Source organism: Gimesia fumaroli (assembly GCF_007754425.1).
Taxonomy (GTDB): domain Bacteria; phylum Planctomycetota; class Planctomycetia; order Planctomycetales; family Planctomycetaceae; genus Gimesia; species Gimesia fumaroli.
Genome location: NZ_CP037452.1, coordinates 3,262,565 through 3,377,907, shown reverse-complemented (window position 1 = coordinate 3,377,907; position 115,343 = coordinate 3,262,565). Strand labels below are relative to the sequence as shown.

Here is a 115,343-nt window from a genome sequence, read left to right as displayed (position 1 = left end):
TTTATCAGGGGCTTTATAGTTCTTTCCGCACATCCCGCAGCTTACTTTAATCGTCATCCTGCTCACTCATTTAAGGGTGCAACTTAGCTAATATGTTTAGGTGGACTCTTTCACAACGCTCAATAACGCCCGATGGTTCAAATCTGTTGGCAAATAATTCGTTTGCATAGAAGGTACTCAATGCCACGTCTGAGTGCGATGGTTTTCGCTCTTGAAAAACCGAGTTCGCATAAAGTCCTGCCAGCCCTCTTACCAAGCTTAATAGTATGATACGTCTCCTATTTCAGAGAGATCAAACACGCCTTCGCCAACAATTAATATTTCGACAATACAATTTTTAAACAAGCCTGATAAAAGGCACCTCAACTTGACTCAAAACAACTTCAACCTTCCGGTTTGATGCATGTGTTTGATGTCTTCCTCCAGCCTGTGCTGTGTCAGTTTCGTGAAATGAGAACTCGTTTCACCCGCCGAAATGTCCTCACTTTTAATAATCAATCCTCCAGGGAGAGAAACTCGTGCTGTTTAAACATCGAAGAAGAAACGGATTTACTCTGATCGAACTACTGGTCGTCATCGCCATCATTGCGATTCTGATCGCGCTCCTGCTGCCTGCAGTGCAACAGGCCAGAGAAGCCGCCCGCCGCAGTTCCTGTAAAAACAACATCAAACAGATCGGCATTGCCATGCACAACTACCACGATGTACATAACACGCTGCCTCCCGGTTACCTGGACGACGACCCGACCGCCAATGTCACAAACCACAATCTGCTCGGTTGGGGAACATTCATTCTGCCCTACATCGAGCAAAGTGCCCTCTATAATTCGATTGCCGAAGTCGGCGCGCTGGATAACAACTGGACCACCATCAGCGAGATGACCACCGCCAGTGCAACCGTGCCCACTCCCTATTCGAAAGTCGTTCTGAAAGCCTACATCTGCCCCTCCGATCCAATGGGCGGCATCAACTCGGACGTTGGCAATTATGGAAAATCCAATTACACCGGTGTCGCGGGAAATACATACAGAAGTTCCGGCTCCACCAGACCAACCGGTTCATTTTATGATAACTCCAATGTTCGATTCCGCGATTACCGCGACGGGCTCAGCAATACGATCATCATCGGCGAGCGGGGAACCGAAGGCACAAAAAACGGTACGATCTGGATTGGCAACTATTCCGATGGTGCTTATTACACACAAAACGCGATCACCTCTGCGTCAGCTTATTATGGAATCAACGGAACTGCCGGCTCCTGGAACTTCACCAGTTCACACACCGGAGGCTGCCACTTCCTGATGGGTGATGGTGCCGTCCGCTTCCTCAGTGAAAACATTGATCTCACAACCTATCGCGATCTGGGATACATCGCAGATGGTAATGTCGTAGAACTACCATAATCGACTCATCCATTCCGAACCTGTTCAACCAGTTGCGTCGACTTTGACAAACGACGCAGCTGATTCTTTCCTGATTCTCCTCCCCAAAGACTGAATTCACTCTCATGAAATTGATTGCACTCTGTTTACTGACACTCACACTCATCGGCTGTAGCAACAGTACTCCCGCCGCACCGGAAGTCAGTCCCGGCCTTACCGAAGCCCAGTTGGTTCCCACACTCCAGAAAATCGCCGAGACCGGCAAATATGATGACGTCCTGCAGGACTTGACCGTCGGTTTAGAAAACGCCGGCCACATGCAACAGGCGGTCGCCGTCCAGAGCTTTCAGGAAATTTCTGATCCAGAGGATGTGAAGAAGCAGGCGGCGCAAGTGTTGGAGACAATAAAAAAATAAGGCAAATCAAATAGAGCCAATACATCGTTCATTCAGCCTGATTTCCTTTATTGCCAAGCCTTATATCGTTATAAAGGAAAGAACCATGGTCGCTTGAATCTGTATCGTACTATTTACAGGAGCCTTCCTCATGCCTCCCGCCGATTTTCAAAAGAAGCTGCTACAAGGTTTAGGTGGTGAATGGCCTGAGCCGCCGGCGCTGAATGTCAAACACCGTGAGACGATTCAAAAAGACGGTTACCGGATTGAATCGCTGACTTACGAAGCTGAGCCCGGCGATGCGATTCCGGCCATGCTGCTGATTCCCGATATGGTTTCGCCCGCGCATCCTGCTCCGGCGGTCGCGGTCTGGCATCAGCATGCCGGTCAGTATCATCTGGGCAAAAGCGAACCGGCGGGGCTGGCAGGCAACCCGATGCATCACACGGGCGCTGCTCTCGCCAAAGAAGGATTTGTCGTGCTCTGTCCCGATGCACTCTGTTTTGAAGAGCGCCAGGATCCGACCGAAAAATTGAAAGCCGGAAAATTTGAGCGGTTTGAGTTTCTGCGGTATGTCGTCGCGGGCAAATGTATGGCCTGGAAAAATATCCTGGACATGAAACGGGCCATCGATTTTCTGCAAAGCCGCCCCGAAGTCTTCGACGAGAACATCGGCTGCTATGGTCATTCGATGGGTTCCACGCACACCTGGCTGGTCGGCCCGTGGGAACCACGCATCAAATGCCTGATCGGAAACTGCTGTCTGCCGACTTACAAAGGCATTCATCGCGAACACATGCTGCACTGTTTTCCCAATTTTATTCCGGGAATTTATGAATACGGGGACACTCCCGACATCGCCGCTTTGATTGCACCGCGACCGCTGCATATGAATTTCGGGGAACTGGATGGAGGCAGCCCGATCGACGAAGTGCGGAATGGTGTCAAAATAATTGCAAACAACTACGCCGCCAAGCATGCAGAAAAGAATTTCACTTATTATATTGAAGAGGGATCAGGGCATGTCCTCTCTCCCGTCATGTGGGACAAAACCTTATCCCACTTCCAGCGCCATTTAAAGCCTCAACAATCATAAATACGAATTCGGAATTCTCTCATGGATGCACTTAATTATACGAAGGAACTTGTGGCGTTTGAGTCTACCAGTAACCTTTCCAATCTGGCAGTCAGCGATTATGTCGAAGCGGCTCTGAAGAGCCTGGGATTCGAAATCGAACGACTGGAATACGACGATACCAAAGGTGTTCGCAAAGCGAACATCATCGGACGCCGCGGACAAGGTCAGGGGGGCATGGCCTATTTCGCACACACCGATGTCGTGCCCGCTGATCCCTGGTTCACAGACGAATTCGGTCCTTTCACCCCCACGCTGAAAGACGACAAGCTTTATGGCCGCGGCAGTTGTGATATGAAAGGTTCGATCGCCTGCATGCTGGCAGCAGCCAAACAGTATGTCGATCGCGACTTGAAGCACCCGCTCTATATTACCTGTACCGCTGATGAAGAAGTCGGCTATCACGGTGCCCGGAACGTCGCTGAAAAGTCGAGTATGTACCGAGAAATGGTAGACGGCGAAGCCCATGGCATCATCGGCGAGCCGACCATGCTGAACGTGGTCTACGCGCACAAAGGCACCTACGGCTTCCAGGCCATCTCACACGGTCGGGCCGCCCATTCCAGCTTGAGTACCGGTATCAATGCGAACCTCGCCATGATTCCGTTCCTCGTTGAAATGAAAAAACTGTACGAGGAATGCATGACCGATCCCCGCTGGCAGAATGCCGAATTTGATCCTCCCACCAATGGCTGGAACATCGGCATCAATGACCGGACCAATGCCGTCAACATTACGCCACCTCAAAGTATTTGCACCGTCTACTTCCGCCCCATGCCGGGACAAGATCCCGAAGAACTGGTCTCACGCGCCCGCGAAGCGGCTGAAAAGTGCGGTATTGAATTCCAGTTCAAGTGCGGTGGCCAGCCGGTCTATACCGAACCGGGTTCCCCCTTTGTCAAAGAAGTGCTGCAGATTGCCGGTAAAGAACAGGCCAGAACGGTTTCTTATGGGACGGACGGAAGTCAGTTCACAGAGATGAAAAATATCGTGGTATTCGGCCCCGGTGATATCGGACAGGCGCATACGCATGATGAATTCATCGAACTCGAACAACTGGAGCAGGGGACTGAAAAGTTTTCTCAGTTGATTGAAAACTGGTGCTGCTAAGACACTAAGGCGAGATCAAGGCTTTGCAGGTAGAGCGGCATTATTAAACAGCGCCGGGTCAAAGGGATCTGCTGGCTTCGGCTTCACCAGTTCATTGATCTGTTGGTCTGACAAATTTTTCGGTTCAAAACCGCTGATCAGAGAAATGTCGCCTTTCAGAGGAGCGGGATCGACTTCCATCGCAGCCTGCTGTACCGGGTTCTTTGTCTGAATCGCCGCTGCCTGCTCCAGCAGATTCTCTCTTGCCTGACCTTTTCGACGTTGTGCACGGCGCGTCAAACGTTCTGCACGAAGCTGATCCTGCTTCAAACGATCCGCTACGACTTCCCCAACCCACTTTTGAATGAGCTGCTTCTGCTTTCGTCCACCGTAACCGGAAAAAACTACCATTCCCTGTTGTGGATGTTCCTGCTCTGGTTTGACCAGTAATTGACTGCGGGCTGCCTCATCCAGATCAATCCATTTCAAGACCTCGGCCAGATTTTTCTCTGCATAAACCCGATGATTACCATAACGACGACTCACCTGTGTCAAACGAAACTCCGATTTTCCAGCACTCCCATGGCAGTTCGCATTCCCACATTTGTTTAATAGAATCGGTTGAATTTTCCTCACGAAGAGAGCCGATTGCTCGCGTGAGATTCCTGTTAAGGATGTCGCCTCTTCCGACTGCGAGAGTTGCTTCTTGATAATGGCTTCTTTGATTTTTTCTTCGACCGTTGGCTGATTGTTTGCGGAAGGTTGTGTTAATCGGCGTAACATCAATTGTGGTTCCGACCGCTTTGGTTCCAATCGGATTGCATCACGTAATTCCACTTTTGCTTCGTCATACAATCGGTTCGTAACACACCAGCGTGCCAGTTCAATATGCGAATTCGCGGTCGGAAATTTCATAGAATTCCGTTGTTTGACATAAATCTCATGCAGGTCCTTCGCTTCGAACAGTACACTGTCATAAGGAACCAGGATATTACCAGCCGGGTTTTTCACAAAATAGCCGCCTGCACTTTCGCCAATCTCTCCGGAAAGGATTCTGCCGGTTCTCATCAAGAGCACAGAGGTTTTGCTGGTTTGAGCCGTCTCCTGAGCTGAAATGAAAGTTGGCGTCCCCAAGCCCATTACTATCGCGCAAAGGGAGAGCAGCTTCACCAGAAGGGGGGATCTGATTGTAGAGAGATTATTCATCATTGGAAATCGCTGACTGATATGAATACAAGCACAGGATAGCCTCAGCCATAGGGCTTGAAACTCACCTAAGCAAATGACTCATCTGAACTTAGAGTTATTTCACAGAAATCGAATTATTGAGAGGCACCGAGAGGATGATTTGAGACTCGTCTCATATTCAATTTTTCCATTTGGGTCAACCCGGGTTTCCACTGGGCCTCTGGCAAGGTCAGATTACCTTCGGTTGCTTTCTATTGAAAACCAGTCAGAATAGGCTTGGTTTTTCTGGAGTGCACCTGCTCTGCGTTCGATTCCCCTTTTATTTTATTGCGGATACCTTCATGAGTGATGCCTGCCAATATTTTGATGAACTCATCGGAAAGACGATCGTGGTTGACCTGTCCAGCCGGTATGTCATCGCCGGTACGTTAATCGGACAAGACCAGCATTATCTGGTTCTGGAAGATGCCGACGTCCATGATCTGCGGGACACAACTACGACCCGTGAGTTATACGTCCACGAAATGGGTATGCACGGCGTCGCCGCCAATCGAAAACGAATTCTTGTTTCCCGAACGGAAGTCGTCTCGCTCTCCTCTTTGGATGATATTATTCGATAGCATAGACCAAACAAAAAAATAGCCTGTAAAAGAAAAAAACCCGCAGAGCATTAACTCTGCGGGGATGAGATACATCATTTTTAACCAGTGATATTGACTTAGAGAGTCCAGCCATCACGGTAATCACGGCTCAGAAACTTATTCGCTTCGGGAGCGTTTGTGAATTCCATTTTCTTGGCATCCCATTCCAGCTTCTTGCCGGCACGAATTGCCACATTACCGAGCAATGTGGTTTCCGTCAAGCGGCTGGCGTAATTGAAGTTGGACATCGCGGGATCGCCGCCTTTGCAGGCAACCACGAATTCTTCAAAGTGGCCAGGTGAGCGAGGTAAGCTTTGCTCAGGCTTTTTGAAGTCGCTGAATTTGTCCCGAGGCAGCAGAACGTATTCTGCACCGTAGTCATCGGGGGTGTAAAGATTCCCCTCATCACCAACCAGTACCACGCCGCTGGACTTCATCTTTTCGCCCATCAGCAGTTCTTCAGGTGGCTTATTACCACCATCGTACCAGGTCAATTTCAGCGGGCAAAGCTTCTTACCTTCACCTCGTTCGCCGAACTGATATGTAATCTTGGTCGATTTGGGATAAGTCTCGTTTTCGATCATCCCTTCCTGTTCTGCAACGATCGACTCGGGATCGTACAAATCAAGGGCCATCACATGCATATTCATCGTATGACAGGCCATGTCCCCCAGAGCACCGGTTCCAAAATCGAGCCAGCCACGCCATTCAAATGGATGATACAGCGTACTGAATTCACGATAGGGAGCAGGCCCCAGGAACAGATCCCAGTGGATGTGCTTTGGTACTGGCTCGCCTTCAGGTGGACGGTCGACGCCTTTTCCCCAGACAGGGCGGTTCGTCCAGACGTGGGCTTCGCGAACATTACCCAGAACTCCGGAACGGATCACTTCAACGGCTTCACGGAACCCGTTCTTAGCAGTTCCCTGATTTCCCATCTGGGTAGCGACACCATGTTCATTTGCTGTTTCACGCATGACACGTGCTTCACTCACAGACCAGGTCAAAGGCTTCTGTGTAAAACAGTGCTTTCCTTTTTTCATCGCCATTACACTGGCGGGCGCATGCGAGTGGTCGGGAGTACTCACAGTGACTGCATCAATCTTTCCGTCCATTTCCGTGAGCATTTCACGATAATCATTAAATTTTTTCGCTTTGGGATAGCGGGCGGCCGCTTTCATCAGGCGCTTGTCGTCGATATCACAAATGGCAATCAGATTACCATGCTTGGCGGCACTCGCTGAGTCGCTGGAACCTTTTCCTCCCACTCCAACAGAAGCGAAATTCAGTTTCTCCATGGGAGATTTCTCTGCTGCCAGCAGGCTTTGACCACCCACCCAGAAGGCTGCGCCTAATGCCGATGATTGCTTAATAAACTCGCGACGAGTTGAACGTTGACTCATGAAGTGCTCCTGTTTGAATGTTCTAAAGTAATCTTCTTACGTCATTTTACTTTAGTCGGTTAAAACGTTTCTTAACTTTTACGAAACTTACATCAGGAAAGTTCTATTTATTGTAGTTACTGCCTGAACGAAAGAAAACAGAATTAGGTGGGAAATGGGAATGATCACCAAATCGGGACAGATGCCCATTTCCCCTGATCAGGTCTTAATTATTTTAAAATATTTTCTAAAGAGGCTTTTCTCACAGCACCAAAAATGTCAAAGTAAACTGGAAATCCCGCGTTCTCCCCCCGTGTCACTCCTCATACTGAAATTGACGTGATCCATGAACACCAACGATTCTTCCTCCCCCAATCCTGATTTTGATGTCCTGATTCAAGGCGGTACTGTCATCGATGGCACCGGCTCTCCCCGATATCGTGCAGACGTCGGCATTAAAGGGGATCAAGTCACAGCTTTGGGAGACCTGCAGAATGCGACCGGATCGCACACGATCGATGCTCAGGGGAAAATTGTCTGTCCCGGCTTTGTCGATGTACACAACCACTCTGACAGCTGGCTGCTGAATACCCCCAACTTTATTTCGAAAACATCACAGGGCTTCACCACCGAAGTCATCATGGCAGACGGAATCTCCTACGCCCCCGTCGATCGCTGCACGGCGCAAGACTGGATCCACTACCTGTTGTCACTGGACGGACTTTATCCGGAAGAATATACGGGCTGGGAATCTCTGGAAGACTATATGAATCTCATCGACGGCAAGAATGTGCAGAATGTCATGACACACATTCCCTACGCCAATCTGCGGGCGATGAACTGCGGCTTCAGCCGCCAGCGCGTCGATGATTTTCAGATGAAACAGATCTGTAGTGAAGTCCATAAGGGAATGGAAGCAGGAGCAGTGGGGATTTCCACCGGCCTCGATTATGTCGCGCAATGTTTTTCCACAACCGATGAACTCGTCGAAGCCTGCCAGGCAATGGCCGAATATGACGGACTGTATGTTTCCCACATTCGCTATAAAAAAACCTTAATGCCCGCGATTAAGGAGCTGGTCGAAATCGGGAAACGGGCAGGGGTCAAAGTGCACATTTCACACATGAAAGGCCAGCACCCGGGTCAGGCGGAGGAAGCACTCGAATATATCGATCAGATTGCCCGCCACGAAGTCGATATCTCGTTCGATGTCTATCCCTACCAGCCTGGTTCAACCATGCTGCACTTTTTGTTACCTTACGAAGTGTTTGAAGATGGGCCTCTGAAAGCAGTCGAAAAATTAAAACAGCCGGAAATGCAGCAACGTTTCAAATATGGGCTGGAAAACTATCTGCTTGATATCTCGGCAATTCAGATCGCCTGGGTTCTGACGGAGAAAAACAAGCATCACCAAGGCAAGTCACTGAGCCAGTATGTCGAAGAGAGCGGCCTCCCCAAAGAAGAAGCCTTAATCGATCTGCTCATCGAAGAACAGATGGCCGTGCTGCTCGTATTCAATATGGGAGACGACCGTCTGGTTGACCCCGTGCTGCAACACGACTTGTATATGATGGGCACCGATGGCATATATATGGAGGGGGGCATGATTCACCCCCGACAGTTCGGTTCGGCGGCACGACTGCTTGGCCCCTGTGTCAGAGACCACAAACTCTTCTCACTGGAAGATGCTGTCTATAAGCTTTCCGGCGCAGCTGCCCAGCGATTCGGACTTGGTAAACGCAGCCAGTTGAAGGAAGGGTTTTTCGCCGACGTTGTCGTGTTTGATCCAGAGACCGTACAAGACAACGCTACCTACGACAATCCACAACAGTTCTCGAGCGGAATCGAATACGTTCTGTCCAACGGCGTCCCAATCGTGCACAATAATCAGCCACTCGATATCAATTCGGAAAAACTCCCCGGCCGCTACGTCCGTTATCAACCCAGATAAGACGCTAATCGCGTCACGGTCTCCGGATTCCGATATTCATTTTTTCCGATGCCGTATTCTGCTCCCACTTGAACCGCCTGTTCCTGATACTCAGGATAATTGGAAACGAGCATCAAGCGGCACGGTTTCACATCAGACGATTTCTTGATCTTTTGAATCAGTTCAATTCCATCACTGTAGTCAGCATCCAGTTTCCGATTGATCATCACCAGGTCATAAGACTGTTGTTTCAATTTTTCCATTGTATCTATTTCAATATCGGACTCTTCAACCGCCACATCAAAATGACTCGTCAGAAAACGAGCAATCGCATTTGCATCCGGCATACATTGCCCCACACTCAGTACACGCTTTGGCATCAGGTAGATCCTCTCAGAGATATTCTGTCTTAGTATTTCAAATTTGAATCGAGTTCTGTCTTAGTCACAAAGCCGGGCCAACTCACGAACGGCTTCCAAAGCATCATCAACGTCAGGTACTTCAACGCCGGGCTCCCGACCAGCATGATCACATTCTTCCAGCAGCAACAGGTCTTCATAGTTTTCATTTGCCATCAGTCGCCGCCGGGCACGTGCCCCGATCGTTCCATCTCTGATGGCATGGGCGTCCATATGATGCCGAATCAGCCAGGCTGTTCTCTCTGTAATCAAACCTTCCAATGCCTGCAAGCCTGCTTCGACATGATTCTTGGCATCAATGGCTTTTCCGACATCATGCAGTAGAGCCGCCAGTTGAAATTCTTCATCGTAAGGCAGCTCATCACAGGCCAGATCATACACCTGCAGGCTGTGATACAAGGCATCGCCTTCAGGATGATACTTTCGTGACTGCTTAACCCCCGCCAATGGTAACAGCAACAGGCGAAAAATCTGAAATCGATCCAGACTCTGCTCTAACTCTGCCAGTCGCTGATCCAGATCGATACCCGGATATTCTTTCTGCAGAATCTGTTCGAATTCCGGCAGTGTTGCCCGTTCAATTCGTTTACCAGTAATCGAACATTTAAATCCATAACTCGATTTCTCCGTAGAATAAACGGTCAATTCAACAGGGTACTCATCTTGTACATGGATATGGGTAAAAATACGTTCTTCACCATGTTTTTTCACGGTCTTATGTTCGACACGATAAGGAATCCCTTCTTCGTCCAGTCGCGCGGTCACCGCTTCACAACTATGTGAGAAGACGTGAATGTCAATATCGGAGCCTTTGCGAATATGACCGGTCAGGGTACTGCCTATCAATTTGGGATGAAAGGGAGCAAACATCCGTAAAAAGCGGAGTGCCTGCAAGCGCATGGAAAGCAGATTCTCAGTACGCGTGTCCCCTTCGAAAGTGCAGGCGAATCGCTGGATTTCGTCTCGAATTTCGCGATTACTAGGCAGGTCGGCCGGCTTCACCCACCCCTGGCAGACTTTGCGGGCTGCCTTCATTTTAGCTCGATAATATTCGGTCTCTTGCCGGGAATACATCAGTCGTGCCGCCTCAAAGATAATCTGGCGGCGCAATTTACTGGCGTTCATTCAAATAGCGGTGAACTTTCTCACCGTCGAAGCGAAGATAGAAATGAAAGAGCTTTCAGGGACGCCCCTGAAAGCCAGGCTCATAGGAATTCTAGCGGAATCGAACGAAAAATCAATTCCGAGTAGTTCGAAAGCGGGTTACTTGGCTTCAGCCACCTGTTTCTGCTTCCATTCGTTATACAGAATACTGCTGCGAAAACGGCTGAAGCCCAGGCCAGCTCCGACATTGAATGACTTGGCTCCCAGGTCATACTGTCGGGCTGCAACCTTCGAATCTTCAGACAATTCCCAGTCCTCAGGCTTGTATCGATGATTAAAGGAAGTATTGGGTCGACGCTGCACAAACGCGATGGTTTCTTCTAAAGAGTTGTCATCCGTATTGCCCCAGAAGCGACTCCAGCTCTTGACATCTTTCACACTGGGATCGGCTTTACCGCTCATTCCCAGCCATTCATCGACATCATAAACATTTCCATCGCCTTCGAAGGATCGATTTTCTTTAGACGACTTTAAAGACAACATCGACAATCCCAGGTTCTCAACTTTATAGGCAGTGTGATCACTCTTAATATGAATGTTTTTGACAAAGCGTTCGAAGTCAAAGACATCTTTCCCTTGAATCGTACAGTGCGAAATGTCTAGATTGATGTCGCCACCAGCTGTTGAGCCGGAACTCTTAAGAACAGAAAATATTGTTCGCGAAAACAATACGGAACCATCGACCAGCACAGTCTGTTTCCCGGTTCCTTCGATTTCAATCGCAGCCCGTCCACCTACGAAAAAGCTGTTCGTAATCGAAGAATCAGTCGGTTTCAAAAATTGAACAGCAGCCATTCCTTTGTCGTTTTGTTCTGAAATGGTGCAGTTCAGCATTTTCAGATCTCCGCCATTCACAACGATTGCCGCCCAGGGAACATCTTTCCCTACTTCAGGCGGGTCAAATTCAAATGCGATGCCTTCCAGTGCCAGCGTTCCTTTTGAAACCCGCAAGATGTGCCGCACATTTGGATCTCGTTCCGGGCGTGCCCGCAATCCCAGCTTATTCCGTCCTCTGGCGTATACAAAAACCGGGGAATAACCAAAGCCTGCTTCGATACTCAAGTCTTTATCAATTTCAATATGGGGAATCCGGAAAGGACCATCGCCGTTGACGCGAATCAAGTCACCGGCTTTCGCTGCCGCTACAGCGTCTTCCAGTTTCTCAAATGTCGGTTTCTTTGCCTGAGTATAAATTTGAAACTTCTTTTGTGGCTCTCCATTCAACATCCGTGAAATATCACTTCCGAGATTCGCTTTCCGCAGGAACAGAATCGCAAACGAAGTATCAGCCAGTTTTCCCCTGGAATTTTCCCAGCTCCCATCTTCTTTCTGAGTTTTGATCAGCGCGCTGGCACCTTTTGAAAACCAGTCAGTGTCACCCAGTTGTTCGAGTCCCAGCAAAACCCCCACGCGTTCCGTTGACCAGAGGAAATAGCGTGCTGAAGAAGTGCTGATTCCGGACGCGTATTTTCCCGCCATTTCAAGGCCTTTGGCAAAAATCGGATCGGACACTAATGTCTCACCCTCTTTCTGCTCTGTCGCTCTGGATTCTCCGTCCTTCTCCTGTTCTTCCTGTAGTGCCCGAATTTTGGCTGCACGAGCAACCGTCAGACAAAACAAACCCGCCAAGGTCATAGAATTCTTAGACGGTTCTTTCATCTCTTCTGTGGGTAACTTATAAGACCAGCCACCATCTTCATTCTGTGTTTCAACAAATCGTCGGGCCACACCAATCATCGAATTTTCGATATTGATATTCGAGCGGGAAGCAGTCCATAAGCCGAGCACGGCAAATTGTGTGCAACTGTTATCGCCTGGTGAAGTCCCTAATTTGGGACGTGCTCTCGGATTATTCAAGGAACTGGCAGAGGCCAGGGGACAACTGTAAGTCCAACCTCCGGTCGTCGTCTGCCCGGCAATCAACCGTGCGGCGAACCTGCGAATCTGAACTTTGTCTTCCCGGTCTCCCACACGCGAAAGTAATAAGATCGCCAGTGCCAGATCGTAAGTCGACTTCAATTTGTCCGACTCTTTCAGAACAAACTCGCGGCCCTTCTGAATCACGGGGTCATTCACTGGAATGCCGTTTTCGAGCAGTGCCATTGTGCAGAGTGCCGTAATCCCTACAGGGTGTCCCTCGTATTCCCAACTCCCATCCTCTTGCTGTTGGGATTTCAGAAATTCAACCCCCTTCAAACGAGAGTCTGTCACTTCCTCATCCGTCTGAGCCTGTGCCACAACGGTAAACATGACCGTTGAAAACATAGCAACAAGTACGAGTAAGGTATTTTTAAAATGGCGATAGCGCATCACTGTCTACTCCAGAAGAAAAGTGGTTCGATCTAAACAGATCTCAATGTCTTGATTTTGTATTAACCTATTCTAAATATTTGGGTTAGTAAAGAGAACTTAAAATACAAAATTCCACCAAATTAGAGAAAATGTATAACAAATTCGGATTATGCCGCGGTCTGGCCGGCCCCAGAGGTTCTCAACTCACTTCTTCACAGCCTGGCGGGCTTTCTCGGTGAGTTCGTGAATTTTTGAGGTAACGCGGTTTTCGACCGAATCCGCAAACGGTCCCGGGTACGAAGAGTAAATCATCGCACGAGCACCTTCGTAGCCACCTTCTTTTAACACGCGTAAGCTGGGCAGATATCCAAACACATGATTCGAATAACCGGCAACCCAGACGATGGGCTCTGTCTCGCCGATGACGCCAAACCCGGATTTCAACTCTGATTGCAGTCGCAACGAGTAATCAACGACCGTTTCACCACAAATGGCAACCAGCGTTAGATCATGGCCAAATTGAATTACCTGTAATGGAAAGGCATACGTCGTTTGAATTCCGCCCCGTTCTTCCAATTGGGCTAACAGTCGTGTCGCATGGCTTTTCTCATACTTATTGCCCGTCTCTTGCGATTTGAGTAATTCGTCACGAGAAGGGGGAGTGGCGAATTCCAACTCCACATCATCCTTGGCAATACCCAGCGGACCATGAATCAAGCGAGGCTGCTTGACCGACAACGCAGTCTCGACAGCATTGGCCAGCGCGCGACCATGTTGCTTTGCCAGATCTAACGACCGGCGCGGATACGGATTCTGATCGCCGCCGCAGCCCATCATGAATAATGCCACCATTCCCGGATGGTCGGCTTCCAGGTATTCCTGAGCAAACCCGGCATAGTCTCCACAAAACTGGTAAAAACTGAGCGTCGTGTTATGGCAGGCATATCCAAAGAGTGCCGCCATCAAAGAACCATCCGGACGCGAGACCATCAACACCGGTACCCGCTGATCTACGGGCCCTTCAGGATGCGGGCTATTAATCACACCTTTAGATGTCGGCAGCCGCCGATTCATCGCGAACCCGGCCCGCCCGGATGAATACTTTAATGTTACCGGTTCCAGCCGAGGCAGCGTTTCGCCTACCAGTTTCACGATTTTCTTAGCCAGAGCTTGCGTGTATTCGCGCGCCTCAGCACCACGATCTCCCCCCAATCCTCGACGAGATGCTTTCTTTTCCCTCAACTCAGGGCCACAGTGTGTATGCGAGGCATTCATCAATAATGCAGCAGAGGGAATCTGGTACTCTGATTCCAATCGCGCAGCAATGGGATCGCGGAGTGCCGGAGTAATTCCGATCAGGTCAGTCGTAATCAGAACAATTTTTTGTCCTTTCGCATCCTCAATGATCAGCGCCTTTGCAAACAGATCATGAACCTTCCCCTCGGAAGACTTGGTTCGAGCAGCGTAGCCCGACATCCACATGGACTTTTCAGGAGTGATGACAACCGAACCAGCCGCGGCCCGCCATTCAGGCTCTTTGGCAATCACAGCAGACTGCAAGTAGCCATCAATACCAAAAGAGATACCAATCAAATAGACAATGAAAAACAAAAACGGACGGTTCTGAATCCTCATAAGATATTCCTTTTCGACTAACTCAAATGCAGTATCTTCTATTTTCCACAGACGAGGCAATCTGTCCGGCGTTGAATCGTATTTCGGTGAAACGTCATATCACGCAAATCAAACATCATCAACTGATCGATCAATGGCTCTCCTAATCCAGAAAGAACCTTAATCGCTTCCATTGCCGCCATACAGCCGACGGTTCCTGAAACCGCGCCAAACACAGGGAACTCCCTCTTCCAGGCCGGCGGATCATCGGGGAATAAACAAGACAGACAGCCCGTTTGGCCAGGAATAAAAGTGGTAATCTGTGCTTCCAGATCATACATGGCGCATTCAACAAGCGGTTTCTTCTGTAAAACCGATTGACGGTTCATCGCATAACGTTCAGGGAAGAGCGGGGCACAATCGACGATTAGATCAACCTGATTCACAATCTGTTCCGCATTTTCTTCATTCAGATTTTCTGGAATGGCGACGATTTCCAACCGGGGATTAAGCTCTTTCAGACGACGTTCGGCCGACTCCACACGCGGTTTTCCCAACCAGTCATGCGTCATCAGTAACTGGCGATTGAGATCACTCGGCTTGACATTTCCTGCATGGGCAATCACCAGTTTGCCAATGCCGGCCGCTGCCAGTTCATATGCCACCACGCTGCCCAGCCCCCCGCAACGCGAGACCAGCACCGACGCATTTTTTAATTTTTCCTGGCCGGCCTCACCAAACTCCGGTACCCAGATCTGCCATTCATAAACTGCCCGTTCTTCATCAGTCAGGGGAGCGAAACCAGACATCATGACTCCTGTCTCTTACTAAAATTGATTACCGTTGTATAAAAATGTAAATTATCCCCCGGAAATCGGCGAGAGAATCGTCACGACATGATGCGGTTCTAAAGTAAAAGGTTCCCCCCACAATACCTGCTGATTGGAAACAAACAACAAAATCGAAGGATGTAACTCTTCCGAATTCGGGAATAGAATGGATTTCAGAGATGCCGCATGCTGCTCAGCCACCTGCTTGACGAGATCCTGCAAAGTGCTCCCCTCGTTGACTTCAAATTCTTCTTTGCCGACACCAGCGGCTTTTTTAACCTGTGCCGTATACTCCACTACAATCTTCATTGGATTCCGCTTTCATTTTCGCAGATTTTACGGGGTTGATTTCGTTTTCTGAATGACTTGATTCGGCTGTCCCGCTAATTTCTCCGTACTGGCTGCTCCGATCTGGTGAACCGCGCCCCCTTCAATACGCAACTTGATATCTCCCAGTCGATCAGACTCCGAAAGATTATGCGTGATATGTAATGTCGTAACGCGGGTCAAACGCTGGACATTGCTCAGCAATACACACATTTCCTCGCGTGTGACTTCATCCAATGCGCTTAAGGGCTCATCCAGACATAAAAAAGCAGGCTTCGCAGCCAGCGCCCGCCCCAGCGCAACGCGTTGCGTTTCTCCACCACTTAATCCATGCGGAGTCCGATTGAGTAACTCCGTGATCCCCAGCAGGTCGGCCAGTTCTTCCACACGATCTTTAATTTTCTGTTTGCTCCATTTTCGTAATTCTAAAGCAAACGAAAGATTGTCCCGGACCGTCATTGTATGAAACAGCACCCCATCCTGGGGGACATAACCGATTTCACGCTCAGAGGGCTTGGCATACGTCATCAGCTTTCCATTCAGATGAATGGTTCCGGAGAGGACCTTCTTCAAACCACAAATGGTTTCCAGGATCGTCGTCTTCCCGCTCCCCGTCTTGCCCATTAATACCGCGTAGTGCCCCTGAGGCACTTCGAAGCTGATATCCTTCAAGCTGAACTCACCAACTTGTACACAAAGATTATTTACTGAAATCATTTCTTATCAAATCAGCTCGCAGATTTCTCTGTCACGCAGAGGCACTAGGGGAACAACCATTTAAATTGCCGCGCCACGTGTCAGCCCGAACATCCGGGCGATGACTAAAACAATTAATGCAGACACGACCATAATCAAGGAAGCCGCAACTGCACCTTCTATGTTACCAACAGTCAGCTCTAAAAACACGGTTGTTGGCAGAACCTCTGTTTTCATGCGTGTGGCCCCCGAAAACACCAGAATCGGCCCAAACTCCCCCAGCGAACGTGCCCAGGCCAGTGTGCCCGCCGCTAATAATCCACGATAAGCCTGGGGAAATACCACACGCCAGAAAGCCTGCCCGCGATTACAACCCAGTGTTAAAGCGACTTGCTCGTAGCGAGGTCCGATCTGATCGAAAGTCACCCGCATCGTCCGAACTGCAAACGCACACGCCACCATAAATTGCGCCAGGATGACACTCGGAATTTCATAAGTCACACCGATTGGTCTACTGAAAATCAGGCCCGTCATTTTACGAATCATGTCATCCAGCGAGTCTCCCTGGGCAACATAAATTTCCTTACCAAACAAAGCTCCTGAAACCGACTTCAGAATATTATTCACCCATTCAATCTGTGGCATTTCCACCTGAAACAAAATCAACAGGCATAAACCAATCACCAGAGGTGGTAACACAATGGGTATATCCAGAATCGCATCCACCAGTGTTTTGCCCCAGAAATTGTGACGGGACATTAAATATCCAATCGGCACCGAGACCCACAACGACAACACCGTCGTAATTGCGCAGGAAACAAGGCTCAACCAGATCGCATAGCGAATTTCCGGCTTAGCAAAAGCGCCCCAGATATGATCGGGAGTGGTGTAAGTCGTCTCCGCCGACAACATCGCCACAATCAACAGCACATAAACGGCGCTGATGGCAATGAAGATCGTATAAAAAGGGAGATCTGAGCGAGATTTTATTGCGCTGGAATGTTCGTCAGTTTTCTTCTCAGTCATATTGACTCCGGAGTGATACGCCAGCGAAATCCTCGCGATTCAAAAATCACTCGAGACGAGTCAGATGTTAGCTGATCAACCAGACGCTGCATCAAGTTGGGATATTTTGTTGACTTCAAGATCGCAATCGGCTGCTCTGCCAGAGGACGCCCCTCTTTGATTTCCACGACATCCAGTTTATCTGCGACCTTTGCAATATTTGCCCGATAAACAATTGCTGCATCCAGAGAACCGGTTCGCAATTGATTCACCAGAAGATCGGCCGTTGGTGTATTGGTTTTCACGTTTGGTTGAATGGCGTCGTACAGACTTTTATCATTCTGTACCAGGGGACCCAGTAATTTTTTGGTCAGCGCCCCCAATGCACTTTGCTCATGGTGCGCGATCCCCACCTTGATATCATCGCCTGCCAGATCATAAACGGATTTAATCTTCTTGGGATTGCCTTTCTCGACGATGATAATCATGTCTGTTTCAGCAACGGTTAAAGGCAGGGTGAACTTGGGTTGTACCTGCACCATATAGGATGTATCACAGGCAAAATAAGCGTCTGGCTTTTGCCCGCTGTTAATTTGCCCCACCAGTATGCCACAGCCATTATACACCACATTAATTGAAACGCCTTCACGCTTCTCAAACTCTTTTAAAGTATCTTGAATTGCCAGCCGGTTCACGCCACCACTGAAAAGCAGAATTTGCGGATGTGGCTCCCAGGTATCGCCTTTGACCGTCTGGTATCCCTGTTTTGCAAACAATTCCTGACCTTTCTCAGGAGCCTGCAGGTAACGGGCAAACATTAACGCTTCCTGAGGATGTGCGGAAGAATTCAAAACTCCCACTGTCACATTTTTAATCGCCTGTGAGAATTCGGGGACCTCAATCATCTCTACTTTGTCTGCATGCTGATTGACCGTCGCATCCCAGACAATGCCTGCGTCGACTGCCCCCAGCAGAACATCATTGGCCACTTCCGAAACGGTGGGCTTGAAGACGCGTGCTGACTTTGACAGAGCGTCCCATTTCCCGGCTTTTTCCAGTTCTTTTTTTGTCAGTTTTCCAATGGAGGCGGCATCAGGATTCGCCAGGGAAACGGTCACTCCCTCTTTGATCAGGTCATCAATCGATTGTATCTGTTTCGGATTCCCTTTTTTGACCATGATCACAGGATGCATTTGCGCCACGGGAACCGCTTCTTTAAGCAGGTTCTTCTTTCGGGCAATTTCGATATAGCTGGTATCTGCTGCCAGATACAAATCTCCTTTTTTCGCGACTTGTAAATTGCTAAGCAGTGTCCCGGATCCGCCATACTGCAATTGAATCGGCACGCCGAATTCTTCTGCTGCAAACTGAGCAGCCGCTTCAGCGACCGGTGGTTTGATCCCGGCAGCACAGTACATTACCAGGGATTCGCTCTCTTGGTTCGCTGAACCGGAATCAGTTTCCCCCGCTTCACTCTTCGCACTCGATTGGTCACCAGAATTCTGAGCCGTATTTACCGACGTCTCTGGGTTCTCTTTTGGGGGAGCATAAATCAAGACCCCCAACATAATGACCAGGAAAGCCAGAGAGCCTCCGACAAAAGCGATTCCAGTACTGATTTTTCCTCTTCGGGACTTGAACTGAACTACCTGTTTCCAGTGACCTCTGCGGGGGTATCTCATCATTCCATCCAATTGGTTTGGTTAGTTTATGCTTAAGAATTAATTAACGTTTCAGTTTCGCTATGCGGTTGTAAACGACCATCCTTGATGCCCAACACTTTCTGTGCCGACTGAACAGCTTGATCATCGTGAGAGACCATCAGCACACAGCCCCCATTCTGGGTAAATTGCTTGAGGGTGTTCAACACGATCTCAGAATTTTCAGCATCCAGATTCCCAGTGGGCTCATCTGCCAACAGTACTTTGGGTTGATGAAACAGTGCTCGCGCTAAAGCCACCCGCTGTTTTTCTCCTGTACTCAATTCCACGGGCGTATGGTGCAAACGATGCTCTAAGCCAAACTGTGAAATCAATGCATTCGCCCGTTCTTTCGCCTCTGCCAAATTGGTTGCCAGCGCGGGTGTCAACACGTTATCCAACACGCTTAAATAAGGCACGAGATGAAACTGCTGAAACACAAACCCCAGATGAGTCGACCGGAACCGGGCTCTCTGATCATTCGAAAGTGCATAAGGATCGGTCCCCTCAATCAGAACCTTTCCCGTATCAGGGCTCAACAATCCCCCGACCATTAACAACAAGGTAGACTTCCCACAGCCACTTGGGCCCTTAATTGCCAGAAATTCCCCTGCGTCCACAGTCAGACTGATTCCATCCACGGCCTGAACCCGTTGGGAGCCAGACTTGAACGACTTCGATAACTCAACTAATTCCAATAACATATTTGTTCTGATTATCCTTCCTGCAGAATCGTGGCAGGATCCTGTCTTGCCGCCAACAACGCCGGGATCCAGCTGGATAAGCCGGCCAGCACTGGTGCAAATACCAGACTTAACAGTAACCATCGACCTGAAAATAAAGCTGCTTCAGGATTAACAGAGGCCGGCAGGTTCCCCCAGATGATTCCAATTCCGTAGCCCAGAAAATATCCGATCAAGGCACCAATCACGCCAATCACAAGCGCCTTGATGATAAAGATCCCAAAGACCTGTGAAGACCGTAAGCCAATCGCCCGCAAAATCCCAATTTCCGTCGCGCGACGCCGGACGTTCTCCAATGACAGAAAGCCGATCCAGGCACCACAGCCAAGCACTACCAGCGGAACCAGCACTGCCGCAAAATCAGCACGACGTTCAATCATTTGAATTCGACTGGCCTTCTCCTGCTCAAGTGAAGCAACGGCCGTTTCATGTGCCTTGTTACGCGCCTCTGCGCGGGCCAGAGCAGGGGGGCCGCGTTCGATAATCTGAGTTCCGGGCAGGATTTTGCCAATTTCATCGCGAATCTGAGCCACACGGTCTTCGGCTGCACAATTACACTCCAGAGCCAGAATCGCATTCACCAGGTTTTGCATTCCCAGCAATTCCTGTGCTTCTTCCAAGTTGATCCAAACCGTACTGTCATCAGCGGTTCCCCGTTCTGGATAAGTTTGAGTCACCTTGAAGTTTTTCCCCATCAGTTGAACTTCGTCCCCCTTACTTAATCCGAGTTTTTTCTGGATCTGAAAACCCAGCACCATGCTGCCTTTGGGGACCTGCTGCTGGAGCGGCTTCTTGAGAGCGCGATGTAAAATGGGAACTTCACCACGTGTACCCGTTAAAATCACATCACATTTTTGTTCCGGCCAGGTAATCTTTTTGGCGACCATCGGCAGTAGATGATTGACCGTAACAATCTTCGACTCTGCCAGTTCTTTGACGTATGCTTCCGGCATCGTTTCGGAAACTACCCCAGTTAAATGGAATTCACTCAAATCCTGATTTGCCGGGAGGACCAGGATATTAAACCCAAGACCTTTCATAATTTTTCGCATGGAGTCTTTCAGTTCAGTGCCTGCCTGTGTGACTTCCTTCTCTTTCTGCTCCAGGATAAAAGTCGTCTGAATTTCATCCGCCTGCAACAGAGTTAACGCAGCAATCAAGCAAGCAACTGCAACTACAACTGAGGACAGCCCCAGCAGAAAATTCATCTTACGATGCTGTATTTCCTGAATAATTAACCGAAATAATGACATGGCCCATACTCTTCTAAAATCAAAATTGGGATTCAACTCCGACGCTATCCACCGTCCCGTTTTACTTGCGAACCATTAGCATGTAGCTGGCCCCCAGAATCAGAACAATCACTAATGATGCCATTATGATCAAATTTCGAAACAGTGTGCTGCCCTGACTACTCTCCAAAGTCTCTGTCGCATTGGCACTCGGTTGCTCCGCCGACGACGACGCGGCTGCACCACTGGCTGCGGTCACTTCCTGAGTCGGAGTCGACTTGTTTGCGCCATCGGTTGGTTCAGTCTGTTTTGAATCTGTTTTATTCTCCGCCTGACCATTTTTCAGAGCTGCAGGCATCTTGATCGCTTCTGACGTTTCGTTAGTCTCTTTGGAAAAACCAATCAACCCGGTCAAAGGGGGTAATTCTTTTTCGTCCTGCGTGGCTGGTGTTACCAGATTTTCCCAGTTCACTGCCATCAATAAATCGGTCCCCGGATTCTGATCTTTCACCTGACAGGTACAAGGGCCAGTCAGATCTCGGCACGCCTGCTCGATTGTCCCGGGATTAATCCCTTTCCCAATTAAAGCATACAAAACCCGTCCCCGCCCAAATACAGGGAGTGCCATCGGTTCGTCGCCGAAATCTTTCAGATCGTTCTCTGTCGCCAGGAGCATCTGTGTGAAGTACTTCTCAACAGAATCGTCGCGCGAACATTTTTCGACGCTGAACTGCAACTTTAAACTATCTGGAGAAACACTGACCAGCCCCTGTTCTATATCTGCCTGCTCGATTTCAGGCAGCTTCAGCGTTTTTTCCATACGTTTGAGCTCTTTGGCCAAAAGCTCATATGCTGCTTTATCTTTTTCAGGATTGCCACTTTCCAGGAAAACCCAGACTGCAGTTTGTCCCTTAATCAACTGCCGGGCAATATTCTGACGCAAAGGAGAATCAATCAAGCGTACCAGATTCTCTTCACTCAATTCCCCCGACCAGAAACCATTGGGAACGGGAGCAGGCAGGGGAGTTCGCACAACCAGTAAAGGTAGTGTTTCTGACTTTTGTTTTTTCCAGAGCTCGAGATCTTCTGGAGCTGTTTTTTCTTCAAGATTGACCAGACGCAATTCCACATTCGCCGATTTCTGCCCTATCGCGCCTTCTTTGTCGAATTGCGTTACCAGCTTTTTCTGATCTGCATTGAGTGCTCCCCGGTAAAATACAACAGCGTTATATTTGTCAGCAGGCCACCGCTCCAATGCATAACGGAAGACGGGAACAGAACACGCCCAGATCACCGTTGATGTCAACAGGGCACCAAGGACTGCCAGAGAAGTGAGAAACCGTCTCATGAATTCACCTTTCGAGGAGGGTAGCTTTCGGGCGGGTAGATGTTTCAATGCGATAAGACAAGAGCTGCAATCCTGCAAATCCCGTGAATCGAATCAACAACATACTATGATGACAAATTGTTTGGTAATTGTGAAGAAAAGATGATTTCAATAGGAAAGTTTTATTGGATCTGCAATGACTGCAAAACAGACAGGTAAAATGAAACAAACCGGCTGAGCCTGTATACCGCATTTACAGTATTAAAGGGGGGGGGCACAGAAATAGCCAATATCCAGATCGCATTAGAAACACAACTGGAATTTCACTTCAAATCCGGGATATGAAAAATGACATACCCCGGATTTGATTCTGCGAACGAAACTCATTCTTAAGCTACCTGGTCGATGCTGACCGCCGGCTGTTATTTTTTGGTAGTGAGCTTCAACTCAATCGGTTGCCCGGGAGCAACAGTTGCTCTCAATTCAGACTGATCAGGGTCTGCATATTTGCGGGGTAATGTCTCTCTTGCCGGCGATTCAATCGGTGGAGTCGTATCTCCTTCAGGAACGGGAGTACCATCCGGCATCAAGCGGTAGCTGACGGCAACCCGGTAAGTTCCTGCAGGGAGTCCTTCACCACCACGACGATATATCACCTGGAATTCACCAGCTTCTTTAGTTCGCGCTTGACCGCCCACACCTGGTGTGCCTTCCAACGGAACAAAATAGAGATCGGCATTGACTAATGGTTCTTCGTTTAGCAAAACAGTACCTGTCGTTAGCGTCAATTCAGGTCCCGGTTCTGTTGCAGGGCCACACCCCACACAGAAGTAGCACAGAAGCATAGCGACAGCAGAAATAATCTGCCTACAGAAATCGAAACGCATTGGAAACCTCACTCTGATTAGATTCATTAATGGGAAAAGTCTTTAGACTTAAGGTAATTCCACTACCAATCCATCAGACATTGTTCCCAGGCGTCTTAATAAAGTGAGATCCGTATTTTCTGAAATAAATCGCACAGCTCCGTCACCAAGTCCGAAATGAGCTCCCCCGGTATGCAGGCTTCCAACTTGTCCCCAGCTATTTAAGTTTCCGACATCGGGACGAGTCCAGCCAGTGGGAACATCCCACACGTTGATCCCGGGATCAATGTCTCCCCCCGTAGTGACCCAACCGCGCATTCCCCAGGCAGGTGCCTCGCCGTTAGCGACTTCACGTGCCGTTTCGCAAACCATAAGTGTATTAGAGGTGCCGTCTTTGACATCCTTCATCTTGGTCCTGCTGTTTTCACCAAACATTTTTCGAGCATTCGGAGCTTGTCTCGACCAATTGTTACAATTAATCGATTGATCCGCACTGAATTCATAATTTGTCTGAGCAGGGCCAGATCCAGTGAGTGTCCCATAGGCCTGCTCATATGTGGTTGCGGGAGTTAATTGCGTGCTACCATCATCGGAAGGACACAGAAAAACATCTAGAAGAGTAGACATCGCATCTGCATTATCCGCAGGGTTCCCTGCAAGAGGAGCACCACGACCTGGATAACTACAGCAGTAGCCGGTATCCTGAGAACTATTGGCAGTATCCTGGTTAATCTTGTTATACAACGGTGCTTGATCCAGAAAAGGAAGCAACAAGGAAAACCCGTTTTTATTGTGAGTTGTATCACCAGGGGCTTGATTTGGGTCGGGAGTACACCAACCATAATTGATCCCACCAGGGGGAAACACGCTGTGTGTTTCATTGTAATTATGCAAAGCAAGTGCAATCTGCTTAATCTTATTCTTACAACTTGCTCGCCGGGCGGCTTCTCGGGCCTGTTGAACAGCAGGCAGCAGCAGGGCAATTAAGATCGCGATAATCGCAATCACGACCAACAACTCGATCAGAGTAAAACCCCGACGCCTAGTTTGGCATGAAAACATAATGATCTCCCAATAAAGAAACGATAAAAAACATTAATTATTAAGTTCTGAGCAATAAAACCTGACCATGAAAATCAAGCGATCTATGCCAGATGAGTGATCATGAAATAGAGATAAAAAAGAGATGAAAGTTAATCGCCGAGCAGCTTTATTTATTAAGTATACTTATGAAAATCAGTACCTCAAGAACGAAATTCGCTTTGTTTAATAGTTTTATAAAAAAACTATCGTTCGACTAAAATACCTGAAAAGGGGCCTCAATACGAATCAAGAGTGAATCGCAGAAGAAAAAGCGGGGGGTACATGGTCCGTGAAAGACACATTGAAGCATCTATAATTTAGGTAGATTACTTTATCGGCCTAGCGCATACACGAGTAGAAATGTAGCGGAAATGGTCACCAGAATCATCGAAGCACATCCGGACTTCATGGAAATATCATACTTCTGAATCAATTCGTCGATCACTTCTTTCGATTCTTTCAAGCCAGCGCCCGTGGATTCCCGGTAATCTTTGATGGCCTGAATTTTATTGCCCTGCTTGAGTGAATTTACGATCTGTTCCACAAGCTCAGATTGATCGTCGGCCGCGCCAGATTCTTCTGGTGGATGGGAATCAGAATCGTTCATAACCAGCGTTTCCTGGGGTAGAGAAAAATGGATTACCCATAAGTTCTACCACCAGGAGCTTGACTTGTTCAAGGACTGACTTGGCAGGTTCTTGGAATTATGCAGAATCGCCTCAGCTTTCGCACAATTCAAGAAGCAATCACACAATCAGAAACGCGACGGTTTCTCGCCTGCGCCTCTCCTCGCACACTCCGCCTGTAGGCACTTGCTAACAGGGTTTTCATCTCTGCCAGAGAGACTTCCTGCAGATCAATATTCAGCTCAACCAATCGATCAACGACCGCATTGGCCAGCTCTGCGCTACTTGCCGCTGGTGATAATCCATTCCACAATTCTTCCATGACCTGATCTGACATGACCCTCTTCTCCTACTTTGACTATTCACGACTTTGTATTGAAAATCTATTTTGGCAGCCTCGAATTTTGTGATTCGAACGACGCTGCTGCTTTCCACCTCTGGAAAAGCTGAATGACTGAATGAATCGCAAGGGCTGTACCAAACGGACTGAAAAAATGAATTCCCGTCATGGCACATCCTAAATGCTTATGGACTCCGCATCTGTAACGTAAAACACAAATTGAAAAAATCACAAACCTGCAGAGGACATGCAATTACTGTCATCAATTTGGGACATTCTTACATCAAGATGATAAATCTTACGAACTCGATGGATTCCCGTAGATTTCCCTCAAGTTTCTGCCTGTTTCTTACCAGAGTTGGCGTTTATCAATATGACAACACAAGCCTGCACCAAGTTCGGCTTCGAGTTCTCTTTCCCCAGAAACGAGGAAGCTTATTTGATTTTCTGAGGTACAGAGCGTGCTGCCTGCTTTTGATCCCACCACCGGATGGCTTGATCGCGTTCTCCACTGGTTTCATCAAACAAAGCAACCAGAAGCTTGCGCTGACCGGCAGAGAGTGACAGCCCTCTCCGCTGCATGGAAGTTTCGGCCAGTTGAAAGAGGTCGGATAGATTGATCTGACAATCGATTCGTCCCAGCCAAAACCGAGAAAACGAGGGAATATGCTTCGGGAGCAATTCTCCCGTTGGCAGTACCATCGACATCACACCGACAGAGGTTCCCGTATTAAACAGACTGTTTAATCCAGTCTTAGTATGATCCCCGATAAAACAGCCGACTTTAACCGACTGCGTTTCAACAGGTATTCCCGCAAGGGGAACTTTGACTTCGGAATAATCATTTTTGAGATCGCTGTTACTGGTTTGCGCTCCCAGATTCACCCAGGGACAAATATAAGAGTGCCCCAGGAAACCGTCATGATATTTATTGACATATCCATGAATAATGGACTCTTCAATTTCCCCCCCCAGCCTGCAATAGGGTCCGGCTGTTGTCCCTGCTTTGAGATTCGCACGAAACAACTGCGTCCCTTTCCCGATATAAGCGGGGCCTTCAATCCGAGTGAAAGCTTGAATCACAGCTTCTTCCTCAATCACCACAGGCCCCTGTCGCGTATCCAATACAACAAAGGGGTCGATCTCGGCGGAAGCCGCTACCCGTACCTGTTCAGGGGGTCCTACAATGGTTAAGTTCCTGGCATCACCCGTTGACGAGTTTACGGACTGACTGAAAGAAAAATCAGCGAGCAACTGTTGGCGATTCTGATTTACCAGGTCCCAGGGATAGTGCAACTCGACCCCTTCTGCGACAACAGACGTTCTAGTTGATGCAATTTTTTGAATCGCATCATCCCAGGCATCTGTTGTTAACAGCGCAGATTCTTCTGGTTCCAGAAGCAAGTAAGCAACAGATTCCCCTATCATGCCTACGGTGTCGGAAGAAACTTGTGCCAGCCGCACGAGCTCAGCATTGGTAGGAAGCCAGCGACCATTGATCAGCAGTGTGGGTCCTTCGCTCAACCAGATCGCGTCATTGATCCGGGCATCAGGATGGTGTTCTGCATAGACTTCTGTCAGGGCAGGGCGTATCAGAGCGCCCCACTCCTCAATCTGGACAGACTCGAATAGTCGTTCACGGAGAGAAAACTGCCCGCACAGCAATTCAAACACCGGTCTCAATAATGAAATCGGCGCGAATTGTAGCGCAGAACGATCCTCAAATATGGCAAGCCGCATTATTCTCTGCACTTCCCTGTGCGAAATCAGCAGAATCTATTCAGTTCGATGAATCTGGAAAGCCTACAACAGCCCCTACTTGCGTTCTCATATCACATATATACAAATAAGGGAAGAGATTTTTTTTACAAGATTCAACTCGTAACCGGCTCATATGTAAAGAGAGAACCGGTAAGAATTTATGATCACACTGAAACATCACAGATTCTTAGAACAGCACAGGATTAGCTTATTGCCTGATTTGCCACGTTGCGGCCTGCTAGCTGATAAATGGCAGACTGACATCCGGACAGTTTGCTGTAATTGTCAGAAATGCCCAACACTGTTTCAGCAGCGCCCAGCAACAATACTCCGGAAGAATGCATTTGCTCACTGACGCGATTCAGAATATCCTTCTTCATTTCCGGTTTAAAGTAAATCAGAACATTGCGACAGAAGACAATGTCAAACATTCCCAAATGTTTGAAATCTTCCAGGAGATTCAAGCGTTTCCATTGAATATTGACGCCTGAATCAGATTTGATTTTCCAGCCTTGTTCGCACTGCTCAAAATATTTCATCAAAAGTTGGACAGGTAAACCGCGCTGAACCTCAAACTGGGAATAAACTCCTTCTTCGGCGCGATTCAAGGCTTTCGTACACAAATCGGTTGCCACAATTTGAATGTTCCAGTCAGCCAGTTCTGGAAAGTGCTCTCGCAGAGTCATCACGATACTATATGGTTCTTGACCATGGGAGCAGGCAGAACACCAGATACGCAGTTTTTGAGTCATACTGCGTTCTGCAATAATATCCGGCAAGATCGAATTCTTGAGTTCATCAAATGGACGTCGATCCCGAAAGAACGAAGATTCATTGGTGGTCATTGCTTCCATGACATCCTGACGCAGAGTGGGATCAATACCAGATCTTAAACTCAACACCAGATCTTGAATACCGTTCATGCCGTGAGCTTGGGCGAGTGGAATCAGGCGGGCTTCCAGTAAATACTCTTTATTCTCGCCGAGCGAGAGTCCAGTTGTTTCCAATAAAAAATCTGTAATATATCTATAATCTTCTGGAGACACGAGATCACCACTTTCTATAAAGAACAAAGTCGGGCTAACTCAGGAGCAATATTCCTGAGCGGTAAAACCTGGCTGGCCAGTCCTGCATTGGCAATCGCACCAGGCATTCCCCAGACAACACTACTCTGTTCATCTTGTGCGATAATATAACCTTTACGCTCACTGATCGATTGCGCTCCCTCAATCCCATCCTCTCCCATCCCTGTTAACATCACTGCCAAAACCGAACTGCCATACCATTTTGCTGCTGATGCATATAATGGATTCACAGAAGGCCGGCAAAAATGTTCCGGATCATCTTGATTCAAACGAATCACCATTCGATCATCCTGTTTATCAATCACCATATGAAAATCACCCGGGGCAATATAAATATGGCCTCTCTCAATTAACTCTCCATCAACGGCTTCCGCTGTCGGACGATTCGTTTCCCTTTGAATATGCTCAGCCAGCGTCTTTGTAAACAAAGGGGGCATGTGCTGTGCTATCAATATTGGTAACGAAAATTTCTCAGGTATTGCAGACAACACCGTCTTCAATGCATTAGGACCACCTGTGCTGGACCCAATGACTAACACCATCGGAGTCTTCGCAGGAAGTACTGTTGTATTCTGACTGTGATTTGTGAACCTCGGTTGAGGAGTTGCCTGGGCTGATCGCACTAATGCTTTGATTAACGGAATCAAATCACGAGCGACCTGCTTAATCGCCTCAGAAGGATTCGTAGCCACGGGCTTGGGAATACAACCTGCAGCACCAAGATCAAGCGCCTGTAGAGTAATCTCTGCGCCGGCTCGAGTCAGGGCACTGGCCATGATGACAGGCAGATCAGGATAATCCTGCTTCAGTTGCTTCAAACAACTGATCCCATCCATGACAGGCATCTCAACATCAAGAACAACTACATCCGCCTGGTTCTGTTGAAGCCAGGTAAGGGCAGTCTGACCATGCATGGCAGATCCGACTACTTTCAAGTCAGAGTCCATATTGATGGCTTGAGTCATTAATCCCCGAATCACAGCTGAGTCATCGACCACGAGTACTTTGATGACCGAAGGGCTCACAAAACACCTGTTTCTTCTAACTTGTCGCGGACAATGTCTTCCGTAAACGGCTTCATAATATACTCATTTGCACCGGCCTGCATGGCCTGCACAATTTGCGGCATATCGTTTTCTGTCGTACACATCACCACAATCGGCTGCTTTGCCCGATCGTCAGCACGAAGTGCAGTTAAGAACTCCATTCCATCCATGATGGGCATATTCCAATCCAAAAGCACAGCATCAAGATCGGGATTGGCTCGCGCCACTTCCAAAGCTTGTTTGCCATCTTCCGCCTCAAGAACATCAAGTCCCAGAGTTCCCATCATACGACGTCCGACAAGTCGAACTGCCCTGGAATCGTCAACAAGTAATATCGTTTTCATTTCCACCGGTCTCCCAGTATGTAAAATTAGCTCTTTGTTAATAGCCGGTAGCTCAAGTGATGAATGCATTAAATGCATAATAGTCTCTTGAAATAACGGTTGATTAGATTTCTAAACGAAGTCTAGGACACGTTTCTGATGAGGAAGTGATCAAACTGCAAAATCGTTCATTTTTAGCTATTTTGAGCGTTTTCCCTCAAAAAAACCCACCCTTCGGGTAGAAAAAAACCGCCAGACTAAACCGATGCACATAAACATATGCTTACTCTGGCGGTATTATTTTTCAATTCAGTGATTGCTGGCCCAAACAGGCTACAATCTAAACAAACTAAAATGGATTAGATTGCTCGCATGCGTGTCAGGAAGGAAGCGGCAGCTTCGTCCAGTTTGACAGATTCCTGAGTCAGACCTTGAGCAGCCGCCAACATATCGTTTGCTGCTGTTCCACTGTCGGTCGCTGCCTGAGAAACACCTGAGATATTGTTCGTAACCTCAGCAGTCCCGCGAGCGGCTTCCGCAACATTCCGTGAAATCTCGTTGGTTGCTGCGGTCTGTTCTTCAACTGCACTGGCAATCGTTGTGGAGATTTCATTGATCTTGCGAATACTCTCGCCAATCGAACCAATGGCAGAAACAGCGATGTTCGTTGAACCTTGAATGGCACCAATCTTCTCACTGATTTCTTCCGTCGCCCGAGCAGTCTGGCGAGCCAGTTCTTTGACTTCGTTCGCGACAACAGCAAACCCTTTACCGGCTTCACCGGCACGAGCAGCTTCGATAGTTGCGTTCAAAGCCAACAGGTTTGTCTGCTGAGCGATGGATGTAATCACCTTAACAACCTGACCGATTTCGCTGCTGGCATCGCCAAGCTCTTTAATCGTGTCGTTGGTACGATCCGCTTCACCCACAGCCTGTGAAGTCATATGTGACTGCTCTTGTACGTGGCGAGCGATTTCGCTGATGGAGGCACTTAATTCTTCTGCAGCAGAAGAAACAGTTTCCACGTTGCGGGTGGCTTCTTCACTGGCAGCAGCCACTACCTGTGACTGACGAGCCGTTTCATCTGACATGTCAGACAAGCTCTTAGAGCTGGCTTGCATCTCAGTGGCAGAAGAAGTCACGACGCTCACAATACCCTGAATTTCCGATTCGAAATCATCGGCCAGTTTGACCTGGTCTGTAATTACCGACCAGCAAACCATCGGGCCGATATAATTCTTGTCTCTATCAAAAATAGCAGTTGCTTCCAGATCCAGCGTTTGGTCTCCGACCTTGATCTTGGCCCGGTGTGGCAGATTGGAAGGGTCGGATAGCATTTTTCGCTGCATTTCCGGATTTTTATGGAAGATATCGATACTCTGTCCGATTAACTTGTCCACCGGCATAGGCAATAAATGCTCGATTTCTTTGAGCTGTTTATATGAAGCAGGATTCATATAGACCATTTCAAAATCTCGATTTGCCAGCAGAACATTGATCGGAATATTTTCCATCATATTCTGAATACGGACCATTTCATTCTCAAGCCGCAGCTTCTCCGTGATCACTTCCCAGGTCACCATAGGTCCAATGTAATTTCCATCACCATCCTCCACAGGACTGACCAGCAGGTCCAGCTTTTCTGGACCAACGTTAATGACAGCACGTGAAGGAAGATTGGAAGGATCACTTAAAATCCCTCTCTGATAGGCAGGATTCTTATGGAAGATATCGATATTCTGGCCAAGCAGATTTTCAACTTTGATTGGCAGGAATTGCTGCAGAGCACCTAATTGCTTCTTAGATGCCGGATTCACATACGTAATCTCCAGATCCTTGTTGGCCATCATTACATTGACAGGAATATTTTCCATCATATTCTGTACACGGGCCATTTCCTGCTCGGCTATTTTCTTCGCGGTAATGTCAGTCGCATACTTCACGACTTTGAACAGCTTACCATCTCTGTTCTTTATAGGATTATAAGAGGCCGAAATCCAAACCTCTTTCCCACCTTTGCCGAAGCGTTTGTACTCAGCAACCTGATTCTGTCCTGCGTTCAGTTTTTCCCAGAACTCGGTGTACTCGTTGCTGTTGCCGTATTGAGGATCGACAAAAATCCGGTGGTGTTTCCCTTGAATTTCATCTAGTGAATACCCCAGTGTGACACAGAAATTCTGATTCGCTGTCCGGATTGTACCATCCATGTTGAATTCAATGACTGCCTGAGAGTCACTAATGGCCCCCAACTGACCGCCAAAATCACAGTTTTCTTCTTCCAGTTTTTCCTGTTCCGTATTTTCTTCCCAGACAAGAACGGTCCCTACCACATCACCATTCTCAGATTTGGCGGGACTCAATGCGATCTCAACGGATCGTTCGCCTAATTTGGCTGTAATCGTCTTCTCTCCTGCAAGCCCTGACAATTCAGACTGCAACTCTGGAATCTGCTGATACAGCTGGCTGATTGATCCACCCACAAGCTGTTGTGGTCGAACCCCTAATTCACCGCTAAGCAGTTGAATTAACTCCTGCCCTTTACGATTGAGATAAGTCACTGTTCCTTCTGTATCCAGAAACAGAGTCGCCTGTGGGCTGTATTCAACGATACCATAAAACTGTTCGAGATTCTGCGACTGTTCAGTAGCCGCGCTCTGTCCCGTATTCTGTACTGAATCAATCGACATATCACTATTCTCCTTGGGATTATTGATCTGCTCTTCAGATCTTAAAGATGGTTCGGTTTGTGTGTTGTCTTGTTCCTCTGAAACAGGTGAAATCCCTGCATCGGAATCCACTTCTTCAAAGCTGGCTCCCTGTGAGCCTGATACAGCCGCCGATTGAAGCTGTTTTGCGCGACTAGAGTCTTTGGCACCTTCAATCATGGTTGATGCAACCGTTTCGAGTGCCTGACGCCAGGACTCTTCTAATTCTTCACTCCATTGATCACCTGCAAACTCAGCCAGTACACTCAAGAGCGTACTGGTAACAGGTGGATAATCATCATCCTGAATACCCATTTCCCCATGCTGCTTCCCCAACTGGTGTAATACCTTGGTGAGAGCAGGGGGGTTCTCTAGTGACTTCAGCACGAGAACCAATGACTGAATCAATTTACCGCGTTGTTCTGAGAAATCGGTATGCGTAAAATAACGCAGTATGTCGGGATAATCTTCAAATAACTTCTCATAAAACTGTTCTGCCAACTGATCTGCACGCGGTGCAATCAGCTCGAACGAGTCTCGAAGTGCGGTCACATTTAAATCCACGGGAATGGCCCTTAAAAATCAGCCGAATAAAGTGGGAACATCAGTCAAAATTTAATATGGTTTCAACATCAAGAATGACAAACAGGCCTTCCTCTAATTGAAAGACACCAATGGTCACAGATCGCCAGTGTGGGTCTAAGGTACGAGGAACGGGTTCCATCGAACGCCCTGAGACATTGATCACATCCCCCACCTCATCGACCAGCAGGCTGTAAGATTCTCCCATGACCCGGGTCACAACGTTCATCGAACGATCATCTTCCAGAGCCGGTAAACCGAGACGTTTTCGCAGACTGACTGCGGTCACAATCTGGCCGCGAAGATTTAAGAGTCCTTTAATCTCGGCACGCGCCAGAGGCGTCGGTGAAATCACTTGCTCCGTGAGCACTTCCTGCACCATATTGACAGGCATGCCCAATAGCTGGCCATCAACCCAGAACGAAACGTACTGGCTTGAGTAATCTAATTGTGATTCCATTCCACTGCCGGAATCAGTCGCTGCCATACTCATGCATTCACTCCTGCGTTTAATTTCAATCTGGCAAAGTACTCATCCAGACAAGATACGAGCTCCTGAGAATTGAACTTGGTCAGGAACTGATCAAACCCAACTTCTGATGCCTTTGCCTGATTCGCAGAATTATTCGATGCGGTCAAAGCAATCGCACAAAGCTCCTTCAGAGAGTCATTCGTTTTGAGCCATTCACAAAACTCAAAACCATCCATCATCGGCAAGTCAACGTCAGTCACAACTGCCTGAAAATGAGAGTCTTTCTCTAATATTTCAACGGCAGTAACACAGCTGTCACTGGTCACCACAGAGAAGCCTTCTGTTTCCAGGGCCGTCGCCACCAATTGACGGAAGAACATGGAATCATCAACGACTAATACGCGAAAGGATTTCTTATCTTCCACTTTATCAAACCAGTTGGGTGTCGAACGCGTGACATAATACTGAGTATCAATCACATCAATGGCATTTTTGCCAATAATCGCTGTTCCTAAAACACCTGGACGATCTGACTGCATGCGAATCACAAGTTGTTCGTCAATAATGTCTTTGATTTCATTGACCATCAGACCCATCGATCGATTGTTTTCCGAAAAGACGATCACCGGTTGAGGATCAATCTGTTCGCCTCCACCATAACCCACACCTTCCACTGACAGTAAGGGCAATAGATTTTCCCGATACTGAACCACTTGACGACCACTGTTGAGTTCAATACTGTCCAAGGGAAACTCTTCCAACCGGGCAACCAGAGACAATGGCACCGCCATCGTTTCACCTTCACCGGCACCAAACAACAGCATGCTGATCGTGTCTCGATTTGCCCCTGAAGTCGCTTCATCCGCCACAGTCTGGGAATGAGCTGAACTACCGCCACACTGATTGAAGATTCCACCAACATCAAGAATCATCACAACCCGCCCATCTCCCAGGATCGTGGTTCCCTGATACAGACCAATGTTTTTCAACAAACGACCGACCGGCTTAACCACGATTTCTTCGGTATCAAAAATACGAGAGACAATCAAACCAAACTGATCTTCACCTACCTGAACGACGACAATGTTGGTATCGTGCAAGTCGTCATCCTCCGGTGCTTTCTCTTCCAGACCCAGCACCTCGTTCAGATGAACCAGAGGTAGCAACCGATCTCGCAACCGGAAGACCTTCTTATCATGAATCGTTTCGATTTTCTTGCGGTCTTCTGCTGAAAGCCGTACCAGTTCCACAACACCCAACTGAGGTATCGCAAACGGCTGCTCACCGCTTTCCAGTACCAGGGCAGAGACAATCGCCAAAGTTAATGGTATTTTGATTCGGACCATTGTCCCTTTTCCCATTTTGGAAGAGAGATCAACGGTACCACCAATTTTCTCGATCTGGGTTCGAACCACATCCATTCCGACGCCACGTCCGGAAATCGAACTGACTTGTTCTGCCGTTGAAAAACCGGCTTGAAAAATCATTGAAAACACATGACTGTCTGCCACGTTCGCAGCATCTGCTTCTTTGATGAGGCCCTGAGCAATCGCTTTTTTCAAAACGCGTTCACGGCTGATTCCTGCCCCGTCATCCTGAATTTCAATGATAACATGCCCCCCCTCATGGTAGGCATTGAGATGAATCGTTCCTGACTCAGGCTTGCCATTCGCTTTGCGAATATCTGGTGTTTCGATCCCATGGTCTGCAGAGTTTCGGACCATATGGGTCAGAGGGTCTTTGATCGCATCCAGAACAGTCCGATCCAGCTCGGTTTCTGCTCCTGTCATGATCAACTCAATATGTTTATTCGTGACTTGCGATAAATCGCGAACCAGGCGAGGCAGCTTGTTCCATGCATTACCAATTGGCTGCATGCGCGTTTTCATGACCCCTTCCTGCAGGTCGGTAGTCACCCGGTTCAAATGAGTGATTGGGGCGGCATATTTTGATTCTTCATCGCCTCGAGCAAGTTGCAGTAACTGGTTTCTTGTTAATACAAGCTCACCAACGAGATTCATCAGACTGTCAACCACATTCACATTCACACGAATGGACAGGTCAGCCACACTGACTTTGGAGGATTTCGCTGCAGGATCTTCTGCTACCGACGCGGGAACCGCAGGCTCCGCTGGTGCTTCCGGCTTTACCTCAGGAGTCGTTTCCGGACTGGCTGCAACCGGTTCTGCCTGAGCCTCGCTGCTTTCCGTTGGTGGATTGCTATCTGCAACTGCTTCCGCCGGGGTCGCATTTTCGGCAGGAGCTGATTCCCCAGCTGATGCGTCTCCTCCTCCATTGGTTGCAAACTCGGCCAGGTCATCCAACATCGACGTTAAAGTCGAATGATCGGTCTTCGGTTCTTCACCCGTCGCTTCCAGACCTTGTAAAAGCTCTTTGATCTTGTCAATCGCTTCCAGAACCAGAGAAATTGCTCCCGGGGAGACATCCAGCAGCCCCTCGCGCATTTTCCCCAGAACATTTTCTGCAGAATGAGCAACTGCTCCCAGATTCGTCAGCCCGAGAAATCCACATGTCCCTTTTATGGTATGTATGGTACGAAAAATACTGGCAATGAGCTCCGCATTCTGCGGATCTTTCTCCAACTCAACAATTTCTGAGTCAAGTTGGCCTAAATTCTCCCAGCTTTCTGCCAAAAACTCCTGCAGAATGTCGTCCATCAGCCCGTCCTGGTGATAAGGGAACGAAATATGAAATGTAAAGACTTGGGGGAAGAGACTATAAGTCACTTATAAGAAAGACGTTATCAACAACCACTTATATGTGATCTGTCAATACATTCCCCCTAATTGTAAGCATTCTCCCCTGAGTCACTATCGTCATTTCTGTCGGACCCGCTTGAGGGTGTGTTACCCTTAGATCTGGAAGGGAGGGGAATCCTCTTGATAAATTTTGTAACTTAAGTAACAGGTGACCACTTAGGTGTTCTCTCCAAATCACAAGTCAACCACAGGAAGTCCCAGGAACGATCAATCGAACTTCGACATAATTAAGAACATTCAATTATTAAGAAGTCAAAGGAGACTCTGCGTTCGGTTGTGTGGCTGTCCTGAGGCGATTACAATCCACCCCGATTGAAAGCTCAGCGGCAGCAGCAACCAGATCCCCAAGGAATTGTTTTCCATCGCAACTGCCGTTAACGATAAACATCTATTTTTATTTGAACTAAGGAGTTAGTCTCGTGCCCGTAAAGGTTGGTATCAATGGTTTTGGACGCATTGGTCGTATTACATTCAGAGCGCTTGCCGCGCGTCCGGATGAATTTGAGGTAGTTGCCATCAACGACTTGGGTGACCCCAAAAAACTGGCATTGCTCTTAAAATATGACAGTGTTCAGGGTCGCTTTCCCGGAACAGTTGACGTTGACGGGAGTGACCTGATTGTCGATGGGAAAAAAGTTCGCGTCTGTGCAGAGCGCGATCCTCGCGAGCTTCCCTGGAAAGAACTGGGAGTGGAAGTCGCTTTGGAATCAACTGGCTTCTTTACTAAAAGAGAAGCGGATGGTAACCCCGGTTACGATAGCCACTTGACTGCTGGTGCTCGTAAAGTCGTAATTTCTGCACCCGCCAAAGACACACCGGACATGACGGTTGTTTTCGGCGTCAACGATGACCAGCTGACTGCAGAGCACAAATGTGTTTCGAATGCCAGCTGTACGACAAATTGTCTGGCTCCGATGGCGAAGGTCATTCACGAAAACTTCGGTATTGAGCACGGCCTCATGACGACAGTGCACGCTTACACGAACGACCAGAGAGTCTCCGATCAGCTCCACGCAGATCCGCTTCGGGCACGTGCTGCTGCGATCAATATCATCCCAACTACGACAGGCGCTGCAAAAGCGGTTGGCCTGGTTTTACCAGATCTGAATGGTAAGTTGACTGGATTGAGCCTTCGTGTTCCCGTTCCAGTTGGTAGTATCACCGACTTGGTTGTAAACTTGAGCAAAGATGTCACTGCTGAAGATGTGAACGCCGCAATGAAGGCTGCAGCAGAAGGTCCTCTCAAGGGAATTCTCGAGTACAATACCGATCCGATTGTCTCCAGCGATATCGTTGGAAACACTCATAGCTCAATCTTTGATTCCAGCTGGACCACTGTCATTGGGGGAAATATGCTGAAAGTCTTGAGCTGGTACGATAACGAATATGGTTATTCAAATCGAACTGCTGACATGATTGCCCGTCTGGCGCAACTATAGTCCATAAAAGGGCTTTTAATTATCTAAAAGCTGAATTAGAAACTGAGACTTCAGCCGAGATGGAAACATCTCGGCTGTTTTTCAACCTCACAGACACTATTCATTAGGACATGCATTTTAATTTTCGACTAGACGTTGCTCAACAAGATCGTCAAAATAGCCCGCTTATAATGAAATCGACGTCTCCTCTCACATTTGAAACCCAATGATCTACTCGATCTCATGATTCAAAGAACTTGCTTTTGGCTTTGAATTGTATATTATTCCTGAATTCTATGATAAACCAAAAACTTCAGAGTAAATTGAATACCCCTTTTCCAGTCATTGCCCCGTCGATGCTGAAGTGCGACTTCGGTAATCTTCATCGGGAAGTTGAATTATTGGAGGCGGCTGAAGCCTCGGTCCTTCATTGGGACGTGATGGACGGGCACTTCGTCCCCAATCTCTCCTATGGGGCACTGCTGATCGAACGAGTCAGACCTCTAACGAAAATGTTCTTCGACGCCCATTTAATGGTCAGCAATCCGGAAGAGTATATCGATGAGTATATCAAAGCAGGCTGCGATTCAATCACCGTCCATATCGAAGCCGTACCTGATCCTCAAGACATCCTGGATCACATGAATAAATCGGGAGTCGTGCCAGGATTAGCGATCAGCCCCAAAACTCCCGTCGAGATGATTGAACCTTACCTTGAATCCTGTGGCCTGATTCTGGTGATGAGTGTCGAACCAGGATTTGGCGGCCAGTCATTTATGGAATCAAGCTTACCCAAAATCAAACAGCTGAAGACCATGATTGCCAATTCCACCATCCTTTCTGTTGATGGTGGAATTGGCATGGAAACAATCGCTGAAGCAGCCGCTGCTGGTGCAAACTATTTTGTTGTCGGCAGTGCTCTGTTCAGTCAAGCAGATTATTCGATTGCTGTAAACGAGCTGGTTGAAAAGGCCAGAAGCCAGACAGCTTCCTTAACATAAAAGAGATTTGAAACAATGCCCATTGTGGTACTTATCCGTCCTGGTTGCACAGACTTTGATAAAGATGAACGAATTCAGGGAACCCTGGACCTTCCCTTGAACGAAGAAGGGGAATCCCAGGTCAAAGATCTGCTGCCCAAGATCGAGAATTCCGGTATTGAAACAATTATCACTTCCTCTTCAGAACCCGCACGCTCCACAGCCGAACAACTCGGCGAAACCCTCGGCGTACCAGTCAAAGAAAAAGAGGGGCTCAAGAATCTCAACCAGGGGCTTTGGCAGGGGCTGGAATATGAAGAAGTCCGACGTAAATACCCCAAACTACTCAAGCAGTGGTCTGAATCCCCTGAAACGGTCTGCCCTCCGGAAGGGGAACTCGCTTCAGAAGCGGTAAAACGTGTTGAAAAAACACTTCAGAAGTATTTGAAGAAGAAACAAAACTTTGCAATCGTTGCCTCCGAGCCACTGGCCACTATCATTTCCTGCCTACTGCGAAATGAGCAAAAAGAAAAAATTTCGTTTGAGCACAGCGGTCGCTTTTGTCAGAATGAAATGTTTGAAATTCTTGAGTCACCTCCGAAAAAAAGTGATTCAAAACAGGTAAGTTCTGACGATCAATCTGAAAAGAAGGATTCGCAACAAGATCAGGGAAGCCATGACGAAAAATGGCGATTCGAGGAGGCTAAGTGAAATGAGTTCTGCTCCCAAGTCTAATGTTGATTCATGGTTAAGCCATTCTTCCCGCCCCAAACGTGGCGTGCCGGAAGGGCTGTGGCTACGTTGCGTCGAGTGCAATGCAACAGTTTTCCGGAAACAGGTCGAGCAGGGACTGGGACTCTGCCCTGAATGTGATCACCATTTTTATATTTCTGCCCAAACCCGGATTCAACAGTTGTTGGACCCGGATAGTTTTGAGGAATGGTTTCCCGACTTAACAGCGGGAGATCCCCTGGAATTTGCAGACAAAAACAAAACCTATAAAGATCGCCTTATTATTGAACAGAAGAAAACAGGCATGAAAGACGCCTGTGTGGTCGGCCGGGGATATATGCGAGGTCGCCCTCTGGTAGTTGGGATCACTGATTCTTCATTCATCATGGGTAGCATGGGCTCTGTTGTCGGCGAAAAACTGACACGCGCTATTGAGCAGGCCACCGAATTAAAACTCCCGTTGATTATCATCAGCGGCTCTGGAGGAGGTGCCCGGATGCATGAAGGCATTTTCTCCCTGATGCAAATGGGAAAAGTCTCGGCTGCACTGGGACGCTACCATGAAAAAGGAGGCCTGTTTATCTCAGTACTAACCAACCCCACTATGGGGGGGGTGGCTGCCAGTTTCGCTTCTCTAGGGGATATTGTCGTCGCTGAGCCCAAGGCACTCGTCGGCTTCGCGGGACCACGCGTCGTGCAGGCAACTGTCAAAATGACTCTCCCTGATGGGTTCCAAACCAGCGAATTCCTGCTGGAACATGGGTTTGTCGATCGAATTATTCCCAGGCCCAAATTGCGATCAGAATTAGCACGCCTGATTGACTACTGCGTGTGACCTCCCCGAGAGTTTATTGATTTGACAATAGATGGTTTCACTGCTCATCCATCCCGGTGAAGTTTCGCCTGCAGAATCAAAAGCTTTGGGTAGTAACGCTTTGCGTATCTCCGTTAAGACAATTATACTATCGAGAGTGGGCTGGTTACTTTTCTACTAAGCGGAGAATTCGGATTTGCTCTGAATTCGCCCTTTGCTTTCTGGTGAATGCATGAACTTTCTAAAGCGTCTCTTTTCAAAACAGTCCCGCATTCCTCGCGTGAATATCAAACAACGTTTTGAGCTGATCGGACGCGTTGGCCAGGGAAGCATGTCCAAGGTCTGGCGCGCCCGCGACTACAATACCGGCAAAATTGTGGCCCTCAAAGTGCTCCACAAAGAAAAAACAGAGGAACTGGAAGCACGTTTTGTTGGACTCAACAAGCCCAAAGAAGGCGAAATTGCAGTTCAGTTTCACCATCCACATATTGTCAAAACCTTTGAGCATGGCATCACAACTGACAATGAACAGTTTCTCGTGATGGAATTCATTGAAGGCTACAGCCTCAGCTATCTGGTCGAAGCGCAAAATGAGGACATGCGGACGAATTGCCTTAAGTACATGATCCAACTGGGAGAGGCAATCAACTATTTCCATCAGGAAAACTGGATTCATCGTGATATCTGCCCGCGCAATATTATGGTCGATAATGCGCACCAATTGAAGCTGATCGACTTCGGTCTGGTGGTCCCGAATACAGCTGCCTTTCTGCAACCGGGCAACCGAACGGGTACAGCCGCGTACATGGCCCCGGAACTGATCAAACGCCAGAAAACCAGCCAGAAGATCGACATCTTCTCTTTTTCTGTGACCTGCTACGAAATGCTCAGTAAACGATTACCATGGGAAGCAGCCGAAACTCTTGATGCTGTCCTGCAACACATTAATACGCCACCTGAAAATATTCAAAACCTGCTCCCTGATCTGAATCCCCAGGTAGCTGAAGCAATCATGAAAGGTCTGGAGCTTTACCCCCAGGATCGCTGGCAGACCATGAAAGCAATGCTCGAGCCTCTCAAGCAGGCCTATCAGTCGAGCCACGAGCATCTAAAAGAATCAAAAGCAAAACCCAGTGCGACACCGTCGGCAAAACCGCAGACAGCGACATCAAAATCAACCACTTCGCCTCCCAGAAAAAAAAAGGCTGGCGACCAGACCACTTCTCAGACAAAACGTTCCCCGCATGCGGAAAAACGAATTAAAAAAAACGATGCTCAAGACGCTCCCCTAAAAAACGATCGTCCTTCACCGAAAAAACCAAAACCAAAACGCAAGAAACCAGATGAGAATTCCTGAATTCAACTCATCTAAAATGATTCATCTTTCGATGATATAGATTTCGTCTTCGTTTCATCTTTCGACAAATGACCAGGTTTCATGTCCCTTTCTACTAGTCCGAATCAGTCGAGCCACCTGTCTTCACTCAACCCTGCTCAGCGTGAAGCAGCCACGACTCTCAAAGGCCCGCTTCTGGTCTTAGCAGGTGCTGGTACAGGCAAAACAAGAGTGATTACCTATCGCATGGTCGAACTCATTCGACAAGGTGTCCCCCCAAATAAAATCCTGTCTGTGACATTCACGAACAAAGCAGCCAAGGAGATGCAGGCGCGAATGAATCAATTACTGGGAAAACGGTTGCCTGCAAAGCCGTTTATCTCAACCTTTCACTCCCTCTGCGTACGAGTCCTGCGGGAAGAGATCTCAGCGCTGGGATATCCCGAGAAATTTGTCATTTATGACCGAGGCGACCAGGAATCGGCAGCGCGCTCTGCACTCCGCGACATACGAGTGAACGACAAAAGCCTGAGGCCCGGCGATCTATTAAATCGGATCAGTAACTGGAAAATGGCTAATGTGACTCCGGAACAGGCGACCAATCATACGGAAAACGATTTTGACTTCCTTGCTGCAATGGCGTATCGAAAATACCAGACTAAGTTACGCTCCAGCGGCGCGGTCGATTTCGATGACCTGTTAATGCTGACCAACGAGCTGTTTTCTCTTTCCCCCGAGGCACTGGAACGTACCCAAAGCAAATTCGACTATATCCAGATTGACGAATATCAAGACACAAACCTCTCGCAGTTCAACCTGATTCGCGCACTGGTGAAACCACACCAGAACCTTTGTGTGGTAGGTGATGACGATCAATCCATTTATGGTTGGCGCGGCGCTGAAGTAAAGCATATCCTCGGGTTTCAACAACAATTCCCTGGCGCCAAAGTCGTTCGGCTTGAAAGTAACTACCGTTGCACAGATAAAATTATTGACCTGGCTAACCGCCTCGTGGCTCACAATCGCGATCGACACAAAAAAAAATTGATCGCCCATAAGAAAATGGGGTCCCCTGTTCGATTCCTGGAACTGGAAGATGAATTAACCGAAGCAGAAAAAATCATCGGTGAAATCAGATACCTTCACGAAGCACAAGAGATTCCCTTGCGAGATTTTGCGATTCTGTTCCGGACCAATGAACAACCGCGCGTCTTTGAAACGGAATTACGTCGCACGAATGTACGCTACCAACTCATCGGCAGTCAGTCATTTTTTGATCGCCGTGAAATCCGTGATTTGCTGGCCTATCTTAAAACGCTGGCATTTCCTCACGATGAGCTGTCCATGCTGCGAATTATCAATACTCCGACTCGGGGAATTGGAAATAGCACCATCGAAAAGCTGGTGAATCAGTCAGTCAAAGCAGGGGACCGCTTCTGGGAAACGGTATCTTCGGCACAAAACACAAACGAATTGAGCGCTCGCGCCAGTACGGCTCTCAACTCGTTTCACGATTTAGTCAAACGCTATCGCACGCGGCTCGAACAGTCTCCTCATGATCTCGCTCGGATCATGCATGACCTGATCAAAGAGATCGACTACGAAGCAGAAATCAAAAAACAATATAAAACGTCAGAACAACAACAGTCCCGTATCGTGGTCCTTGAGCAATTCATTGAATCCATTAATGAATACTGTAAACGCTCCAACAATCCCACCCCCATCGGTTTTCTGGAAGAAACCGCGCTCGGAGATCGGGATGACTTAAACGAAAAAGAAGATCAACTGGCACAAGACGCCGTCAAGCTAATGACGTTGCACAGCGCCAAAGGACTGGAATTCGCACGAGTCTATTTAGTCGGCATGGAGGAAGGCCTGTTACCGCATAAACGTTCGGTAGAGGGCACGGACTCAGAAATTGCGGAAGAACGACGAATTGCCTATGTCGGTATTACCAGAGCACAGGATTACCTGACATTAAGCCGTGCAGCCACACGCACAAAATGGGGAAAGAAACAGCCCACACTCCCATCTCGTTTCCTGTTTGAAATGCGAAACACCGACGAAGAGTAAACTTTCTCCGCGTCTGCTATTCGTCATTCTCCTCACCAGCACGCTTACACTTCATTAACTGCTGATTATAGTACCCAATGGTTTCCTTGCGGTTCAGCATGCCCAGCAGAATCCCGGAATCATGCTCATCAACCACTGGTAAGACCTCAACATTGATCGAAGTAAAACGTTGCATCACCGTATTCAAATCGTCATCCGGACTCACTTTGACGAAATCAGAACGCATAATATCGCGTGCCACAGCCAGCTTCCAGATGGTCTCATCATACAGATATGCCCGCACGTCATCTTCTGAAAAAATACCGACAATTCTTTCATTGTCATCAACAACGGGAAAATAGTGCTGCTGAGTTCCCGCCAGCGAATGCACAATTTCATCCAATGATTTCGATTCATGGATCAGTTGAATTTTTCGTTCCGGATCAAAGACATCAGAAACCCGACTGCCTTCAAGGACATCCACCAGAAAGTCCCCACGATGCGCGGGTGATTCCAGACGACTGGGATATTGTTTCTGATATAAGTGCACTCTCTGACACAGTACAAAGCAGAGAGTTGAGGCCAACATCGTCGGCAGCAGCAATGAATAATTTCCCGTAATTTCAGAAACCATAATAATCGTCGAAATCGGCGCGTGGGCGGCTCCGGCAAAAAAACCAGCCATGCCCACCAATCCAAATGCCTCCGGTTGTGTCACCAGGTCAGGCCAAAGCTGCTGTAATAAGCGACCAGTCGCGGTACCTACACAGCCTCCTATCACCATTGACGGTCCAAAGACCCCACCAGAACCACCAGAGCCAATTGTAAATGAAGTCGTAAAGACTTTGACAAAAGCGATTGTGAGCAGTAGAGGAATACTGAGACCAGCCGCCGAAGTCAACGCTTCCTGCAGAACTCCATAACCGGTTGACAGGACTGATAATGCACGCACATCTTGTTCAAAATAATAATACATGCCGATACCAACCAGTCCCGTCAGAAAAGCACCAATGGCTGGCCTGAACATCGGCTTGACCGGCAATGACTTAAACACGCGGTTGGTACCATAAAATGTCTTCACATAAAAGATGGCAGCCAGACTGAGCACGATTGACAAAATCGTGTAAGGAATCAATTCTCCATGCGAATCGACCGTATGATGCAGGCTATCTCCAAACAAAGGCATAAATCGCAGGTGCTGAGGCAGTGAAAGACAATAAACGGAATAAGCGATAATCGAAGACATCGCCGCCGGTACAATCACATCCGATTCAAAGTCAGCATTGCTGTAGAGAATCTCCGCTGCGAATAAGGCACCTGCCAGCGGGGCACGAAAGATCCCCCCAATTCCAGCTCCCACACCGGCAGCAAGCATGATTCTTCGATCCCGGGCCGAAAGTTTTAACGTACTCGCTACCCAGGAACCAAATCCGGCACCAATCTGCGCAATCGGACCTTCACGACCACCGGAACCTCCTGTCCCTAAAGTCAGAGCAGAGGCAATGGTTTTAATAAGGGGAACGCGCGGCTGAATGATCCCACGCTTATTATGAAATGCGTCAATGGCCGCATCGGTCCCATGACCTTCGGCTTCAGGTGCGAAGTTATAGACAATCAGCCCTGAAGCCAGCCCCCCGGCAGTAATCACCACCAACATCACCCACGGGGAAAAGCTGGTCACCTTGGTTGAGTCTTCATAGATGGAATGCTCACCTACGGTTTGCGGGTGATCAAAACCAGCTATTGAAACCAGCGTATTGTGCTGAACCACTTGTGTTAACACATCAAATACAATAGCGCCTAAGCCAGCGACGACGCCTATCAACAGGGACAGTACGAACCATTTACCATTCGTTTTTAGATCGAATGATGTGAGAAACTGACCAAATGTTTTAAAATAAGCCATCGTTAAAGGTAACAATCTGGAAGGTGATTAGAAAATCTCCTGTATGTCAGAAGACCGAATTTCATTCTGCGCGTTTGACGATCCTCGGTGGCAACTCTCGCTGTTGCTTTATCAAACTCACTCGGACAAATTTGAGCGTGAAGACTTGGAAGGACTACCGGAGTTTGTCATACTTTCATTGGTTTTAACCGATTTGCGTCTCCTTTTCGATGTCTATTAATTGAGTCAGTGTGGAAAATTCCCAGTTTTATTTAGGTGTCGAGACGTCCGGACATTCTGGGTCCGTCGCAATTCATGGTCCCCAGCACCAGATTGTGCAAGTTGATTTACAACAACAGGGGAGGAAGCATGCACAAACCCTGGTTGCCGAAGTCAAAAAACTGCTGGATCAGCTCGATTTATCCCCCAGCCAAATCACCGGGATTGGCGTCAGCCGTGGTCCGGGCAGCTTCACCGGACTGAGAATCGGCACTACATTCGCCAAAACATTCGGCTACGTTACAGGCTGTCCGGTATTGGGAATAGACTCATTTGAGGCGATTGCCCTCAACTGTCCACCAGAGATTCAAGAAACTTATGTGATTTCCAATGCCCAACGGGGTGACCTGTTTGTCGGCAAATACACCAGAATTTCAGATAGTCAGTGGCAACAAATATCGGAAATCGGCTTGTGTGAAATAGATGATTTTTGTCGCTTACTGAACCCGGGCGAGACAATTTCCGGCCCTGGAGTTACGCTGCTAGATGCATCTTCCTTCAGTGACGTCCGTCTTCTGGAACCGGAATATCGCTTACCTGAAGCAGCGAAGATCTCCCTGATTACAGCAAGAATCCTTCAAAACTGTCTACCCAAGCAACATGAAATACTTTCGGAAACCTGGAATCTGACTCCCTTTTATTTACGGAAAAGTGCTGCCGAAGAAAAATGGGACGCACAGCAGAAGGACCAGACAGATTGATCCAGAAACATTTCCAGTCAGGCTGATGCTGTCTTGAGCCGCGAGAGGGCAGATCAATTCGGAATGCTGGATTTGTTTTTTTCTCGAAACAATTCCAAGAAGACACTCTCACCCGGAATCCCGCTTGGCTATAATACGGGTCTGGTAAATATTCGATTTCAGACTCCTGCGTTTATGAACTGCTGCGACAAATTCAAAAGAGTCCTGTTATTCGTCGTCGTTCGTCAGATTTTCACTTTTCCATTGTTCAGACTGGAGTTGAATTATGGCTCTTTATGAGATTGAAACAAACGCACATATCATGGTGGGCTGGGCTAATACTCAAGAGGAAGCAGAGCATGCTGCTCAAGAGAATTACCCTGAGGATGAAATCCTGAGAGTCACACGTCGTCCGCGCGACATGTGGGTCATTTCAAAACGTCTGCTGGGCATCGAAGGGCATACCGAACCCTGCGATATGGCACGCGAATGTCTGTTTAAGGCATCCGGCGACAAAGTACACGCGATCCGGCTTTATATGCGCGATACCGGTGCCGACTTACACGAGGCCCAGCTCGCAATCGAAACCAATATGTCAGTCGGCTGGTAATCAAAAGCAAGACCACATCAGACCAAGAACATAGCACAAACAGAACGACTTCTATCCGATGATCATACAGGGAACGCTCGTCAGTTCTTCAGGCACATTCAAAAGCCAGATTCGAGTCGACGGTAATTATATTGTCGAAGTAGGCCCCAACCTGGGCCAGGCAGATATCACATTTTCTGATGATTGCCTGATCTTCGCTGGCATGGGTGATATTCATATCCATGCCCGCGATGATGTCAGTGAGTCCCAAACCTACAAAGAAGATTTCTGTACCGCAGGTGCAGCTGCCATCAACGGAGGAGTCGTCCACGTCGCTGACATGCCGAACAATCCGGTCCCGCCCATCACAGATGAAAGCTACCACGAAAAAGCCCGGCATCTGGCAAAACGCAACCCACCAATTCATTTCACGCTGTATGCGGGCATCGGGCCGGGAACTCGACCACTTTCATTCGCAGTCCCTTATAAAGCATACATGGGCCCCAGTGTGGGAGACCTGTTTTTCAAAACACTGGAGCAACTTGACGAAACGCTCTCCCACTATCGTGGTTGCAATGTCAGTTTCCACTGTGAAGATCCAATTCTGTTGGATGAACACGCTAATGCAGCCACACATGAGGCAAAAAGGCCAGCAGAGTGCGAGATCTCAGCAACGCGTTTTGCTCTGCAGATGATCGAGAAGTACGATCTCAAAGGCAAGCTATGCCATTATTCGGTAGGGGAAGGTTTGCCACTCATTCGGGAAGCCAGAAGCCGCGGAGTGAGAGTTACTTGTGAAGTTACTCCGCACCATCTCTACTTTGACCAGAGCGATCTGACCGATGAAAACCGTGGAAAAATGCAAATGAATCCGCCTTTACGCACGATCTCAGATCGTCAAGCCATGCTGGCGGCACTGCGCGAGGGCACACTCGATTATCTTGCAACCGACCATGCCCCACACACGCTGGAAGAAAACGAGCAGGGAATTTCAGGCCAACCACACCTGGATACATTTGGCGCTTTTGTCACCTGGTTAATTCTGGATCAAAAATTCACTCCGGAGCAGGCAGCTCTGTTTTGCTCGGAAAACCCAGGCGATTTTGTAAATCCATACACATCCCCAAAGAAATTCGGCAAGATCGAACCTGGCTATACCGCCAGCTTGACGGTTCTCAACCTGAACCAGCCTGTGACAATCAAACGGGAAGACCTGAAAACGAAATGCGGCTGGTCCCCCTTTGAAGGGATTACATTCCCGGGTTCAGTAGAAGCGGTATTCATTGAAGGTCGCAAGGTCCGCTGAGCATCTCAGCAATGCTTTCCGGCAGTCACCACGAAGTACCATCACCAAAGCAGCAGGTAAATTTTGCCTTCACTATACCAAAGGAAAAAAGCGGGGGCCGATCATTTGATCCACCCCCGCTTCGATGATTCTATGTTGAATCGTTTTTAGACTTGCAGTCAAATCAGTCTCTTAACTGCTGACACTCGCCTGTTTCTCACTTTGCTGAGTGGCACGAGCCGTTGCACTTCCGGGACGATTCATCAACCAGATCAGAACCGGGCTGGCAATAAAGATCGAACTGTAAGTACCAACAAACACACCAAGCACCAGACAGTAAGCAAACCCATGAATTCCCTCACCCCCGATAGCATACAGGATCAAGACTACAATCAGAGTCGTGATCGATGTCAGCAAGGTTCGTGAAAGTGTCTGATTCAAACTCTCATTGACCATCGTAGAAGTCAGGGCAGGGTTTTTGCCACGCACTTCGCGAATTCGGTCGAAGACAACAATCGTGTCATTCAAAGAATAACCGACAATTGTCAGGAAGGCTGCGATCATCGGCAGGTTGATCTTAAAGTCATTCAGCCCCAGCACAGGTCCCAAAGCGGTATTGCTTAAGTAGGCGCCCAAAGCAACCAGACCTAACACCACAAGTACGTCGTGAACCAGGGCAGCAACGGCTGCCAGACCAAAGGTAATTCTCTGGAATCGGAACCAGACGTAAGCCACAATCGCGATTAAACTGATCAACATGGCCATCAAGGCAGATTCCTGCATTTCACTGGCGACCGAACTATCGAAGCTGTTGACTTCGTCCAGAATTGCCGTTGTTGCCATAACCTCTTGCATATCCGTGAGTGCCGTTTTCAGATCATCCGCCAGCAAATCCGGACCAGCCTGGGCATTCATCTTTTTAAACCGTTTCACTTCTGCAGCCGCATCTTCGCCCTTTTCATCAGAGATTCCCGTCAACCGAATTTCAGGAACACGTTCGTATTTTGGTGTTCCATCTGTATTTTCGATCGCGGCAACGGCTTCTTTGAGATAATTATCGATAGTGGAAGGCTTGACTTCACCACTGAAGGTCAACTCGACTTCCGTACCAGCCGGAGTATTTTCACTCCCTTCCAACTGCTTGACCTCACCGAAACTCATTGTTACTTTTCGCAGATTATGATCTGCATCATCAAAAGCATTATTCAGATTCTTACGAATCGTCTTTGTTGCTTCCGCTTTGCCTTCTCCTGCATCAGCGTCATTCATTGTAGTTCGCAGGCGGAAAAATCGCCCTTCAGAGGCAGGATCATTGGAAAGCTGAAGTTGTTCAAGAGTTAAACTATTCCCGAATTCAGCCTGCAGCAGTCCACGAATGTCATCGATGTTCTGCTTTTCTTCGAATTCGAATGTCACCATCGTTCCACCGGTGAAATCAATATCCAGATTATCTTCACCACGTGTAATGACAACACCCATTCCGATCACAATCAGTGCAATCGAGAATACAGCAGCAAGCGATTTTTTGCCGATGAAATCGATGCTGGTACTGCCGACGATACTCATCATTTTCAGGTCGCTGATCCAGCGTTTCCGTTCGAAAATATCAAAAATGATACGTCCGACATACAATGCGGTAAACATACTCATCACAATCCCGATAAAGAGCGTGACAGCAAACCCACGTACCTGATCGGTCCCGATAATATATAACACAACGGCGACAATCAGTGTTGTCAGGTTGGCGTCGACAATCGTCGTGAAGGCTCGTGAAAAGCCGTTGTTAATAGCCATCCTTAAACTGGAGCCACGCGCTTTCTCTTCCCGAATTCGTTCGAAAATCAGCACATTCGCATCTACGGCCATACCAATGGTTAATACCAAACCGGCCAAACCAGGCAGGGTAAATGTCGCATTAATAAACGACATCGTTCCCATCACCAGCAATAAGTTCAATGTCAAACAGATATTGGCAACCAGGCCGGAAAAACGATAGTAAATCAGCATGAACAGAATGACGGCGATCGCCGCAATGATGATCGCCCGCTTTCCTTTTTCCTGAACATCACTTCCCAGCAGAGGGCTGATAGAGAATTCAGAAACGGGCTCTGGTTTCAAGGGAACTTCTAATGCTCCGGCATTCAATACATTTAACAGGTTAGAAATCTCTTTCTGTGTAAACCGTCCTGTAATTTGTCCCTCGGTACTAATGGTCGTAATTAAACGTGGTGCGGAATGAACTTTGCCATCCAGTAAGACAGCCAAGTGCCGATGAAAGCCGTCTTTACTGGGTCGGTTTTTCGATGTGAGCTGACTGAACAGTGTTCCGCCACGAGCGTTAAAGGTAAAAGCTACAGCAGGAGAGCCGTTCTGGTCTGTTGACTGTCGGGCACGTACCAGGTATTTCCCGGTCACGCGTCGCTCTGGATTCGGTTCAATAATCACCAGAACCTCTTCACCCTGGGTTCCGTCTTCGCGTGTGAAAGGGCGTGATACCATTTGGTCATCGGTATAAGATTCATCGCCATTCACTTCACGCCAACTGGCAATGACACGACCTTCGCCGTCCCGAATATCTTTCCCCGGGCTCTCCAAAGCACGATTAACAATTGTAGCATGATCGCGGCGATTCGCTACAATATCAAATTCCAGACTTCCCAATCGGGTAATTAAAGACTTGATGCGTTGAACATCATCACTGTCTGCTCCGGGAACGATGACTTCGATCCGGTTTTGTCCGACTTTACGAACGGTGACTTCTTCCGTTCCGGAAGGATTGATTCGGCGGCCAATTGCTCCGACCATCTGATCCATCACTTCGTTGGAAAGCTCTTTTTCACTTCGGCCTTCATCCACTTCGAATACCATGTTCGAACCACCGGCCAGGTCAATCCCGAGACGAATGGCATTGCGCCAGTCGTGCCCATTGGCAATCTGCCAGGCAAAGGGGGTCGAGGCAATCATGGCAGTGAATAACACCAGACCAATTTTGCGTGAAAAGTCCTTGAGCTTGAGAGCCCGAGCAATCAGGCCTCCTAGAAGGAACGGCAATACAAATACGACAAAAAGAACGAGTAAGATACCCCACCCGGATACTTGTGATGTCGTCTTTTCAGTCACTTCTGCGGCGAGCAACGTTGCTGAGTGGAAATCAATCCCTGTCATTCAATTAGTCCCAATACTATTCTGTTTGTATGGGCCGATTCATTCGGCAATGAAGATTTAAACTGACACATTGGTGCCAGATACTGATTCTCAAAGAATTTTTAGAAACTAGCTGGTCGATTCTTTGGTTTCTACCTGATAGAGCCCCTGAATGGCACTCCGTCGCATTTTAATTCGCGTGTTATCATCGATTTTCAAAGTCACTTCCTGCTCTTTTTCCGAGATATTCGCAATCGTGCCAATGATTCCGCCGATGGTCACGACGCGATCATTTTTTTTGAGTTCGCCAAGCGCTTTCTCACGACGCGCCCGTTCTTTTTGCTGGGGGCGAAACATGATAAAATAAAAGAAAATGACGATCGCAATGATCGGCAGAAATTGAAAAATCGGTGAAGGGGCAGGCCCCTCTTTCACAGGTGCTTCTTCAGCAAAGAAATAGATTGTAGTCAATAGAATGTTCATGAAAATCTTTTCCAAGGGCTGTAAAGCCATCCCCTTAAAGTAATAATTTCTAACTACTTAGGAGAACTAGATTCTTGATTACGCGTGCCCGTATATAGAAGCAATTCTACATCGAAAGACTGAGTAAACGAATCTGAATTGGCCCAAACCTAAACAATTTCAGGAGTTATCAAACGATCTTGTAAGCTGTATCTTAGAAAGATGCGTTCCAACGGGCAAGGTGAACCGCCCTAAACTCCTCAACTTGATCGTTGAGGATCGCCTGGCGCAAGTCTCTCAACAATTTTTGATAAAAGGCAATGTTGTGCAGAGAAATCAAAATCGGTCCCAGCATCTCTCTCGACATGAATAAATGCCGTAAATAAGCCCGACTATAGTCCCGTGACCCCGGTGAATCACATTCAGGATCCAGCGGATTCGGATCTCTGGCATGCTTTTGATTACGTAAATTCACGCGGCCTTGACTGGTAAAAGCCATCCCATTTCGCCCATTTCGGGTCGGCATCACACAATCAAACAAGTCAACGCCTCGGATAATTGCTTCGATCAGATCGGAAGGGCGGCCCACGCCCATCAAATACCGGGGTTTCTCTACTGGCAACATGGGAGCTGTAAAGTCCAACGTAGAGTACATATCCTCAGGCTTTTCCCCCACACTCAAACCACCTATCGCGTATCCCGGAAATTCCAGAGGCAGCAAGCCCTTTGCAGAGCGTTCGCGCATCTTTTGATCAGTTCCTCCCTGAACGATCCCAAACAGCGCCTGATCATCCCGTTTCTGGGCGTCCCGGCAGCGAGCCGCCCAGTTGGTGGTCCGATCAACGGCATCCTTCATTTTTTCCAGTGGCACATCATGCGGCGGACACTCATCCAGACACATTATGCAATCCGCCCCTAGTTGCTCCTGAATCTTCACTGCCTTTTCGGGGGACAATTCAAATAAACTGCCATCGATATGAGAACGAAATACAACCTGTTCGTCATCCATCTTAGTCAACTGTGCCAGACTGAAGACCTGAAAACCACCGCTGTCGGTCAGAATCGGCCCGTCCCAGTTCATGAATCTGTGCAGCCCGCCCAGCTCTTCGACAATTTCCGCTCCGGGACGAAGCGCCAAATGATAGGTATTTGCTAAAACCTGCTGGGTTCCCACCTGCTTGAGCTGCTCCGGCAGCAACCCTTTCACCGAGGCCAAAGTTCCAACAGGCATAAAAGCAGGGGTCTCCACGATTCCATGCGGCGTATGCCAGCGTCCGACACGTGCTCCGGTTTTAGAATCGGTATGGATCAGTTCAAATTGAAAATGAGACACTTTAACTTTCTCTTCAGAAGAATATTTTGTTTATCGTTATTCAAAAGATGCGGAACCCAGCGATTCAGACATGCTTCAATGCATCGTTGATTATCCCCAGATACCAGAAAGCGATCCGGAAGACAACGAAGATGATAAATGCAGCGACCAGTGCCCAGATCAACCAGCCAAGTACCGCAGCTAATGTCGCCAGACTCCGTTGGGCATCTTCCTGAAAACGCGGGCTCAATCGTTCCAGAGTTTCTGGTACGGTCCCTGAAGTCTCTCCCACATCCACCATATGAATATATTCTTCTGGAAACAGATGCGTTTCCGCTAAGGCCTCGGTAAGGTGCTCCCCATCGTTGACTGCGCCATTGACCTGGGGAATCTCAGCGATAAATGCCCCGTTTCCCGTTGCTTTCAGACTGGCGTCCAGCGAATCAAGAATATTCATACCCGCTTGCTGAGTCAGTGCAAATGCCCAGGAAAACCGGGCAATCGCAAACGATCGCATACAGCCGCCAATAACAGGGATTCTCAGAAACAGACGGTGAAAATAGCGTTTCCCGCCGAACAAGCGATCCACTAACTGATAGGTAACAAACAACACAAAAATCGAACCAAACGTACACGTCAGCCAGATCATCGCACCACTCGGCCCGGAAAGCCCCAGCCCCAACACATCAATCGGCTGCCCGCCCTGTCCGCTGGCGATCAGGCCCAAAACAAGGATCATCAAAGCGATCACCAGAATCGCCACAATAAACTGAAAGACAGGCCAGGCTATGAGCCGCACAAAGTTTTTCCGCATTTGCATGAGATGCTCATAGTGATCTGCCAGCGCCTTCAGGACTTCGGGCAAACCACCACTTTGTTCTGCCACACTGATCATATTTACCAGCAGTTCAGGATAGAACGATCCCTGTTTGCGCATGGCTGAAGTGACATCATTCCCGGATTTTAATTCGACGGTGATCTCTCGCACGGATTGCTGCATGCGATGATCCCCCATCTTTTTCCCGGCTAACTGAAATGCTTTGGTAATCGAAACTCCCGATTCCAGCATCGTGCTCAATGATCGGCAAAACAGCGATAATGATTTCAGTGAAGCGCGTGCTCTAAACATGAAAACAACTTTCAGGGATTCGTTAAGAAACAGACAGAATGTCGAAGAAAATCTTGAGATACTGTTCATTATTGCGAATTACGGTATATCTGAGAGTGACAATCTCTTCCACATTGCGAAAAAAAAGAAAATTTGTCAGAGTGAACCCTCGGTAGACCGGATTTGTTTAGTTTTATCGATCTTTGGAAAGATGCTTGATGGATTTTTTGCAATTGGCTGGAAAACGGATTCTGATTTTTGGAGTCGCCAACCGAAAAAGTGTTGCCTACCAGAGCGGCAAGGTGCTGGAAGAAGCAGGGGCGGAAGTCATTTATGTCGTTCGTTCGGAAGCACGCCGCGATTCATTAGCCAAGCTGTTAAAACACGCCCCGATTTTTATCTGCGATGTAGAACATCAGCAGGAAATTGACCAGTTAGCTGTAGATATCAGTCAACAATACGACACGATTCATGGCTTGGTGCATTCGATCGCTTTTGCTGACTATTCCGCGGGCTGGCTTCCGTTCCATCAAACGCCGCGTGCTGCATTCCTGCAGGCAGTCGATATTTCCTGCTTCTCATTGACGGCACTATCAAATGCATTCAGCAAACTTCTTGATCCAGAGCAGGGGAGTGTGGTCACGATTTCCATCTCCACCACCCGCATGGCAGCCGAAAACTATGGCTATATGGCTCCCGTGAAAGCCGCGCTGGACTCCTCGGTCTGCTTTCTTGCCAAATCGTTTTCCAACTTCTCTAAAGTCCGGTTTAATGCCGTCTGTCCCGGCCTGCTGAAAACGTCTGCCTCTGCCGGCATCCCCGGATATGTTGACAGCTACCTGTTTGCAGAAAAGGCGACGCTTCGCAAGGAAGCGGTCCAGACCAGGGAAGTCGCTGATACTGTCGCATTTTTACTCAGCCCCCGCTCATCGGGCATCAACTCTCAGGGAATTGTCATTGATGCGGGAATGGGAACTAATTATTTCGACAAAGAAATCGTATCAGAGCAAACATAGTCCTGGAAAAGAAAAAGCCGACTGAAACACATCCCGTCGGCTTTTCTTGTTCACATCACTGGCAGACCTGTCGAGCCACAGTAATGTTTTCAATGATTCGTTTTTGAGTTAAGGCTTCTTTTTCCCTTTACCACCTTTAGTACCTTTTCCAGCTCCCTTCTTGACGCGATTCTTCATCATTTCTGCTCTGGCAGCTTTACGCTCTTCTTCATTCAGCTTGCCATCACCGTCTTTATCAAACTTCTTAATCATTTCTTCCCGGTTAAATCCAGGACGGCGCCCCTGGCCCAAAGTCTTGCGTGCTTCCTGGCGTTCCGCTTCGCTTAACTTTCCGTCGCCATCTTTGTCAAACTTTTTGATCATTTCTTCGCGGCTCATCCGAGGTCCCCGCTGACCCATTTTTGCTCTCGCAGCTTGAGCCGCTTTTCGTTCGGTTTCGTCTAACTTCCCGTCGCCATTCTTATCGAATTTTTTAAGGAATTCTTCCCGGTTAAAGCCTGGACGGCCTTTCCCACCAGCCCCCTTGGGACCATTTCCTTTGGGTCGTGCTGCTCTTGCTGCTGCACGCTCCGATTCACTCAACTTACCATCTCCGTCTTTATCAAACTTCTTGAGAATTTCTTCACGATTCGGCCGTTGTCCTTTTTTCCCCTCCTCAGCCTGGGTGACTGAATTTCCAGAAAAAACAGCCGCTCCCAATACAAATGCTGATACTCCTAACAGGCTTACTTTCATCAAGACTACTCCTCATGCATTAAAAAAGAACAGGAACTTATTCCTGCAACTGATTGACTTCACACTAAATCTAACTCATCCGGAAATATTTGGTTTCGCGTTTTCTCAAAAAATTAAACCTGGTGCGCTATTTTCCAACACGAAATTCCTGTGAAGGGAGCTCCCAATCACAATATTCGCTGTTCAAGCTGATCTTGCTTCAATTCCGCCTCTAAGATTATGATGCGTCACCAGTTGGCTCCGCCTGTTCAAATAAACCCTGATCCCTGGACAACAAACAATTCCGATGAGTTCGCAGCATACCTTATCTCAATTGAATCAGATTGAAGCCAAACGGATTTGTCTCATTAAACCCAGTGCACTGGGTGATGTCGTGCAGACGCTCCCCATCCTGCCAGTCCTTCGAGAACGCTTTCCAGACTCTGAAATCTCGTGGATCATTCGAGACAGCTTTGCCAATCTTCTGGAAGGGCACCCACACATCAACCACATCATTCCATTCAGTCGACGCTCTTCTGCGCGGTACTGGTGGAATTTTCTGAAAGATTTGAATCAGCGAAAATTCGATCTTGTTCTTGATCTGCAAGGATTACTCAGAACCGGCATCATGACAACGGCAACACGTGCCCCATGGCGAATCGGCATTGAAGCCGCACGTGAAGGGTCGCATCTGGCGTACAACTTGACCATTCCTGATACCGGGCGACTGGTCCCCGCCTATTTGAAATATTGGCGCGTCGCAGATGCCCTGGGACTGGGAGAAACTCAAAGACAAACTGATATCGCTCTAAGTAAAGAAGATATGAACTGGGCAAAAAGCAAACTCACTCCTCAGGAAAACAGGACGCCCACTCTAGCAATTCATGCGGGCGCCCAATGGATTACCAAGCGCTGGCCGCCCGAAAGTTTTGCCGCTGTCGGTGCAAAAGCAATCCGCCACTTCCGCTGCAATATCGTCTTGGTGGGAACCGCGGATGAGCGTCCTTTGACCAATCATATCCAACAATTGTTGCATAAGTTCGTGCCCACGGGCAATGTACTCAATCTGGCTGGTGAAACAACCCTCAAACAGCTGGCCGCAGTGCTCATCGAATCAGACTTTCTACTGACCAATGATTCCGGCCCCATGCATCTTGCTGCAGGGCTGGGAACCCCCGTTACAGGCATCTTCACCTGTACCAGTTCGCTTCGTTCGGGACCTCCAGGAGAGCAGCACGAACTCGTTTCTACCAATGTTGACTGCGCAGCCAGCTACCAGAAACGTTGTCCCAAGCGTGGACCACAAAATTTGTGCTGCATGGAAGAGCTGGAAATCGGCCGCGTCTGGCAAGCTTTATTTCGCCTGATTTCCAGACAAACAACACAGAGAACCGGGAAAGCAGCGTAAGACTGTTTTTAAGGCCGCCGCAATTCATAATAACGGCTCAAGACACGAACACGATATATCTGGAAGGCGGTAATCATCCCCAGAATCGCCAGAACCATCCCATAAATCACGGGATACTGCCACAGCCCGGTTAATTCCGGCCTCACCAACACGAGTACCGCAAATGCAAGCAGGGATAATACAGTCGTGAAATACACGAGCCTCACATAAAAAAACAGTCCTGCGGAAACAATCAGCATCGGGTAACCAATCAATAAAATGCCAATGGGAGAGTCTGCTAGAATTAATAACCCCGTTAACAATGAAACATCGGCAGCCACCCAACAATAGCGCACTTTTTCCTGGTTCCTGAAATGATCCATGCACCACTGAAAAAACAGCGCCAGAATTCCCCACAAGCTAAAGAGGGTCATGATCTTAAGATGATAATTGAAATCGACGCCTTGCGTTGAGTATACCGTCTGAATAACACCCGTTGAGAGCACAATCGCAGACAGACGAGAAACCAAAGCCGGCTGCCTGCGAAACCAGCGTTGAAACGCATGACGAAATCCGGCTGGTTGTGCAAGAACCGGTTCTCCGGCAATAAAACGCTCCAGATCCTCGGCCAGAGCCAAAGCGGACTGATAGCGCAGCTCCGGATCTTTTTCCAGGCATTTGAGACAGATCAGTTCCAATGGATGGGGGATCTCTGGATTGAGCGAATGAGGCAGGGGGGGTTCGCCTTCAATTACGGACACCAGTGACTCTAATGGGCTATTCTGTTTGAACGGTGAAACGCCTGTTAGAAGTTCATACAGAATAATCCCCAGACAAAAGACGTCGCTACGAACCGAAATATCGTCTAACTGTCCCGCTGCCTGTTCAGGCGACATATAGCCGGGCGTTCCCACGATCGTCCCACTTTGTGTGTGTGCATCCTGATGGACTGCATCAAACACTTTCGCCAGACCAAAATCGGTGACATAAGCCATCCCGTTTTCATCAATCAGAATATTTGACGGCTTTAAATCACGATGAATAATTTCTTTAGAATGCAGATACTCAACAGCCTTGGAAACCTGCTGTAATAGAGAGGCCACCTGAATAAAATCAACCTGAGGCGCCTCTGAAAACGTTTGCGGCCCCGAGTTTGCTAATGAGCCGCCAGAAATGTAATCCATCGTGAAATAATGCTGGCCCAGATACTGGCCCACTTCATGGATCGAAACAATATTTGAATGCTGCAATCGCCCCACGGCCTGGGCTTCCAGATAGAACCGACGCACTTCTTCTTCGGATGCAAACTGATTACTTAAGATCGTCTTTAAGGCAACAATCCGGTTAAGGTCTTTCTGACGTGCTTTATAAACCACCCCCATTCCACCCCGGCCGAGTTCTTCCAGCAACTCATAGTTCCCGAATTCAGGAGTCTGCTTAGCCTCAGACTGCTTGAATGGAGTGCCCGGAACCAGCTGTGTGACATCATCTGGTCCCAGAGAACGCGTTTCTTGAGTTGCGTTTTCGGTATCTGGCGCCAATCGTTCCAGTGAATCCAGACAGGCCATCAGATTTTTCAGTTCGGGATTCACTGAGCGTAACCCGTGACAACTTTCCTGGTCGCTATTCTGTAAGTAATCGAGATACTGATTCAAAACTTCGATCACTAACTCTGACTGATCCTCCTGCTTGCCTGTCACCGGTATTCCTGCTCTCTCTGTTTCTGCATGCTGAAAATATTCAGTAGTTCAATTCACTTGATGAATTCACACATGTTGCATCAATTCCTGCAACTGATTTAAGGCTCTCAACCACAGCATCTGAGCTGCGCCCGGGCTCCGATCCATGCGTTCAGCGACTTCTTTAAATGAGAGCCGTTGCAGATTTCGTAACATAATCACTTCCTGATAATCAGCGGGAAGCTGTGCGACTGCCTCTGCCATCAAAATTTCCTGCTCTCGGTTCAACAGAATGCGGCTGGGAGTCTCGGTCTGATCTCTCAAGTCCCAATTAAGAGGCGTTGATGCAGCAGAATTTCCTCCCGCCTGATTGATCGAGAATTCCCGTTTCACATCGCGTTTGGCAGCGCCCTGGTACTTTCTGGCAAAATCCATTGTGTTGTGATTTAAAATCCCCCGAAGCCAACCCAACCACTCAGCTTCTGTCTGGCCTTTGAAATTCTCAAATCCCTGATGCGCTTCCAGTAATGTCTGTTGGACCAGATCTGATGCATCAAACTTAGTACGCATCCAGCCTTCGATTTGAGCGCGGGCGATAATTGAGACATAATTGCGGCATTTTTGCAGCAATTCGTTCTCTGCAGCACGGTCCCCTGATCGGGCTCGTTCTATCAGTGCTTCAAACTGTGATTCAGACATAGTTGCGCCTCGGAGCCGGTCTTATCTGCGAGTTTACTGCGGCGGATCACAAACGAATTCAACTGAAAAAGACAACGACGAACTTCGACCGCTTATCGTTTTTTATATTTGTTGCTAGCCTCTTTGAGTAGCGCCCGCTCCTGTTCAGTCAGACTGGCTTCTCCTTCGCGGCTGATTTTTTCCAGTATCGCATCCACTTTCTCGTCCAACCCAGCCTTGGACATTTTTGCGTCAGGCTCGGAATAGACACGCAGTTTTTTACTCCTGGCTGAGCGGTTTAGTTTAAAACGATTCCACTTCTGTTGAAAGTTTCCCGTCAGATGCCAGCCAAAATACTTATACCCGATACCAAATGCGGCGCCTCCCAGGTGTGCAAAGTGAGCGACACCGTCAGTCTGAGGATTAATAAATCCGAACACATCAACGGCAGCGTAAAGCACAGCCAACCAGCGCAATTCAATCGGCAAGATGAACATCAGCAGTACGGTCATCCGGGGAAAGATCATTGCAGTAAGAAACACGACTGACATGACGCCGCCAGAAGCGCCGATTACTGGATTGGGGCTGATGGCAACATGACAGAGACCACTGATCACGATCCCCACAATATAAAATGCGAGAAACTCCCGTGAACCCAGAATTGGCTCGACCGAACGACCAAACATCCAGAGCACAAACATATTAAAGAAGATATGTCCCAGCGAAGCTGGAGAGTGACAAAAGCCGTAAGTCACGAATCGCCAGATCTGAAAGGAACTGTCCCGGTTTAATGCCAGAAAATTAAGAATCGAGGGAGACGATATCTCCAGTAGAAATACCGCGACATTGGCGATGATCAGATACTTGATGGCCCAACCACCAGAGGGCCTTCTGAAAGAACCGTAACTTCCCCCACCACTTTCATGCCGCAGGTAATCCCGGCTCTCAATCCCCATTGCCAACCTATCCTTGCTTGTCTTTTTGTAATCAGGGGCGTTCTGAGAGTCTACGCCCGCCTTCCATGCGAATCAAAAGCTGCTACTCAAAAACTCATGAACCTGCTGGGGTCTGCTTCGGCAGTTGTTTGGTCAACTTACTGACTTCCTGCACCAGTTCGAGTTGTTTTTGATAGACATTCAACAAATCACGTCGTAAACGATCTGTTTCCTGGAACTCCTGATTGCGCAATTGTTCTTCTTCTTCCAGACCGACAACCAGACCTTTTCGTAACTCGACTGGAAGAATCTCATCCTGTGGTGCATCCTCCGCACCAGTCAATTCCCCCACTCTGGCTTCTAATCGTTCCTGGGCTGACGCCAGCAATCGATTTAAATCCTGAATCCGGTCCTGCTTCCGCTTGAACTGCTGTTCGCGCTCTACCAGATTATCTCTCAATGTTCTAATCGTCGAAATATAGTTGGGTGGGACCAGTGCTCGCAAACGCCAGGTGCCATTCTTCCAATTCGCCACTTCACCTGCTCGAGGTGGATTCACTGCGATCAGTTGCGCGCCATTGGGCTGCAACGCATTCACACGAAAAGCCCCCACATAACTCACACCATTTGGTTTACTCTGATCGGGCTGAAAAGCAAATATAACCGGTTGTGCAGCCGGATCAGCTCCCTGCTGGGCAGCCCCCAATCCCTGGTTACCACCAATATTGACCTGAATTTCACCAGTCTGCTGATTGGCGACTGTGACATTCGCATCCCAATAACGGTCCCAGCCCAGCATCAGCCGGGTTAAATCGCCGCGAAGTGTTTTGTTTTCATCCTCTTTGTTTTCGAGTTCCGTCTCATTTTTTTGGATTTTCGACTTGTTATTTTCAACAGCTTTCAACCAACTGCCACGGACATCCAGCATCTTCGATGTCAGTAGAACAGCGCCTACAGCCACAAGAGCGACTACCCAAGCCAGGACAACTCCAGATTTATGCATCTTCTTTAAACCTTGATAGAATCGAACGAGCGCGTCTGCCTCGTTATCTACTATTTCGTATTAGGTAAACTTAATATCGTTATATTCTACGGGATTACTCAGGTTTGACTTTCAGGCTCTCCTGAGTCAGGAAGCATCGTCGGCAGCCTGTATTATTACATCGTCCCCAAAGGACTTTGAGAACGAAAATAAATCCAGCAGTATCAATTATTCGTGTAGATCCTGAATCAGACAAGCAAGTGTCACTACGAATGTGAATGAATATGAAGCAGGATAATAGTTTAATGATAAGTCCCCCTGTAAATCAGGGTCAAGCAGAAACCGCAATTATACACCTTAAGCTGACGGGATAATCGCTAAAACCGACAAATGTGAATCGAAAAACGGTTCAAATCAATGCCCGGAACAGACGCCCAGCAATAGGGGAACCAGTAAACCAGTCACGATTCTGATTGAAAACCCAAACTTTCTGTCCCTGGATTCCGTGCATTTTCCGGCCAGATAACTTATAAAACATGCAGATTCATTATGGATCTGGAAGAATCGAGTCAATAAATTCGCCTCGAATTTTCTGCTTGAGTCTGACCAAACGCGCATCTCAATTTTGATTGATTCCCCTAGCGCGAACCTTTCTGTAAATTTGTCATCATTAATTATAGTTCATCAAGGGACACGACAATGTCGACGGTCACTGTAAAACGATCTGATCTCAAAGCTGGCGAAGTTTTATGCAGTTATTGCACAGCACGTTGTTGTCGCTATTTTGCCTTGCCAATCGAAACCCCGGAAACCTGGGAGGATTTCGATCATATGCGATGGTATATCATGCACGGCCATTGTGCCATTTTTGTTGATGAAGATACCTGGTTCCTGATGGTGTATGGCGACTGCAAATACCTGCTGCCCGATTACCGTTGTGGTAACTATGAAGATCGCCCCAAGATCTGCCGTTCTTACACAACAGATGACTGTGAATATGACAATGATGGCACTTATGATCGTCTCTTCGAAACTCCGGAACAAATCTGGGAATATGCCCACGCTGTTCTACCACCGAAAAAGAAGAAACGAAAGAAGGCTGAGACAGAAACGGCCACACAAAAACTACCAGTTGTACATATTTAGCACTCTGCTTGAATAACTCCTCACATCTAAAATCTGAAAACAATATAGAGATCACTTTCGATCCAAGCCGGTACCCACTGTGAAAAAAACATTAATTGAGCCACGGACACTCAAAGGATTTCGGGACTATCTGCCTGCAGCCATGATTCCCCGGGAACAACTGATCGAGACTGCTAAGTCAGTCTATCGCAGCTATGGCTTTCGTCCCATCGATACACCCGCACTGGAATACACTGAGATTTTAACCGGAAAAGGGGGAGAAGAGTCGGACAAGCAGATGTTTCGCTTCGAACAAGGTGGTCGTGATGTCGCGATGCGATTTGACCTGACCGTCCCCTTTGCCCGTTTTGCTGCGCAGAACATCAATGAGCTGGGAACTCCGTTTAAACGCTATCACGTCGGAACCGTCTGGCGCGGCGAGCGACCACAAAAAGGACGCTACCGTGAATTCATGCAATGTGACTTCGATACCATCGGCACGACTTCCAACTCAGCTGATATAGAGACGCTGTTTATCATTCACGATCTGATGGTCAAGATTGGTTTTACCGAATTCAAAATCCGCATCAATAACCGCATGATTCTGAATGGACTGCTGGAAATTCTGGAACTGCAGCCTCAATCAGCGAACGTTTTAAGAGCGCTGGATAAACTTCCCAAAATCGGCCCGGAAGCGGTCATCAAAGAAATGCAGGAGCAGGGGGGGCTGACGCAACAACAAGCAGAAAAAATCATCTCGCTGACGACCGTTCAAGGTGCGACATCCGAAATTCTGGATTCTCTAGAACAGCAACTTACCGGAAATGCGTGTGGTGAGCAGGGTGTCCAGTATCTTCGGGAAATCTTCACAGCAACAGAAAGAGCAGGCATTCCCAGCGATCGGGTTGTACTGGACCCTTCGATTGCACGCGGACTCGATTATTATACCGGCACCATTTACGAAACATTTCTGGACCAGTTACCAAACATAGGAAGTGTCTGCTCAGGCGGCCGCTACGATAATCTGGCCGAGCTGTTCACGACGCAACAATTACCGGGCGTCGGCGCCAGCCTGGGACTGGACCGTTTACTGGCAGCAATGCAGGAACTCAACATGCTGCCGGATATCTCGACTCCGGCTCCTATTCTGGTGACTCAAATGGACGCGGCTTATACGCCGGAATACCTCAGACTGGCCCGGGAACTGCGCCTGAACGGATTCAATGTGGAAGTCTATCCTGACACCAAAGCGATCAAAAAACAGTTCAAATATGCTAATCGGCACGGATTCCAGATCGTGATTATCGCAGGAACGGATGAATTTGAAGACCAGGTTTGGCAAGTCAAAGAACTGCAGAAAGGTACTCAAACCGCTGTCAAAGAAGGAGAATTAACCGAATTCGTCCGTGGACTGCTCGAATAACATCTCTTCCTCGAATCCCCACATTCTAACGCTGGATGCCTGAAACCCCGCAGCCACTATAGACATTTACAGTAGAACCCCATACCATTTACATAAGATCAGTTCTCATCTTGTGAATTCATGGGGAGATATTCGGCTCATGGTCATCCGCCGCAACCATTACGACGCCGCGTTTGAAGACTATCTTCGTGCAGCAAAAGCCCCTTATGTGGCAGTTGACGAGAAACGCCGAGCTCTGGCGCAAAACGCCTCCATCAAATCGCTCGACTTTATTGTCTACTCGCAGCAAGGTCCCAACCTGCTGGTGGATGTCAAAGGCAGAACAGAAATCTCTCCCGACCAGCGACAGAGTCGCCGCTGGGAGAACTGGGCTACCATTGAAGATATCCAGGGGCTCCAGCAATGGCAGGAGTTATTCGGGGAAGGCTTCATCTCGGCTTTAGTCTTTGCCTATCAACTCCCGCCGAATTCCATGTCGAACAATCTGGAAACCCTGTTCCCCTACAAAGGGAGCCTGTATGCGTTTTATGTAGTGAAAATCGATGAATACCGTTTGAAAATGCGATCGCGGTCCCACAGCTGGCGAACCGTCTTTCTGCACCAGCAGGATTTTCACGAAATGCGACAACCTGTAGATGCGATCATTCAATGCTGAAATAGAATACAACCATGACACCTGAAATGATCTTCATTGAGGTAGAATCACTATTTTTTCATCCAGGTTTCCATCAGGAATCGGCTTTTCCTGATGCAGTTTGTGAGTCAGGCTGATACAATAAGCCAATTGAAAACTTTTTGTTCTTTCTCTGCTTTTAGATTTAAACGACTATGAAGCGATCTCCAAACATATTCAGAATCTTGACTGGTTTCGTATCAGTTTTCGGAGCATTACTCGTCTCTGTGACCACGTCACTGGCACAAGAGGGCGAACAAAAAAGTGGCTTGGTGCAACAGTCGCAAACTTCAATTTTCGAATACATTCTGGTAGCGGTGTTATTTGGCTTAGCTTTATTTGCCATCTGTCGAACCAGTCATCGTTCCTGAGCACTTTCCTTCTCTCCCTTCCTATGCAACTTTTAAGTTCTAATGCGACCAAAGCTTTCGGTAACTGAGCGTTTTCCCCGCAGGGTCGTGATTACGGGCATCGGTTTAATCACCCCTTATGCAACAAGCCGAGAAGCTTCCTGGCAGAAATTGCTTACCGGGCAATCGGCAACCTGCCTGCTGGATGACTTGTCTCGCCAGTTAAATCGTCCTGTAGCAGGAGGCGTCATCCCAAACAGGCAACTTTCATCGTCCTCTCTGTCGGATCAATTTCCACTTCAACAAGAGCCGTCAATCACATTAGCCTTGAATGCAACCGCAGAAGCAATTCGGGATGCGGGGCTCGATATGAATCAGCTTCCCCGGGAAACAGCAGGCTGCGTCATCGGCTCCAGCAAGGGAGGAATGGCTGGTTTTGCACAAATCTCTGAACTATCGCGGATGAACCAGGAACAGGCTGCTCACGTTCCCTCCATGCTCTGGCATCAATGTTATCCCAGTGCTGCCAGCCACTCTATTGCGGCACAATACAATTTACAAGGTGCTGCACTCTCTCCAGTCTCAGCCTGTGCAACTGGATTTTCCAGTATCATGCGCGCGGCTGATTTAATTCGCGAAGGAGTCTGTGAAACCGTTTTCGCTGGTAGTGCAGATGCGTCTCTGCTGCCGTCTGTCATTGGCTCTTTCCAACGTATGGGAGTTCTGGCGACTGACTTTGAAACTGCCGGCTCAGCCTGCCGTCCCTATGATCGAAAACGCAAAGGATTTGTCGTCGGCGAAGGAGCTGGAATTCTAGTCCTGGAATCGCTGGAACAGGCACTAAAGCGAAACGCGATCCCGTATGCAGAATGGCTAACCGGGAGCCTTGGCTCTGACTCGACTCACTTAATGCAATTTGACCCGACAGCACAAAGCCTGTCCCGCTTGATTACCAATACGCTCAACCGATCTCAGGTCACTCCCGCCGAACTAGATTACATCAATCTGCACGGCACTGGAACCCAGATCAATGATCTCTATGAAACTCGCGCGATCCAAAATTCACTGGGGCCTGATTCAAACAGAGTCCATTGCTCAAGTTTAAAAGGGGGAATGGGACACTTACTCGGAGCAGCTGGAAGTGTGGAACTCGGTTTTACCCTGTTGGCGATGCGCGATAATCTGGTTCCGCCAACAATCAATCTTCAAGCCCCCGATCCTGAATGCACTCTCAATTATACGCCACTGAAACCGGTTTCCCACGAGATCAAAACCGCGCTAAAGCTGTCGTTTGGTTTTGGAGGACACCTCGTCGCCGGACTGATCCGCAAATGGGATTCCACGATCTGAAACGATTGACTATTGCACAAACCGGGCTGATTTGGCAAATTCGCGAAACTCTTTTTCTGCTTTTAACAACTGCTCACGTGGGCCTGTAAGTTTGAGATAAAAATCGCGAGGACTGCGCGGGATTGCAACACCAATCATTCGCATACCGGATGCCACACTGGAATTGATGGCAGGTCCAGAATCAAAAGTGCCTCTCAGATCAAGCCAGATGGCATCGACATGATCCACACGAATCGTTTCCTGCAGGGGGGCTTCTCCAGGTGGCAACTGAAACTGCCCCTTCCATCTTTGAAGATTCGCATCAATTCCACCTCCCACAGAGGAAAGAGTCAACTTCACGTCATCTCCTGCCTGAGGAATCTGAAAGCTGGCGGAAATCATTCCCTGTTGTGCCGGCGTTAATGCCACTTGCTTCCATCCCACAGGTACATGAAACTGAATCCCGTCAAACTCTTTGACTCCGGATCCTTGCTGACCTTCCTGATCGGACAATGCATTTTCAATATGCAGCGGTTCTGCTTCCGGGATAGGTAAATCGGTATTCGATCCACCTTCTTTTGAACCACAGCCATGAAAACTGACTGCGCAAAGAAGTACAATTATAGAGTAAAAAGATGGCCGCTGTTGAATCATTGCCTGCCTCAGCGACACCCTGTATTGGGAATCGCACCGTTTGAGAAGAAAATAACCGTTTCAAGGCGTTATTTTATCAATTCCGGCTATTCTCAACCAGAGCTGCCGCATCATCGTTATACTTTTGAGAAAGCTGGATGATTTCATCTCGAATCTCAAAATAGGCATCGATGACATCCGAATCCCACTGGAAACCTTTGCCTTCACGGAAAATGATTTCCAATCGCTCCAGAGGCATACCGTTTCGGTAAGGACGATCACTGCCCATCGCATCGTAAGCATCGGCTACAGCAATAATCCGCGCCATCAAAGGGATATCCGTTCCTTTGAGTCGATCGGGATACCCCAACCCATCAATTTGCTCATGGTGATTTCGGATCCCTGGCAAAATATTCTTTAGCTTTTTGATTCCGGAAAGAATCTTATATCCGATCATCGGGTGCTTCTGAATTTGAGCAAATTCTTCGTCAGTTAATTTCCCTTCTTTCCTGAGGATTCCATCATCGACTCCGATCTTACCAATATCATGCAACAGCCCCGAAAGATAGATATTCTGTAAGAACTCCCCGGAATACCCTAACTGCTTGGCGAGTTTTTGTGCGATCAGAGCCACCCGTTCACTGTGACCCCGTGTGTAAGGATCCTTCGCATCCAGCGTCGAGATGAACGACTTGACAAAACTCAACATCAACTCTTCCTGCTGAGCATAAAGGTCAATATTACGCAGGTGAGTGCCTAAAAAAGAAGCCACAGAATTCAGCAGGCTGGCCTGAATTGTCCCGTATTCCTCGCTTTTCAGTAAATTACAGCTGAGAATCCAGCCGTAGGAATTGAAACCGTCTGAAATGGGAACAAGCACCAGATTATGCAGATCAGGAAATTCGAGTGACAGCAATGAACTTTCTACCTGATTAATCACAAGTGGCTGATTCCAGTTGAATCCGTCAAACTGTGCGACGAGTCGGGCCAGAGTCACTTCATCAAAGCCAGATGTACTATCTGACATAAACTGAGACGTATTTCCCTGACCTTCAAACCAGATAATATTGGTTTCCGCTTCAATCAGAGTCCCGATCCGATCAAGACACAATTTTCCCAGTTGTTCCGGACTTTCGGAAATCTTGAGGTGCTGGGCCACTTCATGCAGCAGACTGATTTCTTCAAATGTCTCATCCAGACACTCTGATAGATTATCCACTTCCTCATTCAAAACAGTAAGTTGCTGTTCTTCTTCAATGTGAAGCAGTGCCAGACTTAATAACGCATGCAGCGATTTCGTATCCAGGACTCTTTGATTTTCCAGCCAGGCATCCAGTTCCTCAGCTGCCCACTCTCGTTGAACTGCCGTCAGAACCATCTCGGTTAGTTTGCGTTTCTCTTTAGAAAACACAAAGCCGGCTGCTGTAATTTTATGGGCTTCATCTTCGACAAGCGGGAGTAAAAAGTGCGTCACTCCATTCGTGTTTTCGATTAACGTTAAGCCATCAACATGCTGTATTTCGTTGAGAATATCGACCGGAAAGAAGGGGAGTGACTGCGCATTTGTTTTGTCCAGAACGATTCCATTATTAGAATCGAAACAAAACAGTGTCAGACCAGTCAATTCCGCAATGTGTCTCATGCGTCGGATTGCAAGATCGATCTTTGCATCTTGATGCAAGTCCAGATCCCATTCGCCACCACATTTACTGAAGTTCGATAACTTCTTTAATGAGTCCGTTGTTCCTAATGCCATAAGTCTCTTCTCTACTTTCTAAAGGAATATTCCCAATGAAAAGTTAGTTCGTAGACTACAGCTCGCAAATCAGTTTTAACAACCGGACGTCAAATACCTTAACAGTCAAGAAAACAAGGACTTTTATGCTAAAACCGAGTTGAAACAGAGGAAAGAGACGGTTTTCTGTTCGAATAGTGAACAACAAATTGGTTAGGCAATTCTAGACCAGCTACGCGTGGCCTTTCTTGTGTAAGTTGTATGGTCAACGAATCATCCTATACACATAAGATATTGATAAACAGGCACTTAACACAGAACGTTCATCTCGCCTTTCAAACACAACTTTAAAAGCAATTGATAGAACGTGTTCACCTCTTTGCGGCTCAGCTCCATTTAATTTTCACTACGGAAGGTCGGGTTTTGACGGTTGCAGAAAAGAAACCGGATCTGCCCCCTCTCAGGTAAAATGATTACCCAATATGCAAAAACCATCATTATGAATGCGCAGATGATGGACAGAACGTTGAGAGGCTGGGAAGGCAGGGGGGTGAGTTGATTCTGAAAATACCGATTTTAGGGATCAGAATCGCTTTTACGATATCTGGCACTCACTTGATTCAACTGCTGTCGTTCTTTGGGTGTCAAAGACTCTAAACCAAACTCGTGAACCTTATGCAGCAATAAATCCAGTTGCTTTTCGGCGTCCCGATTCTTCTCTCGCTCCCGAATTTGTTTTTGAAGTTTCCGCTTTTCTCGCCATTGCTGGAAAAATCCAGCCTGTTTCTCAACCAGTTGGCTGCTGGATCGCTCTAGACTGGTATACCCCTGTGAGAAATCATAACCGAAGATGGAATCATCAAATGAATCTTCTCGATGAGCTGATGTAAACTCAATTAAATTGAGCATCAGTAACAACGCGCTAAAAAAGACCACCCACACACTGGAACTACACAAACCAATGACCATTCCCAGACCGCCAATCCAGAAACTGACATTGAACAGAATCATGTGTACGACGGTTTCATCAAAACGACGCGAGAGAATTATTTGCAGTACTTTGCCACCATCCAGCGGCAAGATGGGGATCAGGTTAATCAATAAAAGTAGCCAGTTCATGTTGAAAATCATCAATAAAACGGCCTGCCCCAGATTATTGCTAAGGTCAACAGCGGGTAACTTGATTGGATTCAAAGACTCTGACAGATGTCCTGACCAGATGACGGCAGGGATCGTAATGGCACAGAGCAGCAGGTTGACAGCAGGCCCCCCCAGAACGGTCATCACCCTGGCAGAGACAGAACGTCCCGGACTACAGGGAACGAGACCGCCTAAAGGCCATAGCACAATCTGATCTGCTTCTCCGCCTCCCATACGGCAAGCGACGACATGTCCCATTTCATGTAGAAAAACGCTTAAAAAGAGGATGCAAAATAAGAGAATCCCCAGCCCTAATGAGTAATGCGCCCAGAAAACCAGCAGTAATACTGGCAGAAAGATACTGACACGGACCTGGGTCAGGAACCAGGTTCCGATTGGGAATGACCAGTGCAATGGGTTCGAACGACTCATTTTACGAAGACCTGAAGAATTTAGTCACTGAAAAACCTGAGAGACTGCCTGATTCCAGCTTGGTCCAGAACACAAAGCGACTCCCAAGTTGCGGGTCCTGCTCACACCTGTATGTTATACACTGGAGAAACCATTGGCAATTCTACTCTTTTGCACTTAAGAAATCATACTCAATTCAACCCGCTAAAACATCCCCAAAAGTTTTTTCTCACCAATCCCTACGGCAATTTTTGTCAGAATTTCCCATTCCGGATCTCCTGACTGATGAACGCAATTCGTCGAAATGGCCAAGACTCCCACTACCTGGTCGCCTTCTAAGACAGGAACCGCGTAAGATTGCTGAGCACCAAACTTTTGGAGCCATTCCGAAGAGCCTTGAAGCCCGGATTCCTCTCCTCGCAACGTGCCAATCGCTGGAGTTCGCTCTACAATGGCCTTCACAATCCCTAAACCGGTATTTTGCAAAGATACTTCCCGGGTAAAGGATGCAAATTGTTTACTTACCTGTTCATCCATTTCGGGGACAGCTCGAAATCCAACCTGAATCAGTTTCCCTGTTTCACACCGCCATAGCCCGATGGCCCTACCGCCTAAATCTCCCATAATTCGGTCTAAAACAGGAGAAATAGTTTCTCTCTCTTGTAAAAACTTTTCGAGCTGGGCCAGGATTTCTTTCACTTGTTGCGTGTCTGCCACCGATCTACTCCAATCCATTGATCTTCAGTTTGATTCCAATTTTACCAGTTCACAAGTCTCTCAACCCACGTTAGCTACCTAAATTAAAGGCATCTGCAAGCAAGCAAATGAGATCCTTTGACCTGATATGCCAGATGCTATATATAGATAATCCTTGAAGGGAACGTTATCTACCGTATACAATGGGTTTACCTCACTATTTTCGAGACAGTGAAATCAAAACTCATTTCTGCGCGTGATCATACAAATACGGTACTCACAATCCAATCGATCATATTTGTGATTCGTACACATTCAATCTCTCTGAAAACTACAATATATCGGACGACTGATTATGGATCTTCCAACTTGCCCAGCTTGCGGAGCGTCAGTTCTTGATGAGGACGCAACAGAATGCCCCTTCTGCGGTGCGTCAATGTCTGCATCTTCTTCTCGAAAACCTGCTGCCGGGAAGAATCCTCCTTCTAAAGACGCTCCGGAACAGAAACCACAACTCACGAAACGCCCGAAAAGGGAAACCGTTTCTGATGATGACCCCTTTGAACTGGAACGTCAAAAACAGTCTGGCAAAGCGATCCCATTGTTACGTAAACCAGTGAAAGGGAAAATGTTTCGGGTCGTGTGTCCCATGTGTGACACTCCAGGCTTCTCTTCCTCCAAGGTGGTCGGAAAAGAAGTCAAATGCCGTAACCCGGAATGCCTGGCCCCGATCTTTTTAGTTCCCGACACGGAAGCCAAGGAACAAAAAAAGGCTGAGCAAGATAAACCACAGGAAAAGAGAAAATCAAAACTGCCTCTAATCATAGTGCTCGTCGTCGTCATCGCAGGTTTGGGCGGCGGCTACTATAAATTAACCCGGGTCCCGGATGGTTCAGATCTGGCAAAACCATTTGATCTACCAGCAATTTCCGACGCATCAAAAACAGGATTCCAGCGTGACCAGGATCAGCCAAAAGTCAATCCTCTGGATAAGAACTCCCAGGAGAGTCAGAAAACACCCAGCAAAAACAAAGTCTCTCCTCTCTCCACCGACACAGTTCAAAAAGAGGCACTCGAAGCAATTGTTGAGCTTTCACGTTCCAGAGAAAACCGCAGCAAACCGTTCAGCCGCCGCCTGGCTGCTGAGGCCTATGCAATGACAGGTGATATCGAATCCTCGCGGGAACAGATTGATCGAATTGATGCAGTCAGTCCACCACTCCCTTTCTATAAACTATTTCCCCTGATCAAAATTGGCTGGATTCAGTTAAAGCAGAAATCTGGGCCAGAATTGAAAGAAACTCTGGATCAGACGATTCAACTTTCAAAACAAATTCCTGAATTTGGCGGGCGCGATTCCCTCGACCTGATCGCTCGTCTGGCAGCATTTTGGGTCGCAGCAGGCAAAGAAAATCTGGCAGTCGATTTGATTAACAAATATCAGGCTGAAAACAATCTCGCACAGCTCTCCGCCTCACTGCAGATTGCTCATGAAACTACTCAATATGATTTTGAGTCAATGATCGATCTACATCACCGCTGGGATTCACCCCAGTGGGTTGCGACAACATTGCTTCTGATTGCTCATGGCTATCCAGAAGAAGCCTTGAATTGGGCAGCTTCAGCCTCAGATTCAATGGAACGAACAGAAGCAGTCACTCAATGGTCACTTGCAGAGATTGAACAGTCTGTCAGACAGAAGCAGAAACCGGAAATCACAAGTATTCAAACTGCAGAAAAGAAGTTGTCCCCCACCGGCAACGCTTTGATGTATGCCCGTTGTGCCAGAAAACTGATTTCCCTGAAACAATCGGAAACAGCTCGTAGTTTCCTGACCAAAGCAATCTCGTTTTTATCAGACAAACCAGTTCCCAATCCGATCACATTGGGTAATATCAAAGCGATCAGCGAAATGACGTTACCGGTTGCAGCACCACTGGAATTACTGGCTCAGGCCTACCTTCAAATCGCTTGCGCTGAATCGGAGCTGGGTGAATCAGCAGAAGCAGTCAAATTTCTAAATAATACCGTGCAGACAATTCGTGCCATCGCCCCCAGTATGGCTGAGGTCCAAGCCAAAAATAATGAAGCATCCAACTTTAATTTCCAGGAACAAATTAAAGAAGCCCTGAATCTGGACTCGAGTGATCGTCTTCGCAGGGGAATTACTAACTATAAAAAGCAATTGCGAAACCTGAAGGCGGCTGCGGAAAACCGGGAGGCACTTTTAGTCAAACTGCTTTCACAAGCGGCTCGTTCCCAGCTAGCTGCACAAGTGTGGAAGATCGCCTCAAAAAGTCAACAGGCAACCAACGAAAACCTGAAAGACTCACTGCTGAAGACCAGTTTGCCAGCCGTCATCCTCGAATCTGTTGATCAAAAAAATAACGACCTGAAGACACAGATTAAAGCAACATTGAACCAATCGATCCCCGGATTATCAAAAGAGGATTCCTTAATTCAGCAGACAACTTTGCTGGTGAAGAATGGAAAACCGGAACAAGCCGCGTATGAAATTAACCAGTCAGATTTGAAAAAAGCATGGAAAGGACGGCTTTCCCTTAAATTGCTCTCCACTTTGTTGAATCAGTCTAAACTGGATCAGGCAATTCAGTTCACAACGGCGATCAAAGACCCCGTCTTACGGGAAGATATGCTGACTACCATTGGAGCTGTCTCTGCACTTCAAGGGGAAATCGCCACCGTGAATAAACTGCTGAAAAGCGCCCCCTATACTCCCACTGAAAGAATCTCAGGTTACCTGGGACTGATCAGTGGAATTCAGGCTGCTGAAAAAATAGAGCAGCCTGGTACAACTCCCTCAAAGGAACAACCCAAAAACCTGTAAGGTTCGCCCCAGATCGATTGTTCTGGATGTTAGACCCCAGTTCGCATTTTTTTTCAAATGGTGTTGAACATTCTTAATTATTCCCCGGAGTGTCCGCCGAATTTTTATTTTGTATTGGCTTAGGTATTCCAACCACGCGGAAGACATGTACAAACGGCACCTCTACCCCAGATCCGCCTATTCTACTTGATGTGAGTTTTAACGATTTCGGACTTTAGTTATTTCTTCAACCAGAGTTCCCTATTCACCACTTTTATTATAAACTAACATCCGCCAGTGAAACGTTTTGAGCCAGGGCAGCCAATCCCTAACGTCAATTTCTGACTCTGGTAACTATTGTTGATCACCATCGATCCCTAGAAATACATCATGGAGGAACTGTATGAGCCGCATTGCTCATGTTGCCTTAATCCTGTTGCTCGGAATTTCTATTCCCAAAGCAGTTGTTGCCGAAGACAATTCTGCTCCGAATATCTCGCTAGTCCAGATCAACGCCGAGGGTATGATTGCAGACCTGAAATATCTGGTTCTCGACTTGGCTGATGACAAAAAAGGCTGGAGAAATCTCGATGAACTGTTACCGACTTTTCTGGAAGGGATCGATAAACAGCGTCCCATGCGAATCGATATTTTACTGGGAGAAAATCAACAGGAACGGTATCGGTTAATTCTCCCCGTTGATGATCTCGGAAAATTTCGCGAAGCATTAGAAGTCTTCGAAATCTCTGTAAAAAAACAACGAAAAGGACCTTATATTCTGGGGAACCTTTTCCAGGGATTTATGAAATACCTGCAGGACTCTAAGTATGTCGTCATATCTGAAAAACTCTCTGAAGTAGAGGCAATCAAAGATCCGCTGAAACGGGTCCAGGAACTGTTAAATCAAAAATATGATTTTAGTGCCTTGATTACTAATGAAAAAGAAGGGGTCGATGCCCGTAAAAAATCAATGAATAACACCCGCAAACAGTTGCTGGCAGCTGTCAAGAAAAAGCGGGATGAGTCGGAAAATGCATACGAACTGAGAAAACTGGCCTTCACCCACCAGATGGATGAAGTCGAGCGACTTTTTGCAGAATCACAAAAGATGGTCATCGGCTGGACGACCGATGCTGCAGAGCATGAAGGCCGTCTCGATTTTACCCTCAAAGCAATCGCTGGTACGTCTTTGGATGAAAGTATAAAGCAGTTTGCTATAAAACCAAGCTATTTTGCCAAGGTCCCAGTCAAACAGGACGGTATTCTTAACGGCAGAATTAATCATCCTCTTGATGAAATGCGTAAAACAAATATTACGACATTCTATAAATTGCTCCTCCCCACACTTAAAGAACGAATTACGAATAATAAAAATCTGACAGACGAACAAAAATCGGCTGGCAGTAAAGTCGCTGAACTCGTGATTGAAATGTTGGACGCCGGTAAAGAAACATCGTTAATTGATGGCTTCATTGATACTAACGCAGATGGTGATAAATACGTGATGCTCGGAGGAATCCGATCAACAGATGGTGCTAAGCTCAAAGAAGTTGTCGAGCTCCTGCCGAAACTGATCGTGGGACAAACAATTGAGCTTGATGTGGTCAATGAAGAGTCGCTCAAAATTCATAAAATCAATATTGTAGAAAAACAACAAGCCGGATTTTATGAACTGTTTGGAGACGGAGAAGCACTCTATGTGGGCAGTACACCTGAGGCACTCTGGATGGCCGCTGGTTCTGATGCGGTTGAACGAATTAAAACGGCAGCTAAAACAGTCACAGAAGCACCACCCGAAATGATCAGCCCCAATGTAATTGAGCTGAATGTGAAGTCTCTTCCCTGGTTGAAACTGTTCAACAAAATTCGGAATCAAAAAGGGAACCAGGAACTCCGTGACATGGCATTAAAATCTCTGACCAGCACTGACGACACTTTCACTTTAGTGATGAAGCGGGAAGAGGACACCATCGACGGAAAGGCAAAACTCGATAAGGGAATTTTAAGACTCATCGGTAATATCATTGCTAAATTTTCCAAAGAGACACTCTAAGCAATTGCCTTAGGACAAAAACATAAAAAACCGCACAGGCTCTATTCTGTGTGGTTTTTTATTTTTCCTATTACCAATCGACGATGACTTACTAGTGGAAAATGTTTATGGGAGACTTGACCTCAAGATCAAATTCAATCCCAGTCGTCCATCATTTCTTCCAACGCCTCTTCTTCGGTTTTATCGAGTGTCAGGCCCGATAGCTGATCTTCAACCGAACTGGGTTTTGTACTTGCGCTGTTACCGGTGTTCGAAGTTAAATTCCCAGCGTCCCGCCGGTCTACATTACGGAGGGCTGCAGCAGCAGCGACAGGTGTAGATGCTGAATGCTGCCTTTTAGAAGAATTGGGAGTATTCGCAACTCCTGCACTGCCAGGTTGAGTAAATTTCCGTACTTTTTCCAAAAATTCCATCTTGGAAAAACTGGTTTTAATAATATAGTCATTGGCCCCACCTTGAATAGCAGCAACCACGGTTTCTTTGCTGGCATCAGAGGTTAACATGATAATTTTCGTCTGACTCAACACCGGATGTGAGCGGAAGGCTTTCAGCGTTTGTAAACCGTCCCATACCGCCATCTGCACATCGACAATGGCAATATCTGGAGGGTATTCGAGTGCCTTGTAAAATCCTTCCGAACCATCACTGGCAACAGAAACAATGTACTCTCTCCGCAAAAATGAAACCATCAAATTACGAAAGAGCGGGTCATCGTCAATTACCAGGACGCGGGCACTTGATTTTTCTGATGCATGTAGCATGAGAGGAACCTACTACCTATAAATCATTACTTAAGATTGGGACGATGGAATAATGGAATCAAAGACTTCGTTTAAGACAAGTAACATCTCTTGAGAGCGGTTATCGATTTCAATTTCAACTTTCTCACTCACTTTAAATTCTTGATCTGTTAACTCTGAATCCGACTTGACTAATAGTTCTGCATTACTCATGGCAAAATCTCTCGCCTGTTCTGACTAACCCAAGTGGTAAAGGACCAGATCACATATCCACTTATGTGATGTCCGTTGATAAAAAATAGGTCAGCTTTATCCGGCTGGCAGATGTTTCTGATAATTTTTGTATAGAAACAGATTGCTTCACTTCAGTATTCCACCCAGCCAGTAAAACCCGAACAGCAAGGCAAATCCCTCCACCAATAACATCCCCCCAGATTGATGAAACTACTTACTATCAAACCTGATAGTCCCATCCCAATCGGCTGGAGCGATTCGATTTGTACGGGTAATTTGCAAGGCCAGAAAGTCCTGGGCTCTATCTGAAGGAGGAATGTCATGCAACAACCGAAATGCCTCTTCCCATTGGCCTTCAATAAAACAGTCAACAGCTGTTTCGTAGCACATAATTTGTTCATTCGTAAGGGTTTCAGCCTGCCTCTCTGGAGGAACCAGTTCACTAACGATGACAGACCTTTCCATACCGTAGGGGAGAATTCGAGCCAGCTTCCGGACGCGTCCTTCCTGCTGATCCAGCTTACTCCTGACAATTTGTGCCGTCGCTTCATCCATTAAAACCGGCACTCTCAGATGTTTCGTCAGCCCCTCCAGGCGGCTGGCAAGATTGACCACCGGACCAAAGACAGAGACCTTGACCTGCTCACTGGTCCCAATCTTTCCAGCAACAGCTCTTCCATGGGCAATCCCGATCCCCATGCGGAAATCGGAAAGCGGGTGATCAGGCTGCAGCTTGATCTCTTCGAAAGCAGCACGAATCGCTAGAGCGGCACGGCAAGCATCCAATGGTGCCAAATCTGAAGAGAAGGGCCACCCCCAAAATCCTAATGCAGCATCCCCTTGAAAATCACCGGTTACACCTCCGAACTCAAGAATATGCGAGGTCATGATCCCTAACGCCTGACTGACTCGATCCAGCAAACCAATCAAGTCTTCGGATGAATCCTCTGCGTGCTGACTAAAGCCTCGTAAATCGCAAAACAGGACCGTCACATCACATTCTCGAGGCTCCAATATTTCTGTATTCAGATTGTCTCCGATCGCAGCCAGAATCGGAGGAGCAAAGAATTGTCTCAAACCTGCCTGCTGCCGTTCCAGTTGATTCAGACGTCTGACCGATTTAACAATGGATGCAACCAATTCCGTGAATTTCACGTCTGCCTGAAGATCAATTCCACTGGTCCCTTGAGGAATAGATGCCTGATAGGGGTGGTTCAATTCGCCTGCTACATACAATCCCCACCGAATCGAGTCACCATCTTCAATCGGTGTGCAAAATGCCCAGTCAAATTCAGCTACAGCTGTATAATCATCCTCGTCTTGAGCATCTTCTTTGGACGCCCAGACATGCAAAACACTCCGTCTACTCTTTTTTACTGCTTCCTGTACCAGCCGCCCACTGGGGTGGAAATTTCCCTGGGTCTGTCGTCTACGCTCCCAGAAGGGAACCTCTACTCGATCTTCAGCATTTAAGCGAACAACCGCGACAGCATCGGCATGCTTTACCCCCGACAATAACATTGTTACCAGCCGATGATACAGATCTGCCTCATTTCGCGCATCCATAATCAAGTCTGGCAGGTGTGCTAAAACATCAATTCGCTGGTCGGCATCACGATACCTGACCTTTAATAACTCATTGGGTTTGAAAGTCACCTCTTCTAAGGGAGATTCTCGCGGTGAGGCAAAGCTGGAAACCGAATCCATCAGCTGGAACGTTGTGGTACCAATTACAAATGCACTCCCGGGATTCAGCAGGAATTCATCCTGCTCCATACCAGCGACAAAAATCCGATTCCCTGCAGATGGAAATCGCTTCACGAAAACCTGCTTCTGCTGCACGGTCAAAAGCGCATGCTTTCTGGAAATCCGATCATCCCAAGGGACCGAAACCGGAGTATCCTGCGACCGTCCCAACTCAAGTTCCTGCCCGGGCTCCAAGCTGACTTTGCAGGAATTCTTAGGGTCCGCTCCATAGATCATTAATTCCAACAAGGAAATTCTCCCTCATATTCCAAGTGTATGGTTTCAGGAACCATGCGGATGACTGGGCCAACTCGCTGAGGTAGAGCCTTGATCGGAACGCTTCTCAGACTGCTGGCGAGACCAGTCCCATCCACGCCGTTCCGTTAAAACTCTCATGACAAAATACCAGACAGTGAAAATTAACAGGCAACTCGTTACCAGTACAATAATCCCATATTCAATGAGCCAGCTGCGCATCTCCGCTACAGGACGCAAAGCCATACTTCGCCGTTCCTGAACGACGGCCGTCCATCCCGTCGTACCGATGGGCGAGAAAGCTGCCAACCAGACATTATCCTGATCATCATCAGAGAGTACGGCTTCGACTGGATCATGATAGTCGTTCACCACCGCGGGCAGAGCACCAGACTGATTTTTCTGTTGTGCTAACCTGGATAATTGCAATTGATTAACATGCTTTTCCTTGAGAACCAAACGATCCACTTCTCCACGATTCATTTTCCGTAGGTAATTCGCTGTCATTTCCGGATGTGCCAACACTTTTCCATCACGGTTGTCAATCAGCGCAATCTTACGATCTCCGATTCGTTCAGAGTTACCACGGATACTTTCATCAAATCCCGTCAGTAACTGATCCAGATGCGTAGTTCTAGCTAAAACTCCCAGCACCTTTTCCTCTTTTAAATCCCAAACGGGAACCGCAATTGCCACCATCCATTGATTGGTCGCATCACTTTTAAAAACCTGACAAATATATGGTTCGGTAATCGGCTTAATACCTTTAGGAGCCTTACCCTTTGGATACTCCAACCCATGTCCATGAAAGTAGTCTCGATGAGAGAAATCCTGCCCAATCGTAGGTCTCACCGGATCGCGCCAGATTTGTGTTCCATTTGCATCGGTAAGAAACCAACTTGTATCTTGCTCTCGTTTTAATTCGGCTCGTTTTTTATCAACAATTTCTTTCTCTTGATTCAAATACTCAGATATCACCTGCAGCGTGGATTCCTCTGGTTGCTCTTTATCCTGAAACTTTTGAAGATTTTGCCGTAATAATGTTCTGGTAGAGAGGTCAACCATTTGCTCTTTGCGATCCTGAAGATCCCGTTCCATATATTGAGACAGTAAATTCGCAGAAATGAAATCACTGCTGAGTGCCCGCGCCGTCAAATTTTCCCGAAACTTATGAACCATTTGATTGACGGCTGCTCCCGCTACTGGTATCAAGCCTAAAATCAACAAAAGAGGTCCGATGATCCCTAATGCAATTAAAGGTCGGCGAGCCCGATGCTGCTCTCGTTGAAGCAAACTGCTCAGCACAGCCTGAGCATTAGGAAACCGCTTTTTCGGATCTGGTTCCAGACAACGATCAACAATTTCAATTAGACGCCGGTCGACTCCGGAGACCTTGCGGTGTTCAGCAGGACGTGGAGATGTTCGAATCAGATCACGATAGGCTTCCAATTTTTCTTCAAGCGAATTCAAATTACGGATGGCCTGTTCATTTTCCGCCGTACGATAGGGAGCCTTCCCACACAACATATGATAGAGCAGGGCACCCAGCGCATAAACATCCCACCGCGAGTCTGGAACCGCCTGCAAATCAGCCTGCTCGGGGGCCATGTAATACAATGTCCCCAGAGAAGGGCTTTGTTCGTCTGAAAGACGGGACTGCCCGAAATCACAAAGCCGCGGTTCAAAATTGGCATCAAGCAGAATATTCGCCGGCTTCAAATCACAATGCAAAATCCCTCGACCATGCGCGTGTACCAGTGCCAGTAAAACCGTTTTGGCAATTCGCACCGCTTCAGAAACTGGTAAAGGCCCTGCATCCAAAAAGGAAGAAAGAGAGCCGTTCTCCAGATATTCCATCATGTAGTAGGGAGGATCGCTATTCCAGCCAACCCCCTGCAAACTGATAATATGGCGGGATGTATACAACTCCGCCAGCTTCTCTACTTCCCGATTCAATAGCGACCAGTCCAGCCCCCGGCGATAGGTATAAAACTTAATCGCGACATACTTACCCGTATTTTCTTCCTGAGCCAGCCACACTGAGCCATAAGAGCCTTCTCCCAGAGACCGTATCATGTCAAAACCGGGAACTTTTGTGGGAAGCGAGAATCTGTCTTTGCTCAAATGAGCCGCATGCACCTGCTCCTCAGGTGATTGTTTCAGAGTTCCCTCCAGCGATTCTAGATCGTCGCGTTCTACCCCCTGGTGCGTCTGACCAGAAATGGCTCCCTTCGCTGGCTGAGGTCTATTTTCTGGTGGTTCTGATTCATTCATAGGGAAAAACAGCTTAAATAAACCCTGCTTCCGGAAGGAAATTCCCTGCGTGAAATCAGTCTGGAAACACGCAAGGAGACTTTCTCTATTCTATGCAACAAACGTGTTCCCCTCAATGATTAATTCGATAACGTAACTTATTGATTTTCAAGGTTTTTCTCCCTTAGAAGGCTGTAAAATTCAGGTCCCTGTTAGTTGTGAATTTGCATGAATTTGACTACAATTTGTAGATGTTTTAAGGACTGGAATTCTGTAACGAATTACTCAGCTTTTCAACTTGGTTTTGAGAGAAAACGGCTCACCCAATATCGAGCTTGTTTCAATGAAACGGGCTTCCATTTCAACAGAGTTGAACCGTTTCTGAAGTTTCTAAGTTAGTTCGCGATGCGTCTTCCATAGTGACCGCTCTCACTGGGCATGCACATTAAGAGCTAATCGCAATCAAATAACCACTAAAACCAAATACTATCAGTAGTTAAATTCCTTAAGGAGAACAAGGATTGGCTAGCGACAACGGCGAAGAGCCGAAAATTGATGCAAATATTAAATACCTGGATATCCAGGACGAAATGCGCGACAGCTATCTCACTTATGCAATGAGTGTGATTATCAGCCGCGCTTTACCTGATGCACGTGACGGATTAAAACCATCACAACGCCGAATCCTTGTCGCCATGAACGATTTGAACCTCGGAGCGAGTTCATCACGGGTAAAATGCGCAAAGATTTCCGGTGACACCAGTGGTAACTACCACCCTCATGGTGACGGATCAATTTACCCAACACTGGTCCGCTTAGGACAAGACTGGGTGATGCGCAACGTCTTGATTGACAAACAGGGGAACTTTGGGTCTCTGGCTGGATTACCTCCCGCAGCCATGCGTTACACGGAAGCACGACTTTCTCCCGTCGCTGCGGAAATGCTGGACGACATCAATCGGAATACGGTTGATTTTGTTCCGACATACGACCAGCGAAATGATGAGCCCGTTGTTCTCCCTTCCAAGTTTCCCAACCTGCTGGTCAATGGTTCCAGTGGGATCGCGGTCGGTATGGCTACCAGCATTCCCCCTCAGAATATGGGAGAAGTCTGTGAAGCGGTCACACTATTGATCGATCATCCCGAAGCGACCATTGATGACATTCTGCAGATCATGCCTGGTCCGGACTTTCCCACCGGCGGCATTATCTGTGGTCGCTACGGAATCAGAAAAGGTTACGCAACAGGGCGATCGACCATCACACTCCGTGCCCGCACTCACTTCGAGACGGAAAAACAGTCCGATGTCATCGTCGTGACTGAAATTCCTTACATGGAAACGCGTGACCGAATCCGGGAAAAACTGGAAACCCTGGTTCGCGATGATCGCGTTAAAGGAATCTCGCGCATTGTCGACCTGACAGACCGTAACGTCCCCCCCTGGAAAGTTCACCTGCAGATCATTCTGAAACGGGATGCCGACAAAGAAGTCGTGCTGGCACAGTTATTCAAATTTTCTCCGCTGCAAAGCACCTTCAGCATTATTCTGTTGGCTCTGGTAGGAAACCGACCGGAAACCCTGTCTGTCAAAGAATTAATTCAGCAGTTTATCCTGCATCGCATTGACGTCATCCGCCGACGAACCGAATTTCTGCTTGCCGAGGCACGCAAAAGAAAACACACGGTCGAAGGCTTGATGATTGCGCAGATTGATATCGACGAAGTCATCAAAACGATCCGCAATTCCCCCAGCCGAGCTGAAGCCAAAGTCAGTCTACAAGGCATGCAGGTTGATGGTAAGCTAATCGAACGCGCATTGGGAGATGACGGATTTCAGGAATACCAGAACGAACAGGGAGTTCATGAATATTACTCTCTGTCAGCAAATCAGGCTGAAGCCATAGTCTCAATGCAATTAGGTTCACTGGCAAACCTGGAACGCGAAAAATTAAGCGATGAACATAAAGAACTGCTTAAAGCCATTTCGGAATATCTATACCTACTGTCTGACGAAGATCACATCCGTGCTGTCATTCGTGATGATATGTTGCACCTCCAAGGCAAATACGCTGACAAACGGCGCACCGATATCAACGATGATGAATTGACCGATGTCAACCGGGACGATCTGATTACAGAAGAGCCCATGGTCGTGACTCTCTCACAACGAGGTTATGTCAAACGTACCCAACTCAATACCTACCAGGCACAAAACCGGGGCGGAAAAGGTATCAAAGGAGCTAAAACGGACGAAGAAGATCCAATAGAGCATCTCTTTGTTGCCAGCACACACTCCTACCTGTTGTTTATCACCAACAGGGGACGCGTCTATTGGTCTAAGGTCTATGACCTCCCGCTGCAAGGACGTACTGCCAAAGGACGTGCGCTAGTCAATCTGCTCTCCCTTCAGGAAGACGAAACCGTTTCCAATTGTGTTGCCGTACGGGAGTTTGATGAAGAGCGATTCCTCGTCATGGCAACGCAAAATGGCATCATAAAAAAGTCACCGCTTTCTGCCTACAGTCGAGTACAGCGCGGCGGCATCATCGCCATCAAACTCGACGACGATGATGAACTGGTCGAAGCGATGATCGTATCCCCAGGCGAAGACCTGCTGCTGGCGACTTCAGAAGGAATGTCGATTCGCTTTGCTCAATCTGACGCCCGCAGCATGGGCCGCAATACCCGTGGCGTGAAAGGAATCAAGCTCTCCAAATCAGGGCACGTGATCGGTATGGTGATTGCTGATCCTGAAAACTGCTTATTAACAGTCTGTGAAAATGGGTATGGTAAACGGACTCCCTTTGGCTTCATCCCCACATCGGAAGAAACGGATGAAGAATTACCTGAAACAGAAGAAGAGGTCTCCGCCAGCGACAGCGACGTGGAAGAAGAGACAGATGGAGAACAGGAAACTCGAAGCGGCATGCACTACCGCCGTCAAAAGCGGGGAGGCAAGGGAATTCGGGACATTCGCACCTCTGCCAGAAACGGTCAAGTTGTAGATATCCTGTCTGTCGCTGAAGATGATGAAGTTCTCATGGTGACTTCAAATGGGATCATCCAGCGCGTTCGAGGACGAGAAATCAGTCAGGTTGGTCGCAACACACAAGGAGTGCGCGTAATCAAACTGGATAAAAACGACAAACTCGTCTCACTGGCACGAATTCCAGCTGAAATCGTCGATGAATCGGAAAATGGAGAAACAACGACTCCCACAAACATAACCGAGGAATCTGCGACAGAAGGCACAATAACTAACGAGGACTCGACAACCGAAGAAAATAATCCGACATCGGACCAGGAATAATTATTTGCATCCAGGAGATGGCGTTTGTAGTTCCTGATAAGAATAGAGATTGCAATGAAGCAGATATTAGTAACCGGTGGTTGCGGGTTTATCGGATCGAACTTTATCCGGTATCAACTTTCAGAGTACCCGGGACAATCAATTACAAACCTTGACAAGTTGACCTACGCCGGCAACCTGGAAAACCTGAAAGAGTTTGAATCACACTCAAGATATCATTTTGTCAAAGGCGATATCGCCAATCAGGATCTTGTTGAATCTCTATTGAAATCTACCAGCTTTGATGCTGTTATTAACTTCGCTGCGGAATCACACGTTGATCGCAGCATCCTTGATTCTAGTCCCTTTATCCAGACTAATATCGTAGGCACTCAAGTCCTGCTGGATGCAGCTCGCAAGCAGAAGATCAATCGGTTTCTTCAGATTTCCACGGATGAAGTTTACGGTAGTCTGGGCGCGGAGGGTTTGTTTACAGAAGAGACCCCTCTTGCTCCCAACAGTCCTTACTCCGCATCGAAAGCATCCGCAGATCTGCTGGTGAGAAGTTATGTCAAAACCTTTAACCTGCCGGCAATTATCACCCGCTGCTCTAATAATTATGGCCCATTTCAGTTCCCGGAAAAACTGATCCCGCTTTTCATTTCTAATACCTTGGAAGAGAAACCATTGCCGATTTACGGTGAAGGGAAAAATGTCCGTGACTGGATCCATGTTCTCGATCACTGCAGGGGTATCGATGCCGCGATGAGAAGAGGAGAAGCAGGCCAGGTTTACAACTTCGGCGGCAATGCGGAAATGCAAAACATAGAAATCACACGCTTGCTGCTCAAATTACTAGGAAAACCAGAAACGCTGATTCAACATGTCAAAGACCGCCCGGGACATGATTTGCGATATGCCATCGACTGTCGAAAAGCAGAATCAGAATTAGGCTGGAAACCAGAAACGGAATTCCATGCCGGTTTAAAAGCCACAATCACTTGGTATCAGGAAAATCGGGACTGGGTAAATCGAATTCGCTCTGGTAAATACCTGAAGTATTACGAACAACAATACGGAAACCGTTTAAACACCTAGCAGTTTACTTCGTGTGAACCTGGAATAACAAACAGCGCGAATAAAAGATCACTGTCCGAAAATCACGGCTGAAGTAGAAAAACTTGAGAGCATTATGAAAATTGCAGTCATTGGTACAGGATATGTTGGCTTGGTGACAGGGACTTGTTTTTCCGAGAGCGGAAACGATGTGACCTGTGTCGATATCGACGAAACAAAAGTCCAAAAACTACGGTCCGGAGAAATTCCGATTTATGAACCTGGCTTGGAAGAAATGGTTAAGCGAAATATCAAAGCGAGACGGCTATTTTTTACAACCAACTATGAAGAAGCAATCCCTGAAGCAAAATGCATCTTTATCGCCGTAGGAACACCGCAAACAGAAGATGGCTCTGCCAACCTGGATAGTATCTGGAAAGTGGCAGAAACCCTGGCCCCTCTCTTATCGAAAGAGGCAATTGTCATTATTAAAAGCACGGTTCCAGTTGGCACTAACCGGAAACTGGCCGCGCAACTGAAATCACTGACAGGCAGAGAAGTCGATGTAGCATCGAATCCGGAATTCTTAAAAGAGGGCGCCGCGATCGATGATTTTTCCAAACCGGATCGCGTTGTCGTCGGCGTTTCACGACCTGAGGTTTCCGAGGTTTTACACGAACTCTACAAACCATTTCTACGGACAGAACACCCGTTTCTGTCAATGGAACTGGAAAGTGCAGAGATGACGAAATACGTCGCCAACTGCATGCTGGCAACGAAAATCAGTTTCATCAATGAAATGGCCAACCTCTGTGAGCGCGTGGGAGCCGATATCAATCAGGTACGTCGTGGCATCGGTCACGACCAGCGGATCGGGTTTTCATTTCTGTTCCCGGGAGTTGGCTATGGGGGATCCTGCTTCCCCAAAGATGTATCCGCCTTAATCTCGGTCGCTCGAAACCAATTGATGGAGCCTACGATCCTGAATGCCGTTGACCAGGTAAACACCTCTCAAAAAAGAGTCCTGTTTGAAAAAATCAATCGCTACTTTAAAGGCGACCTGAAGGGAAAAACTTTCGCTATCTGGGGGTTGGCGTTCAAACCTAAAACAGATGACATCAGAGAAGCTCCCTCACTTGTCCTGATCGATCAGTTATTAGAAGCAGGAGCCAGCCTGAAAGTTCATGATCCTGTCGCAATGGAGAACGTTAAAGCGAAATATGGAGAGCAACTTTCCTACTTTGATCATCACTATGATACGCTTGATGATGCGGATGCGTTAGTCATTGTTACAGAATGGAATGAATTCCGGCACGCTGACTTTGACTACATACTCCACAAGCTGACAACCCCTGTAATCTTTGATGGGCGTAATTTATACGATCCAGAAAATATGACGCAAAAAGGAATCGAATACTTTGGAATCGGACTCAGTTCTGTCAAAGACAAATCATGAGTCCAAGACGTATCTGATTGCTGGCAAACAATTCTCAAACCACTTACAATCCAACTGGGCTCAATTTCGTTGAAAACGAATAATGCCTTGCCTGGAAACTTCCTGAAAGAAAACAGTATGGATCACGAACTGAAAGACAAATGTACGGGAATTATGGATCGCATCGTCAAACTACGAGACTCTCTTTGACTATGCTGCCAAGAAAGAACGCGCTACTGAAATCAATGAATTGATGGGCGCTGCCGGCTTCTGGGATAACCAGGAAAAGGCACAGGCGCTGGTGACGGAAATGCGTCAACTGCAATTGATCGTGAAGCCCTTAACTGAATTGATCAGCGGTGCAGAAGATCTCGAAGTGCTGCTGGAATTCATTGAAGAAGAGGGCAGCGAAGAAAGCATTCCAGAGCTTTCCACAACAGCCGATCGATTGGAATCATCCCTCGATCAACTGGAACTTCAGGCAATGATGTCGGCTCCTGAAGACGGTTCGGCCGCCTACCTCAGCATCCAGGCAGGAGAAGGGGGAACGGACTCGTCTGACTGGGCAGAGATGCTGCTGCGCATGTACCTGCGCTGGTGCGAACGTCGCGGCTTTAGTGTCGAACTCCTCGATCGATCTGATGCAGAAGAAGCCGGAATCCGCAGTGCGACAATTCGCATTGAGGGTGACTACGCTTATGGCTATCTCAAAGGCGAAACCGGTAACCATCGTTTAATCCGCATCAGTCCTTTTGATTCTGCTGGTCGACGCCATACGTCTTTTGCAGCAGTCGACGTCTCTCCGGACATGGGGGAAGTCGCTGAAATCGAAATCAATTGGGATCAAGATGTTCGTGAAGACACCTATCGAGCCAGTGGTGCGGGGGGGCAACATATTAATAAAACGGACTCTGCAATTCGTCTGACACATCTTGATTCAAATGTTGTAGTACAGTGCCAGAACAACCGCAGCCAACACAAAAACAGGGCGGAAGCCCGCAAAATGCTCAAGGCAAAACTGTTTCAGATTGAACAGGAAAAACGGGACGCAGAACTGGCAGCGAAACGAGGCGGTAAATCCAAAATTGGATTTGGAGGCCAAACAGTTCGCAACTATGTTTTACACCCGGAACAGTATGTCAAAGATGCTCGCACCGGATACAAAGCCGGGAATCCTGGCCCCATTTTGGACGGAGATCTGGATGGGTTTCTGGAATCATTTCTCCGCTGGGGTATGACAGAAAATTAGTCAACATCAGCAAAATGCCATGTTTTAAACTTTGAGACTGGAGGGAACATCATGCCGCGAAAAACCGTTAATTGCATCCTTTTAAGTGCTTTTTTTCTGACGGGTTGCTTGAAAGTCGAGCATCCTTCGCCTCCAGCAAAATCAAATGCAGAACCTAAGGCAAAAGAAGTGGTGGCTGAAAAAGCCAAACCGGAAGCCACTACCGAACCAGCAGGAAATCTCATCCCTGAGACCGGACTGACAGACGAAGAAATTGCCGCAGGCTGGATCGCATTATTCGACGGGCACAGCCTCTACGGTTGGAAAGCCAACAACGACGTCAACTGGCACGTCGAACAAGGTGTGATCAAAGCAGATTCAGGAAAACCCGGCCTGTTGTTGACCACCTCTCCTTTTGCTGATTATGAATTGAAATTTGACTTTCGTTTGACACCAGAAACCAATAGCGGCGTGTTCCTTAGAACAATTTTTGATCCTAAGGACCCCGTCAAAGATTGTTACGAATTGAACCTCTGTGATCAGAAAACCGAATACCCCACCGGAAGTTTAGTTGGACGCAGTAAGATCCCCAAGCCGGTTCCCGCCAGCCAGGAATGGCAGTCATTCGTTGTACGTCTGGAGGGTCCTAAAATCCAAGCGTCGCTCAATGGTAAAGAAGTTCTGAACTTTACAGACACCTCCAAGAATCTCCGTAAAGTCGGCTTTGTCGGTCTACAAAAAAATGCAGGTCCAATTGAATTCAGGAAGATTTACTTGAAACCTCTGCGTATGTCGACCATTTTTAATGGAGTTGATCTGGCTGGTTGGCGCGTGGTCCCCGGGTCAAAAAGTACGTTTGAAGTCGTCGACAGTACTATTCACGTAACAGCCGAAAAACAGGGCTATCTGGAAACCGAAGAGACTTGGGATAATTTTCTTTTCCAGGCAACAGCTAAATCCAATGGCACGGCTTTGAACAGTGGCTACTTTTTTCGCGCCATCAAAGGCTCTGAGAAAGGCATGGCCAATGGCTATGAAGTGCAAATCCATAACGGATTCAAAGACAAAGACCGTACCAAACCAGAAAACGCAGGCACAGGTGCTATTTTCAGAAGATCCAAAGCCCGGCGTGTGGTCTCGAATGACCATGAATGGTTTACCACAACCCTTTCCGCCTATGGCTCGCATATCGCTGTCTGGATTGATGGCTATCAGGTCACAGACTGGAATGATACCCGAAAACCAGATGAGAACCCTCGGAAAGGATTACGGCTGAAAGCAGGGCATATCAGTCTGCAGGGTCACGACCCAACGACAGACCTGAATTTCAAAGACTTGAAAATCAGCACTCTGCCTGCGGAATCGCCTTAGTCTGCAAGCTGCGTTTGACGGCCTGAAACAATTCCTGTTCTGGTGCGACCTTACAGATCACAGCATCAATGCCCAACAGCGTTGCTGCTCTGATCGTTTCCGGGTGCGCCAGGCCCATGACCCCAATGACCGGAGACGACTTAGCCTGCAAATCGAACTGGCTCGCTACCAGTTCCCACGGATCCAGATCAACAAGTATCAGATCCACCTCATCGCTACAGGAGCCCCGCGCAATCCGCCCCCCCCAGGAATCAATCATCTCTTCCAACATCAATTGATATGCACGGTCACCAGAATCGACTTGGATCAGGGGAGTGTTCCCTTCAGAATTGAGCTGAAGTACAGAGCCAATTGCTTCTACCAGAAAAATCTCATCGCGACCTGCCGTCAGGGGAAATGCATCTTGATTTCCCTGGATAATGTCCCATTCCAGTTGTAGACGAGTCAAAACCGACCTGGCAGGAACGCGGATACCTAAAGGCCAGATTGTTCTGGTCCGACCATCGGATTCACACCAGGCACTATAACTGCAAACAAAACGGGAAATCGGAAAACGGCTAACCAGATCATTTAAAGTATTTGGTGAGAATTCATCCGGCCAGTTCTGACAGATCAAGATTAAATCGGGAAAAGCGACCTTATTGGGAATTGCCTGCAAATCGATAAACGAGATGATCTGCGCTTCGGTGCAGATTTCATGTACCGCATCCAGAACAGGGCGCATTTCATTGGTTTGATCGTTCCCAATAATCAGCACCATTTTCCGTGGAGAATTATTCATCGGCCAATAGTTTCTTGTAAAAAAAGCACACCAACATTCACTTTCGACCAGCTTTATACCCTAAATTACCATTTGAAGAAAAGCCCGCTCTTGGAATCCATCTAAGATCACTCAAGCCAGATCTCTCTTGCGAAAACTGCCATTTTTTGCCATAAATCACTCTGTTCTGAGTGGAATGGTTGCCGCCAGAAGAATTAGACACCACAAGTAGTTACACCTGCAGCAATTTTGACGTAGAAAAGGATTTCTTCACTTTGCTCGACCCTCCCTCCCAAGAGCTGTTACAGCGTTTAACAAAGCTCAAGCTCTGCACAGCAGCAGATCTGAGGCGTTGTCGGCGGCGCGTCAAGAAATTAGCCCGGGGAATTCCTGCGTTCGACTCCGTCTGGATTGATGCACTTGTCCAGGCACAAAAAATCACTCCTTTCCAGGCGCGCACACTGGAATCAGACACGCCTGAACGCTTGGCCGTTGGTCCCTACTTATTAATTTCGGAGTTAGGCCACAGCCATAAATCCAGTAGCTTTGTAGCCAGTGCCCCCGAGAGCACAGAAAATTGCGTGTTAAAAATTACCAGACCCCAAACTGATAATCTGACTCAAATCCAGCAAAACTTTCAGAACCTGTTGAAACGCCTGCAGGGTGCGCAGCACCCCTCTCTGATTCTGCCACGAATCATCAAACAACTCCCACAGCAGTTCGTGATCATCAGCCGTTATCTTCCCTCAACCACAGTCTCTGAGCTGCTGATCCGTCGAGGCCGATTTCCCGTACAGGTCGTACTCGCCATTGGTGCTCAGTTACTCGATGCATTAACGATGCTGGAAAAACGGAATGTGATTCACGGCGATATCCGTCCCTGGAATGTGCGACTTGCTGCCGACGGAACTGCTGCCCTCGTCGATACAGGACTCGAACCGATCCTCTCACCCGAGCTCACTATTCATGCTTCTCTTCCGCCGCGCTGTTATGATGGAATTGCCCCAGAGCTGATCGGTACGGGCCATCACCCGAATTCACAAAGTGATCTGTATGCCTTAGGCTGCTTACTCTGGGAACTATTGGCAGGACGACCTCCCTTTACAACCGGAGACCCTCTTGCCAAACTCGCCTGTCATCAAACCAAAACCGTACCCGATATTCGTTCATGGGCACCGGAAACTCCTATAGCGATCGCCGAGGCACTGACGAAGTTTGTTTCTTCAGATCCACAGCAGCGTCCCGCTAACATGCAAGAGGCACTTAAGCTTTGGCCGGCTCAGCCCCAGTCTGCACGCAAGCCTTTAATGAAATTCCACGCCTCTTTCCAGAACCAGACACCCCGAGTACAAGCTGATTCAACGTCTGGGAAAACAGGCCGATTACCACTGATTGCAGCACTGATTTTTGTACTTTCCGGTTTATCTCTGACGCTCCTTGATGAAGGAGCGCGTAACCAGTTATTAAAAATCACCTCTCAGGTTTCATTCAATCAACAGACTGTGTCTGAGAATCCATCAATGCCCGCAGTTGCGCGGGACGACAGTCCCGCTGACTCTGAGCAGATCAGCAAACAATTGATTCCGCCCCCCGACGAAAATGGAATCATCCAATTAGATTTATCAACTCCTTATGAATCGACAAAAATTACTACCGTAGGTCCACTGACGATTAGAGGAACTGCTGATACCCCTGCGATCATTCATGTAGAGAACGAAGCTTTCAGCGTTGTGGCAGAGCAATTGCATCTGGAAAATGTGATGCTCATTAACCACTCCAGTGATCCCCAACTCCCAACCAATCCTGCAGAAAAAAAACAGCCTGCCACACTTTTAAACGTAAGCGTTCAGGGCTTGACTCTCAAATCCTGTTTCTTTGCACAACTGGACGATCAACGCGAGTCCGCCACATCAATTAACCGTAGTGCTATCTACTGGAAACCCATCGATTCCCAACAACGCACGGGATGCCAAATAGAAATTCATAATACCGTATTTGCAGTCCCCAAGCATGCGATTTACCTGACTCAAAGTCCTCATAGCATTTCTTTAAGCAACTGTCTGAACATCACTTCACATTCCACGCTTTTTTTCGAACAGCCACCCGAAGTTGACCAGCAAATCAGCATCAGCCTGAAACATGTCACCCTGCGTAAGTCAGGCCCGCTACTCTTGTTTCACTGGCGTGATGAGAAAATTATTCCGGGGGCCATTCAAATTGAAAGCCAGGATTGTGTTTTCGACTTAGCACAATCGGCCCTGATTCAGGTTCTGGGTTCGAAACCGCCCGAAAACTGGCTTTCTTCAGTCGATCTGGCTGGAGAAGGTTCGGTCGCTTCCTCAGACATTCAGATTGCAGGGTGGCAGACTGCTATCAAACAACCGTTTGAAGAACTAAATACGACCAGTATGTTGATCGAAGGGCTGTCTACCGGAAAATTTATATATGCAGCTCCGCTGAGTCTCACGCCGGCTGACTCCGTGATCACCGAAGCGCAGGTTCCTCGAAAATCGGCACATCTCCCCGGCATTCAGGCAGAATATTTCCCTGATTTTCTGTCTCGTCTGAAAACTCTGAAAAACTAAGAATCAGTCAGGAAGATCTCTGAGTACACTCCTTGAAGCGAGCAGGGGAGATTGATAACATCTCTTCAAGTCCTGTAGCAATATCTCTCAGTCGGGATCAACCAAATTTGGAATCTCCCGATCTGAACACGCACACGTTCAAATCTGATGTGACTATGAATATCGACCATGAGTATCGAACAGACATTTCCAGCGGCTGGACGCGTAAACATATTTTAGGACTGCAGGACCTTACCAAAGACGAACTCAATATCATTCTTAACCAGGCTGCAGAATTCAAACGCTTAGCTGCGATTGGTGAGACGAAATTAACTCCGCTCGCCGGAACAGTGGTTGCAAATTTATTCTTCGAGCCCTCGACCAGAACCCGCATCAGCTTTGGACTGGCTGCAAAACGATTGAGTGCAGATACGGTCGACTTTACCGCATCTGGCAGCAGCCTTTCGAAAGGGGAAAGTTTTGTCGACACAGCCAAAACGATCGAAGCCATGGGCGTTTCTTACGTTGTTGTCAGACACAAAACTCCCGGCGCCCCTCAACTCCTGGCCCAACATCTCAACGCCAATATTCTAAACGCCGGCGACGGCACTCATGAACATCCTACGCAGGCTTTACTCGATATTTTTACGATCCGAGAACACTTTGGAAAGATTGAAGGCCTGACAGTGACATTGGTCGGCGATATTCTCCATAGTCGGGTCGCCCGTTCCAACATTTGGGGACTCAAAAAACTAGGCGCCCACGTCATCGTCTGTGGACCGACTACCCTCATGCCCAGTGAACTGTCCCGCCTGGATGTCGAAGTTTCCCATAATCTCGACGATGTTATCGATCGCACAGACTGTCTGAATCTGTTAAGAATCCAGTTTGAACGACAACGAGGACACTTTTTCCCCTCGATCCGTGAATACGCGCACCTGTTTGGAATGAACAAACAGCGAATCAGCAAAGCCAAAGATGATGTACTAATCCTGGCACCAGGACCAATCAACCGCGGCGTTGAAATCACCCCTGACGTAGCTGACGGCCCACATTCTGTCATTCTGGGGCAGGTCAGTAATGGTTTAATCATTCGTATGGCCTGTCTCTATCTACTCCATCTACAGCGTACAGCTTCCTTGGGAATTCCGGGATGAAATCGATCCTTATCAAAAATGGCCACATCATTGATCCTTCACAAAATCTGGATGTGCAGGGCAATTTACTGATTGAAGATGGTAAAATCAAAGGCCTGTGTCAAGCGACAACGACTGCTGACGAAGTCATCGATGCCACAGGCCTGATCGTCAGCCCGGGCTTAATTGATATCCATGTTTCTCTCTGTGAACCCGGATTCGAAGAGGATGAAACGATTGAAAGTGGTACTGCAGCCGCTCTGGCAGGTGGTGTCACTTCCCTGGGCTGTCTGCCAAATACTTCTCCTGTAGTAGATGATCGTTCTTCTGCAGAATTCATTCTGCTACAGGCTGCACGTGCCGCCAATTGCAATGTCTTCCCTCTTGGCGCAGCAACCAAAAACAACGAAGGAAAAGAGCTCGCGGAAATCGGACAACTGGTTGCCGGCCAAGCCGTCGGCTTCACAGATGCAGACCATCCCATTGAAAACGCCGAGATCATGCGTTGTGCTCTGGAATATACGCGGATGTTCGACCGTCCAATTCTGAATCGCCCCCAAGTGCCCGAATTGACCGATAAAGGTCAAATGCATGAAGGATTTCATTCTACGGTCCTGGGATTAAAGGGAATCCCCGCGGCGGCAGAAGAAATCATGGTCAATCGCGATATTGCACTGGCTGAGCTGACTCAGGGACGCATCCACCTGATGTGTATTTCAACACAAAATAGTGTCTCCCAGATTCGCCGTGCAAAACAGGCGGGCATACAGGTGACTGCCGATGTCACCCCTCACCATCTGACACTGACAGACCAGATGCTGGAAACCTACGATCCAAACTACAAAGTCCTGCCTCCCCTGCGTTCTCAGGAACACATCGACGCCCTGATCGAGGGTCTCAAAGATGGTACAATTGACGCAATTTGCTCGGACCATACGCCGCATGCTTCTGAGAAAAAGACCGATGAAATCCTGGGAGCCGACTTCGGAATTATCGGCCTGGAAACTTTGCTTCCAGTCTGCATTCAGAGCCTGATCATTCCAGGGCATCTATCCTGGTCGGAACTCATCAGCAAGCTGACGCGTGGCCCGGCTAAGATTTTGGGCCTCTCAAAAGGAACGCTGCTACCTGAAGCCGACGCAGACCTCACTCTGATCAATCCGGAAATTCAATACATATTGGAGCCGGCTCACCTGAAATCATCCAGCCAAAATACCCCCTTTCTGGGAAAAGAACTGCAAGGCAGGGCGGAAATCGTCATTGTTTCCGGTGAAGTCCGCTATCGAGCAGAAAATTAAAAACTTCGACACACAAATTGATCAAAGTTGACGTTCCCCTTAGTATCATTGACAATAGAAGCAACCTCTATGGTATGCTGATTGCTTCAATGGTTCCTGAAAACTCTTCAATTAAGCCGGGTTCGGGGTCAATCTTTTCTGATTAAACGCTATACTTTTGCAGATTCTTACACACTATCTTTCATCACCTCAATGATAAGCTTGCTTTTCATTCTCAGATAAAATGAGGATAATGAGAAGGAATCCGAAAACCAGATAATAAAGACCTCAAACCTTTATTCATGACAGAACTTGATTTTCACTATGCAAAACAAATTATTGATTTGTAATCATTTCCTGCAAAGAATCCACGTCTCCGGCTGCCTGTTGGTATTAGCCACTCTGATGTTGAATGGCTGCGGAGCAGAAACATACGAGCAACGACTTAATGAAACGGCTCAGTATTTCGCTTATGAAGACACCCGAAATCAGGCACTCTCCGATACGTGGTCTTCTCCCTCAGTCAGCATGCGGGTTCCCGTCGAATTTAAACAGATCAGTGGCCCACCAGCGGCTCCTGCTGCTTCAGAAAATTCTGAAACAGAAGTCCCCGAGCCGGCCCCAACTGTTGACCCCAGACAGCCCGACTATGTAGACCTTGTTTTACCTGGTCTGGAAGGTGCCTGGCGCGTGGAGGTTCCCGTAGAGTACGAAAAGGAAATAGTTGATCGTCCTGCTTACCTGTATGTCCTTAGCAACTACAGCCTGCTGAAGGAAAAAAACATGGATGCTGCGCTTCACTTCTTCGAAGATTTAAATAACCAAATCGCCAGTACATTTAATCAATTCATCAATAATGAAGATTTTAAAATAGAACGCTATCCAGAAGGAAAAGGATACATTGAGCCGAAATCATTTAATGTTGGGAAATTCAAACCTGAAATGCCAATTGACGGAGTCCCGTATCAATTCCAGATTTTCCAGGTTGAAAGTGGTAATAATCAGTTGGTGATTCTGCTCGTAGCCCCTGAAAACATTACAGGCCGATCTCAAATCAATGAGCAGATGAAGTATAGTCTGGAGACTGTCGAATTCGTGTCACCTCAATCCGGTAGTGGCCGATCCGATTCCGCAGCGAGAAGTAGTAAGTTTTAAGTAGAAACTGATTAATTGATTCAGTGCCAACTGAATTCTCCGTCCATTTCTGATTTCAAGATGAGTCTTTCCAATAGATCTATCTAACATATGTCATTAATTCACCCTGGTTTATTACTTGGAATCTTTCTGGCAATAATCCCGGTGATTTTACATTTTCTACTCCGATCAAAACCCAAAAAACTAATATTCCCTGCGCTGGCATTGTTGCAGCGGCGAAAAGTCCAGAACTCCCGGCGGCTGAAGTTACGGCATTTGTGGCTATTATTATTACGAATTCTCGTGATTGCGACCATTGTGATTGCATTGGCCAGACCTGCACTTCCCCCCGCCAATTACAATTTTTCGACGTACGAACTGATAATGCTGCTGACGATCACCTTGATTGCGGTTCTGACATACGCCTTCTTGATGCGACGCTTTCAGGAACAGCGGCTCTCTCAACAATCCTTAAATACGAAACGCACCTATTTGAGAGGTGGAGTAGGTGCGATTGCATTTCTGCTATTGCTCTTACTTGTCTTCTGGCCATACCAGCGTCGTATCTTCGCCGAAATATCAGAACCGCTACCTGCTGTCGCGGAAAATATTCCGGTGACTGCTGTCTTCCTGTTTGATACCAGCCTGAGCATGGATTACCGACAGGAAAATCATTCCCGCCTGGATCAGGCAAAAGAAATCGCCAGCCAGCACTTGAGTAATTTACCATCACAAAGCCGCGTCTCGGTTTTGGATAGTAGCAATGAAGACATCTCTCCCTACCAGTCTGATCTGGCAGCCGTTCAATCCAGAATCAAATCTTTGAAAACCTCTGCCTATTCACTCTTCCTGGACGACCGCTTGCGCACCGCCATCAATCGCCAGGAAGACGACTTTAAACGCAGCCAGGCTGAGCAACAGTCTTCCGCTTCAGGTTCAGACCAATACATCAGAGAAATTTATCTCTACACCGATCTTGCCCGTTCCGCCTGGAGAAGCCAACCTTCACAATTAATCAGACAGCAACTGGAAAAACTGAAGTGGCTGGGAATTTACGTCATCGATGTCGGAGTCACGAGCCCACAAAATATTGGCATCTCACAAATCAAACTCTCGCGTGAATCTGTCACGTTCGGAAATTCCGTCTCGTTAAAAACGGAAATCGTTTCTTCCGGGATTACCGCTGAAAACATACTCTTGGAACTCTTTACTCAAAATGAAAAAGACCAGTTAATCAAACGGGACCAAAGGCCACTGTCAACAGTGAGTTCCTCATCAGACTCTGCAGGAGAGAATAACTCCTCGGCATTAAACCGAGGATCGCAGTTGGAAATGAATATTCCCAACATCAGCCAACACATTACGCAGGGGGAATTACGAATTACATCATCTGACCCTTATCTTCCAGATGATGTGCGTTACTTTACAATTATCGCAGAACCTCCGCCAAAAATTTTGGTCGTCAGTCCCGATGCCAATTCAGCGCAAATATGGAGCGACGCCTTAGCCCCGGAAAAGCTTGTTGCTCTTAAGAAAAATCGATACCAGTGCCAGGTGGCTTCACTGAGTGAAATTGAAACGCTCTCGCTAGAACAATATGCAGCCATCTACCTGATTAATATTCCAGCGTTACCGGCAAACAGCTGGCGACTCTTTCGAGAATATACCGAAAATGGAGGTGGCATTTGTTTCATTTTAGGTAACGATGATGACGCGCCAGAATCAATGATCGTCTCGTTTAACTCAGAGCCAGCCCAGAAACTTCTCCCCTTGGAATTACTGGGTTCACTCAAATTCATCCCTCCGGAATTTTTAGATCTGGAAAACAATAAACATACGCTGTTTTCCTATTTTCAGAACTTGGGGGGGACCGCTGAGCTCTCCTCAATGGAAGTCAGCCGCTTCTGGCGTGTTCAACCAACAAACCGGGGTCAGGTAATTGCAACTTATACTGACTCCAGGCATTCGCCTGCGATTGTCGAACAGCCACTAGGACAGGGGAAAGTGGTTGTCATTACGACGGGAGTAGATTCCAAAGGCTGGAGCCAGCTGTTATTCGCACGCTGGTCCTATTTGGCATTCGCCGATCAATTGACTCGGTATCTCATTCACTCAAAGTCAAATAGAACGAACTATCTTGCCGGAGAAGTTGCCAGTTATCAATGGGCTGCTTCCGTTTCTTCACCGCAGGCATTTTTATTGAGAACTCCCGATTTAAAACAACTGCCGATCGAAGTCAAACCGGGCGCTCATCAGGTTTCCATTCCTGAAACTAAAATTGTCGGCCATTATCAACTGAGCGATAATTTCAGTAACCAGACCCGCTTATCGACAGGGTTCAGTGTGAATGTCTCCTCAAGAGAAAGTAATTTTCGTCCGCTCACTACGGAAGAACTTGATCAGATTCTCGGTAAAGATCGCTATAGCCTTACGCGTGATATGGAAGGGCTTAAACGAACCATTCGAACCGGGCGACTGGGAGTCGAAGTCTTTCCACTTTTGACTACCATTCTATTGATTTTTTTCTGTCTGGAACATTTTACTGCAAACTTTTTTTATGAAGTGGATCAATCCGCAGAAGTCTCTTCCTGAATTCAGCAGCAGTCTTCTCATATTATAGTCCGATATATCTCAAATCTGATATGAAACCAATCTTTGAACCAATCTGGTCCTGGCCCGTGATGATCCTCATCATCATTGCGCTGATCTCATTAGTTCTGGTTACTTATCCCCCACGGGTAAAACACTTCAACCCACTCTTAAGGAGGTCATTAATCGGCCTGCGGCTCTTGACTGTATTACTGCTTGCTTTCATGCTACTACGTCCCGCAATTGAACTGACAGATAAAACAACCAGACAATCCTGGTTATATATTCTTGCTGATTCCAGTCGCAGCATGCAGACAGAAGACGGTCCGGGAAGTGTCACGCGGCGACATGAACTGATAAAAACACTGACAACAGTCAATCCGCTGCTTGAAAACATGGATGAAAACATTGGAATCAAACGTTTTGATTTCTCAAAAGAACTTGTTCCCGTCGACAAATTTACGGAAGAGGCATCTGGAGAGCAGACAGCCATCGGTTATTCACTGGAGACGATTTCTTCACAATTACAACAAGAGCAACTTGTTGGCCTGCTTTTACTTTCAGATGGTGCGGAACGAACACTTCCTCCCTATGACATCGACGTCAGATCTCAGGCCAGTTACTTTGGTGATTCAGGCATCCCGATTTATACCATCGGCTTTGGTTCATCGACTCTGCAGGACTCGTCATTGGATCTGGTACTGGAAACTCTGGTTATTGATCCGCTGGTATTTGAAAAAAAGAGCACTCCCATCAGTGTGAAAGTACGCAGTCTCGGTGCTGCAAACCGTGACCTGACGGTCCGTCTGCTGGTAGAAGATCGCACGGGAAAGAAAAACGGGGAAGCAGGAAAAATGATTCCTGCGCCGAGCAATAGTAATTCACGTGTGGTGACACAGATTCATCCTACGCAAAATAATGAGCTCAACACGGTTGAACTCTTCTGGACTCCTGAGATACCGGGAGAATATAAGATTGCTGTCGAAGTTGTTCCTCTGGAGGGCGAAATTAAGCAGACCAATAACCGCCTGGAAACGATTGTCACCGTACAAAAGGGGGGATTGCAGGTCGCTTATTTTGATTCACTCCGGCCCGAACAGAAATTCATTCGCTCAATGAATGATCCTAAGATTCAACTGGACTATTTCCCCATTGGTAGCGGATTTTCTAACAGCGCCAAAAACTCCCGTCCTGACTTGAAGGATCTCTCGAAATACGATGTCTTTATCATTGGAGATGTTCCCGCCGATCTTCTTGGACCGACTGCACTCCGTAAAATTGCGAACCGGGTCGAGCAGGGCGCTGGCCTGTTGATGACAGGCGGTTACCACAGTTTTGGCCCGGGAGGTTATGCAGACACGCCGCTGGAAACTTTCATCCCGGTCCAGTTGCGCACCAGTGAAAAACAGGTGGGAAATAATATTGCCAAAGATTTGCATCATTTCCAGGACCTGAAAATGGTTCCAACTTCATTAGGCTTACAGCGATATGTGATGCAGCTGGACAGTTCTGCCGCTGCCAATCAGCGTATGTGGAATTCTCTGGCTCCCCTCAAAGGGGCAAATCGGTTAAGAAAAAAACACGACTTGGTGGAAATTCTAGCTCAATCTGCAGGGAACGAAGCAGTACCGCTCCTGTTTGCCTCTGAAGTCGTAGGCGGGCGCGTGAGGGTAATAGCATTTGCCGGAGACACCACTTTTCAATGGTTCCTCTCAGGCAATCGCAGGGAGCACGAACGATTCTGGCGACAGACGATTCTCTGGCTGGCGCATAAAGAAAATGATACCGAACAGAGCATCTGGGCACGCGTCTCCCCCAGAAATGTCCCCCCTGGAACGCACGTTCCGATTCAGTATGGTGCCCGTGATGCTGAAGGTAAACCTGTTTCGGACGTCAAATTTACCGTCCAGGTAAAAGGTCCTTCCGGAAAATCCAATCAGATGGAATCGATGGGCACAGGTGATTCTTCATCAACCACATTTTCAAAAACAAAGGAACCAGGCGATTACTGGGTCACCGTGCATGCCGAAAAAAATGGCAACTCCCTGGGATTTGACGCCACAACCAGATTCATTGTCGATCCCCGTGATCTGGAACTAGATAACCCTGCGGCCGACTATTCTCTGTTGGAAACGATTGCTTCCCTGTCCGGGGGCAGTGCACTCCCGCCAGAAGAATTAGAGAGCTTTCTGACGCGAATGAATAAAGAGAAATCATGGAACAAAACCCTGGTAAGGTACAGACGAATATCACTCTGGGACAACTGGTATTTCCTAGGCCTGTTCGTACTGATGCTGACCGGAGAATGGTTTTTGCGAAAAAAGAAGGGACTGGTTTAACTGTGTTTGAGGATTTGTTTACATTTCTCTCGAAAAAAACAGTAAAAAGGAATCTCATGAAAATTTCTGGAACATTAATACCACTCTCAGCGTCGATCATTCTATAATGGGTAGGGGAGAACACGCAGGCATTTCTATCTGGAAGCAGGCTTTCCATGTCAACGGCATCTGAATCGTCATCATCAACAGAAGACCGAGCAGGTCATTATGCCAAGTTCGATGAATACGTAGATTTTCAGGTTGCTAAAACAGGCTCACATATCAAAGCCAATGACCTGCTGACCACGGCTGTCGGAATTTCAACTATTTTTCTCGCCTACCTGCTGATTTTTGTGGTCTGCGATCATTGGCTTATCAAAGGTGGCTTTGGGCACACTTCCCGTCTTTTGATGTTGGCTGGAGTCGTAATCGCCTGCCTCGGCTGGGCAGTCTGGAAACTTGTCCTGCCGTATTTCAAAAAAGTGACCCGACTTTATTCGGCCCATGCTTTGGAACAGACATCCGAAGAGATGGAAGGCTCACTCCTGAATCTGATCGATTTGAAAAAATCAAATCGCCCTGTAAATCCGGAAATTATCAACTCGCTGGAAAAGAAAGCCGCGTTGACGCTTTCCAAAACGGATACCGAACAGGCCATTGATCGTCGTCCCTTAATGAAGCTTTCTTACGGGCTGCTCGCGGTGGTTGCGCTCTTATGCTTCTACGCGTTGTTCTCCCCCAAGGAGATCTGGCCTTCACTTTCCGCAGCGATGTCATTTTCTCCACAAAGAGAATTTGCCACACAGACCCAAATCAATTCCGTGACGCCAGGCAATACGGAAGTCCTCTCAGGTAGCCAACTGGAAGTGATCGTTGATCTGCGCGGCGAAGTCCCAGACAAAGTCATACTCTACTACACATCCAGTGACCAGGGCCGGGTGAATGAACCAGTCACCCTGCGTTCGATGGACGATACCTTAAAGCGATATCAAGGCGTGATTGTAGGTGTGAATGGACGGGGAATTCGACAGGAATTAAATTACCATGTCGAAGCCGGTGATGCCGTTTCCGATGAGTATCAGGTAAAAGTGATCCAACCACCGTCTGCGACTATCCATTCGGTGCGGTATGAATACCCGCAATACATGAATCTCGCACCGGTTGAACAGCCCGGCGGAGCCATCGACGCCTGGGAAGGGACGAAGGTCACGGTCGATGCAACAACAAATATGCCCATCACATCATTCGAAGTACTATTTTCGGATGAAGAGGATTCTGAGTCCTTACTGGAAGAATTTCAGATTCAGAAAACCATTGAAAAGAACACGATTACAGCATCCTGGAAACTAAAGCTACGTGCTGATGGCAGCTTCCCGCGATTCTATCAAATCAAATGCCGGAATGAAGCAGGCCAGACAACGCTTTCCCCCACCGTCTATCCGCTGGTCATTCGGCGTGATTTACCACCGGAAATCATTCTGCTTTCTCCCAAACAGGATTTAAAACTTCCCACTAATGGCACGGTCCCCATATCTGTCGTAGCAGAAGATCCGGATTTTAAAATCCGCTATCTTAACCTCAGGGTCGATAAAGAACAGATCCGGATTCTGGATAGAACTATTTTTGAAGGTTCTCAGCAGAGTGTCAGCCTGAATCAAGATTTCGCCTTGGAGCCACTGCGACTCACTCCGGGTGACACCATTTACTTCTGGGTAGAAGCCCGTGACAACAAACACCCTTCTGGAAACCGCAAAAACACACCGAAAATCAAAATCGAAATATTAGAGCCTGTTTCACGAGAAGAAGCCAAAAAACAACTTGAGGAACAGAAACAAAAAAACGCGCAGCAAAAACAAAAACCAGATTCACAACAAAAGAAGCAGCCGGAGCAAGGTGACAGTAAAGAATCAGAGTCCGGAAATAACCCTGCTTCCCAGCCAAAGCCTGACCCGGGAGAGAAAGGAAAGGACGGAGAAGAGGGTACAAAAGAAGAGAATCAAAGCAAAGAAGGAATGGGCCAGAAGAAACAAGATAAACAAGGCCAGCAGCAATCAGATTCAAAGGATCCACAAAAACCCGAAGAGAAGCAGGGTTTAGACAGCAGTGGCAAAGACGATCAGGAAGCAATTAAGAAAATCCTGGAAAAGCTGAAAAAAGAAGGACAGGAACCAGAGTCCGGTTCTGATCAGAAACAGCCCGGTTCCGAAAAGTCAGACTCTGGTGATCCATCATCAGACCAGAAAATGCAGGACCAGAAATCGTCAAATTCTTCTCAAAACCCAAATCAATCTCCTTCAAAAGCGGCTGAGAATTCCCAAGGCACTCCCAATGACTCAAAAAGCAAGGATTCCGTAGCACAACCTTCATCCAAGTCAAACAAGCTGGACCAGGACCCCAAAGGACAACAAAAGCCTAACCAAAGCGACTCGATCCCCCAAGGGAAAAAAGAACCGTCTGCCCCCTCGAACGATGCAAAGAAAACCAAATCGGACGGAGAGAACAAAGGCAAAGGCACACCCCAACACGATCCCGATGCCAAGCCTGAGAAGAGCAGTCAGAATGTTGAACGTGACCCCAAAAAGAAACCTGCGATGCGCCCTGGCAATAAAAATAAGTCTCCTGAAAATGAGTCTCAACAAGAACCCAATCCGGATGGGAATCAAAACCCTTCAACCCCAAAACCCGGCGATCCAACAGAGAACAAACCTCAAGACGGAATGAAAAAGCCAGCGAATTCGAATCAAAATCCGTCACCTTCAGGTCAGCAAAAACCATCGAACCAGAATTCATCCAAACAAAAGCAGGACCAACCCGATGGTTCGAATGCCCCACCAAAAGGCAATAACAATCCCACCGATCAAAAATCTAAACGGCCTCAGGATGGGGAAAGCGGTAACAGTTCGCAGAATGACCAGGGACAGTCCGGCAGTAAACAGTCAGGCAAAGGTGATTCCACCGGCCAAAAAGGGAGTCAGGAACAGAGCTCAAAAAAACAGGCATCCGACTCTAAACCGTCTATGGATCAAAACCAAAACCAGTCCGGCAAAAAAGGAGGACAGAAATCCGCGGGGAAAGGCAAATCCGGAGCAGGCCAAAAAGGCTCTCAATCCAGTGAGAAGGGTGGTTCTTCCCACGGGCAGGGGTCTGGAAAATCCAAAAGTGATCCGAAGCCAGGAGTCGGTTCCAGCACTGGTTCGAAATCCAATGATCCACAAGGAAGCAGTGCAACCAATGGAGGACAAAGCAGTGCCGAAGGTGATTCGAATGCGAGTTCAGGACAGAGTACCAGTCTTCCAGAAGCTGATGAAGCCAATCTGGAATATGGAAAGGAAGCTGCTAATCTGGTTCTGAAACGAATTAAGGATGAGCTAAAACGTAAAAACGTCGATCAGGATTTGTTGAATGAACTGGGTTGGACAAAAGATGAAATGCAGAAATTTTCTGAACGGCTGCAAAAACAACTCCAAACACCGGACAACGACCAACTGTCACCCGAATCACTGGCTCGGAAGCGTCAGTTTGAAGAGATGCTAAAATCACTCAAACCCGCTTCCCGTGCAACACAACGCAAGCGAACAAGTACGCGAAAACAGACCAACGAGAGTCTTGGTCCCCGCCGTCTGCCTGTTCCCGAAGAATACCGCGAAGCCTATGAGGCATTTACGCGAGGCTTGGCTGAGAAAAAAGCATCCGACCAATAGAACTCTTATGACAAGAGCAGTTCCAGATCGTCACTCGACAGGTTCTTCAGAACGCTCTGGTTCTCTTCCAGGATCGCATCTGCCAGTTCCCGTTTTTGTTGTTGAAGTTCGGTGATCTTTTCTTCGACGGTATTCCGACAAATCAGCTTGTAAGCAAAGACACGTTTTGTCTGCCCGACGCGGTGTGCCCGGTCGATAGCCTGGGTTTCCACAGCTGGATTCCACCAGGGATCGAGAATGAACACATAGTCGGCGGCAGTCAGATTCAACCCCAAGCCTCCAGCTTTCAAACTAATCAGGAAGACACCACAGTCTTTATCCGTCTGAAACCGATCGACGCGTTCCTTGCGGTCACGAGTCTGCCCATCCAGGTATTCATAGACAACATTTTTCTGATCCAGATGTTCCTGAACAATAGACAACATGCTGGTAAATTGTGAGAAGACCAGTGCCTTGTGGCCTTCTTCAATCAATTCTTCCAGATGTGGAATCAATACATCCATTTTTGCAGAGGCATCCAGAGCCTGACCACGCTCCAGAAGAGCAGGGTGACAGGCTGCCTGCCTCAGACGCAACAATGCTTCCAGTACATGAATTTTGGTCTTACCCAGGCCCTTTGACTCGACCATACCCAGAATCGAGTCTCGGTAGTGTTGTCTGAGTTCATCGTAAAGCCGGGATTGATCCTTACCCATATCGCAATACAAAGTCTGTTCAACTTTTTCAGGCAACTCGTTGGCCACTTGCTCTTTGGTTCGCCTTAAGATGAATGGCCGAAGTGCATTTCCCAACAATACGCGTGCATTTTTGTCTTCAATATCATTGGTGTAAGCTTTAAATACAGAACTGCGTCCCAGCATCCCCGGATTCAGAAACTCAAAGATTGACCAGAGATCACCTAAATGATTCTCAACAGGTGTACCGCTCAAAGCAAGCCGGTGCTTTGCCTGAAGCAGGCGCGACGCTTTCGCAACCTGTGAGCCAGAGTTCTTGATCATCTGGGCTTCGTCGAGAACAGCGTAGTCAAACTGGATATCTTTAATTTGCGTAATATCCCGACGCATTGTTCCATAGGTTGTTAATACCAGGTCGTAATCGGTTAGCTGCTCTACCAGCTTACTGCGATCGCCACCTGCGTATTCAATCACCTTCAGTTCAGGAGTAAACTTGGAAGCTTCCTGCATCCAGTTAAACATCAGCGATTTCGGCACGACAGCCAATGAAGGAAGATGCTCCTCGCGTGCCTTTTTGCGTCTTAGTAATAGGGCAAGCAGTTGAACGGTTTTACCCAGCCCCATGTCATCAGCCAGACAACCACCAAAATGGAAATCCTGTAAAAACTGGAGCCAACCTAAACCTTCAAGCTGATACTTACGTAATCCACCTTCAAATCCCTCAGGTTCTTTATCGATGGAAATACCGGAGAAGGAATGAATTTTTTCACGGATCTCATCAAATTTTTCATCAGTTTCGACGAATTCCTGGGCATTGAGCAGGGCATCCAGCAAAGCAACCTGATTAGGTGCAAAGCGAAGATGGTCTTCATCGGTCACACCAATTCCGGCAAGAATCCCATACTGTTCGATCCACTCTTCAGGAAGAATCCCCAGAGAACCATCGTCGAGTCGGATAGAGGAGTCACCGCGTGCCAATGCAGAGAGTAGTTCCGGAAACTGAACAGTCTGGCCTTCAAAATCGATATCTGCATGTAACTCGAACCAGTCAATACCAGACTGAACTTTAAAGAGCATCTCGGTCGGCTGATGAACCTGTTTTCCATCTGCCCGGACTGCCCAGCCTTCTTTGATCAAATCACGAACCGCATTGCCCAGGTCGCGTGCAGAGATTTCAACGTCGCGCCCCTGAATCCGACGATCTAATAATCGGCGGAAACCACTGTCCTGCAGCAGAGTCCAGGCCTTCGATTCCTTTTCCCGATCACGAAGAATACATCGTTTTTCTTCGCGATCCACAATGGCCCATTGTGTACTTGACCCTGAGACCAAATGCTCCAGGTAATTGAAATGTACTTCGCCGTACAGGCGATCCTGTTGCCAACGTTTTTTCTGAGGAGAATGAATTAACAATTCCGGAAGAGGGTCACAGGTCACTTCTTCCAGATGCAATTCATCCGGTAATTCCAGTCTAGGCAAAACCGGCATATCCAACAATCGATCAACCAGTTCCTGCTGTTCTCCATCATCAACTTCAATTGTCTGGTTATGCTGGATCATTTTAATCCAGGGAAACGCATCGTAATCTTCCAGTGGAGTAATCTTATCGTGAGTTAAGACCAGACCACCAGCGACGATCAATCGAGCCGATGAGATTTCCAGAACCTCATCGCCGCGTTTTAAATGACCGCCTAACTTCCAATTGGATTCATCTCTGTCGTGCTCGACCCCCATACAGAATTCCCAGGAGTTTTCACCATCCCAGACCAGAGAATCAACATCATCAGGCTGACGATCCATGTAGCGGACATGCCCTGTTCCACACATCAGGGGCAAGATTAACTCGCATAATTCAAAGGGAATCCGATACCGAAAGGCAGCAACCTGTGTTTCTGTTTGTTGTGCCCGCCAATTTGTTCTTTCCGGAGTCCCTCCGGAAAGATAAGCCAGAATCCGGCGGTCGTCTTCGTGTTCAACTTCCTGCAGTTGGCCTGCTTTCAGCTTGAGTGGTTTAAGTTTGCCCCACTGACCATTTGCCCGGCGTTGGCGCTGGGAAGTCTGAACCACAAGCTGCCCTGATTCCTGACTCTCCTCGACATCAATCTCATAGAAGATTTCACGTTCCTGTTGTGTTGTCTTCGAGAGAACCGGCGCCATGGCAAACTCATTCTTGAGTTCCACTAACCGCGATTCCCATTCACGCAGCCGAGGCTTTGAGCTAACCGCTGTCGACTGGCTGCTGCCAGATTTTGATTTCCTTGAGCGCGGGCTTCCGATCTCAAAGTCTGCTGGCATTGTAAAGTCTAAATCATCCGCTTCGTCATCAAATGAGAGTGGCGCGTTCTCAATGATGAACGGGGGAATGTAGCCTGGCTTGACAGCCCCGGTGAGATAACCAGCATCATCGACGGCCAGAATCGAAGCCCAGAGATGTTTACAGACATTGAATTTCTGAAACTGATCGCAGGTGCAATAGGTCTTCAGGTTACCATCATCGCGTGATAACTGTGTCTGATATTCGACACCATCACGGACGACAGCAAAGATATGATCAGCTGTAATACGAGTGAGTTCAACGCGTTCCGCTTCAATATATGCGGCACCGCGAAAACGGATATCTGCACGAAATTGATTTTCAAGCAACTCTGCCAACGTCATGGACGGCCTCCTGCCTGATCCCAAAACGCAATTCGCATTCTTGAGACTCTCTCATTTATCTGCATAAGTCAGTCCTGAATCGATCTTGGACCAACGATATTATCGGTCGGAACATAAATTTCTGATCTTTTGACTTTCACAAAAAAAGTCAAAAAGGCCTGTGAGAGAAATCTGAGAGATCTCCCCTCAACTCCCCACCAAAGCGCATCTTACGAGGTTACTAGATCCACGCTGCTTTTGACCAGTCAATCTGGTCGGATTTCTCATGAATTTTCGACTTCCATGAAAAAAGAATGTGAACATTCCATTATCTTAAGGAGTCTCTGAAGTTCACCCCCTTGAGACTAGGCGAATCATAAAAAGTGTGATATACGACTTTCACAGAACACCAAGTCGTTTCACTTTTTGCAAAACATATTTATATAATTAGTTTTCATTGTTAGCTCGTCCAAATTTCGAAGTTCAACAGCCTGGCGCGGGCTCATCTGAAAGCATGATTGTCAATGGAAAATCTTCACCAAACTCTCAGCGAACAGGAAGTGATTCAGTGGTTTGAATTAAATCTTCCTGTTGAGGACTATCGAAACAAAAGTATTCTGCTGATCGTTCCAGATGCAACTCGTACTGCTCCGCTGCCGCTACTTTTTTCTACGTTCCATCGCATACTCAGTCCCGTCGCTAAACGGATTGACATTCTGGTCGCTCTAGGCACACACCCCCCGATGCCCGAAGCAGACATTTGCCGCTTACTCGGAATTTCCGAGAGTGCCAGACAAACCGAGTACAAAGATGTCGGGCTTTATAACCACGAGTGGGACAATCCTGACAGACTCACCGAAATCGGAACGCTCACTAAACAGCAGACATCAGAGATTTCCTCAGGACTTCTGGAAATGGAAGTCCCCGTCACGATCAATGCGCGCACTAAGAATTATGACATTCTGCAGATCATGGGACCCGTTTTCCCGCATGAAGTTGTCGGCTTTTCGGGTGGTAGTAAGTATTTTTTCCCCGGAATTTCTGGTCCGGATCTATTGAACTTTTTTCATTGGCTTGGCGCCCTGATTACAAATGTCGGAATCATTGGAGTCAAACAGACTCCAGTTCGTGATGTTGTCAATCGCTCGGCTTCTATGATCCCGAACGAAAAGCGCTGCATCACTTTTGTCGTTGCACCAGATAGTTCGCTGTATGGTCTGTTTTATGGCACGCCGGAAGCAGCCTGGGAATCTGCGGCTGATCTATCCGGCCAGATTCATATCAAACGCAAGCCGCAACCATTCAAGCAGGTTCTGTCTTGCGCCCCGCTAATGTACGATGAATTATGGGTCGCCGGAAAATGTATGTACAAGCTGGAACCGGTTGTCGCAGATGGTGGTGAATTAATTATCTACGCCCCACATATGAAAGAAATATCCATCACACACGGAAAGCTGATTGAAGAAGTCGGCTATCATGTTCGGGATTATTTCACGAAACAGTGGGATCAGTTCAAGGATTACCCCTGGGGAATTCTGGCACACTCGACCCATGTCAGAGGAACTGGAACGTTTGAAGACGGCGTTGAATATCCTCGAGTACAAGTGACTCTGGCCTCACAAATTCCACCGGAACTCTGTCAGAAAATTAATCTTGGCTACCGGGATCCCAACAGCATTGATATTGAATCATTTGCAAATCGGGAAGAGGAAGGGATTCTTCTTGTCCGAAAAGCAGGGGAGCACCTTTACCGCCTGGAAAACGAGTAACCTGCTCTCAATATCACTAATCGCTATTATGATTTTCTAATTGGTTATCAGACTTAAAATCAAAAAAATTGAAGACGAAATTATGCCTATCCATTCAGAACAATTTGAATTAAAAGCACGTTTAGAAATGGCTTTATTGGCTTCCGAAAAAGCCAGTGATCTGATTCTGCAACATTACCAGTCTCCTGATCTTCAGGTCGATCGCAAAAGCGACGACTCTCCTGTGACAATTGCAGACCGGGGTGCTGAAGAAATCCTAAGGGCAGAAATCACGCTTGCGTTTCCAGATGACAGTATCATGGGAGAGGAATTGCCGGCCGTTGAAGGCACCAATGAATTCAAATGGATTCTGGACCCAATCGATGGAACCAAACCATACACTCAAGGGGTCCCATTATTTGGAACCCTGCTGGGACTGGAAGAAAATGGAAAGCTGGTCATGGGAGTCTGTCGCTTCCCTGCACTGGATGAAGTTGTCTATGCCATCAAAGGTGATGGTGCGTGGTGGAAAATTAGAAATCAGGAACCACGACGCGCCAAAGTCTCTGACAAATCAAAACTGTCGGAATCTGTCTTTTGCACGACAACCATGACCCGCTGGGAAACGATTGGTAAACAGAAGGCGTATGAGTATCTTTGCCGTAATTCCTACCTGGCACGGGGCTGGGGCGACTGTTACGGCCATATGCTAGTGGCAACTGGACGTGCCGAAGTCATGATAGATCCGGTTCTGAGCCCCTGGGATGCAGCGGCATTGGTACCGATTCTGGAAGAAGCAGGGGGACATTGGATCGACTTTGACGGAAATCCTTCGATTTACACGGGCAATGGTATGGCCGTCAATGCAGCCTTGAAAGACGAGGTCCTGCAGATCATTTCCCAATAATTCGGATTTTTTGACTGGAATCGGCCTTATTTGAAGTCCCATTGATCCGAGTCCCCATTGTTTGCTACGATCTCAGGTGAAAGGATTTCGCCTCACAGATTCCAGAATTGTACCGCAACTTCAGGGAAGAATACGTATGGCCGGTTACAAGGAACATATCAGCGTCAGTGGTTTACTGGGAATCGGATACGGTACGGTTTCCACTTTCTTCTTTGGTTTCACTCCCACTCAGGGAGTTCTATCGGGTGTCTTGTGCTGGATCGGTGGTATGCTGCCCGATCTGGACTCAGAAACAGGACGCCCGATTAAAGAGCTATTCAGCCTGACAGCTGCTATTGCTTCATTTGTCGCGATGCGGAGTATGATCCGCGTCAGCACTGATCCTGATACCGCCATCCTGGTCGCCGTCGTGACCTATGCAGCGGTTCGATATGGCGGTTCCTTTATTCTAGGAAAATTTGCTGTTCACCGCGGAATGTTTCACAGCCTGCCTGCGTTGATGATTGCCGGTGAGGCCGTATTTTTAACCTATACCAGTGATTCCTACGCCGTCAAATTTCTCATGGCGGGCGGAATCTCACTCGGATTCCTCTCTCACCTGGTACTTGATGAAGTCTATAGCGTAGAACGCAAGGGAGTGATACTCCGTTTGAAAAAATCTTCTGGCAGCGCACTGAAGTGGTTCGGTAAAGGTCTGTTTGGAAATGCTGTCGCATATGCGATCTTACTGACAATGACCTATATCACTTTGGTGGAATCAGGTGTCCTGGTTCCACCGCAACAAGTGGCTCCCACGAAACAAGCTCCACCTCCCATCCAACAGGCATCTCCGTTCAAAACAACGGAACGCTTTTGAATTTCTTGTTAATCGACAGCAAGCAATAGAATCCCGATAGCCGGCCCTTTATAATCGAACTCCATTTCGTGGTTCGAGTTTGAATTGCGTCTTTCATGGATCGTCATTTCAGAGGATATCAGGATATGAAAATTGCCGGCGTACAAATGGATGTTTCTCTGATGTCAAAAGAAGAGAACCTCGCGCGCATCATAGAAAAAATGAATGTGACAGCTGGCGCGGGAGCAGATCTCACAGTATTCCCGGAATGTGTAATCACCGGTTACTGCTTTGCCAGTCTGGAAGAGGCGATCCCTTTTGCAGAAACGATCCCTGGTCCTTCTACAAACCGGTTGCAGCAAATATGTCGCGAACTGAAGCTCTCGGTTGTAGTGGGGATGCTGGAACATGCGGCACAAGGCGTCTATAACGCTGCTGTTCTCATCACTCCTCAAGGAGTTATGGGCAGCTATCGCAAAATACACTTGCCTTATCTGGGAGTAGATCGGTTTGCAACTCCCGGCAATCGAGAATTTGCCGTCTTCGAACACCCCCAGGCGAATATTGGCCTCAATATCTGCTACGACAGTGCCTTCCCGGAATCGTCCCGCATCATGTCGCTTCAAGGTGCTGATTTCATCGCGCTCCCTACAAACTGGCCTTCAGGTGCAGAGTGTATGGCAGAGCATGGAGTCAATATGCGCGCAATGGAAAACGGAATTTATTATTGTGCGATCAATCGAGTTGGACATGAGCGCGGGTTTCAATTTATCGGCAAAAGCCGCATTTGTTCGCCTTCCGGAGAGACATTAGCGAGTGCCTCCGGAACAGACGAAGAAATTCTTTACGCGACAATCGATCCTGCCATCTCACGTAACAAAAGGGTAGACCGAGTCCCCGATAAACACGTGATTGACCGCATGGCTGACCGACGCCCTGAAATGTATGCGAAAATTGTTGAGCCGCATGGATTGCAACCGCCTCATCGTGACTGAAGTGCCAAAGTTGTCTTGCAAAAACAATCGATCTGAGAAGCACAATAAACTCTTTTTTGGCACAATCTGTGCTGTTATAATGCGATCTCAAGCAATCGCCACTCTCTATTTTTAGATAGGTGCTTCGCTTTCAGAAATCACAGGCAACCAAAATGATGTTACTGATTCCATACATTTTGAGCCAACTTGTATCAATATTTGAACAACCAACACGATTACTGGCGGAAGATCACATATCCTGTCTTTTTCGAAATGATGCAAATGAGTTCCAGACTGTTTCAAAATCTGATCGCAGCTTTGGTACTCGCCATCGTCTCCGCGATCTGCTTTCAGGCTCTCGTGCTCAATCCGACTGATGTTCTGGTTGGCTCTCAGGATCACGGTCACAACGACACCACGAATCAATTTATCGCCTTCAAAAGTTACCAAAAGATCTGTTTTGAGCAGCATGATCAATTTCCATTCTGGAACCCTTATTCACTCCTTGGCATGCCCTGGCTGGGATCCCCGCAATCATCACTGTTCTATCCACCAAACTGGGTCTTCTTTTTCAGTAATGCATTAACCACTATCAGCTGGATGCTGGTTTTCCATCATTGGTGGGCTGGCTGGGGCGCTTATTTACTCGGTCGAAAATATAAACTCTGTTTCTTCAGTTGTCTTTTGTCGGGCATTATTTTTCTGGCAGCGCCTTATTTTGTCGCAAAAACGGGAGAAGGACATTACACGTCGATCACGCAAATCGCCTGGTTCCCCTGGATCTTATATGGTTATGAACTTTTAATTGAACGACGCAAAAAAGCGGTTCCCATTCTGACACTTCTCATTTCTCTGGCATTTTTCTGTGGACATGTTCAGGAACTGTATTACCTGCTTCTATTTCTTACATCTGCAATCGTAATTGAGTCATTGATGGCCTTGATACAGAATAATAAGACGCGACAGCCTGATCAAACTTTAAGTCAAGAAAACGAACTTGTGACTTCGTATACTCCAGTCTCAGCAGTTAGTATCAGCCGAGGCTGGTTTTTCGCTGGACTGCTGACGATTGGGTTGGTTGCCATCGATCTGATTCCTGTTTCGATTTATACTCAACAAGCAGTCAGATCAGGGGGAATTGACCTGAAAGCGCTACAAAGCGGCAGCCTTGCTGTTCCCAGTCTGATACAGTTACTGGACCCGTTTGTCTGGGGAGGGCCAGATCAATACCAGGGACCAGGCGGCTATTACTGGGAAACGGTTTGCTATTTTGGATGCCTGCCACTAATACTTGCGTGTCTGGGTTGCGTAACATCCATTCGAAACCGAACGGTTCTCCGACTTACTTTGATTGGATTCGCGGCCTTCTTACTCGCATTCGGCCCCCATCTCCCTTTTTACACGCTCTGCTATAATGTTATCCCCGGCTTTTCCATGTTTCGTATTCCCGCGAGACTCATGTGGATTTGCTCGCTGGTAATTGCCATGCTGGCCGGTTTTGGTTGTGAAACTATCGGCTCTCTCTTCTTAAATTCAAGCAGAAAAAAATTTCGCAATCTTTCCCTTATCTGTTTCGCCGCAGGTTTAGTTTGCCTGACAAGTCTGATGATCTCTTCTGGAGGACTGGTTTCTCTGAGCCTCAACCCGGGACAAATCATGAAACTGCAGCTGGTCTCAATCACGATTGCAGTCATGGGAGTTGCTGCAGCGATTTTCTCGGCGTGTCTTTCTCGTAAGACAGCAATCAGCGGCCTGATTCTGCTGTGCATCCTCTGTACCTGGGAACTTTCTCTACATAGCGCGCAGATTTTAAGAACCATTCCTCAGACCTCATTTCGTGAGGGCACCAAGATCGTCGATTTCTTAAAAGAGAATCAGGGACAGCATCGCGTCCTGGTTGGCCAGAAACTGCTGAGCGACCGGGAAGCATGGAAACATCAGATTCTGAAAGTACAGGGATATGAGCCAGTGCCGCTTGTCCGCCTCGGCCTGCTGGCAGCGGCTACATTCCCTCAACCTGACGCTTCGCTGATGATGGCAGGCTATGCTGAACCCCAACTCAACACAGCAAGACAGCCACTGCTGAATCTAATGAGTATCAAATACGCGATCCTGCAAACCGATCAAAAGATCGAACTCGCTGGCTGGAAAATAGTTGAACAGGGAACCATTCCAGAAGAGTTTGCGTTCCGAAACTCTGAACCAGCCCTAATCCCTTACTTGATTCTGGAAAATACTGATCCGCTTCCAAGGACATTTTTGACCGGTATGGCGAAACCGTTAAATCCCAATGAGCAAAGCAAACAAATTGTTGATTCGATTGCCAACGTGCAGCCGCGGAAAGAAGTCCTCTTGTCGCAGGATGTTCTTCCTGCAGGGAAACGTCAAACTTACAAGAAGGCTGAAATATCGAACGCCTCTCCCAATCAGCTTCTAATTATGACGGAACTGGATGCCCC

The 115,343-nt window shown here is 47.6% G+C and carries 86 protein-coding genes (2 of these 86 running past the window's edge); 40 read left to right on the top strand and 46 right to left on the bottom strand.

Translation table 11 applies throughout. From position 1 onward, the window contains the following. Positions 1–57: the 5' portion of a cytochrome c maturation protein CcmE gene (locus tag Enr17x_RS12800; protein ID WP_145309277.1), read on the bottom strand. Its footprint begins 966 nt before the window's first position; the window shows 57 of its 1,023 coding nt (coding positions 1–57); its start codon is at positions 55–57; its stop codon lies beyond the left edge, outside the window. A 461-nt stretch (positions 58–518) separates the two neighbouring features. On the opposite strand from Enr17x_RS12800, the gene Enr17x_RS12795 reads away from it, so the two are divergent. The 4 genes from Enr17x_RS12795 to Enr17x_RS12780 all read left to right on the top strand — a co-directional run bounded on the left by Enr17x_RS12795 (position 519) and on the right by Enr17x_RS12780 (position 4,022). After that, positions 519–1,403: a DUF1559 domain-containing protein gene (locus tag Enr17x_RS12795; protein ID WP_232101041.1), complete on the top strand. Its 885-nt coding sequence runs from the start codon at positions 519–521 to the stop codon at positions 1,401–1,403. A 104-nt stretch (positions 1,404–1,507) separates the two neighbouring features. Further along, on the top strand, positions 1,508–1,798 hold the full coding sequence (locus Enr17x_RS12790) for a hypothetical protein (RefSeq protein WP_145309276.1): 291 nt from the start codon (positions 1,508–1,510) through the stop codon (positions 1,796–1,798). Between the two features lie 130 nt (positions 1,799–1,928). Further along, positions 1,929–2,873 carry a dienelactone hydrolase family protein gene (locus Enr17x_RS12785; protein ID WP_145309274.1) on the top strand — a complete coding sequence of 315 codons (945 nt, stop codon included), beginning with the start codon at positions 1,929–1,931 and terminating at the stop codon, positions 2,871–2,873. Positions 2,874–2,894: 21 nt separating this feature from the next. Next, positions 2,895–4,022 (top strand): M20 family metallopeptidase, encoded by a 1,128-nt coding sequence (locus Enr17x_RS12780; protein ID WP_145309272.1) that lies wholly within the window; start codon positions 2,895–2,897, stop codon positions 4,020–4,022. A gap of 15 nt (positions 4,023–4,037) precedes the next feature. Here the strand turns inward: Enr17x_RS12780 and Enr17x_RS12775 are convergent, their stop codons facing one another. Beyond that, a complete protein-coding gene (locus tag Enr17x_RS12775; protein ID WP_145309270.1) occupies positions 4,038–5,069 on the bottom strand; it encodes a hypothetical protein in 1,032 nt (343 codons plus the stop codon). 461 nt (positions 5,070–5,530) lie between these two features. On the opposite strand from Enr17x_RS12775, the gene Enr17x_RS12770 reads away from it, so the two are divergent. After that, positions 5,531–5,809, top strand: coding sequence for a hypothetical protein (locus tag Enr17x_RS12770; protein ID WP_145309268.1), 279 nt, complete (start codon positions 5,531–5,533; stop codon positions 5,807–5,809). 98 nt (positions 5,810–5,907) lie between these two features. Here Enr17x_RS12770 and Enr17x_RS12765 read toward each other — a convergent pair whose 3' ends face one another. After that, positions 5,908–7,233, bottom strand: coding sequence for a Gfo/Idh/MocA family protein (locus Enr17x_RS12765; RefSeq protein WP_145309266.1), 1,326 nt, complete (start codon positions 7,231–7,233; stop codon positions 5,908–5,910). Positions 7,234–7,558: 325 nt separating this feature from the next. On the opposite strand from Enr17x_RS12765, the gene Enr17x_RS12760 reads away from it, so the two are divergent. Then, on the top strand, positions 7,559–9,163 hold the full coding sequence (locus Enr17x_RS12760) for an N-acyl-D-amino-acid deacylase family protein (protein WP_145309264.1): 1,605 nt from the start codon (positions 7,559–7,561) through the stop codon (positions 9,161–9,163). On the opposite strand, the gene Enr17x_RS12755 is transcribed toward Enr17x_RS12760, so the two are convergent. From Enr17x_RS12755 to Enr17x_RS12645, 23 genes are all read right to left on the bottom strand, one after another. Further along, positions 9,151–9,522: a response regulator gene (locus tag Enr17x_RS12755; protein ID WP_145309262.1), complete on the bottom strand. Its 372-nt coding sequence runs from the start codon at positions 9,520–9,522 to the stop codon at positions 9,151–9,153. The genes Enr17x_RS12760 and Enr17x_RS12755 overlap by 13 nt on opposite strands. Before the next feature lie 60 nt (positions 9,523–9,582). Beyond that, a complete protein-coding gene (locus Enr17x_RS12750; RefSeq protein WP_145309260.1) occupies positions 9,583–10,686 on the bottom strand; it encodes an HD domain-containing protein in 1,104 nt (367 codons plus the stop codon). A 138-nt stretch (positions 10,687–10,824) separates the two neighbouring features. Next, entirely contained in the window at positions 10,825–13,035 is a 2,211-nt protein-coding gene (locus Enr17x_RS12745; RefSeq protein WP_145309259.1) for a prenyltransferase/squalene oxidase repeat-containing protein, read from the bottom strand. A gap of 186 nt (positions 13,036–13,221) precedes the next feature. Then, on the bottom strand, positions 13,222–14,652 hold the full coding sequence (locus tag Enr17x_RS12740; RefSeq protein ID WP_145309257.1) for a neutral/alkaline non-lysosomal ceramidase N-terminal domain-containing protein: 1,431 nt from the start codon (positions 14,650–14,652) through the stop codon (positions 13,222–13,224). 38 nt (positions 14,653–14,690) lie between these two features. Next, complete coding sequence (locus tag Enr17x_RS12735) at positions 14,691–15,443, bottom strand: HesA/MoeB/ThiF family protein (protein ID WP_232101040.1); 753 nt, start codon at positions 15,441–15,443, stop codon at positions 14,691–14,693. Between the two features lie 48 nt (positions 15,444–15,491). Then, positions 15,492–15,770 carry a MoaD/ThiS family protein gene (locus Enr17x_RS12730; protein WP_145309256.1) on the bottom strand — a complete coding sequence of 93 codons (279 nt, stop codon included), beginning with the start codon at positions 15,768–15,770 and terminating at the stop codon, positions 15,492–15,494. A gap of 27 nt (positions 15,771–15,797) precedes the next feature. Continuing rightward, positions 15,798–16,460, bottom strand: coding sequence for an ABC transporter ATP-binding protein (locus Enr17x_RS12725; RefSeq protein WP_232101039.1), 663 nt, complete (start codon positions 16,458–16,460; stop codon positions 15,798–15,800). 105 nt (positions 16,461–16,565) lie between these two features. Continuing rightward, entirely contained in the window at positions 16,566–17,510 is a 945-nt protein-coding gene (locus Enr17x_RS12720) for an ABC transporter permease (RefSeq protein ID WP_145309252.1), read from the bottom strand. Further along, entirely contained in the window at positions 17,507–19,171 is a 1,665-nt protein-coding gene (gene modA, locus Enr17x_RS12715) for a molybdate ABC transporter substrate-binding protein (protein WP_198001129.1), read from the bottom strand. Before modA ends, Enr17x_RS12720 begins: the two co-directional genes overlap by 4 nt. Positions 19,172–19,203: 32 nt before the next feature. Then, positions 19,204–19,893, bottom strand: coding sequence for an ABC transporter ATP-binding protein (locus Enr17x_RS12710; protein ID WP_145309248.1), 690 nt, complete (start codon positions 19,891–19,893; stop codon positions 19,204–19,206). Positions 19,894–19,904: 11 nt separating this feature from the next. Then, positions 19,905–21,185 (bottom strand): ABC transporter permease, encoded by a 1,281-nt coding sequence (locus Enr17x_RS12705; RefSeq protein ID WP_145309246.1) that lies wholly within the window; start codon positions 21,183–21,185, stop codon positions 19,905–19,907. Positions 21,186–21,246: 61 nt separating this feature from the next. After that, positions 21,247–22,512 carry a hypothetical protein gene (locus Enr17x_RS12700; protein ID WP_145309244.1) on the bottom strand — a complete coding sequence of 422 codons (1,266 nt, stop codon included), beginning with the start codon at positions 22,510–22,512 and terminating at the stop codon, positions 21,247–21,249. A gap of 401 nt (positions 22,513–22,913) precedes the next feature. After that, positions 22,914–23,279, bottom strand: a complete 366-nt coding sequence (locus Enr17x_RS12695; protein ID WP_145309242.1) for a hypothetical protein — start codon at positions 23,277–23,279, stop codon at positions 22,914–22,916. Positions 23,280–23,426: 147 nt separating this feature from the next. Further along, positions 23,427–24,419, bottom strand: coding sequence for a DUF1559 domain-containing protein (locus Enr17x_RS12690; protein WP_145309240.1), 993 nt, complete (start codon positions 24,417–24,419; stop codon positions 23,427–23,429). 352 nt (positions 24,420–24,771) lie between these two features. Next, on the bottom strand, positions 24,772–25,047 hold the full coding sequence (locus Enr17x_RS12685) for a ribosomal protein L7/L12 (protein ID WP_145309238.1): 276 nt from the start codon (positions 25,045–25,047) through the stop codon (positions 24,772–24,774). A gap of 128 nt (positions 25,048–25,175) precedes the next feature. Then, entirely contained in the window at positions 25,176–25,403 is a 228-nt protein-coding gene (locus Enr17x_RS12680) for a hypothetical protein (RefSeq protein WP_145309236.1), read from the bottom strand. Positions 25,404–25,841: 438 nt separating this feature from the next. Continuing rightward, the gene (locus tag Enr17x_RS12675; RefSeq protein WP_232101038.1) at positions 25,842–27,146 is read right to left on the bottom strand and encodes a putative sugar nucleotidyl transferase; all 1,305 of its coding nucleotides are present in this window, start codon (positions 27,144–27,146) and stop codon (positions 25,842–25,844) included. 224 nt (positions 27,147–27,370) lie between these two features. Then, positions 27,371–28,213 carry a CheR family methyltransferase gene (locus Enr17x_RS12670; RefSeq protein ID WP_261343494.1) on the bottom strand — a complete coding sequence of 281 codons (843 nt, stop codon included), beginning with the start codon at positions 28,211–28,213 and terminating at the stop codon, positions 27,371–27,373. Between the two features lie 14 nt (positions 28,214–28,227). Next, a complete protein-coding gene (locus Enr17x_RS12665; protein ID WP_145309232.1) occupies positions 28,228–29,277 on the bottom strand; it encodes a protein-glutamate methylesterase/protein-glutamine glutaminase in 1,050 nt (349 codons plus the stop codon). Beyond that, complete coding sequence (locus Enr17x_RS12660) at positions 29,274–29,642, bottom strand: response regulator (RefSeq protein WP_145314003.1); 369 nt, start codon at positions 29,640–29,642, stop codon at positions 29,274–29,276. Before Enr17x_RS12660 ends, Enr17x_RS12665 begins: the two co-directional genes overlap by 4 nt. 338 nt (positions 29,643–29,980) lie before the next feature. Further along, positions 29,981–32,878, bottom strand: a complete 2,898-nt coding sequence (locus Enr17x_RS30320; RefSeq protein WP_145309230.1) for a methyl-accepting chemotaxis protein — start codon at positions 32,876–32,878, stop codon at positions 29,981–29,983. A gap of 52 nt (positions 32,879–32,930) precedes the next feature. After that, positions 32,931–33,401 carry a chemotaxis protein CheW gene (locus Enr17x_RS12650; protein WP_145309228.1) on the bottom strand — a complete coding sequence of 157 codons (471 nt, stop codon included), beginning with the start codon at positions 33,399–33,401 and terminating at the stop codon, positions 32,931–32,933. After that, on the bottom strand, positions 33,398–36,058 hold the full coding sequence (locus Enr17x_RS12645) for a hybrid sensor histidine kinase/response regulator (RefSeq protein ID WP_145309226.1): 2,661 nt from the start codon (positions 36,056–36,058) through the stop codon (positions 33,398–33,400). The genes Enr17x_RS12650 and Enr17x_RS12645 overlap by 4 nt, the downstream gene beginning before the upstream one ends. A gap of 521 nt (positions 36,059–36,579) precedes the next feature. Between Enr17x_RS12645 and gap the strand changes: the two genes are divergently transcribed. From gap to Enr17x_RS12615, 6 genes are all read left to right on the top strand, one after another. Further along, positions 36,580–37,599, top strand: coding sequence for a type I glyceraldehyde-3-phosphate dehydrogenase (gap, locus tag Enr17x_RS12640; protein ID WP_145309224.1), 1,020 nt, complete (start codon positions 36,580–36,582; stop codon positions 37,597–37,599). A 302-nt stretch (positions 37,600–37,901) separates the two neighbouring features. Beyond that, entirely contained in the window at positions 37,902–38,579 is a 678-nt protein-coding gene (gene rpe, locus Enr17x_RS12635; protein WP_232101035.1) for a ribulose-phosphate 3-epimerase, read from the top strand. A gap of 15 nt (positions 38,580–38,594) precedes the next feature. Then, positions 38,595–39,269, top strand: coding sequence for a histidine phosphatase family protein (locus Enr17x_RS12630; protein WP_145309220.1), 675 nt, complete (start codon positions 38,595–38,597; stop codon positions 39,267–39,269). Position 39,270: 1 nt separating this feature from the next. Further along, complete coding sequence (accD, locus tag Enr17x_RS12625) at positions 39,271–40,125, top strand: acetyl-CoA carboxylase, carboxyltransferase subunit beta (protein ID WP_145309219.1); 855 nt, start codon at positions 39,271–39,273, stop codon at positions 40,123–40,125. 211 nt (positions 40,126–40,336) lie between these two features. Further along, entirely contained in the window at positions 40,337–41,461 is a 1,125-nt protein-coding gene (locus Enr17x_RS12620; RefSeq protein ID WP_198001128.1) for a serine/threonine protein kinase, read from the top strand. 81 nt (positions 41,462–41,542) lie between these two features. Continuing rightward, on the top strand, positions 41,543–43,513 hold the full coding sequence (locus Enr17x_RS12615) for an ATP-dependent helicase (RefSeq protein ID WP_145309216.1): 1,971 nt from the start codon (positions 41,543–41,545) through the stop codon (positions 43,511–43,513). A gap of 16 nt (positions 43,514–43,529) precedes the next feature. Here the strand turns inward: Enr17x_RS12615 and Enr17x_RS12610 are convergent, their stop codons facing one another. Further along, the gene (locus Enr17x_RS12610; protein ID WP_145309214.1) at positions 43,530–45,398 is read right to left on the bottom strand and encodes a chloride channel protein; all 1,869 of its coding nucleotides are present in this window, start codon (positions 45,396–45,398) and stop codon (positions 43,530–43,532) included. A gap of 230 nt (positions 45,399–45,628) precedes the next feature. Between Enr17x_RS12610 and tsaB the strand changes: the two genes are divergently transcribed. The 3 genes from tsaB to Enr17x_RS12595 all read left to right on the top strand — a co-directional run bounded on the left by tsaB (position 45,629) and on the right by Enr17x_RS12595 (position 48,231). Then, positions 45,629–46,357, top strand: coding sequence for a tRNA (adenosine(37)-N6)-threonylcarbamoyltransferase complex dimerization subunit type 1 TsaB (gene tsaB, locus Enr17x_RS12605; protein WP_145309212.1), 729 nt, complete (start codon positions 45,629–45,631; stop codon positions 46,355–46,357). 265 nt (positions 46,358–46,622) lie between these two features. Next, positions 46,623–46,946, top strand: a complete 324-nt coding sequence (locus Enr17x_RS12600; protein WP_145215792.1) for a DUF6793 family protein — start codon at positions 46,623–46,625, stop codon at positions 46,944–46,946. A gap of 58 nt (positions 46,947–47,004) precedes the next feature. Then, a complete protein-coding gene (locus tag Enr17x_RS12595; protein WP_145309210.1) occupies positions 47,005–48,231 on the top strand; it encodes an amidohydrolase family protein in 1,227 nt (408 codons plus the stop codon). 171 nt (positions 48,232–48,402) lie between these two features. Here the strand turns inward: Enr17x_RS12595 and secD are convergent, their stop codons facing one another. From secD to Enr17x_RS12575, 4 genes are all read right to left on the bottom strand, one after another. Beyond that, positions 48,403–51,375 (bottom strand): protein translocase subunit SecD, encoded by a 2,973-nt coding sequence (secD, locus tag Enr17x_RS12590; RefSeq protein ID WP_145309208.1) that lies wholly within the window; start codon positions 51,373–51,375, stop codon positions 48,403–48,405. A 108-nt stretch (positions 51,376–51,483) separates the two neighbouring features. Then, positions 51,484–51,837 carry a preprotein translocase subunit YajC gene (yajC, locus tag Enr17x_RS12585; protein ID WP_145309206.1) on the bottom strand — a complete coding sequence of 118 codons (354 nt, stop codon included), beginning with the start codon at positions 51,835–51,837 and terminating at the stop codon, positions 51,484–51,486. A gap of 193 nt (positions 51,838–52,030) precedes the next feature. Continuing rightward, entirely contained in the window at positions 52,031–53,149 is a 1,119-nt protein-coding gene (gene tgt / locus Enr17x_RS12580) for a tRNA guanosine(34) transglycosylase Tgt (RefSeq protein ID WP_145309204.1), read from the bottom strand. Positions 53,150–53,213: 64 nt separating this feature from the next. Continuing rightward, positions 53,214–54,257, bottom strand: a complete 1,044-nt coding sequence (locus tag Enr17x_RS12575; protein ID WP_145309203.1) for a type II secretion system F family protein — start codon at positions 54,255–54,257, stop codon at positions 53,214–53,216. Between the two features lie 197 nt (positions 54,258–54,454). On the opposite strand from Enr17x_RS12575, the gene Enr17x_RS12570 reads away from it, so the two are divergent. Continuing rightward, positions 54,455–55,252, top strand: coding sequence for an enoyl-ACP reductase FabI (locus Enr17x_RS12570; RefSeq protein WP_145309201.1), 798 nt, complete (start codon positions 54,455–54,457; stop codon positions 55,250–55,252). A 108-nt stretch (positions 55,253–55,360) separates the two neighbouring features. On the opposite strand, the gene Enr17x_RS12565 is transcribed toward Enr17x_RS12570, so the two are convergent. Further along, the gene (locus tag Enr17x_RS12565) at positions 55,361–55,987 is read right to left on the bottom strand and encodes an EF-hand domain-containing protein (RefSeq protein ID WP_145309199.1); all 627 of its coding nucleotides are present in this window, start codon (positions 55,985–55,987) and stop codon (positions 55,361–55,363) included. A gap of 286 nt (positions 55,988–56,273) precedes the next feature. Between Enr17x_RS12565 and Enr17x_RS12560 the strand changes: the two genes are divergently transcribed. Beyond that, a complete protein-coding gene (locus Enr17x_RS12560; RefSeq protein ID WP_145309197.1) occupies positions 56,274–57,374 on the top strand; it encodes a glycosyltransferase family 9 protein in 1,101 nt (366 codons plus the stop codon). An 8-nt stretch (positions 57,375–57,382) separates the two neighbouring features. On the opposite strand, the gene Enr17x_RS12555 is transcribed toward Enr17x_RS12560, so the two are convergent. From Enr17x_RS12555 to Enr17x_RS12540, 4 genes are all read right to left on the bottom strand, one after another. Then, positions 57,383–59,053, bottom strand: coding sequence for a serine/threonine protein kinase (locus Enr17x_RS12555; RefSeq protein ID WP_145309195.1), 1,671 nt, complete (start codon positions 59,051–59,053; stop codon positions 57,383–57,385). A gap of 66 nt (positions 59,054–59,119) precedes the next feature. Continuing rightward, positions 59,120–59,731: a sigma-70 family RNA polymerase sigma factor gene (locus Enr17x_RS12550; RefSeq protein WP_145309193.1), complete on the bottom strand. Its 612-nt coding sequence runs from the start codon at positions 59,729–59,731 to the stop codon at positions 59,120–59,122. A gap of 92 nt (positions 59,732–59,823) precedes the next feature. After that, positions 59,824–60,666, bottom strand: coding sequence for a rhomboid family intramembrane serine protease (locus tag Enr17x_RS12545; protein WP_145309191.1), 843 nt, complete (start codon positions 60,664–60,666; stop codon positions 59,824–59,826). Between the two features lie 94 nt (positions 60,667–60,760). Beyond that, on the bottom strand, positions 60,761–61,648 hold the full coding sequence (locus Enr17x_RS12540) for a hypothetical protein (RefSeq protein WP_145309189.1): 888 nt from the start codon (positions 61,646–61,648) through the stop codon (positions 60,761–60,763). 678 nt (positions 61,649–62,326) lie between these two features. Between Enr17x_RS12540 and Enr17x_RS12535 the strand changes: the two genes are divergently transcribed. The 4 genes from Enr17x_RS12535 (at position 62,327) to Enr17x_RS12520 (ending at position 66,548) form a co-directional block, all read left to right on the top strand. After that, a complete protein-coding gene (locus tag Enr17x_RS12535; protein WP_145309187.1) occupies positions 62,327–62,773 on the top strand; it encodes a YkgJ family cysteine cluster protein in 447 nt (148 codons plus the stop codon). A gap of 79 nt (positions 62,774–62,852) precedes the next feature. Next, the gene (gene hisS, locus Enr17x_RS12530) at positions 62,853–64,175 is read left to right on the top strand and encodes a histidine--tRNA ligase (RefSeq protein ID WP_145309185.1); all 1,323 of its coding nucleotides are present in this window, start codon (positions 62,853–62,855) and stop codon (positions 64,173–64,175) included. Positions 64,176–64,314: 139 nt separating this feature from the next. Beyond that, positions 64,315–64,830, top strand: coding sequence for an HYExAFE family protein (locus Enr17x_RS12525; protein ID WP_145309183.1), 516 nt, complete (start codon positions 64,315–64,317; stop codon positions 64,828–64,830). Positions 64,831–65,261: 431 nt separating this feature from the next. Further along, the gene (locus Enr17x_RS12520; RefSeq protein WP_145309181.1) at positions 65,262–66,548 is read left to right on the top strand and encodes a beta-ketoacyl-[acyl-carrier-protein] synthase family protein; all 1,287 of its coding nucleotides are present in this window, start codon (positions 65,262–65,264) and stop codon (positions 66,546–66,548) included. Positions 66,549–66,557: 9 nt separating this feature from the next. Here the strand turns inward: Enr17x_RS12520 and Enr17x_RS12515 are convergent, their stop codons facing one another. The 4 genes from Enr17x_RS12515 to Enr17x_RS12500 all read right to left on the bottom strand — a co-directional run bounded on the left by Enr17x_RS12515 (position 66,558) and on the right by Enr17x_RS12500 (position 71,163). Continuing rightward, the gene (locus tag Enr17x_RS12515) at positions 66,558–67,181 is read right to left on the bottom strand and encodes a hypothetical protein (protein WP_145309180.1); all 624 of its coding nucleotides are present in this window, start codon (positions 67,179–67,181) and stop codon (positions 66,558–66,560) included. A 76-nt stretch (positions 67,182–67,257) separates the two neighbouring features. Beyond that, entirely contained in the window at positions 67,258–68,916 is a 1,659-nt protein-coding gene (locus Enr17x_RS12510) for an HD-GYP domain-containing protein (RefSeq protein WP_145309178.1), read from the bottom strand. Positions 68,917–69,471: 555 nt separating this feature from the next. Further along, complete coding sequence (locus Enr17x_RS12505) at positions 69,472–70,467, bottom strand: M50 family metallopeptidase (protein WP_145309177.1); 996 nt, start codon at positions 70,465–70,467, stop codon at positions 69,472–69,474. A 183-nt stretch (positions 70,468–70,650) separates the two neighbouring features. Next, on the bottom strand, positions 70,651–71,163 hold the full coding sequence (locus tag Enr17x_RS12500; protein WP_145309175.1) for a hypothetical protein: 513 nt from the start codon (positions 71,161–71,163) through the stop codon (positions 70,651–70,653). Between the two features lie 415 nt (positions 71,164–71,578). Between Enr17x_RS12500 and Enr17x_RS12495 the strand changes: the two genes are divergently transcribed. Both Enr17x_RS12495 and Enr17x_RS12490 read left to right on the top strand, forming a co-directional pair. After that, positions 71,579–73,990 carry a hypothetical protein gene (locus Enr17x_RS12495; protein ID WP_145309173.1) on the top strand — a complete coding sequence of 804 codons (2,412 nt, stop codon included), beginning with the start codon at positions 71,579–71,581 and terminating at the stop codon, positions 73,988–73,990. A 382-nt stretch (positions 73,991–74,372) separates the two neighbouring features. Next, the gene (locus tag Enr17x_RS12490; protein ID WP_145309171.1) at positions 74,373–76,022 is read left to right on the top strand and encodes a hypothetical protein; all 1,650 of its coding nucleotides are present in this window, start codon (positions 74,373–74,375) and stop codon (positions 76,020–76,022) included. Between the two features lie 134 nt (positions 76,023–76,156). Here the strand turns inward: Enr17x_RS12490 and Enr17x_RS12485 are convergent, their stop codons facing one another. From Enr17x_RS12485 to Enr17x_RS12475, 4 genes are all read right to left on the bottom strand, one after another. Then, a complete protein-coding gene (locus tag Enr17x_RS12485) occupies positions 76,157–76,783 on the bottom strand; it encodes a response regulator transcription factor (protein WP_145309169.1) in 627 nt (208 codons plus the stop codon). Positions 76,784–76,813: 30 nt separating this feature from the next. Continuing rightward, positions 76,814–76,975 (bottom strand): hypothetical protein, encoded by a 162-nt coding sequence (locus Enr17x_RS29600; RefSeq protein WP_198001126.1) that lies wholly within the window; start codon positions 76,973–76,975, stop codon positions 76,814–76,816. A 231-nt stretch (positions 76,976–77,206) separates the two neighbouring features. Then, entirely contained in the window at positions 77,207–78,991 is a 1,785-nt protein-coding gene (locus tag Enr17x_RS12480) for an adenylate/guanylate cyclase domain-containing protein (protein WP_232101034.1), read from the bottom strand. A 33-nt stretch (positions 78,992–79,024) separates the two neighbouring features. Further along, positions 79,025–81,271 (bottom strand): serine/threonine protein kinase, encoded by a 2,247-nt coding sequence (locus tag Enr17x_RS12475; protein WP_145309167.1) that lies wholly within the window; start codon positions 81,269–81,271, stop codon positions 79,025–79,027. Between the two features lie 500 nt (positions 81,272–81,771). On the opposite strand from Enr17x_RS12475, the gene gyrA reads away from it, so the two are divergent. The 5 genes from gyrA to Enr17x_RS12450 all read left to right on the top strand — a co-directional run bounded on the left by gyrA (position 81,772) and on the right by Enr17x_RS12450 (position 89,630). Further along, positions 81,772–84,561 (top strand): DNA gyrase subunit A, encoded by a 2,790-nt coding sequence (gyrA, locus tag Enr17x_RS12470; RefSeq protein ID WP_145309165.1) that lies wholly within the window; start codon positions 81,772–81,774, stop codon positions 84,559–84,561. A gap of 54 nt (positions 84,562–84,615) precedes the next feature. Further along, positions 84,616–85,638 (top strand): dTDP-glucose 4,6-dehydratase, encoded by a 1,023-nt coding sequence (rfbB, locus tag Enr17x_RS12465; protein ID WP_145309163.1) that lies wholly within the window; start codon positions 84,616–84,618, stop codon positions 85,636–85,638. Between the two features lie 94 nt (positions 85,639–85,732). Continuing rightward, positions 85,733–87,052: a UDP-glucose dehydrogenase family protein gene (locus Enr17x_RS12460; protein ID WP_145309161.1), complete on the top strand. Its 1,320-nt coding sequence runs from the start codon at positions 85,733–85,735 to the stop codon at positions 87,050–87,052. A gap of 117 nt (positions 87,053–87,169) precedes the next feature. Beyond that, positions 87,170–88,280, top strand: a protein-coding gene (gene prfB, locus Enr17x_RS12455; protein WP_198001125.1) for a peptide chain release factor 2 whose coding sequence is annotated in 2 segments (ribosomal slippage) — positions 87,170–87,238 and positions 87,240–88,280 — 1,110 coding nt in all. Because the reading frame shifts where the segments join, the coding sequence is not laid out codon by codon here. A 51-nt stretch (positions 88,281–88,331) separates the two neighbouring features. Then, a complete protein-coding gene (locus Enr17x_RS12450; protein ID WP_145309157.1) occupies positions 88,332–89,630 on the top strand; it encodes a 3-keto-disaccharide hydrolase in 1,299 nt (432 codons plus the stop codon). Here Enr17x_RS12450 and Enr17x_RS12445 read toward each other — a convergent pair. Then, positions 89,602–90,411, bottom strand: coding sequence for a hypothetical protein (locus Enr17x_RS12445; protein ID WP_145309154.1), 810 nt, complete (start codon positions 90,409–90,411; stop codon positions 89,602–89,604). The genes Enr17x_RS12450 and Enr17x_RS12445 overlap by 29 nt on opposite strands. A 254-nt stretch (positions 90,412–90,665) precedes the next feature. Here Enr17x_RS12445 and Enr17x_RS12440 point away from each other — a divergent pair, with 254 nt between their 5' ends. The 7 genes from Enr17x_RS12440 (at position 90,666) to Enr17x_RS12410 (ending at position 105,109) form a co-directional block, all read left to right on the top strand. Further along, positions 90,666–92,975 (top strand): serine/threonine protein kinase, encoded by a 2,310-nt coding sequence (locus tag Enr17x_RS12440; protein ID WP_198001124.1) that lies wholly within the window; start codon positions 90,666–90,668, stop codon positions 92,973–92,975. A gap of 155 nt (positions 92,976–93,130) precedes the next feature. Next, entirely contained in the window at positions 93,131–94,111 is a 981-nt protein-coding gene (locus Enr17x_RS12435; RefSeq protein ID WP_145309151.1) for an aspartate carbamoyltransferase catalytic subunit, read from the top strand. Next, entirely contained in the window at positions 94,108–95,388 is a 1,281-nt protein-coding gene (locus Enr17x_RS12430) for a dihydroorotase (protein WP_145309149.1), read from the top strand. The genes Enr17x_RS12435 and Enr17x_RS12430 overlap by 4 nt, the downstream gene beginning before the upstream one ends. Before the next feature lie 303 nt (positions 95,389–95,691). Further along, positions 95,692–96,522 (top strand): hypothetical protein, encoded by an 831-nt coding sequence (locus Enr17x_RS12425; protein WP_145309148.1) that lies wholly within the window; start codon positions 95,692–95,694, stop codon positions 96,520–96,522. Positions 96,523–96,612: 90 nt separating this feature from the next. After that, a complete protein-coding gene (locus Enr17x_RS12420; RefSeq protein WP_145309146.1) occupies positions 96,613–99,093 on the top strand; it encodes a vWA domain-containing protein in 2,481 nt (826 codons plus the stop codon). Positions 99,094–99,143: 50 nt separating this feature from the next. Continuing rightward, positions 99,144–101,429 (top strand): glutamine amidotransferase, encoded by a 2,286-nt coding sequence (locus tag Enr17x_RS12415; RefSeq protein ID WP_145309144.1) that lies wholly within the window; start codon positions 99,144–99,146, stop codon positions 101,427–101,429. A gap of 155 nt (positions 101,430–101,584) precedes the next feature. Further along, the gene (locus Enr17x_RS12410; RefSeq protein WP_145309142.1) at positions 101,585–105,109 is read left to right on the top strand and encodes a hypothetical protein; all 3,525 of its coding nucleotides are present in this window, start codon (positions 101,585–101,587) and stop codon (positions 105,107–105,109) included. 5 nt (positions 105,110–105,114) lie between these two features. Here the strand turns inward: Enr17x_RS12410 and Enr17x_RS12405 are convergent, their stop codons facing one another. Continuing rightward, a complete protein-coding gene (locus Enr17x_RS12405; protein ID WP_145309139.1) occupies positions 105,115–108,441 on the bottom strand; it encodes a DEAD/DEAH box helicase in 3,327 nt (1,108 codons plus the stop codon). A gap of 503 nt (positions 108,442–108,944) precedes the next feature. On the opposite strand from Enr17x_RS12405, the gene Enr17x_RS12400 reads away from it, so the two are divergent. From Enr17x_RS12400 to Enr17x_RS12380, 5 genes are all read left to right on the top strand, one after another. After that, positions 108,945–110,189 (top strand): lactate racemase domain-containing protein, encoded by a 1,245-nt coding sequence (locus Enr17x_RS12400; RefSeq protein WP_145309137.1) that lies wholly within the window; start codon positions 108,945–108,947, stop codon positions 110,187–110,189. Between the two features lie 82 nt (positions 110,190–110,271). Continuing rightward, positions 110,272–111,075: an inositol monophosphatase family protein gene (locus Enr17x_RS12395; RefSeq protein WP_145309135.1), complete on the top strand. Its 804-nt coding sequence runs from the start codon at positions 110,272–110,274 to the stop codon at positions 111,073–111,075. A gap of 136 nt (positions 111,076–111,211) precedes the next feature. Then, a complete protein-coding gene (locus tag Enr17x_RS12390; protein WP_145309133.1) occupies positions 111,212–111,931 on the top strand; it encodes a metal-dependent hydrolase in 720 nt (239 codons plus the stop codon). Between the two features lie 125 nt (positions 111,932–112,056). After that, positions 112,057–112,905 carry a carbon-nitrogen hydrolase family protein gene (locus tag Enr17x_RS12385; protein ID WP_145309131.1) on the top strand — a complete coding sequence of 283 codons (849 nt, stop codon included), beginning with the start codon at positions 112,057–112,059 and terminating at the stop codon, positions 112,903–112,905. A 261-nt stretch (positions 112,906–113,166) separates the two neighbouring features. Further along, positions 113,167–115,343, top strand: partial view of a YfhO family protein gene (locus Enr17x_RS12380; RefSeq protein WP_198001123.1) — the 5' portion only. It continues 277 nt past the right edge of the window; the window shows 2,177 of its 2,454 coding nt (coding positions 1–2,177); it begins with the start codon at positions 113,167–113,169; its stop codon lies off the right edge, out of view.

Bases quoted from the DNA above. Each gene is read 5' to 3' on its own strand.
- Enr17x_RS12610 (WP_145309214.1), bottom strand. From the start codon at position 45,398: ATGGCTTATTTTAAAACATTTGGTCAGTTTCTCACATCATTCGATCTA.
- Enr17x_RS12405 (WP_145309139.1), bottom strand. From the start codon at position 108,441: ATGACGTTGGCAGAGTTGCTTGAAAATCAATTTCGTGCAGATATCCGT.
- Enr17x_RS12730 (WP_145309256.1), bottom strand. From the start codon at position 15,770: ATGAAGATTGTAGTGGAGTATACGGCACAGGTTAAAAAAGCCGCTGGT.
- Enr17x_RS12785 (WP_145309274.1), top strand. From the start codon at position 1,929: ATGCCTCCCGCCGATTTTCAAAAGAAGCTGCTACAAGGTTTAGGTGGT.
- Enr17x_RS12720 (WP_145309252.1), bottom strand. From the start codon at position 17,510: ATGACTGAGAAGAAAACTGACGAACATTCCAGCGCAATAAAATCTCGC.
- Enr17x_RS12565 (WP_145309199.1), bottom strand. From the start codon at position 55,987: ATGAAAGTAAGCCTGTTAGGAGTATCAGCATTTGTATTGGGAGCGGCT.
- Enr17x_RS12650 (WP_145309228.1), bottom strand. From the start codon at position 33,401: ATGAGTATGGCAGCGACTGATTCCGGCAGTGGAATGGAATCACAATTA.
- Enr17x_RS12710 (WP_145309248.1), bottom strand. From the start codon at position 19,893: ATGTTATTGGAATTAGTTGAGTTATCGAAGTCGTTCAAGTCTGGCTCC.
- rfbB (WP_145309163.1), top strand. From the start codon at position 84,616: ATGAAGCAGATATTAGTAACCGGTGGTTGCGGGTTTATCGGATCGAAC.
- Enr17x_RS12490 (WP_145309171.1), top strand. From the start codon at position 74,373: ATGAGCCGCATTGCTCATGTTGCCTTAATCCTGTTGCTCGGAATTTCT.
- modA (WP_198001129.1), bottom strand. From the start codon at position 19,171: ATGAGATACCCCCGCAGAGGTCACTGGAAACAGGTAGTTCAGTTCAAG.
- Enr17x_RS12770 (WP_145309268.1), top strand. From the start codon at position 5,531: ATGAGTGATGCCTGCCAATATTTTGATGAACTCATCGGAAAGACGATC.
- Enr17x_RS12760 (WP_145309264.1), top strand. From the start codon at position 7,559: ATGAACACCAACGATTCTTCCTCCCCCAATCCTGATTTTGATGTCCTG.
- Enr17x_RS12535 (WP_145309187.1), top strand. From the start codon at position 62,327: ATGTCGACGGTCACTGTAAAACGATCTGATCTCAAAGCTGGCGAAGTT.
- Enr17x_RS12520 (WP_145309181.1), top strand. From the start codon at position 65,262: ATGCGACCAAAGCTTTCGGTAACTGAGCGTTTTCCCCGCAGGGTCGTG.
- Enr17x_RS12575 (WP_145309203.1), bottom strand. From the start codon at position 54,257: ATGTTTAGAGCACGCGCTTCACTGAAATCATTATCGCTGTTTTGCCGA.
- Enr17x_RS12425 (WP_145309148.1), top strand. From the start codon at position 95,692: ATGCAAAACAAATTATTGATTTGTAATCATTTCCTGCAAAGAATCCAC.
- Enr17x_RS12690 (WP_145309240.1), bottom strand. From the start codon at position 24,419: ATGTTTTCATGCCAAACTAGGCGTCGGGGTTTTACTCTGATCGAGTTG.
- Enr17x_RS12540 (WP_145309189.1), bottom strand. From the start codon at position 61,648: ATGCATAAATCTGGAGTTGTCCTGGCTTGGGTAGTCGCTCTTGTGGCT.
- Enr17x_RS12765 (WP_145309266.1), bottom strand. From the start codon at position 7,233: ATGAGTCAACGTTCAACTCGTCGCGAGTTTATTAAGCAATCATCGGCA.
- Enr17x_RS12675 (WP_232101038.1), bottom strand. From the start codon at position 27,146: ATGCGGCTTGCCATATTTGAGGATCGTTCTGCGCTACAATTCGCGCCG.
- Enr17x_RS12525 (WP_145309183.1), top strand. From the start codon at position 64,315: ATGGTCATCCGCCGCAACCATTACGACGCCGCGTTTGAAGACTATCTT.
- Enr17x_RS12515 (WP_145309180.1), bottom strand. From the start codon at position 67,181: ATGATTCAACAGCGGCCATCTTTTTACTCTATAATTGTACTTCTTTGC.
- Enr17x_RS12395 (WP_145309135.1), top strand. From the start codon at position 110,272: ATGCCTATCCATTCAGAACAATTTGAATTAAAAGCACGTTTAGAAATG.
- Enr17x_RS12545 (WP_145309191.1), bottom strand. From the start codon at position 60,666: ATGGGGATTGAGAGCCGGGATTACCTGCGGCATGAAAGTGGTGGGGGA.
- Enr17x_RS12560 (WP_145309197.1), top strand. From the start codon at position 56,274: ATGAGTTCGCAGCATACCTTATCTCAATTGAATCAGATTGAAGCCAAA.
- Enr17x_RS12685 (WP_145309238.1), bottom strand. From the start codon at position 25,047: ATGAACGATTCTGATTCCCATCCACCAGAAGAATCTGGCGCGGCCGAC.
- Enr17x_RS12510 (WP_145309178.1), bottom strand. From the start codon at position 68,916: ATGGCATTAGGAACAACGGACTCATTAAAGAAGTTATCGAACTTCAGT.
- Enr17x_RS12750 (WP_145309260.1), bottom strand. From the start codon at position 10,686: ATGAACGCCAGTAAATTGCGCCGCCAGATTATCTTTGAGGCGGCACGA.
- Enr17x_RS12385 (WP_145309131.1), top strand. From the start codon at position 112,057: ATGAAAATTGCCGGCGTACAAATGGATGTTTCTCTGATGTCAAAAGAA.
- Enr17x_RS12645 (WP_145309226.1), bottom strand. From the start codon at position 36,058: ATGGACGACATTCTGCAGGAGTTTTTGGCAGAAAGCTGGGAGAATTTA.
- Enr17x_RS12435 (WP_145309151.1), top strand. From the start codon at position 93,131: ATGAATATCGACCATGAGTATCGAACAGACATTTCCAGCGGCTGGACG.
- Enr17x_RS12755 (WP_145309262.1), bottom strand. From the start codon at position 9,522: ATGCCAAAGCGTGTACTGAGTGTGGGGCAATGTATGCCGGATGCAAAT.
- Enr17x_RS12400 (WP_145309137.1), top strand. From the start codon at position 108,945: ATGGAAAATCTTCACCAAACTCTCAGCGAACAGGAAGTGATTCAGTGG.
- Enr17x_RS12615 (WP_145309216.1), top strand. From the start codon at position 41,543: ATGTCCCTTTCTACTAGTCCGAATCAGTCGAGCCACCTGTCTTCACTC.
- Enr17x_RS12780 (WP_145309272.1), top strand. From the start codon at position 2,895: ATGGATGCACTTAATTATACGAAGGAACTTGTGGCGTTTGAGTCTACC.
- yajC (WP_145309206.1), bottom strand. From the start codon at position 51,837: ATGAACATTCTATTGACTACAATCTATTTCTTTGCTGAAGAAGCACCT.
- Enr17x_RS12630 (WP_145309220.1), top strand. From the start codon at position 38,595: ATGCCCATTGTGGTACTTATCCGTCCTGGTTGCACAGACTTTGATAAA.
- Enr17x_RS12475 (WP_145309167.1), bottom strand. From the start codon at position 81,271: ATGAATGAATCAGAACCACCAGAAAATAGACCTCAGCCAGCGAAGGGA.
- Enr17x_RS12790 (WP_145309276.1), top strand. From the start codon at position 1,508: ATGAAATTGATTGCACTCTGTTTACTGACACTCACACTCATCGGCTGT.
- Enr17x_RS12415 (WP_145309144.1), top strand. From the start codon at position 99,144: ATGAAACCAATCTTTGAACCAATCTGGTCCTGGCCCGTGATGATCCTC.
- Enr17x_RS12460 (WP_145309161.1), top strand. From the start codon at position 85,733: ATGAAAATTGCAGTCATTGGTACAGGATATGTTGGCTTGGTGACAGGG.
- Enr17x_RS12445 (WP_145309154.1), bottom strand. From the start codon at position 90,411: ATGAATAATTCTCCACGGAAAATGGTGCTGATTATTGGGAACGATCAA.
- secD (WP_145309208.1), bottom strand. From the start codon at position 51,375: ATGACAGGGATTGATTTCCACTCAGCAACGTTGCTCGCCGCAGAAGTG.
- Enr17x_RS12450 (WP_145309157.1), top strand. From the start codon at position 88,332: ATGCCGCGAAAAACCGTTAATTGCATCCTTTTAAGTGCTTTTTTTCTG.
- Enr17x_RS12745 (WP_145309259.1), bottom strand. From the start codon at position 13,035: ATGCGCTATCGCCATTTTAAAAATACCTTACTCGTACTTGTTGCTATG.
- Enr17x_RS12740 (WP_145309257.1), bottom strand. From the start codon at position 14,652: ATGAGGATTCAGAACCGTCCGTTTTTGTTTTTCATTGTCTATTTGATT.
- accD (WP_145309219.1), top strand. From the start codon at position 39,271: ATGAGTTCTGCTCCCAAGTCTAATGTTGATTCATGGTTAAGCCATTCT.
- Enr17x_RS12660 (WP_145314003.1), bottom strand. From the start codon at position 29,642: ATGAAAACGATATTACTTGTTGACGATTCCAGGGCAGTTCGACTTGTC.
- Enr17x_RS12600 (WP_145215792.1), top strand. From the start codon at position 46,623: ATGGCTCTTTATGAGATTGAAACAAACGCACATATCATGGTGGGCTGG.
- Enr17x_RS12570 (WP_145309201.1), top strand. From the start codon at position 54,455: ATGGATTTTTTGCAATTGGCTGGAAAACGGATTCTGATTTTTGGAGTC.
- Enr17x_RS12430 (WP_145309149.1), top strand. From the start codon at position 94,108: ATGAAATCGATCCTTATCAAAAATGGCCACATCATTGATCCTTCACAA.
- Enr17x_RS12735 (WP_232101040.1), bottom strand. From the start codon at position 15,443: ATGATGTCTGGTTTCGCTCCCCTGACTGATGAAGAACGGGCAGTTTAT.
- Enr17x_RS12550 (WP_145309193.1), bottom strand. From the start codon at position 59,731: ATGTCTGAATCACAGTTTGAAGCACTGATAGAACGAGCCCGATCAGGG.
- Enr17x_RS29600 (WP_198001126.1), bottom strand. From the start codon at position 76,975: ATGAGTAATGCAGAACTATTAGTCAAGTCGGATTCAGAGTTAACAGAT.
- Enr17x_RS12485 (WP_145309169.1), bottom strand. From the start codon at position 76,783: ATGCTACATGCATCAGAAAAATCAAGTGCCCGCGTCCTGGTAATTGAC.
- Enr17x_RS12410 (WP_145309142.1), top strand. From the start codon at position 101,585: ATGTCAACGGCATCTGAATCGTCATCATCAACAGAAGACCGAGCAGGT.
- Enr17x_RS12680 (WP_145309236.1), bottom strand. From the start codon at position 25,403: ATGTCAGATCAGGTCATGGAAGAATTGTGGAATGGATTATCACCAGCG.
- Enr17x_RS12705 (WP_145309246.1), bottom strand. From the start codon at position 21,185: ATGTCATTATTTCGGTTAATTATTCAGGAAATACAGCATCGTAAGATG.
- Enr17x_RS12495 (WP_145309173.1), top strand. From the start codon at position 71,579: ATGTCTGCATCTTCTTCTCGAAAACCTGCTGCCGGGAAGAATCCTCCT.
- Enr17x_RS12420 (WP_145309146.1), top strand. From the start codon at position 96,613: ATGTCATTAATTCACCCTGGTTTATTACTTGGAATCTTTCTGGCAATA.
- Enr17x_RS12775 (WP_145309270.1), bottom strand. From the start codon at position 5,069: ATGAGAACCGGCAGAATCCTTTCCGGAGAGATTGGCGAAAGTGCAGGC.
- Enr17x_RS12595 (WP_145309210.1), top strand. From the start codon at position 47,005: ATGATCATACAGGGAACGCTCGTCAGTTCTTCAGGCACATTCAAAAGC.
- Enr17x_RS12700 (WP_145309244.1), bottom strand. From the start codon at position 22,512: ATGAGACGGTTTCTCACTTCTCTGGCAGTCCTTGGTGCCCTGTTGACA.
- Enr17x_RS12390 (WP_145309133.1), top strand. From the start codon at position 111,212: ATGGCCGGTTACAAGGAACATATCAGCGTCAGTGGTTTACTGGGAATC.
- Enr17x_RS12505 (WP_145309177.1), bottom strand. From the start codon at position 70,467: ATGAGTCGTTCGAACCCATTGCACTGGTCATTCCCAATCGGAACCTGG.
- Enr17x_RS12620 (WP_198001128.1), top strand. From the start codon at position 40,337: ATGAACTTTCTAAAGCGTCTCTTTTCAAAACAGTCCCGCATTCCTCGC.